The 113360-nt window shown below is 71.3% G+C and carries 104 protein-coding genes, 2 tRNA genes and 2 pseudogenes (2 of these 108 cut by a window edge); 69 read left to right on the top strand and 39 right to left on the bottom strand.

Features of this window, described 5'->3' with window-relative positions; genetic code table 11:
* On the bottom strand, positions 1-1282 hold the 5' portion of the coding sequence (locus HC362_RS16160) for a M18 family aminopeptidase (RefSeq protein WP_243084664.1). The gene continues 11 nt to the left of window position 1, outside the view; only the first 1282 of its 1293 coding nucleotides appear in the window; its start codon is at positions 1280-1282; its stop codon lies beyond the left edge, outside the window.
* Between the two features lie 217 nt (positions 1283-1499).
* The gene (locus HC362_RS16155) at positions 1500-3326 is read right to left on the bottom strand and encodes an acyl-CoA dehydrogenase (protein ID WP_243084663.1); all 1827 of its coding nucleotides are present in this window, start codon (positions 3324-3326) and stop codon (positions 1500-1502) included.
* Positions 3327-3443: 117 nt separating this feature from the next.
* Here HC362_RS16155 and HC362_RS16150 point away from each other — a divergent pair, with 117 nt between their 5' ends.
* Positions 3444-4001, top strand: a complete 558-nt coding sequence (locus tag HC362_RS16150) for an SseB family protein (RefSeq protein WP_243084662.1) — start codon at positions 3444-3446, stop codon at positions 3999-4001.
* 129 nt (positions 4002-4130) lie between these two features.
* On the opposite strand, the gene HC362_RS16145 is transcribed toward HC362_RS16150, so the two are convergent.
* Complete coding sequence (locus tag HC362_RS16145) at positions 4131-6707, bottom strand: SpoIIE family protein phosphatase (protein WP_243084661.1); 2577 nt, start codon at positions 6705-6707, stop codon at positions 4131-4133.
* 119 nt (positions 6708-6826) lie between these two features.
* On the opposite strand from HC362_RS16145, the gene aspS reads away from it, so the two are divergent.
* Together aspS and HC362_RS16135 are read left to right on the top strand one after the other, a co-directional pair.
* Entirely contained in the window at positions 6827-8605 is a 1779-nt protein-coding gene (gene aspS, locus HC362_RS16140; protein WP_243088626.1) for an aspartate--tRNA ligase, read from the top strand.
* Between the two features lie 126 nt (positions 8606-8731).
* Positions 8732-9319 (top strand): Uma2 family endonuclease, encoded by a 588-nt coding sequence (locus HC362_RS16135; RefSeq protein ID WP_243084660.1) that lies wholly within the window; start codon positions 8732-8734, stop codon positions 9317-9319.
* A 58-nt stretch (positions 9320-9377) separates the two neighbouring features.
* On the opposite strand, the gene metG is transcribed toward HC362_RS16135, so the two are convergent.
* Positions 9378-10988, bottom strand: coding sequence for a methionine--tRNA ligase (gene metG / locus HC362_RS16130; RefSeq protein ID WP_243084659.1), 1611 nt, complete (start codon positions 10986-10988; stop codon positions 9378-9380).
* Positions 10989-11329: 341 nt separating this feature from the next.
* On the opposite strand from metG, the gene HC362_RS16125 reads away from it, so the two are divergent.
* From HC362_RS16125 to HC362_RS16090, 8 genes are all read left to right on the top strand, one after another.
* Complete coding sequence (locus HC362_RS16125; protein ID WP_209268089.1) at positions 11330-11551, top strand: hypothetical protein; 222 nt, start codon at positions 11330-11332, stop codon at positions 11549-11551.
* A gap of 213 nt (positions 11552-11764) precedes the next feature.
* Positions 11765-13852, top strand: a complete 2088-nt coding sequence (locus HC362_RS16120) for a PhoX family phosphatase (RefSeq protein ID WP_243084658.1) — start codon at positions 11765-11767, stop codon at positions 13850-13852.
* Between the two features lie 134 nt (positions 13853-13986).
* Positions 13987-15327 carry an NAD(P)/FAD-dependent oxidoreductase gene (locus tag HC362_RS16115; RefSeq protein WP_243084657.1) on the top strand — a complete coding sequence of 447 codons (1341 nt, stop codon included), beginning with the start codon at positions 13987-13989 and terminating at the stop codon, positions 15325-15327.
* Between the two features lie 98 nt (positions 15328-15425).
* Positions 15426-16571 carry a magnesium and cobalt transport protein CorA gene (locus tag HC362_RS16110; protein ID WP_243084656.1) on the top strand — a complete coding sequence of 382 codons (1146 nt, stop codon included), beginning with the start codon at positions 15426-15428 and terminating at the stop codon, positions 16569-16571.
* A gap of 260 nt (positions 16572-16831) precedes the next feature.
* A complete protein-coding gene (locus HC362_RS16105) occupies positions 16832-17623 on the top strand; it encodes an ABC transporter ATP-binding protein (protein WP_243084655.1) in 792 nt (263 codons plus the stop codon).
* Positions 17620-18936, top strand: coding sequence for an ABC transporter permease (locus HC362_RS16100; RefSeq protein ID WP_243084654.1), 1317 nt, complete (start codon positions 17620-17622; stop codon positions 18934-18936). The genes HC362_RS16105 and HC362_RS16100 overlap by 4 nt, the downstream gene beginning before the upstream one ends.
* Before the next feature lie 44 nt (positions 18937-18980).
* Positions 18981-20375, top strand: coding sequence for a sensor domain-containing protein (locus HC362_RS16095; protein ID WP_243084653.1), 1395 nt, complete (start codon positions 18981-18983; stop codon positions 20373-20375).
* On the top strand, positions 20372-21046 hold the full coding sequence (locus tag HC362_RS16090) for a response regulator transcription factor (RefSeq protein ID WP_279240107.1): 675 nt from the start codon (positions 20372-20374) through the stop codon (positions 21044-21046). Before HC362_RS16095 ends, HC362_RS16090 begins: the two co-directional genes overlap by 4 nt.
* A 78-nt stretch (positions 21047-21124) precedes the next feature.
* Here HC362_RS16090 and HC362_RS16085 read toward each other — a convergent pair whose 3' ends face one another.
* Together HC362_RS16085 and HC362_RS16080 are read right to left on the bottom strand one after the other, a co-directional pair.
* A complete protein-coding gene (locus tag HC362_RS16085) occupies positions 21125-22528 on the bottom strand; it encodes a gluconate:H+ symporter (protein WP_243084652.1) in 1404 nt (467 codons plus the stop codon).
* Between the two features lie 55 nt (positions 22529-22583).
* A complete protein-coding gene (locus HC362_RS16080) occupies positions 22584-23126 on the bottom strand; it encodes a gluconokinase (protein WP_243084651.1) in 543 nt (180 codons plus the stop codon).
* Between the two features lie 206 nt (positions 23127-23332).
* Here HC362_RS16080 and HC362_RS16075 point away from each other — a divergent pair, with 206 nt between their 5' ends.
* Positions 23333-24085: a FadR/GntR family transcriptional regulator gene (locus HC362_RS16075; protein WP_243084650.1), complete on the top strand. Its 753-nt coding sequence runs from the start codon at positions 23333-23335 to the stop codon at positions 24083-24085.
* Between the two features lie 200 nt (positions 24086-24285).
* On the opposite strand, the gene HC362_RS16070 is transcribed toward HC362_RS16075, so the two are convergent.
* A complete protein-coding gene (locus HC362_RS16070; RefSeq protein WP_243084649.1) occupies positions 24286-24453 on the bottom strand; it encodes a nuclear transport factor 2 family protein in 168 nt (55 codons plus the stop codon).
* Positions 24454-24542: 89 nt separating this feature from the next.
* Between HC362_RS16070 and HC362_RS16065 the strand changes: the two genes are divergently transcribed.
* Complete coding sequence (locus HC362_RS16065; protein WP_243084648.1) at positions 24543-25043, top strand: MarR family transcriptional regulator; 501 nt, start codon at positions 24543-24545, stop codon at positions 25041-25043.
* Between the two features lie 55 nt (positions 25044-25098).
* Positions 25099-25686, top strand: coding sequence for a potassium channel family protein (locus HC362_RS16060; protein ID WP_243084647.1), 588 nt, complete (start codon positions 25099-25101; stop codon positions 25684-25686).
* 187 nt (positions 25687-25873) lie between these two features.
* Here HC362_RS16060 and HC362_RS16055 read toward each other — a convergent pair whose 3' ends face one another.
* Positions 25874-26305, bottom strand: a complete 432-nt coding sequence (locus HC362_RS16055) for a hypothetical protein (RefSeq protein WP_243084646.1) — start codon at positions 26303-26305, stop codon at positions 25874-25876.
* Between the two features lie 136 nt (positions 26306-26441).
* Entirely contained in the window at positions 26442-27686 is a 1245-nt protein-coding gene (locus HC362_RS16050) for a helix-turn-helix transcriptional regulator (protein WP_243084645.1), read from the bottom strand.
* A gap of 164 nt (positions 27687-27850) precedes the next feature.
* Here HC362_RS16050 and HC362_RS16045 point away from each other — a divergent pair, with 164 nt between their 5' ends.
* The 6 genes from HC362_RS16045 to HC362_RS16020 all read left to right on the top strand — a co-directional run bounded on the left by HC362_RS16045 (position 27851) and on the right by HC362_RS16020 (position 32909).
* Positions 27851-28300, top strand: a complete 450-nt coding sequence (locus HC362_RS16045) for a hypothetical protein (RefSeq protein WP_243084644.1) — start codon at positions 27851-27853, stop codon at positions 28298-28300.
* A gap of 66 nt (positions 28301-28366) precedes the next feature.
* On the top strand, positions 28367-28534 hold the full coding sequence (locus tag HC362_RS16040; protein ID WP_209268076.1) for a DUF5670 family protein: 168 nt from the start codon (positions 28367-28369) through the stop codon (positions 28532-28534).
* 76 nt (positions 28535-28610) lie between these two features.
* The gene (locus HC362_RS16035; RefSeq protein WP_243084643.1) at positions 28611-29120 is read left to right on the top strand and encodes a DUF664 domain-containing protein; all 510 of its coding nucleotides are present in this window, start codon (positions 28611-28613) and stop codon (positions 29118-29120) included.
* Positions 29121-29172: 52 nt separating this feature from the next.
* On the top strand, positions 29173-29769 hold the full coding sequence (locus HC362_RS16030) for a 2Fe-2S iron-sulfur cluster-binding protein (RefSeq protein WP_209268074.1): 597 nt from the start codon (positions 29173-29175) through the stop codon (positions 29767-29769).
* A complete protein-coding gene (locus tag HC362_RS16025; protein WP_243084642.1) occupies positions 29766-30749 on the top strand; it encodes a xanthine dehydrogenase family protein subunit M in 984 nt (327 codons plus the stop codon). The genes HC362_RS16030 and HC362_RS16025 overlap by 4 nt, the downstream gene beginning before the upstream one ends.
* 51 nt (positions 30750-30800) lie before the next feature.
* Positions 30801-32909, top strand: coding sequence for a xanthine dehydrogenase family protein molybdopterin-binding subunit (locus HC362_RS16020; RefSeq protein WP_243084641.1), 2109 nt, complete (start codon positions 30801-30803; stop codon positions 32907-32909).
* 27 nt (positions 32910-32936) lie between these two features.
* On the opposite strand, the gene HC362_RS16015 is transcribed toward HC362_RS16020, so the two are convergent.
* From HC362_RS16015 to HC362_RS16005, 3 genes are all read right to left on the bottom strand, one after another.
* Entirely contained in the window at positions 32937-35288 is a 2352-nt protein-coding gene (locus HC362_RS16015) for a PPE domain-containing protein (protein WP_243084640.1), read from the bottom strand.
* 11 nt (positions 35289-35299) lie between these two features.
* A complete protein-coding gene (locus HC362_RS16010) occupies positions 35300-35914 on the bottom strand; it encodes a type VII secretion target (RefSeq protein WP_243084639.1) in 615 nt (204 codons plus the stop codon).
* Between the two features lie 183 nt (positions 35915-36097).
* On the bottom strand, positions 36098-37348 hold the full coding sequence (locus HC362_RS16005) for an NAD(P)-binding protein (protein ID WP_243084638.1): 1251 nt from the start codon (positions 37346-37348) through the stop codon (positions 36098-36100).
* Between the two features lie 191 nt (positions 37349-37539).
* Here HC362_RS16005 and HC362_RS16000 point away from each other — a divergent pair, with 191 nt between their 5' ends.
* The 4 genes from HC362_RS16000 (at position 37540) to HC362_RS15985 (ending at position 41596) form a co-directional block, all read left to right on the top strand.
* Positions 37540-38331 carry a DNA-formamidopyrimidine glycosylase family protein gene (locus HC362_RS16000; RefSeq protein ID WP_243084637.1) on the top strand — a complete coding sequence of 264 codons (792 nt, stop codon included), beginning with the start codon at positions 37540-37542 and terminating at the stop codon, positions 38329-38331.
* Positions 38332-38490: 159 nt separating this feature from the next.
* Positions 38491-39333 (top strand): aldo/keto reductase, encoded by an 843-nt coding sequence (locus HC362_RS15995; RefSeq protein ID WP_243088622.1) that lies wholly within the window; start codon positions 38491-38493, stop codon positions 39331-39333.
* Between the two features lie 224 nt (positions 39334-39557).
* Positions 39558-40682 (top strand): hypothetical protein, encoded by a 1125-nt coding sequence (locus tag HC362_RS15990; RefSeq protein WP_243084636.1) that lies wholly within the window; start codon positions 39558-39560, stop codon positions 40680-40682.
* Between the two features lie 140 nt (positions 40683-40822).
* Positions 40823-41596: a VCBS repeat-containing protein gene (locus HC362_RS15985; protein ID WP_243084635.1), complete on the top strand. Its 774-nt coding sequence runs from the start codon at positions 40823-40825 to the stop codon at positions 41594-41596.
* A gap of 129 nt (positions 41597-41725) precedes the next feature.
* Here HC362_RS15985 and HC362_RS15980 read toward each other — a convergent pair whose 3' ends face one another.
* Complete coding sequence (locus tag HC362_RS15980) at positions 41726-42262, bottom strand: DUF2231 domain-containing protein (protein WP_243084634.1); 537 nt, start codon at positions 42260-42262, stop codon at positions 41726-41728.
* A gap of 635 nt (positions 42263-42897) precedes the next feature.
* Here HC362_RS15980 and HC362_RS15975 point away from each other — a divergent pair.
* The 5 genes from HC362_RS15975 to HC362_RS15955 all read left to right on the top strand — a co-directional run bounded on the left by HC362_RS15975 (position 42898) and on the right by HC362_RS15955 (position 49136).
* Positions 42898-44577: an FAD binding domain-containing protein gene (locus tag HC362_RS15975; protein WP_243084633.1), complete on the top strand. Its 1680-nt coding sequence runs from the start codon at positions 42898-42900 to the stop codon at positions 44575-44577.
* Positions 44574-46964 (top strand): xanthine dehydrogenase molybdopterin binding subunit, encoded by a 2391-nt coding sequence (gene xdhB / locus HC362_RS15970; protein WP_243084632.1) that lies wholly within the window; start codon positions 44574-44576, stop codon positions 46962-46964. The genes HC362_RS15975 and xdhB overlap by 4 nt, the downstream gene beginning before the upstream one ends.
* 1 nt (position 46965) lies before the next feature.
* On the top strand, positions 46966-47781 hold the full coding sequence (gene xdhC, locus HC362_RS15965) for a xanthine dehydrogenase accessory protein XdhC (RefSeq protein ID WP_243088621.1): 816 nt from the start codon (positions 46966-46968) through the stop codon (positions 47779-47781).
* Between the two features lie 77 nt (positions 47782-47858).
* Complete coding sequence (locus HC362_RS15960) at positions 47859-48362, top strand: nucleoside deaminase (RefSeq protein ID WP_243084631.1); 504 nt, start codon at positions 47859-47861, stop codon at positions 48360-48362.
* Positions 48363-48650: 288 nt separating this feature from the next.
* Positions 48651-49136: an MSMEG_6728 family protein gene (locus tag HC362_RS15955; RefSeq protein ID WP_243084630.1), complete on the top strand. Its 486-nt coding sequence runs from the start codon at positions 48651-48653 to the stop codon at positions 49134-49136.
* A 244-nt stretch (positions 49137-49380) separates the two neighbouring features.
* On the opposite strand, the gene HC362_RS15950 is transcribed toward HC362_RS15955, so the two are convergent.
* Positions 49381-49578 (bottom strand): hypothetical protein, encoded by a 198-nt coding sequence (locus HC362_RS15950; RefSeq protein ID WP_243084629.1) that lies wholly within the window; start codon positions 49576-49578, stop codon positions 49381-49383.
* 299 nt (positions 49579-49877) lie between these two features.
* Between HC362_RS15950 and HC362_RS15945 the strand changes: the two genes are divergently transcribed.
* Positions 49878-50273 carry a hypothetical protein gene (locus HC362_RS15945; RefSeq protein WP_243084628.1) on the top strand — a complete coding sequence of 132 codons (396 nt, stop codon included), beginning with the start codon at positions 49878-49880 and terminating at the stop codon, positions 50271-50273.
* Positions 50274-50280: 7 nt separating this feature from the next.
* Here HC362_RS15945 and HC362_RS15940 read toward each other — a convergent pair whose 3' ends face one another.
* Positions 50281-50865, bottom strand: a complete 585-nt coding sequence (locus HC362_RS15940) for a dihydrofolate reductase family protein (protein WP_243084627.1) — start codon at positions 50863-50865, stop codon at positions 50281-50283.
* 163 nt (positions 50866-51028) lie between these two features.
* Here HC362_RS15940 and HC362_RS15935 point away from each other — a divergent pair.
* Positions 51029-51377, top strand: a pseudogene (locus HC362_RS15935) (hypothetical protein).
* Between the two features lie 112 nt (positions 51378-51489).
* Here HC362_RS15935 and HC362_RS15930 read toward each other — a convergent pair.
* Complete coding sequence (locus HC362_RS15930; protein WP_243084626.1) at positions 51490-52425, bottom strand: AraC family transcriptional regulator; 936 nt, start codon at positions 52423-52425, stop codon at positions 51490-51492.
* An 81-nt stretch (positions 52426-52506) separates the two neighbouring features.
* Between HC362_RS15930 and HC362_RS15925 the strand changes: the two genes are divergently transcribed.
* The gene (locus HC362_RS15925; RefSeq protein WP_243084625.1) at positions 52507-53364 is read left to right on the top strand and encodes an NAD(P)H-binding protein; all 858 of its coding nucleotides are present in this window, start codon (positions 52507-52509) and stop codon (positions 53362-53364) included.
* Between the two features lie 81 nt (positions 53365-53445).
* Here HC362_RS15925 and HC362_RS15920 read toward each other — a convergent pair.
* A pseudogene (locus HC362_RS15920) lies at positions 53446-53568 on the bottom strand (esterase); the annotation flags it as partial.
* 544 nt (positions 53569-54112) lie between these two features.
* Between HC362_RS15920 and HC362_RS15915 the strand changes: the two are divergent.
* Both HC362_RS15915 and HC362_RS15910 read left to right on the top strand, forming a co-directional pair.
* Entirely contained in the window at positions 54113-54481 is a 369-nt protein-coding gene (locus tag HC362_RS15915; RefSeq protein ID WP_243084624.1) for a type II toxin-antitoxin system RelE/ParE family toxin, read from the top strand.
* Complete coding sequence (locus HC362_RS15910) at positions 54481-54804, top strand: helix-turn-helix transcriptional regulator (RefSeq protein WP_243084623.1); 324 nt, start codon at positions 54481-54483, stop codon at positions 54802-54804. The genes HC362_RS15915 and HC362_RS15910 overlap by 1 nt, the downstream gene beginning before the upstream one ends.
* 65 nt (positions 54805-54869) lie before the next feature.
* Here HC362_RS15910 and HC362_RS15905 read toward each other — a convergent pair.
* A tRNA-Gly gene (locus HC362_RS15905) sits at positions 54870-54940 on the bottom strand.
* Positions 54941-55431: 491 nt separating this feature from the next.
* Between HC362_RS15905 and dcd the strand changes: the two genes are divergently transcribed.
* The 3 genes from dcd to HC362_RS15890 all read left to right on the top strand — a co-directional run bounded on the left by dcd (position 55432) and on the right by HC362_RS15890 (position 58583).
* Positions 55432-56007, top strand: coding sequence for a dCTP deaminase (gene dcd, locus HC362_RS15900; protein ID WP_209268040.1), 576 nt, complete (start codon positions 55432-55434; stop codon positions 56005-56007).
* Positions 56008-56051: 44 nt separating this feature from the next.
* The gene (locus tag HC362_RS15895) at positions 56052-56549 is read left to right on the top strand and encodes a phosphoribosyltransferase (RefSeq protein WP_243084622.1); all 498 of its coding nucleotides are present in this window, start codon (positions 56052-56054) and stop codon (positions 56547-56549) included.
* A gap of 444 nt (positions 56550-56993) precedes the next feature.
* Positions 56994-58583, top strand: a complete 1590-nt coding sequence (locus HC362_RS15890; RefSeq protein WP_243084621.1) for a ricin-type beta-trefoil lectin domain protein — start codon at positions 56994-56996, stop codon at positions 58581-58583.
* A gap of 121 nt (positions 58584-58704) precedes the next feature.
* Here the strand turns inward: HC362_RS15890 and HC362_RS15885 are convergent, their stop codons facing one another.
* The 3 genes from HC362_RS15885 to HC362_RS15875 all read right to left on the bottom strand — a co-directional run bounded on the left by HC362_RS15885 (position 58705) and on the right by HC362_RS15875 (position 63063).
* Entirely contained in the window at positions 58705-59709 is a 1005-nt protein-coding gene (locus HC362_RS15885; RefSeq protein ID WP_243084620.1) for a Yip1 family protein, read from the bottom strand.
* A 211-nt stretch (positions 59710-59920) separates the two neighbouring features.
* Positions 59921-60325 (bottom strand): ATP-binding protein, encoded by a 405-nt coding sequence (locus HC362_RS15880; protein WP_209268228.1) that lies wholly within the window; start codon positions 60323-60325, stop codon positions 59921-59923.
* Positions 60326-60723: 398 nt separating this feature from the next.
* Positions 60724-63063 carry a (Fe-S)-binding protein gene (locus HC362_RS15875; RefSeq protein WP_243084619.1) on the bottom strand — a complete coding sequence of 780 codons (2340 nt, stop codon included), beginning with the start codon at positions 63061-63063 and terminating at the stop codon, positions 60724-60726.
* Between the two features lie 292 nt (positions 63064-63355).
* Between HC362_RS15875 and dnaK the strand changes: the two genes are divergently transcribed.
* Genes dnaK through HC362_RS15855 form a run of 4 tightly spaced genes read left to right on the top strand, consistent with a single transcriptional unit; the run spans position 63356 to position 67648 of the window.
* The gene (gene dnaK, locus HC362_RS15870; RefSeq protein ID WP_243084618.1) at positions 63356-65227 is read left to right on the top strand and encodes a molecular chaperone DnaK; all 1872 of its coding nucleotides are present in this window, start codon (positions 63356-63358) and stop codon (positions 65225-65227) included.
* On the top strand, positions 65224-65955 hold the full coding sequence (gene grpE / locus HC362_RS15865) for a nucleotide exchange factor GrpE (RefSeq protein WP_243084617.1): 732 nt from the start codon (positions 65224-65226) through the stop codon (positions 65953-65955). The genes dnaK and grpE overlap by 4 nt, the downstream gene beginning before the upstream one ends.
* Before the next feature lie 27 nt (positions 65956-65982).
* Positions 65983-67176, top strand: a complete 1194-nt coding sequence (gene dnaJ, locus HC362_RS15860; protein WP_243084616.1) for a molecular chaperone DnaJ — start codon at positions 65983-65985, stop codon at positions 67174-67176.
* 1 nt (position 67177) lies between these two features.
* Positions 67178-67648 (top strand): helix-turn-helix transcriptional regulator, encoded by a 471-nt coding sequence (locus HC362_RS15855; RefSeq protein WP_279240105.1) that lies wholly within the window; start codon positions 67178-67180, stop codon positions 67646-67648.
* 185 nt (positions 67649-67833) lie between these two features.
* Here HC362_RS15855 and HC362_RS15850 read toward each other — a convergent pair whose 3' ends face one another.
* Positions 67834-68742 (bottom strand): serine hydrolase, encoded by a 909-nt coding sequence (locus tag HC362_RS15850; protein WP_243084615.1) that lies wholly within the window; start codon positions 68740-68742, stop codon positions 67834-67836.
* Positions 68743-68940: 198 nt separating this feature from the next.
* Here HC362_RS15850 and clpB point away from each other — a divergent pair, with 198 nt between their 5' ends.
* On the top strand, positions 68941-71568 hold the full coding sequence (clpB, locus tag HC362_RS15845) for an ATP-dependent chaperone ClpB (protein WP_243084614.1): 2628 nt from the start codon (positions 68941-68943) through the stop codon (positions 71566-71568).
* A gap of 113 nt (positions 71569-71681) precedes the next feature.
* Positions 71682-72212, top strand: coding sequence for a YbjN domain-containing protein (locus HC362_RS15840; protein WP_099883022.1), 531 nt, complete (start codon positions 71682-71684; stop codon positions 72210-72212).
* A 235-nt stretch (positions 72213-72447) separates the two neighbouring features.
* On the opposite strand, the gene HC362_RS15835 is transcribed toward HC362_RS15840, so the two are convergent.
* On the bottom strand, positions 72448-73662 hold the full coding sequence (locus tag HC362_RS15835) for a pyridoxal phosphate-dependent aminotransferase (protein WP_243084613.1): 1215 nt from the start codon (positions 73660-73662) through the stop codon (positions 72448-72450).
* A gap of 160 nt (positions 73663-73822) precedes the next feature.
* Between HC362_RS15835 and HC362_RS15830 the strand changes: the two genes are divergently transcribed.
* From HC362_RS15830 to HC362_RS15795, 8 genes are all read left to right on the top strand, one after another.
* Positions 73823-74080, top strand: a complete 258-nt coding sequence (locus tag HC362_RS15830; protein WP_243084612.1) for a hypothetical protein — start codon at positions 73823-73825, stop codon at positions 74078-74080.
* A 290-nt stretch (positions 74081-74370) separates the two neighbouring features.
* Positions 74371-74949, top strand: a complete 579-nt coding sequence (locus HC362_RS15825; protein ID WP_243084611.1) for a DUF2617 family protein — start codon at positions 74371-74373, stop codon at positions 74947-74949.
* A 124-nt stretch (positions 74950-75073) separates the two neighbouring features.
* A complete protein-coding gene (locus HC362_RS15820; protein WP_243084610.1) occupies positions 75074-76591 on the top strand; it encodes a polyamine aminopropyltransferase in 1518 nt (505 codons plus the stop codon).
* Between the two features lie 56 nt (positions 76592-76647).
* Positions 76648-77601 (top strand): hypothetical protein, encoded by a 954-nt coding sequence (locus tag HC362_RS15815; protein WP_243084609.1) that lies wholly within the window; start codon positions 76648-76650, stop codon positions 77599-77601.
* 112 nt (positions 77602-77713) lie between these two features.
* Positions 77714-78565 carry an aldose 1-epimerase gene (locus HC362_RS15810; RefSeq protein ID WP_243084608.1) on the top strand — a complete coding sequence of 284 codons (852 nt, stop codon included), beginning with the start codon at positions 77714-77716 and terminating at the stop codon, positions 78563-78565.
* Positions 78566-78598: 33 nt separating this feature from the next.
* Positions 78599-79141, top strand: a complete 543-nt coding sequence (locus HC362_RS15805) for an orotate phosphoribosyltransferase (RefSeq protein WP_243084607.1) — start codon at positions 78599-78601, stop codon at positions 79139-79141.
* 183 nt (positions 79142-79324) lie between these two features.
* Positions 79325-80356, top strand: a complete 1032-nt coding sequence (gene fbaA, locus HC362_RS15800; RefSeq protein ID WP_243084606.1) for a class II fructose-bisphosphate aldolase — start codon at positions 79325-79327, stop codon at positions 80354-80356.
* Between the two features lie 66 nt (positions 80357-80422).
* Positions 80423-80890 carry a hypothetical protein gene (locus HC362_RS15795; RefSeq protein ID WP_243084605.1) on the top strand — a complete coding sequence of 156 codons (468 nt, stop codon included), beginning with the start codon at positions 80423-80425 and terminating at the stop codon, positions 80888-80890.
* 33 nt (positions 80891-80923) lie between these two features.
* Here HC362_RS15795 and HC362_RS15790 read toward each other — a convergent pair whose 3' ends face one another.
* Genes HC362_RS15790 through HC362_RS15775 form a run of 4 tightly spaced genes read right to left on the bottom strand, consistent with a single transcriptional unit; the run spans position 80924 to position 84627 of the window.
* Positions 80924-81721, bottom strand: a complete 798-nt coding sequence (locus HC362_RS15790; protein ID WP_243084604.1) for an SDR family oxidoreductase — start codon at positions 81719-81721, stop codon at positions 80924-80926.
* The gene (locus HC362_RS15785; protein WP_243084603.1) at positions 81718-82998 is read right to left on the bottom strand and encodes an aminotransferase class V-fold PLP-dependent enzyme; all 1281 of its coding nucleotides are present in this window, start codon (positions 82996-82998) and stop codon (positions 81718-81720) included. Before HC362_RS15785 ends, HC362_RS15790 begins: the two co-directional genes overlap by 4 nt.
* A 28-nt stretch (positions 82999-83026) precedes the next feature.
* Positions 83027-83989: a tryptophan 2,3-dioxygenase family protein gene (locus HC362_RS15780; protein ID WP_243084602.1), complete on the bottom strand. Its 963-nt coding sequence runs from the start codon at positions 83987-83989 to the stop codon at positions 83027-83029.
* The gene (locus HC362_RS15775; RefSeq protein WP_243084601.1) at positions 83986-84627 is read right to left on the bottom strand and encodes a DUF6875 domain-containing protein; all 642 of its coding nucleotides are present in this window, start codon (positions 84625-84627) and stop codon (positions 83986-83988) included. Before HC362_RS15775 ends, HC362_RS15780 begins: the two co-directional genes overlap by 4 nt.
* Before the next feature lie 333 nt (positions 84628-84960).
* Between HC362_RS15775 and HC362_RS15770 the strand changes: the two genes are divergently transcribed.
* The 5 genes from HC362_RS15770 to HC362_RS15750 all read left to right on the top strand — a co-directional run bounded on the left by HC362_RS15770 (position 84961) and on the right by HC362_RS15750 (position 88967).
* Entirely contained in the window at positions 84961-85554 is a 594-nt protein-coding gene (locus tag HC362_RS15770) for a hypothetical protein (RefSeq protein WP_243088617.1), read from the top strand.
* Between the two features lie 67 nt (positions 85555-85621).
* Complete coding sequence (locus HC362_RS15765; RefSeq protein ID WP_243084600.1) at positions 85622-86035, top strand: DUF3151 domain-containing protein; 414 nt, start codon at positions 85622-85624, stop codon at positions 86033-86035.
* Positions 86036-86192: 157 nt separating this feature from the next.
* Entirely contained in the window at positions 86193-87014 is an 822-nt protein-coding gene (locus HC362_RS15760) for a tryptophan 2,3-dioxygenase family protein (protein WP_243084599.1), read from the top strand.
* Entirely contained in the window at positions 87007-88257 is a 1251-nt protein-coding gene (kynU, locus tag HC362_RS15755; RefSeq protein ID WP_243084598.1) for a kynureninase, read from the top strand. The genes HC362_RS15760 and kynU overlap by 8 nt, the downstream gene beginning before the upstream one ends.
* Positions 88254-88967 (top strand): alpha/beta fold hydrolase, encoded by a 714-nt coding sequence (locus tag HC362_RS15750; protein WP_243084597.1) that lies wholly within the window; start codon positions 88254-88256, stop codon positions 88965-88967. Before kynU ends, HC362_RS15750 begins: the two co-directional genes overlap by 4 nt.
* 262 nt (positions 88968-89229) lie before the next feature.
* Here HC362_RS15750 and HC362_RS15745 read toward each other — a convergent pair whose 3' ends face one another.
* A complete protein-coding gene (locus HC362_RS15745; protein WP_243084596.1) occupies positions 89230-89496 on the bottom strand; it encodes a hypothetical protein in 267 nt (88 codons plus the stop codon).
* Between the two features lie 193 nt (positions 89497-89689).
* Here HC362_RS15745 and HC362_RS15740 point away from each other — a divergent pair, with 193 nt between their 5' ends.
* Positions 89690-90286: an HXXEE domain-containing protein gene (locus HC362_RS15740; protein ID WP_243084595.1), complete on the top strand. Its 597-nt coding sequence runs from the start codon at positions 89690-89692 to the stop codon at positions 90284-90286.
* On the opposite strand, the gene HC362_RS15735 is transcribed toward HC362_RS15740, so the two are convergent.
* Together HC362_RS15735 and HC362_RS15730 are read right to left on the bottom strand one after the other, a co-directional pair.
* Positions 90274-90882: a Uma2 family endonuclease gene (locus HC362_RS15735; RefSeq protein WP_243084594.1), complete on the bottom strand. Its 609-nt coding sequence runs from the start codon at positions 90880-90882 to the stop codon at positions 90274-90276. The genes HC362_RS15740 and HC362_RS15735 overlap by 13 nt on opposite strands.
* 104 nt (positions 90883-90986) lie before the next feature.
* The gene (locus tag HC362_RS15730; RefSeq protein ID WP_243084593.1) at positions 90987-92270 is read right to left on the bottom strand and encodes an adenylosuccinate synthase; all 1284 of its coding nucleotides are present in this window, start codon (positions 92268-92270) and stop codon (positions 90987-90989) included.
* 317 nt (positions 92271-92587) lie between these two features.
* Here HC362_RS15730 and HC362_RS15725 point away from each other — a divergent pair, with 317 nt between their 5' ends.
* Positions 92588-93523, top strand: coding sequence for a hypothetical protein (locus tag HC362_RS15725; protein WP_243084592.1), 936 nt, complete (start codon positions 92588-92590; stop codon positions 93521-93523).
* Between the two features lie 106 nt (positions 93524-93629).
* On the opposite strand, the gene HC362_RS15720 is transcribed toward HC362_RS15725, so the two are convergent.
* Positions 93630-94112, bottom strand: a complete 483-nt coding sequence (locus HC362_RS15720; protein WP_243084591.1) for a MarR family transcriptional regulator — start codon at positions 94110-94112, stop codon at positions 93630-93632.
* Between the two features lie 115 nt (positions 94113-94227).
* Here HC362_RS15720 and HC362_RS15715 point away from each other — a divergent pair, with 115 nt between their 5' ends.
* Together HC362_RS15715 and HC362_RS15710 are read left to right on the top strand one after the other, a co-directional pair.
* The gene (locus HC362_RS15715) at positions 94228-95226 is read left to right on the top strand and encodes an ABC transporter ATP-binding protein (protein ID WP_243084590.1); all 999 of its coding nucleotides are present in this window, start codon (positions 94228-94230) and stop codon (positions 95224-95226) included.
* Positions 95223-96896 (top strand): ABC transporter permease, encoded by a 1674-nt coding sequence (locus tag HC362_RS15710; RefSeq protein WP_243084589.1) that lies wholly within the window; start codon positions 95223-95225, stop codon positions 96894-96896. The genes HC362_RS15715 and HC362_RS15710 overlap by 4 nt, the downstream gene beginning before the upstream one ends.
* A gap of 46 nt (positions 96897-96942) precedes the next feature.
* Here HC362_RS15710 and HC362_RS15705 read toward each other — a convergent pair whose 3' ends face one another.
* The 3 genes from HC362_RS15705 to HC362_RS15695 form a co-directional block, all read right to left on the bottom strand.
* A complete protein-coding gene (locus tag HC362_RS15705; RefSeq protein ID WP_243084588.1) occupies positions 96943-97410 on the bottom strand; it encodes a MarR family transcriptional regulator in 468 nt (155 codons plus the stop codon).
* Positions 97407-97991 carry a DJ-1/PfpI family protein gene (locus HC362_RS15700; RefSeq protein ID WP_243084587.1) on the bottom strand — a complete coding sequence of 195 codons (585 nt, stop codon included), beginning with the start codon at positions 97989-97991 and terminating at the stop codon, positions 97407-97409. Before HC362_RS15700 ends, HC362_RS15705 begins: the two co-directional genes overlap by 4 nt.
* Positions 97992-98080: 89 nt before the next feature.
* Positions 98081-98533 (bottom strand): Lrp/AsnC family transcriptional regulator, encoded by a 453-nt coding sequence (locus tag HC362_RS15695; protein WP_243084586.1) that lies wholly within the window; start codon positions 98531-98533, stop codon positions 98081-98083.
* A 110-nt stretch (positions 98534-98643) separates the two neighbouring features.
* On the opposite strand from HC362_RS15695, the gene HC362_RS15690 reads away from it, so the two are divergent.
* The 4 genes from HC362_RS15690 (at position 98644) to HC362_RS15675 (ending at position 102328) form a co-directional block, all read left to right on the top strand.
* Positions 98644-99288: a LysE family translocator gene (locus HC362_RS15690; RefSeq protein WP_243084585.1), complete on the top strand. Its 645-nt coding sequence runs from the start codon at positions 98644-98646 to the stop codon at positions 99286-99288.
* A gap of 141 nt (positions 99289-99429) precedes the next feature.
* Positions 99430-100836 carry an aspartate aminotransferase family protein gene (locus HC362_RS15685; protein ID WP_243084584.1) on the top strand — a complete coding sequence of 469 codons (1407 nt, stop codon included), beginning with the start codon at positions 99430-99432 and terminating at the stop codon, positions 100834-100836.
* Entirely contained in the window at positions 100833-101546 is a 714-nt protein-coding gene (locus tag HC362_RS15680; protein ID WP_243084583.1) for a GntR family transcriptional regulator, read from the top strand. Before HC362_RS15685 ends, HC362_RS15680 begins: the two co-directional genes overlap by 4 nt.
* Positions 101547-101668: 122 nt before the next feature.
* On the top strand, positions 101669-102328 hold the full coding sequence (locus tag HC362_RS15675; RefSeq protein ID WP_243084582.1) for a hypothetical protein: 660 nt from the start codon (positions 101669-101671) through the stop codon (positions 102326-102328).
* Positions 102329-102359: 31 nt separating this feature from the next.
* Here HC362_RS15675 and HC362_RS15670 read toward each other — a convergent pair whose 3' ends face one another.
* Positions 102360-103070 (bottom strand): SLATT domain-containing protein, encoded by a 711-nt coding sequence (locus HC362_RS15670; RefSeq protein ID WP_243084581.1) that lies wholly within the window; start codon positions 103068-103070, stop codon positions 102360-102362.
* A 171-nt stretch (positions 103071-103241) separates the two neighbouring features.
* Between HC362_RS15670 and purD the strand changes: the two genes are divergently transcribed.
* The 3 genes from purD (at position 103242) to HC362_RS15655 (ending at position 108857) form a co-directional block, all read left to right on the top strand.
* Positions 103242-104516 (top strand): phosphoribosylamine--glycine ligase, encoded by a 1275-nt coding sequence (gene purD / locus HC362_RS15665; RefSeq protein WP_243084580.1) that lies wholly within the window; start codon positions 103242-103244, stop codon positions 104514-104516.
* 369 nt (positions 104517-104885) lie between these two features.
* Complete coding sequence (locus HC362_RS15660; protein ID WP_243084579.1) at positions 104886-107093, top strand: hypothetical protein; 2208 nt, start codon at positions 104886-104888, stop codon at positions 107091-107093.
* Positions 107094-107225: 132 nt separating this feature from the next.
* Positions 107226-108857: a N,N-dimethylformamidase beta subunit family domain-containing protein gene (locus tag HC362_RS15655; protein WP_243084578.1), complete on the top strand. Its 1632-nt coding sequence runs from the start codon at positions 107226-107228 to the stop codon at positions 108855-108857.
* Between the two features lie 218 nt (positions 108858-109075).
* Here HC362_RS15655 and HC362_RS15650 read toward each other — a convergent pair whose 3' ends face one another.
* Positions 109076-109909, bottom strand: coding sequence for an alpha/beta hydrolase (locus HC362_RS15650; RefSeq protein ID WP_243084577.1), 834 nt, complete (start codon positions 109907-109909; stop codon positions 109076-109078).
* A 71-nt stretch (positions 109910-109980) separates the two neighbouring features.
* Between HC362_RS15650 and HC362_RS15645 the strand changes: the two genes are divergently transcribed.
* Both HC362_RS15645 and HC362_RS15640 read left to right on the top strand, forming a co-directional pair.
* The gene (locus tag HC362_RS15645) at positions 109981-110577 is read left to right on the top strand and encodes a MarR family winged helix-turn-helix transcriptional regulator (RefSeq protein WP_243084576.1); all 597 of its coding nucleotides are present in this window, start codon (positions 109981-109983) and stop codon (positions 110575-110577) included.
* On the top strand, positions 110574-111488 hold the full coding sequence (locus tag HC362_RS15640; protein ID WP_243084575.1) for a phosphoribosylaminoimidazolesuccinocarboxamide synthase: 915 nt from the start codon (positions 110574-110576) through the stop codon (positions 111486-111488). Before HC362_RS15645 ends, HC362_RS15640 begins: the two co-directional genes overlap by 4 nt.
* Positions 111489-111601: 113 nt before the next feature.
* Here HC362_RS15640 and HC362_RS15635 read toward each other — a convergent pair.
* The 3 genes from HC362_RS15635 to HC362_RS34905 all read right to left on the bottom strand — a co-directional run.
* Positions 111602-111674 (bottom strand) — tRNA-Gly (locus HC362_RS15635).
* A gap of 96 nt (positions 111675-111770) precedes the next feature.
* Positions 111771-112409 (bottom strand): response regulator transcription factor, encoded by a 639-nt coding sequence (locus tag HC362_RS15630; protein ID WP_243084574.1) that lies wholly within the window; start codon positions 112407-112409, stop codon positions 111771-111773.
* Positions 112402-113360: the 3' portion of a histidine kinase gene (locus HC362_RS34905; protein WP_279240104.1), read on the bottom strand. The gene runs 442 nt beyond the window's last position; 959 of the gene's 1401 nt are visible here — the last part of the coding sequence; its start codon lies beyond the right edge, outside the window; it ends in the stop codon at positions 112402-112404. Before HC362_RS34905 ends, HC362_RS15630 begins: the two co-directional genes overlap by 8 nt.

Genomic DNA, 113360 nt, shown 5'->3' with positions numbered 1-113360 from the left:
GGAACGCGGTGAGGCAGTTGGCCAGCAGCCAGGGGTCGTCGGCGCCGCACAGCTCTCGCGCGGAGTGCATGGACAGGATCGCCACACCGATGTCGACGGTGGTGATCCCGTGCCGCGCGGCGGTGATGGGGCCGATGGTGGTGCCGCAGGGCACGTCGTTGTTGGAGACGAAGCTCTGCCAGGGCACACCGGCCCGCTCACACGCCGCGGCGAACAGGGCGCGGCCGCTGCCGTCGGTGGAGTAGCGCTGATTGACGTTGACCTTGAGGATCGGGCCGCCGTTGGGCAGCGGGTGGTGGCCCGGCTCGTGCCGCTCGGGGTAGTTGGGGTGCACGGCGTGCCCGGTGTCGGAGGAGAGACAGACGGTGCCCGCCCAGGCCCGGGCCCGGTCCTCGTAGGAGCCGCCCCGCGCGAAGACCGAACGTTCCAGCACCGAGCCCAGCAGCGGGCCCTCGGCGCCGGTGTCGGACTGGCTGCCGTTCTCCTCGTGGTCGAAGGCGGCCAGCACCGGGATGGTGCCGGGCTCGGCCTGGCCCAGTGCCACGGCGGTCAGCGCGGCGACGCCCGCGTGCACCGAGAGCAGATTGTCCATCCGCGGCCCGGCGAGGAGTTCACGGTCCCGGCCGAGGTAGGAGGGGGCTTCGACGCTGTGCGCCATCAGATCCCAGCCGGTGATCTCCTCGGCGGGCAGCCCGCTCTCCTCGGCGAGGAAGCGCAGCAGATCGCCCTCGCGCGACTCACCGAGCCCCCAGACCGGGGTCATATGGCGCTGTCTGTTCAGCTTGAGGCCCTCGTTGACCTGCCGGTCGAGGTGGATGGCGAGCTGCGGTACGCGCAGTACGGCGCGGTCCACGTTCACCAGATGGGTGGAGCGGTCCCGGAGCGTCAGCCTGCCGCTGAGACCGAGGTCGCGGTCGAGCCAGGTGTTGAGGAGGGCACCGCCGTAGATCTCCACGGCCACCTGCCGCCAGCCGTGCGCACCGGTGTCGGGCACCGGCTTGACGCGCAGATTCGGCGAGTCCGTGTGCGCGCCGACGATGCGGAAGGGGGTGCCCGGTGTGGCGTTCTCGGGGACGTACCAGGCGATGAGCGCGCCGCCGCGCAGTACGTACTTGCCGCCCGGCGCCGCGTCCCAGGTCTCCGTCTCCATGACCTGCCGGAAGCCGGCCTTCTCCAGCCGCGCGGCCGCGTTGGCCACCGCGTGGTAGGGCGACGGGCTCGCGGCGAGGAAGGACATGAGACCGTCGGTGTGACTGCGGTCGAACGGCGTGGCAGTGCTCATGGCCTTACCTTACGGGGCGCCCCGCGGTGCTTCGGCGGTACGGGCTGCCCCTTTCCGCCGCCTGCGGTCTGCGGGTTGTTTGTGGCTGTGGGGGCACCTCCCGGCCGGAGGCTGGGGGAGCAGTTCCCCGCGCCCCTGACATCCCTGCCCCGCAAGCTTGGGCAGTCTGCGCCAGGGGCGCAGGGTGGGCAAGCGCAGCCCCCATGCGGGGCGAGCCCTAGAACGCGTTCTCGTCCAGCTCCATGACCGAGAGGTCCACCGCGTCGGCCAGCTCACGCTGGACGGCGACCTGCGGCAGCACGTTCGCCGCGAAGAACTTCGCCGCCGCGATCTTCCCCTGGTAGAAGGGCACATCCTTCGCCGAGGCCCCCGCCACCTTCTCCGCGGCCACGGCCGCACCGCGCAGCAGCAGGTAACCGATGACGACGTCACCGGCGGCCATCAGGAAGCGGGTGGTGTTCAGGCCCACCTTGTAGATGGACTTGACGTCCTTCTCGGTGGCGGCCAGATCGGTGAGCATGGTGCCGACGATGGCCTCCAGCTCACCGGCGGCCTTGGCGAGCTGGTCCCGGGAGGCGGCCAGCTCCTCGCCGCCCTGCGCGTCGGCGAGGAACTTCTTGATCTCCTCGGACAGCGCGGTGAGGGCCTGGCCCTGGTCGCGGACGACCTTCCGGAAGAAGAAGTCCTGGCCCTGGATCGCGGTGGTGCCCTCGTAGAGGGTGTCGATCTTGGCGTCCCGGATGTACTGCTCGATCGGGTACTCCTGCAGATAGCCGGAGCCGCCCAGGGTCTGCAGGGACTGCGCGAGCTGCTCGTACGACTTCTCCGAGCCGTAGCCCTTCACGATCGGCAGCAGCAGGTCGTTGAGGCGGCGCGCGGCGTCGGCGTCCTCGCCGTTGTGCTCCTTGAGCAGGATCTCGTCCTGCACGGCCGCGGTGTACAGCACGAGGGAGCGCATGCCCTCCGCGTACGCCTTCTGCGTCAGCAGCGCGCGGCGTACGTCCGGGTGGTGGGTGATGGTGACGCGCGGCGCGGTCTTGTCGGTGAACTGCGCCAGGTCCGCGCCCTGCACCCGCTCCTTGGCGTACTCCAGCGCGTTGAGGTAGCCGGTGGACAGGGTGGCGATGGCCTTGGTGCCGACCATCATCCGCGCAAACTCGATGATTTTGAACATCTGGCGGATGCCGTCGTGCTTCTCGCCCAGCAGCCAGCCCTTGGCGGGCGCGTTGGCGCCGAAGGTCATCTCGCAGGTGTTGGAGACCTTCAGGCCCATCTTGTGCTCGACGTTGGTGGCGTAGACGCCGTTGCGCTCGCCCAGCTCGCCGGTCTCCCAGTCGAAGTCGTACTTGGGAACGATGAACAGCGACAGGCCCTTGGTGCCGGGGCCGTGGCCCTCGGGGCGGGCGAGGACGAAGTGCACGATGTTCTCGGACATGTCGTGCTCACCGGAGGTGATGAAGCGCTTCACGCCCTCGATGTGCCAGCTGCCGTCCTCCTGCTGGGTGGCCTTGGTGCGGCCCGCGCCCACGTCCGAGCCGGCGTCCGGCTCGGTGAGCACCATGGTGGAGCCCCACTGCTTCTCGGCCATCAGCTGCGCGATCTTGCGCTGCTCCTCGGTGCCCTCCTCGTGCAGGACGCCCGCGAAGGCAGGGCCCGAGGCGTACATCCACACGGCCGGGTTGGAGCCCAGGATCGTCTCGGCGAAGCCCCACAGCAGCGAGCGCGGTGCGGTCGTGCCGCCGATCTCCTCCGGGATGCCCAGCCGCCACCACTCGGCGTCCATGTACGCCTGGTAGCTCTTCTTGAAGGAGTCCGGCACCGGTGCGGTGTTGGTCTCCGGGTCGAAGACCGGCGGGTTGCGGTCACCGTCCTCGAAGGAGGCGGCCAGCTCGTTCTCGGCCAGCCGCGCGATCTCGGACAGCACGTTCTTGGCGGTCTCGACGTCCATCTCCGCGAACGGTCCGGTGCCGTACACCGTGTCGCGCCCGAGCACCTCGAAAAGGTTGAACTCGATGTCGCGGAGATTCGACTTGTAATGCCCCATGGCGACGGCTCCGTAGTGGCTCGCTCGTACTTGTCAGTAGTTCCATAGATGATGCTACCCGTCGGTAATAAGAAGCAACCCCTCACCGCCCTTCTGTGACTCGTTACTCTCTTTGCTATGTACGGTTACGACCAGACCGGTGCCCCGCCCGGCCCAGGGCCGGGCCACGGCGCGCACGGCTACCAGCACGCCGGGCATGCTTCGCACCCCGGTCAGCAAGGTCACCAGGCACCGCCGCCTCCGTACGGAGCGCAGCAGGGGGCGCCGCCGTACGGCCAGCCCGGGCCGCAGCAGCAGCCGCTCTACCCCGAGCCGTCGCCGCCCTCGCTCCAGGAGGCGATCCGCGCCTTCACCACGGGCTCGATGAGCGCCGAGGACTTCCAGGGCATCTTCTCCACCTCCAAGGTGTACTGCCCGCGCGGCGACACCCCGGGGTTCCTCGCGCTGCACAACACCCAGCAGCCCGTCATCCCGATGTTCAGCACCCTCAAGGAGCTGCGCGCCTACGCGGGCAAGGAGTCGAAGTACTTCGTCATCACCGGTGCCGAGGTGCTCGACCTGCTGCCGTCGGGGTACGGCTTCGTGCTCGACATGGAGGGCGAGCACCGGGTCGTCTTCGACGCCAAGGCGGTCGAGGAGATGGTCGACTTCGCGATGCGCCGCATGTACGGCTGACGCTCCGCTTGGTGCGCCGCCTTCATTGCGGGCCCGACCCCATGAGTGTTTCCGGGGAGGGGCTGCCCCTGCCTCGCCGTCGCAGTCTGCGGCTGCCTTGTCGGCTGGTCGCGCAGTTCCCCGCGCCCCTTACGGGGCTCCTTCCTCCCAGAGAGCGAGGGAGGGTTCCATTGGGGTGGCGGTCGTGGGTTCCTGTTCGTGGATTTCGAACCAGATGCACTTGCCCTCGCCCCGCGGGTCCACGCCCCACCGGTCGGCGAGCATGCCCAGCAGCATCAGGCCGCGTCCCGAGGAGGCGAGTTCGCCCGGGGTGCGGCGGTGCGGCAGCTCGTCGCTGGAGTCGGCGACATCGACCCGCAGCGTGCGCCGCTCGCCCTCGCGGTGCGTGGTGATCTCCGCGACGAGTACCGCGTCCCCGTCCGTGTGGACCAGCACGTTCGTCAGCATCTCGGAGAGCATCAGCACGGCCCCGTCCACCTGGTCGGGGTCTTCCCAGTCGTGGAGCAGGTCGCGCAGCTGGTGGCGGGCGACGGCGATCCGTTCGGGCTGGGCCTGGGCTACGGTCAGCACGGTGCGCCGGGTGGCGAAGGGGACACCGGCCGCCGGCACGCCCGCCTCCGCGGGGCTCCGGGCGAGCAGCAGCAGCGCGATGTCGTCCTCGCGCCGGCCGGCGAGCGGACCGGGTGCCGCGCCGACGGCTCCGGCGGCGGCAGGCTCCACGGTGCTGCCGCCCGCGACATCGAGGCCGCCCTGTACGGCCTGTGCGGCCTGTACCAGCGCGTCGGCCACCTGCTCCAGCAGCGCTGCTCCGCCGTTCCGTGCCCCGGTGCGGCGGGTGGTCTCCTCCACCACCGCGCTGATCCGTGCCCAGCCCGTCTCCAGGTCGTGCCCGCCGGTCTCGATCAGCCCGTCGGTGCACATCAGCAGCCGCTCTCCCGGCTCCAGCACCAGCCGGGTGACGGGGTAGTCGGGGTCGGGCTCGATGCCCAGCGGGAGGCCGCCCGCCGTGGCGCGGACCAGCATCGGGCCGTCCGGGAGCTGTACGGCCAGGTCGGGGTGGCCGGCGCGGGCCACGTCCAGGACGCCGGTCTCCGGGTCGACCTCGGCGTAGAGGCAGGTGGCGAAGCGTGGCTCGGCGTGGTCGGGCTCGCTCTCGTCGCCGGTCCCGGCGGGGTGCGGCAGGCCGACGGTCTCGTCGGCGGGCGCGGTGGGCGGGGGCGCGTTGACACGTTCGCCGGCGCTCATCCCGTGCAGGAAGCGGGAGGCGCGGGCGAGCACCGCGTCCGGGTGGTGCCCCTCGGCCGCGTAGGCGCGCACCGCCACCCTCAGCTGGCCCATGATGCCCGCGGCGCGTACGTCGTGGCCCTGGACGTCGCCGATGACCAGCGCGGTACGCCCCGAGGGCAGCGGGATCACGTCGTACCAGTCGCCGCCGACCTGCAGCCCGCCCCCGGTCGGCACATAGCGGGCCGCCAGATCCATACCGGGGACGGCGGGACTCTGCGCGGGCCGCATCACCCGCTGCAGCCGGGCCGACAGCTCGCGCTCCGACTCGTTCAGCATGGCCCGCGAGAGCGACTGCGCCAGCATCCGCGCGACCGTCGTCAGCACGGCGCGCTCGTCCGGGGTGAAGGCCACGGGCCGCGCGAAGGCCGCCATCCAGGCGCCGATGGTGCGCCCCGCGACGGTCAGCGGCAGAAAGGCCCACGCGCCGTGGCCCGGCTGGGTCTCGGCGGGGCGGGCGGCGGGGAAGCGTTCGGCGTACTCCTGCGGGGAGTGCAGATACAGCGCCCGGCCGGCCCGTACCGCCTCGGCCGCCGGGTCCTGGTCCGCCAGGTGCAGCCGGGAGCCGCTGCCGCGCGGCCCGTAGCCGCCGCCGGGCACATACGGGTGGCCGGGCCGCGCTGGGGCGCCGGGCGAGGCGCCGTAGACGGTGAGCTGGTCGCCGCTGGCCACGAATACGGCCAGCGCCTCCGGGGAGAAGCCCGGCATGGCCAGTGACGAGGCGACCCGCAGCACGTCGGCGGTGGTGTAGGCCTCGGCCAGCGCGCGCCCGGTGTCCAGCAGGAACGCCTCCCGGTTGCGCCGCCAGTCCCACTCGGCCGTCGGGCCGCGGTCCGCACCGCCGGGCCCGCCGGGGGCTGTGGGGGTGGCCGAGGCTGCGGGGGTCTCCGGGGCGGCGGCGGGGGCGGCCGGTGCCGTGCGGCGGCGGGCTTCCGCGGCGCTCTCCGGCTCGGGCACCTCGTAGAGCAGGCCGGTGAGGGCTGCGGCGGACTCGGGGGCCCTCGGACGCCGCGCGGCGGCGTCCGGGCTGCCGGGGCCGTCCGGTACGCGCCGCCCGTCCGGGCCCCCGGAGCCGTCCGTGGATACGGGGCGTACGACCACGCGTACGATCCGCTCCACCCGCCCCTGGCCGTCCACCACCCGCAGCAGCGCCTCGGCCGGGGTGTCCTCGGCGAGGGCCAGGGTGACGATGTTCTGGAAGCCGATGTAGTCCACGGCGTGCAGGTGGGAGCGGACCGCGCTGCCGGAGAGCGTGAGATGGGTGTCCGTGCGGGGCGCTTCGGTGAATGTACGTGCCTGTGCGGCCTCGTCGGCGACGCCGAGCAGGCGGGCGGCGCGGGAGTCGAGCGTCACCAGACCTGTGGCGTTGTCCCAGGTCCAGAGCCCGGCGCCGAGGGCCGCCAGGGCGTCATCGGTGCGCATTGCACCACTTTATGCAGAGTTGGTGGGGTTGCGGAAACGGGGGCGAAGCAGGGTAGCCCAGGGCGGTAGTCTGAGGGGTATTCCACTGTGACCCTTGAGCCGAACGACTTGGATGAATGATGCATCGGTACCGGTCCCACACCTGCGGCGAGCTTCGCGCCACGGACGTCGGCACTGACGTCCGGCTGAGCGGCTGGCTGCACAATCGCCGGAACCTGGGCGGCATCCTCTTCATCGATCTCCGCGACCACTACGGCATCGTCCAGCTCGTGGTCCGCGACGAGTCGAGCGAGATCAACCACCGGCTCAGCTCGCTGGCCAAGGAGAGCGTCGTCCGTATCGACGGCAAGGTCACCGCGCGCGGCGAGGAGAACGTCAACCCCGAGCTGCCCACCGGCGAGATCGAGGTCGAGGTCGCCCAGGTGGAGGTGCTGGGCGGCGCCGAGCAGATCCCCTTCACCATCAACGCCGAGGACGGCGTCAACGAGGAGCGGCGCCTGGAGTACCGCTTCCTCGACCTGCGCCGCGAGCGCATGCACCGTAACGTGATGCTGCGCAGCAAGGTCATCGCCGCCATCCGCGAGAAGATGGTGGCCCAGGGCTTCAACGAGCTGGCGACCCCCATCCTGTCGGCCACCTCGCCCGAGGGCGCCCGCGACTTCCTGGTGCCCTCCCGGCTGCACCCGGGGAAGTTCTACGCGCTGCCGCAGGCGCCGCAGCAGTTCAAGCAGCTGCTGATGATCGCCGGATTCGACCGGTACTTCCAGATCGCGCCCTGCTTCCGCGACGAGGACGCCCGCGCCGACCGCTCGCCGGGCGAGTTCTACCAGCTCGACATGGAGATGAGCTTCGTCGAGCAGGAGGACGTCTTCGGCGTCATCGAGAAGGTGATGACCGAGCTGTTCCAGGAGCTGGGCGAGGGCCGCGAGGTCACCTCGCCGTTCCCGCGCATCCCCTTCCGCGAGGCGATGGTCAAGTACGGCTCGGACAAGCCGGACCTGCGGGCGCGGCTGGAGCTGAGGGACGTCTCCGACATCTTCGCCGGCTCCGGCTTCAAGGCGTTCGCGGACAAGCACGTGCGTGCCCTCGCGGTGCCGGACACGGCTTCGCAGCCGCGCAAGTTCTTCGACTCGCTGGGCGACTTCGCCGTCGAGCAGGGCGCCAAGGGCCTGGCCTGGGTGCGGGTCGCCGAGGACGGTTCGCTCTCCGGCCCCATCGCCAAGTTCCTCACCGACGAGAACGTCAAGGCGCTGACCGAGGCCCTCGGCCTGGTCCCCGGCCACGCGGTCTTCTTCGGCGCCGGCGAGTTCGACGAGGTCTCCAAGATCATGGGCGCGGTCCGGGTCGAGGCCGCCAAGCGCGCCGGGCACTTCGAGGAGAACGTCTTCCGGTTCTGCTGGATCGTGGACTTCCCGATGTTCGAGAAGGACGAGGAGACCGGCAAGATCGAGTTCTCCCACAACCCCTTCTCGATGCCCCAGGGCGGCCTGGAGGCGCTGCGCACCAAGGACCCGCTCGACGTGCTGGCCTGGCAGTACGACATCGTCTGCAACGGCGTCGAGCTGTCCTCCGGCGCGATCCGGAACCACGAGCCGGAGATCATGTTCGAGGCGTTCGGCATCGCGGGCTACTCCAAGGACGACGTCGAGCGCGAGTTCGGCGGCATGCTGCGCGCCTTCCGCTTCGGCGCCCCGCCGCACGGTGGCATCGCGCCCGGCATCGACCGCATCGTGATGCTGCTGGCCGACGAGCCCAACATCCGCGAGACCATCGCCTTCCCCCTCAACAACAACGCCCTCGACCTGATGATGGGCGCCCCCAGCGAGGTCGACGACGCGCGCCTGCGCGAGCTGCACCTCTCCGTGCGCAAGCCTCCGCAGGTGAAGCCGGCGCAGTAGCGCGCGGCGCACGCTTTTCGGCAACGCCATGGGCCCGGGTTCTTGAGCAGGACCCGGGCCTGTGGCATGCCCGATACTGTGAAGGCATACGCAGCCCGCCCGGCCGCCGAGTGGAGGCGAACGATCATGACGGTGCCCGCACTGAGCCCCCGTCCCGGCAACCTGCGCGAGGTCGCGGAGGAGATCGAGAGGGCGACCGGACTGCGCGTGGAGATCCTGGGAGGGAAGCTCGTGATGTCCCCGACCCCGCGTGGCAAGCACGCGGGAACGATCAGGCGGTTGCGTCATCAGCTGGCGCCGCAGCTGTCGGGTGGACTCGATCTGTACGAGGTCTCGTCCATCGCCCTCCCCGACGACCCGGACGACTACTGCACCCCGGATCTGGTCGTCCTGCCCACGGAGTGGGACGAGGACGACGAATGGCTTGTCGACCCGGGCGATGTCGAGCTGGCCGTCGAGGTGATCTCCAAGTCGGAGAAGGCGAAGGACGTCACCGCCAAGAACGGGTGGTACGCGACGGCGGGCGTGCGCACGCTGCTGGTCGTTGATCCGCGGGGTGGTGACTGGGCGCTGTACACGCATCCACGGGACGGCGTCTACCAAGGCGTTCTGCACGGCAAGTACGGGGAGGAGCTGCCGCTCCCGGCGCCGTTCACCCGGCCCGTGGACACCTCGTGCCTCCCGTTGTACGGGGACGGAGCCCGGTCCGCCTGACAACGCGTGAGCCCCGCCCTGGGAGGGCGGGGCTCGAAGCACGACCGGGCGGGGCGCCCTACTTCGTCTCCTCCAGCCTGGGGAAGAGCGCCGCGCCCTTGGTGACCGTCGTGCCGGCGGGGAGCTTGCCCCAGGTGCCGGCGTCGGCGAGGCGCTGTTCGGCCAGCGGGCCGAGGGCCGGTTCGGCCCCCAGGGTCTCCCACAGCTTGGCGCTGGAGTCGGGCATCACAGGGTTGAGGAGAACGGCGCAGGCGCGCAGCGCCTCGGCGGCGGTGTAGAGGATCGTGGCGAGCCGGGCCTGTGCGTCCGCCGAGGTGTCCTTGGCGACCTTCCACGGCGCCTGCTCGGTGAGGTAGCCGTTGACCTGCTTGATGAAGTCGAAGATCGCGGCGATACCGCCCGCGAAGTCGAGCTGTTCGCCGATCCGCTCGTCCGCCTCGCGCGCCGCCTTGGCCAGGCCGTCGGCGATGGCCTGCTCGGCCTCGCCGGGTGCCAGGGCCTCGGGCAGCGAGCCCTCGAAGTACTTGCCGACCATGGCCGCCACCCGGGAGGCCAGGTTGCCGTAGTCGTTGGCGAGCTCGCTGGTGTAGCGGGCCGAGAAGTCCTCCCAGGAGAAGGAGCCGTCCTGGCCGAAGGCGATGGCGCGCAGGAAGTACCAGCGGTAGGCGTCCACACCGAAGTGGTCGGTCAGCTCGTGCGGCGAGATGCCCGTCAGGTTGGACTTGGACATCTTCTCGCCGCCGACCATCAGCCAGCCGTTGGCGACCACCCGCTTGGGCAGCGGCAGCCCGTTGGCCATCAGCATCGCGGGCCAGATCACCGCGTGGAAGCGGAGGATGTCCTTGCCCACCAGGTGCACATCGGCGGGGAAGGTCTCCTGGAACTTCTCCGGGTCGGAGCCGTAGCCGACGGCGGTGGCGTAGTTGAGCAGCGCGTCGACCCATACGTAGATGACGTGCTTGTCGTCCCACGGGATCTTGATGCCCCAGTCGAAGGTGGAGCGGGAGATCGACAGGTCCTCCAGGCCCTGCCGGACGAACTGCATGACCTCGTTGCGCGCCGACTCGGGCTGGATGAACTCCGGGTTCGCCTCGTAGTGCGCCAGCAGCTTCTCGCCGTAGGCGGAGAGCTTGAAGAAGTAGTTCTCCTCCTGGAGCATCTCCACCGGCTTCTTGTGGATCGGGCACAGCTTCTGGCCCGCGTACTCTCCCTCTCCGTCGAGGAGTTCGCCGTAGGTCTTGTACTCCTCGCAGGGCACGCAGTACGGACCCTCGTAGCCGCCCTGGTAGATCTCACCGCGGTCGTACAGGTCCTGGACGAACTCCTGGACGCGGTCGGTGTGCCGCTTCTCGGTGGTGCGGATGAAGTCGTCGTTCGCGATCCGCAGGTGCTTCCAGAGGGGCTTCCAGGACTCCTCGACAAGCTTGTCGCACCACTCACCCGGGCTGACCCCGTTGGCCTCCGCGGTGCGCATGATCTTCTGACCGTGCTCGTCCGTGCCGGTGAGGTACCACACCTTCTCGCCGCGCTGGCGGTGCCAGCGGGTGAGCACGTCGCCTGCGACGGTCGTATAGGCGTGGCCCAGGTGGGGAGCGTCGTTCACGTAGTAAATGGGGGTCGAGACGTAGTACGTCCCAGGTCCCGTCTGCTCTGATCCAGTGGCCGCCATACCCGAATCCTATCGGCCGTGTGCCACCCGTTTCCCCGCGCCGTTTCCGGCCACGCGGCGTCAAGGCGACGAGTGGTGGATCACCCCTGGTGGGTGGCGGTCGCAGGAGAAGAACAACAGTCATCGAACGGCTACATGCGTGCACGAAGACGGCGACGAACGCTCAATCCCGCGCGTGAGGCGGGCACGATACGGCGTGGGCTGAGCGTTGGCCCCTTGACGGGGACGCTGACCGAGGCACGGGCTGCTCCGCCGAGGGGGCGACGCACGGTGATGAGACCGGCGCGTCGTGTGCAATGTGGCGGTCCAGCGACGACAGTGACGGCGAAGGAGGTGGCAGCGTGCACTCCGAGGGGCCCAACCCGGGCACGTGTTGCCGCTGCGATCTGCCGGTGCGGCACCGTGCCCTGATCGCGATCATCGAGACGGGCTCCGGGCCCGGCGGCAGCGCGTACGCGTGCCTGCCCTGTGCCCGTGACTATGCGAAGACCTCGCTCGCCCCGGAGTGGATCGGTGAGACCATCGCCCACGCGGAGGCCATGCGGCTCGCGTTCGACGAGTAGCCCCGCCCCGCCCCGTAAGGGGCGCGGGGAACGGCGCGACAAGCCACAGGACACCCGCAGCTCGCAACGGCGGGACAGTGGCACCCCCTCCCCGGCGCGGCAAGCCCGCAGGGGCAACGTATTCACCCGCGGTTCACCCCAAGGTCGTTCCTCCGCGTACCCGTGCCCATAGCGTCACGGCGGCGTACGGCGTACAAGACCGGAGGAACGACGATGCGAAAGCCGCTCCCGCTGCTCACCTCGCACCCCACGGGAAGATCAGCGATGACCTGCCGCTACCGCTGCGGCGACGCCTGCTTCCACGAGGTGCCCAACACCAGCTCGAACGAGTACGTGGGCGACGTCATCGCTCGTGCCCTCTCGCGCCGGTCGGTGCTGCGTGCCGGTGCCGTCGTCGGCGCCGCCGCCGCTGTGGGCACCGGGCTGACCGGTCCCGGTGCCGAGTCGGCCGCGGCCGCCGTACCGGCCGGCAAGGGCCACAAGCACGGCAGGACGGGAAGGGCGGCGAAGGGCCTGCGGTTCGAGCCGGTCGCGCCGAACACCGCCGACAAGGTCACCGTCCCCGAGGGGTACGGGCAGAACATCGTCATCCGGTGGGGTGAGCCGATCCTGCGCGGGGCGCCGGACTTCGACCCGGAGCGGCAGAGCGCCAAGGCGCAGGCCGGGCAGTTCGGCTACAACAACGACTTCCTCACGCTGCTGCCGCTGGGCTCCCGGCACCGCAGCCATGGCGCCGACCAGCTCCTGGTGGCCAACCACGAGTACACCGACGAGGAGCTGATGTTCGCCGGGTACGACCCGGAGAAGCCCACCCGCGAGCAGGTGGAGATCGCCTGGGCCGCGCACGGCCTGTCCGTGGTCGCCGTCACAGGCGAGCGGCGTACCGGCGCGCTGCGTGCCGTACCGCGCCACCCGCTCAACCGCCGGATCACCGCCACCACGCCGTTCGAGCTGACCGGCCCGGCGGCCGGCGGCGAGCTGCTGCGCACCAAGGCCGACCCGCGCGGGCGCCGGGTGCTGGGCACGCTCAACAACTGCTCGGGCGGCACCACACCCTGGGGCACGGTGCTCTCCGGCGAGGAGAACTTCAACCAGTACTTCGCCAACGCCGAGAAGGTGACCGACCCCGAGCGGGCCGCCACCCTCAAGCGCTACGGCGTCACGGGCGGGGCCAGTGAGCGGCGCTGGGAACAGTTCGATGCGCGCTTCGACCTGGCCGAGGAGCCCAACGAGGTGCACCGCTTCGGCTGGGTGGTCGAGCTGGACCCGTACGACCCCGACTCCACGCCCCGCAAGCACACCTCGCTCGGCCGCTTCAAGCACGAGGCGGCCCAGCCGCGGCTGTCCAGGGACGGGCACGCGGTCGTCTACATGGGCGACGACGAGCGCTTCGACTACTTCTACAAGTTCGTCTCCAAGAAGACGATGCGGCGCGGGAGGAGTGCCGAGGACCGCCGCCACAACATGTCGCTGCTGGACGAGGGCACCCTGTATGTCGCCAAGCTGGCCGGCGACAGCCCGGCCGACGAGATCGACGGCAAGGGCACGCTGCCCGAGGACGGCGAGTTCGACGGCGCGGGCAGGTGGATTCCGCTGGCCAGCGGCGACCGGTCCTTCGTGGAGGGCATGACGGCCGAGGAGGTGTACGTCTTCACCCGGCTGGCCGCCGACAAGGCCGGCGCCACCAAGATGGACCGCCCCGAGGACATCGAGCCCAGCCCGCGCACCGGCCGGGTGTATGTGGCGCTGACCAACAACACCGACCGCGGCAAGGACGGCAAGCCGGGCCCTGACGAGGCCAACCCGCGCAACGCCAACAAGCACGGTCAGGTACTGGAGCTCACCGAGCGGCACAACGATCCCACCTCGCGGGCCTTCTCCTGGCGGCTCTTCCTGGTCTGCGGCGACCCCGAGGACCCGGGCACCTACTTCGGCGGGTTCCCCAAGGACCAGGTCAGCCCGATCTCCTGCCCGGACAATGTCACCTTCGACGACTTCGGCAACCTGTGGATCTCCACGGACGGCAACAAGCTCGGCTCCCACGACGGGCTGTTCGGCGTCGCCACGGCGGGGGCGCGGCAGGGTGAGGTGCGGCAATTCCTGACCGTGCCGACGGGGGCTGAGACCTGCGGTCCGCTGGTGCAGGACCGTCGGGTGCTGGTCTCCGTGCAGCACCCCGGGGAGGTGGACGGGGCCTCGGTGGAGAAGCCCGCGTCCACCTGGCCGGATGGTCCGGGTACGTATGTCCGTCCGGCGGTGGTGGCTGTGTGGCCGGAGGACGGGTCCTGCGTCGGGCGGTAGCCGCTCCGCGAGCACCGGGGCATGTGCGGACGCCGCCACCGCGCGCGGTGGCGGCGTCCGCACCCGCATGCCAGGGTTAAAGACGGCAAGGAGTGCAAAGGGGACAGAGGACTCGAACCGTTGCGGGTGCAGCCATGGAGCGAACCAGGATTCTGATCGTCGGCGGCGGCTTCGCCGGAGTCGAGTGCGCACGCGGACTGGAGCGTGGTCTGCGGCCCGAAGAGGCCGAGATCAGTCTGGTCACCCCCGCCAGCTACGAGCTCTACCTCCCCCTGCTGCCCCAGGTCGCGGCCGGAGTGCTCACCCCACAGTCGGTCGCGCCACCGCTGCGCCGGCTGGTGCACCGGACCTCCATCATCCCGGGCATGGTCATCGGCATCGACCCGCACAACCGGATGTGTGTGATCCGGCTGATCAGCGGCGAGACCGTCAACCAGCGCTACGACCGGCTGGTCCTCACCCCCGGCAGCGTCACCCGCAGCCTCGACATCCCCGGCCTGAACGAGCAGGCGCGCGGTATGAAGACCCTGGCCGAGGCGGCGTACGTACGCGACCATGTGATCGCCCAGCTCGACCTGGCGGCGGCCAGCAGCAACGAGCAGGAGCGCAAGGAGCGGCTGCAGTTCGTCGTGGTCGGCGGCGGCTACGCGGGCACCGAGACCGTCGCCTGCCTCCAGCGGCTCACCAACTCCGCCGCCAAGCGCTATCCGCGGCTCGACCCCGACCTGATCAAATGGCATCTGCTGGACATCGCGCCCAAGCTGATGCCCGAGCTCGGCACCAAGCTCGGGCGGCGCGCCCAGCAGATCCTCCGCGAGCGCGGCACCGACGTCTCCCTGGGGGTCTCCGTCGCCAAGGCGGAGGAGCGCCGGATCACCCTCACCGACAACCGGGTGCTGCCCTCCCGCACCCTGATCTGGACGGCGGGCGTCGCCGCCAGCCCGCTGATCGGCACCCTGGACGCGGAGACGATCAAGGGGCGGCTGGTCGTCAACGCCGATTTCACGGTGCCTGGCCACCCGGGCGTCTACGCGCTGGGTGACGCGGCGGCCGTGCCCGACCTGACGAAGGTCGGCGGCGCGGTGTGTCCGCCCACCGCGCAGCACGCCGGCCGGCAGGGCAAGCACATGGCACGCAACCTGGTCGCCGCGCTGCGCGGCGAACCCATGACGCCCTACCGGCACAAGGACCTGGGCCTGGTCGTGGACCTCGGCGGCATGGACGCGGTGGCCCGCCCGCTGGGGTACGAGTTCTCCGGGTTCCCCGCGCAGGTCATCGCGCGCGGCTACCACCTGATGGCCCTGCCCACGTTCACCGCCAAGGCCCGCACGGTGGCGAACTGGAACCTCAACGCGCTGACCGGCGACGACTTCCTGCGCACCGGTTTCCTCTCCCGCCGCCCCGCCACCCTCCAGGACATGGAGGCCACGGACGCCTACCTCACCCAGGAACGGGCCCGCGAGCTGACGCCGTGAGAACCTCGCGGCGGCCGGGTGTGGGATGCGCATCCGGACGCGATTTGCGGGCACAGTTGGGGATGACCGGGAAACGATCAGGAGCCTGAGGAGCCCCCATGCCCGCGGTGCCGGTGGTGCGCAGCTTGCGCAGGGTGGTGCGGCCGCGTGTGCCGCGCCCCGTGGTGGATCTGTCGCATCCGGCGCGCTCGCCGCTGGGCACCTCCGTGGTGAGCTGCGCGGCCTACGACCGCGAGGGCACCCGGCTGATGGCGGAGTGCGGCATCGAGGAGGCGCTGGCCTGCGTCCGGGGGGACGGCAGCGGGGACGACCGGGGCGGCTTCGTCTGGATCGGGCTGCACGAGCCGACGGAGGCCGAGTTCGAGGGCATCACGGAACTCTTCGGGCTGCACCCGCTCGCCGTGGAGAACGCCCTGGAGCCGCACCAGCGGCCGAAGGCCGAGTGGTTCAGCGGCGAGATGATGTTCGCCGTCTTCAAGACGGTCAGCTATGTGGAGCGCGAGAAAGTGCCCACCGCCAGCGAGGTGGTGGACACCGGTGAGATCGTCGTCTTCACCGGCGCCGACTTCGTGATCACCGTACGGCACGGCAGGCACGGCTCCCTCGGCCCGCTGCGCGAGGAGCTGGAGGCCGACCCTGAGCGGCTGGCACAGGGCCCCGCGGCGGTGCTGCACGCGATCGCCGACCGCGTCGTGGACGACTATCTGCTGGTCGCGGACGAGCTGCAGACCGACATCGACGACCTGGAGAGCGATGTCTTCGCCTCCGAGGCCCCGTTCGGAGGCAGCGGCAGCGGCGGCGGCTCCGGCACCGCGCGGGTCTACCAGCTCAAGCGCGAACTGCTCGGCCTCAAGCGGGCGACCCTGCCGTTGGCCCGGCCGCTGGAGTTGCTGTCCGACCGCCCGAACCGCCTCATCGATCCCGAGATACGCAAGTATTTCCGAGATGTGGCCGACCACCTGGCCCGCGTCACCGAGCAGCTCGCCTCCTTCGACGCGCTGCTGGACTCCATACTCCAGGCCCATCTGGCGCAGGTCTCCACAGCGCAGAACGAGGGCATGCGGAAGATCAGTGCGTGGGTGGCCATTGTCGCCGTCCCGACGATGGTGTGCGGCATCTACGGCATGAACTTCGACCACATGCCGGAGCTTCACTGGCGGTTCGGGTATCCGCTGACGCTGGTCTTGATCGCTGTCATTTGCGTAGGCATGTACCGCGCTTTCCGCCGGAACGGTTGGCTGTGAGGGCTGGCGAGGGGCTGCCCCTTGCTCGCCGTTGCAGTCTGCGGGTTGTTTGTGGCTTGTCGCGCAGTTCCCCGCGCCCCTGAAGGGGCACCCCCCTGCTGTGCTTGGGCAGTCTGCGCCTTGGGGGTACCTCCCGGACGGAGTCTGGGGGAGCAGGGCTGGCAAGCGCAGCCCCCCATGCAGGGTTCGGTAATTCCGTACCGTCACCGGGGGTGCGAGCTCCCTCGTTGCGGCGGCCCGCGATTCGTAGCGTCACCAGCATGGTGAACATGGCAAGGGAATCGCATGGGGCCGCCCTGGCCCTCAGGGGCGTCACCCGGCGTTACGGGCGACGCCAGGGCACCGTCCACGCCCTGCGCGGCGTCGACGCGGAGCTCCCCAGGGGCAGCTTCACAGCGGTGATGGGCCCCTCGGGCTCCGGCAAGAGCACACTGCTCCAGTGCGCCGTCGGCCTCGACCGGCCGACGGCGGGCAGCGTACGGATCGCCGGAACGGAGCTGACCCGGATGGGCCGCCGCGCCCTGACGCGGCTGCGCCGGGAGCGGATCGGCTTCGTCTTCCAGTCCTTCAACCTCCTCCCCGCGCTGACCGCGCAGCAGAACGTGGCGCTGCCACTGCGCCTCGCGGGCGGCCCCACCCGAAGGTCCCGCGACGCGGCCGGCGCCGCGCTGGCCCGCGTCGGCCTCGCCGACCGCGCCCACCGGCGGCCCGCCGAACTCTCCGGCGGCCAGCAGCAGCGCGTCGCCCTCGCGCGGGCGCTGGTCACCGAGCCGGAGGTGATCTGCGCGGACGAGCCCACCGGGGCGCTCGACCCGACGACGGCCGAGGAAGTGCTGGCGCTGCTGCGGGAGTCGGTGGACGAGCTGGGTGCCACGGTGCTGATGGTCACCCACGACCCGGCGGCGGCAGCCCACGCGGACCGGGTGCTGTTCCTGGCGGACGGCCTGCTCGTGGACGAGTTCCCGGCCGGCCCCGTACGGGGAACGGCCGCCGCGCACATCGCGGGGCGGATGCGGACGCTGGCCCGGTCGGGAACCGAGGTGGCCGTATGACCACCGGACTCGCCCGCGCATCCGTGCGGGCAAGGCCCAGCGCCTTCGCCGGGGTGTTCTCCGTGCTCGTACTGTCCGCGACCGTCGTCACCGCCTCGGTCGCCATGCTGCGGACGGCCTCCGGACTCCCGCCCGGCCAGGCGCGGGAGGCGGTCGGTGCGATGGGTGCCGGGTTCACCGTGGTGACCGTCTATCTGTCGGTCTTCGTCATCGCGCAGGTCATGGCGCTGACCGTGGCCGCGCGGGCGCGGGAGAACGCGGTGCTGCGCGCGGTGGGTGCGCTGCCCTGGCAGATCCGGCGCACGGTCGCCACCGAGGCGCTGTGCACGGCGCTGCCCGCGCTGCCCGTCGGGTACGGACTCGGCTTCCTGCTGGCGCACATTTGGCGGGACGGGATGGCCGCGCACGGGCTGCTGCCGCCCGGCGTTCCGCTCACCGTCGGCCTGCCGCCCGCGCTGGCGGCGGGCGGCGTGCTGTTCGTGACCTCGCAGCTCGGCGGTCTGCTGGCCGCGCACCGCGCCGCGCGGGCCCGCCCGGTGGAGGCGCTCGGCGATGCGGCGGGAGCCCGGCGGGGTGTGACGGTCACCGGGGTGGTGCGCGGTGTCGGCGCCGTCCTCGCGCTGGTGGGCGCCGCCGTACTGACGGCGGTCACCGCGGCTGGGCCGCGCGAGGAGGTGGGGGAGCACCTGCCGCTGGTGCTGCTCGCCCATCTGGTGGGGGTCGGCTGCGCCGGGCCCGCGATCGCGCAAGCGGCCGCCAGGGCGCTGGCCGTGCCGGTACGGCTGCTGACGGCTCCGCGCGCGCTGGGCGGCGGCGCTGCCGCCGAACTGGCGTTCGTGCAGGCGCGCGCGGCCTCCCGGCGGCTGTCGTCGGCCATCACGCCGGTCGCGCTGGTGGTGGCGTTCACGATGGTCAAGCTGGCCGCGCTGGAGGCGGTCGCCGAACCGTCGTGGGTCGATCTGTTCGCGACGGTCCTCTACGCGGCCTTCGCCGCGTGCGCCGCCGCCAACACCCTGGTGCTGCTCAGCGTCGAACGCCGCCGCGAGGTCGCGCTGCTGCGCGCGATCGGTGCCGGGTCCTGGCAGGTGCTGCGGATGCTGGTGGCCGAGGCCGCGACCGTCACCTGTGCGGGCTTCGGCGCGGGTGCGGGCGTCGCCCTCGCGGTGACGCTGCCACTGGGCGACGCCGCCGGTGCCTCGCTCTCGGCGCTGCCGCCGGCCACCTGGGCGGGCATCGGCGCGGGAGTGCTCGCCCTGGCCCTGGCCGCCACCCTGGCCCCGCTGCCGGGCCAGCTGCGGCGGGCACCGGGGTGAGATCCTGTGACCTGCCCGCCGCGATTCCGACTGGACGCGCCCTCGTGACTGTGACAGCAACCCTCGATCGCCTCGGCGTTCCCGCCACCCGCGGGGCGCGAAGAGCGGTGGCGTACGCCCTCGCTGGCGTGCTCCCCGCCCTGCTGGGCGTACCGGCGCTGGCGCTGCTCGCCCTGGGCGCGGCCCTGTGTGTGACCCGCGCGGGGACGCCGGTGCTCTCCCTCGTGCTGACGGGGGTGCGCGGGCTGTCGGCCGTGCACCGGGTGCTGCTGCGCGGGCTGCTCGACGAGGACGTACCGGCGCCGCCCCGGCCGCGGCCGCTGCGCGCGGCGCACGACGCCGCGGCCTGGCGGGGTGCGGCGTACGTGGTGGTCGGCGCGCCCCTCGGGGTGCTCCTCTTCGCCGTTCAGCTGCCGGTCCGGCTGTACGGGCTGGCGCTGCTGTCGTACCCGGTGTGGTTCCGTGCCGTGGGGCAGAACGGGCACCGCGGCCTCGAACTCACCGGCACGTTCCCGCTGGACACCTGGCCCCGGGCGCTGGCCGTTGCCGGTGCCGGACTGGTGCTGCTGGTGGCGGCGGGCTGGGCGGGGCGCCAACTGACCGCGCTGGTCCGGCTGCTGGCCCGTACGCTCCTCACCCCGCAACGCCGGGAGGAGCTGGCCGAACGCGTGCACGACCTGGAGGAGACCCGCGCACTGGCCGTACGGGACTCCGCCGCCACCCTGCGCCGTATCGAACGCGATCTGCACGACGGCGCACAGGCCCGCCTCATCGCGCTGGGCATGGCGCTGACAAGGGCCAAGGACGCGCTGCGGGCACCCGAGCCGTCCCCCGCCGACGCCGCCAAGGCCCGCGAACTGGTGGAGCAGTCGCTGGGGACGGCCCGTACCGCGCTGGGGGAGCTGCGCGATCTCGTACGCGGTATCCACCCGCCGGTCCTCGACAAGGGGCTGGCGCCCGCCCTCGCCTCCCTCCGCTCGGACATCGAGTCCCCGTCGCTGCGGGTGGAGTTGCACACCGAACTGCTGTCCGGGCCGCGCCCGCCCGAGGAGGTCGAGACCCTCGCCTACTTCTGCGCGGCCGAGCTGCTGACCAACGCGGCCCGGCACGCGCACGCCGACCGCGTCGTGGTCAGTGCCCGCACCGAAGGCAGCAAAGGCCCCGAAGCCACCGAAGCCACCGAAGGCGGAGCCCACGACCGCGTGCTGGTGCTGGCCGTCGAGGACGACGGCCGGGGCGGGGCGGCCGCTGCCCCACCCGCACCGGGCGGCTCGTCAGGGCTGCGCGGCCTGTCGGAGCGGGTGCGTACCGTGGACGGCACGCTGGCCCTCGACAGCCCGCCCGGCGGCCCGACGACGGCGACGGTCCGGCTGCCGTTCGCCGCAGCACAGTCCGCCGCAGCACAGTCCGCCGGAGCACAGGGGGAGACGACCACGTGACGACCACGACGACCTCGACAGGGCGGGCGCTCCGCCTGGTGATCGCCGAGGACGCGGCCGTCGTACGGGAGGGGATGGTCGGGCTGCTCACCGACCGGGGCCTGGAGGTGGCCGCGGCGGTCGGCGACCCGGAGGCGCTGCTGGCGGCCGTGGACCGCACCCGCCCGGACGCCGTCGTCGCGGACATCAGGATGCCGCCCACGCACCGCGACGAGGGGCTGCGCGCCGCGGCCGAGCTGCGCCGCCGCCACCCCGGTCTGGGCATCCTGCTGTTCTCGCAGTACATCGAGACCAGCTATGCGCACACGCTGCTCGCCCACGGCGCTGCCGGAATCGGCTATCTCCTCAAGGACCGGGTGCTGGACGTCGACGAGTTCGTGGCCGCGCTGCACCGGGTGGTGGACGGCGGCACCGCGCTCGATCCGGACGTCATCGCCCGGCTGCTGCGGGCCCGCCCCACGCCTGCGGCGCTGACCCCGCGCGAGTACGAGACCCTCGCGCATATGGCGGCGGGGCTCACCAACGCGGCCATCGCCGCGAGGATGGGCATCTCCCAGCGGGCGGTGGAGAAGCACACGGCCACCCTCTTCGACAAGCTGGAGATCCCGCGGACGACCGCCACCCACCGCCGCGTCCAGGCGGTGCTCCACTATCTGGAAAGCCGCGAGTAGCTGGAAAGCCGGGAGGACGCCCCCGCTGAAGGGGCGCCCTCCCGGTCCGTGATCGCCTGCTGACGGCGCTACAGCTTGCTAGAGCACCAGCGACAGCAGCAGCAACAGCACCAGCGCCACCACGGAGATGATCGTCTCCATCACCGACCAGGACTTGACCGTCTGGCCGACGTTCATCCCGAAGTACTCCTTGACCAGCCAGAAGCCGGCGTCGTTGACGTGGCTGAAGAACAGCGACCCGGCGCCGACGGCGAGTACGACCAGTGCCGTCTCCGTCGTGGACATACCGGCGGTGAGGGGGCCGACGAGTCCGGCGGCCGAGACCGTGGCCACCGTCGCGGAGCCGGTCGCCAGCCGGATGCAGACGGCGATGAGCCAGCCGAGCAGCAGCGCGGGTATGGACCAGTCCTTGGACAGGTCCAGGATCATCTGGCCGATGCCGACGTCGACCAGCGTCTGCTTGAAGCCGCCGCCCGCGCCGACGATCAGCAGGATGCCCGCGATCGGGCCGAGTGAGCTCGCCACCGTGGAGGACATCCGGTCCTTGGTGAAGCCCGCGGCCCGTCCGAGGGTGAACATCGCGACCAGCACGGCCACCAGCAGCGCGATCATCGGGTCACCGACGACGTCCATGACGCGCTGCACGGTGTCCTCGGGGTCGTCGATGACGATGTCGGTGAGCGCCTTGGCGAGCATCAGGACGACGGGCAGCAGCACCGTCGTCAGCGTGGAGCCGAAGCCGGGGCGCCGGTCCAGTTCGGTGGTGGCGCGCTCGGGCACGACCCCTTCGGGCGGGGTGGTGTCCACCCAGCGTGCCGCCACCTTGCCGAACAGCGGCCCGGCGACGACGAGGGTGGGGATGCCGACGACGAGGCCGAGGGCCAGCGTCACGCCCAGGTTGGCGTTCATCGCGTCGATGGCGACGAGCGGGCCCGGGTGCGGCGGGACCAGCCCGTGCATCACGGAGAGCCCGGCGAGCGCGGGAATGCCCACCCGCATCACCGAGTAGTTGCCCCGCTTGGCCACCAGCAGCACCACCGGGATCAGCAGCACCAGCCCGACCTCGAAGAACATCGGCAGCCCGACGATGCCCGCGATCAGCGCCATCGCCCAGGGGATGCTGCGCTTGCTCGCCCTGGCCAGGATCGTGTCCACGATCTGGTCGGCGCCCCCTGAGTCCGCGAGCAGCTTGCCGAGGATGGCGCCCAGCGCGATGAGCACGCCGACGCCGGAGACGGTGTCCCCGAGTCCTGTGGTGAAGCTCGCGATGGCCTTGTCCAGCGGCGCAGCGGCCGTGGCGCCCAGTGCGAGGGTGCCGACGGTCAGCGCGAGGAACGCATGCAGCTTGAACCGGGTGATGAGAACGACGATGACGGCGATGCCGACCAGGGCGGCGATCCCCAACTGGGCGTTGCCGGCGGACGTGATGGGGTCCGGTTGCTGCGACCCCGCGGCCAGCATCTCGGCACTGAGATGGCGCACGGCTCTTCCTTCTTCGCGGTGGATGGGCTTCTTGTCGGTGGGGGGTGGGTGGGGGTCAGTAGTTGCCGACCGACTGGACGGTATGCGGATGGGAGAGGGACGCCAGCCCGTCCAGGGCCTGCTCGGTGACGGTCTCGGGGCCGGGAGCGACATCGATGACGACGCCCGGCTCGTCGGGCGCCAGCGGCTCCAAGGTCGCGAACTGGGAGTCCAGCAGCGCGACCGGCATGAAGTGGTCGGCCCGCTCCGCCATCCGGCGGCCGATCAGCGCCCGGTCGCCGGTGAGGTGCACGAAGACGATCCCGGGTGCGGCGGCCCGCAGCCGGTCGCGGTAGGCGCGCTTGAGCGCCGAGCAGCTGACGACCCCGCCGCGGCCCTCGCGGCCGTGCGCCCAGGCGCCGATCGCATCGAGCCAGGGTGCCCGGTCGGTGTCGTCGAGCGGCGTGCCGGCGGACATCTTGGCGACGTTGGCGGGCGGGTGGAAGGCGTCCGCCTCGGCGTACGGCACGCCGAGCGCCTCGGCGAGCAGCCGCCCCACGGTGGTCTTGCCGGTGCCCGCCACTCCCATGACGACCACGACCGCGTTCCGAGCGGTCATGTCACTGCGCTGCCTCCGCACCTCGTCTCACCGTCCTCATCGACCTCGACCTCGGCGCGGAGGACACTCAACCCCATAGGTCACACGTATTCAATAGTTGGTAACCAATTAGTCATACTTAATTGCCGTGACGAGTAGCACGTAGGCTGAATGTCCCGGGCGTTCGCCGAGCGCACGGGGAGGGGCGGAAACGACCGGGGAGACGCATGACCAGCCAGGACGAGGGCGCCGAGGGCTCGGAGCAGGGCCGGGGGGCGGCGTCGGGGCGTGAGCGCGGACTGCACGGCAGGGTGCTCGCCTCGCTGGGCCCCGCGATCACGGCGGGTGAGTACCCGCCGGGCACGGTCCTGCTCACCGAGGAGCTGGCAGCCCGCTACGAGGTCTCCCGCACCGTGGCGCGCGAGGCCGTACGGGTGCTGGAGTCCATGCACCTGGTGGAATCGCGGCGCAGGGTCGGGGTCACCGTGCTGCCGGCCGAGCAGTGGAACGTCTACGACCCGCAGGTCATCACCTGGCGCCTGGCCGGCGCCGACCGGGGCCGCCAGCTGCGCTCCCTCACGGTGCTGCGCTCCGCCGTCGAACCGGTCGCGGCCCGCCTCGCCGCCGAGCAGGCCACCCCCGAGGAGTGCGCCGCGCTGACCGAGCACGCGCTGGGCATGGTCGCCACCTCACGCGGCGGACAGCTCGACAACTACCTCGTGCACGACATCGACTTCCACCGAGCCGTGCTGCGCGCCTCTCGCAACGAGATGTTCGCCCGTCTCGGCGATGTCGTCGCGGCCGTCCTCACCGGCCGCACCCAGCACGACGTCATGTTCAGCGACCCCCGCCAGGAGGCTGTCACCCTGCACGTCCAGGTGGCCGAGGCCGTCCGCGAGCGTGACGGCGCCCGCGCGGAGCGCATAATGCGCACCATCACGGAGGACGCCATGGCAGAGCTGGACGTCTTGGCGCCGTGAGCGATGCGTTCCTCTGCGCTTGGGCAGTCTGCGCCTGGGGGTACCTCCCGGACGGAGTCTGGGGGAGCAGGGTGGGCAAGCGCAGCCCCGTGCGGGGTGCGCGGAATGGGCGATGAGGGGCTGCCCCTGGAGGCCGTCTGCAGGCTGCGGGAGCGTCGTGGCTCGTCGCGCAGTTCCCCGCGCCCCTGAGGGGCGTCCCCTCACTTCCGCTGCGCGGCAGGGATCAGGGAGGGCTCTTCGACGTAGGTGACGTAGTCCGCGTCCTGCGTGAACAGCGCGCCGTATGCGTCCGCGTCGGCCCTGTCCCAGGCGTCGCCGAGTGCGGCGACGGCCTCGTGGATCGCGGTGCGGTCGTCGGGTGTGGCCATGGCTTCCTCCCATTGGCTAAGCTCCAGCAGAAGTTGCTCGCAGGAAGTATCTGCATGGAAGCAGAGGTAATCGAGGGGGTTCGCCAGCCATGGCCGACAACGAGGCACCCGCCCACCCGCATGTGGTCTTCCGCCAGTACCTGGACGCGGTCGGCCTGCACGGGATGGCCGGTGCCGAAGCCGCAGGGCTCCAGGCCACCGAGTGGTACGCGCTCAGCGTGGTCTCCCTGGCGGGCCGGATGACCCCCGGCGACCTCGCCGCCCGCACCGGACTGACCACCGGAGCCACCACTCGGCTGATCGACCGCCTGGAGAGCGCCGGCTACGTCCGCCGCGTACCGGACCCGGCGGACCGCCGCCGCGTGATGGTCGAGCCCGCGGCCGAGACGTTCCCCGCGATCGAGGAGACCGTGGCACCCGCCCGCCGCCGGATCGGCGAACTGCTGGAGGGCTACACGCCCGAACAGCGGGAGCTCCTGTTCGACTACTTCGCCCGCGCGGCGCCCGCCTACCGCGCCGCCGCCGAGGAGATCCGCGCCTCCGCCACCCCGCCCCACCGCCGCCCCGGCCGCAAACCGTCCCACCGCTGACGCTTCCGGGCCCCGCCAGGGCGCGCACAGGCGCGCGGGTGGCGACGATGGGCCCATGGCGGAAAGCGGTGGGCCGTCCCAGCCGGACGAACCGTCCCAGCCGGACGAACCGTCCCGGCCGCGCGGGGAGCCGTCGACCCGGGCCTGGCTGCTGCTGGGACCGGGCGTCGCGGTCCTGTTCGCGGCCTACTTCCTGCTGCCCGCACGGGTGCTCGGCCCTGAGCGGCCGGTACTGAGCTGGACGGTGCTGATCGTGCTGCTGACCGCCATCGCCGTACTGCTCCTCAAGCACATGCGCGACGCCCTGTTCGACCGCCCCGGAACGGTCGTCGCCCTGGTGTCCCTGATGTGCCTGTCGGTGCTGGTGTTCTCCTCGGCGTACTTCGTCATCTCGCACGACCCGGGCGAGTTCCACGGGCTGCGCACCCGGCTGGACGCCTTCTACTTCACGCTCCTGACCCTGGCGACCCTCAGCTACGGCGACATCCAGCCACGCGGCCAGTCCGCGCGGCTGCTCATCCTGCTCCAGATCCTCTACACCCTGGTCTTCCTCACCGCCGCCGCCACCTCCCTGACCGGCAAACTCCGCCGCACCGCCGCGAGCCGTCCGCCGCGCAGGAGGGGGCGGAGGCCTCAGGGCTGATCCACCTCCGCGAGGTCGTCCCGCAGCCACTGCGGGGCCAGTGGGTAGGCCGCGTACTGACGGGCATGCGGCAAGCAGGCCGCGACGGCCCGCCCGGGCCCCGAGTTCACATGCACGAGCGCCACTACAACGGTTTCCGCACACCACTGCCCGCACGGCAGGCAGTACCCGGCACTGACGAGCTCACTCACCGTGCCGCCTCCGCTTCGCCGGAGAGGGCCGCCCCCAACCGCGCCGGCTCGGTCAGCCCTTCGTACGGCACAGCCCAGTACGGCCCCGGCGGCCCCGTCCGGTGCGGTGCCGGAACCGGCAGCCAGCAGGCGACCGACAGCCGCACCACGCCGCCCCGCGCCGGAAACTCCCCGCCCCCGGGAGGGACCAGCCAGTACAGCCACGAGCGGTACGGGTCGCCGACGACGCCGCCGCACGCCTCCCCCAGCTCTTTGATCACCCCCCACCCCCGCGCGTACGGAACCCGCACGGCGTCCCACCACACGCCGACGGGCATGAGCGCGAACGGCGCGTGCGTCGGTGGGGACCACGGGGTGTCGAGTTCGGGGTGACTGGTGCTGGTGCTGGTGCTGGTGCTGGTGCTGGTGCTGTGCGAGGGGTGCGTCATGGTGGCCGTCCCGTGTCCGTGGGCGCGGCACCGCGCGGTGCTGGTGCCGCCGTACGAACCGCGACCGTACGGTTACGCGGCGGGCCCGCCCAGTGACGCTGTGTGCCAGTTCGGCGCCGGGCTGGGACGTGGTGTCCTACCGCTCGACGTGCAGCCGGTCGGCCAGTTCCGTCAGAGGAGAGGTGCGGCGGCGTTCGCGGGTGTGGAGGTCGGAGACGAGACGGCGGGCGGTGCCGTGGTAGCGCATCCATTCGGGGGCGTCCCGCTCGGCGATGAGCAGGGCGTGCGTGGCGGCCTCATCCTGGTCCAGGGCGGCGTGGGCGAGGGCGCGATCCACGTGGAACCGGGCGCGCCAGGTGGGCGGGAGGGAGGCGAGGTCGGGCACGGTGCGGGCGGTGGTGAGGGCCGGGGCGCAACGGTCCATCTCCACCTGGAAGTTGACCTTGGCGACGGCGGTGTTGGTGGGGCCGAACGGCGTGGCGTAGTCGAGCCGGTCCCTCCCGATGCCGGCGGCCGCCGCTGTCGCCATGCGCAGCAGCTCTTCCACGCGGTCGTACTGGCGTTCGCCCTGCCGGACGAGAGCCGTAGCGGCCCGCAGCAGCAGGATGCCCCACAGGGAAAGGTCGACCGGCTGGGAGCGGAACGTCGGCTCGATGCGGTCAGCCTGGGCCAGCGCCACGCGCTCGGCGTCCTCCAGCCGCCCCTGCTTGGTGAAGACCCATGCCAGCGTCGCCGCACCGATCGCCTCCAAGTGCGGATCGCCCGCGCGGCGGGCCGCGACCGTGGCCCGCTCCATTGCGGTGAAGGCGGCGTCCGGGTTGCCCAGTGCGGTCAGGGTGGTCGCGGCCACCTGGTAGGCCTCGGCGAGTACCGCGTATGCCGCGTTGCGGTCCCGCTCGCTCGCCTCGTACGCGCGTACAGCGGCGCGCGCGTCGCGGATCAATTGCGGAAGTACGGCTCCCACTTCGCCCATTCGGCCCGCGCGGCGCGTGCCCTCGGTCGCCCGGAGGGAGGCGCGCAGGGCGCCGACGGTCGGCGGTTCCTCCGGCTCCTCCCGGTCCGGTTCGTCGGCCGGTGCGCCGATCAGGTCCGCGACCGGCGACACCGCCCGCCGCAGCGCGAGGACCGAGGGCGCGCTGCCGTCCGGCCGCGCCTCGAACGTGACGGGCGAACCGACCAGCACCGACACGTCGACATCCAGCGCCCGCGCGAGCTGGTTGAGCGTTGCCATGCGCGCGGTCTGACGCCTGTTCTGCTCCAGCTTCCGGACGGTGTCGACACACACCCCGGCCAGTTCCGCCAGTTGCTCCTGCGTCAGCCCGTGCCGCGTACGGAGCCGCCCGAGCCGGTCACCGATGCTGGCTTCGAACCCCTCGTGCATCGCACACCCCCACACGTGGACAACTCCACGCTACCGGCGGGAGCTCTCACGCGAAGAATCTGTCAGCGCCCCGTGCGAGGATGCCAAGCGGCCTTGCGAGGGATCGCTCACGGGTGGAGGGCCGTCCAGAGCCACTGAGTCAGGGACAGGGGCAGGCACTGACGATGCGCACCGTCACCATCACCGGAAGCCGTACGGCGGGGCACCATGACCCCGCGTATTACACGCAGCTCTTCGCGGAGTATCTGGCGCCGTTCGCTCAGGACGCGCACTTCTACCTCGGCGGCGATCGCGGTATCGACAGCCTCGCGCTGACCTGGCTGGCGGACGAGACCAGCGCGTGGCTCACCGTCGCCGTGCCCGGCACGCTGGACCAGCAGCCGCCGGAGGCGAGAAAGGCGGTCAACCGCGCCTGGGACCGCATCGCGGAGGTCGCGGAGCTGGGCGCCGACCCGTTGGACGACGCCGCGTATCTGGCGCGCAACCGGTGGATGGTGGACCGCTCCGGCATGGTGATCGGTTTCCCGGTCGGCACCAGCACCCAGTCGGGCACCTGGCAGACCCTGGACTACGCCTCCCAGCGCGGCAAGGCCCGGCTGATCGTGCCGATCTGAGGCCGGGGTGCGCCCCCGGATTGGAGCGGAGCGGCAGGGGCACCCGGGCGGTGGAGGTGAACAGCTATGGGTCCGTTGCTGCTCGTACTGCTGCTCGCACTGATCCTCTTCGGCGCCGGGTTCGCCCTCAAGGCGCTGTGGTGGATCGCGGTGATCGTGCTCGTGCTGTGGCTGCTCGGCTTTCTCGTACGGCCGACGGTCGGTGGCCGGCGCGGACGCTGGTACCGCTGGTAGGCGAGGCCCCTGCCCCCACGAGGGGGCAGGGGCGAAGTACGCAACACGCGCTCCGATGGGTCGTAAGGTCGCGAACATGGACACAACCGCCCTCCTCACGGACGCCTTCACCCGCGTGAACGGCGAGGTCCACTCCGCTCTGCGCGGCATCAGGAAGAAGCACCTCAACGAGCAGCCCGAGCCGCGGAGCAACAGCGTGAGCTGGCTGATCTGGCACCTCACCCGGGTGCAGGACGACCATCTCGCCGACGCCGCAGGCACGGAGCAGGTCTGGCACGCACAGGGGTTCGAGGAGCGGTTCGGGCTGCCGCTGCCCTCCGACGACACCGGATTCGGCCATGCGCCCGAGGACGTGGCGGCCGTCCGGGTGGACTCGCCGAAGCCGCTGCTGGAGTACCACGACGCGGTGCACGAACAGACCCTCAACTATCTGGACACCCTCAGTTCCCGGTCGCTCGACCGCATCGTCGACAACGCGTGGGACCCGCCGGTCTCGCTCGGGGTACGCCTCGTCAGCGTCATCGGCGACACCATGCAGCACGTCGGTCAGGCGGCCTTCCTGCGCGGCGTACTGGAGCGCCGCTGAGCCGGACCGACCGAAACCGATCCAGCAGCCGAGCCGAAGAGAGGCGCGCCCTGTGATCCCCCAGCGCACCGCCACCAGCTCAACAGTCACCCTGCACGTCAACGACACCGCGCACACCGTCACCGTCGACCACCGAACCACCCTGCTGGACGTGCTGCGCGAACAGCTCGACCTGACCGGCAGCAAGAAGGGCTGCGACCACGGCCAGTGCGGCGCCTGCACGGTGCTGCTGGAGGGGCGCCGCGCCAACAGCTGTCTGCTGCTGGCGGTGGCGCACGACGGCGCGCATCTCACCACCGTCGAGGGGCTGGGCGACGAGGAGCGTCCGCACCCGCTGCAGCAGGCGTTCCACGAGCGGGACGCCTTCCAGTGCGGGTACTGCACGCCGGGCCAGATCGTCTCCGGGGTCGGCATGCTGTGCGAGGCCGCCGAGGGCCACCCGTCGCACGCGACCCCCGGCTCGGTGCTGCAGCGGGCCACAGGGGCGCCCGCCGAGCTCGACCGGGACGAGATCCGGGAGCGGATGAGCGGCAACATCTGCCGGTGCGGCGCCTACCCGCACATCGTCGAGGCGCTGGAGGACGTCACCGAGCAGACCCTGCGCCGTACGGACGGTGCCGCGCGCCGTACCGAGGGGGTGTCCGCATGAAGCCCTTCACCTTCGAGCGCGCCACCACCCCCGAGGAGGCCGTCTCCGCGTACGCGGCGCAGCCCCACGCGCGGTTCCTGGCGGGCGGCACCAACCTGGTGGATCTGATGAAGCTCGGTGTCGAGACGCCCGAGCACCTCATCGACGTCTCCAAGCTGCCGCTGAACGAGATCGAACCCACCCCCGACGGCGGCCTGCGGGTGGGCGCCAATGTGCGCAACAGCGATCTGGCCGCACACCCCTCCGTCTGCCGCAACTACCCGGCGCTCTCCCAGGCGCTGCTGTCGGGCGCCTCCGGACAGCTGCGCAACCAGGCCACCACCGGGGGCAACCTCCTCCAGCGCACCCGCTGCCCCTACTTCCAGGACCTGACCGCGCCCTGCAACAAGCGCGAGCCCGGCTCTGGCTGTTCGGCCGTCCGGGGCGTCAACCGGGACATGGCCGTGCTGGGCCACTCCGAGCACTGCGTGGCCACCCACCCCTCCGACATGGCCGTGGCCCTGGCCGCCTACGACGCCGAGGTCGAAGTGCTCGGCCCGGAAGGGGTCCGTACGGTGCCCGTCGCCGAGTTCCACCGGCTGCCGGGCGACACCCCGCAGCGGGACACGGTCCTGCGGCCCGGCGAGCTGATCTCGCACGTCACCCTTCCGCCGGTGCCGGCCGGCGCCCGCGCCGCCTACCGCAAGGCCCGCGACCGCGCCTCGTACGCCTTCGCGCTCGCTTCGGCCGCCGTCGTCGTGGCGCTGGACGGCGCGGGCACCGTACGGCACGCCACGCTCGCGTTCGGCGGGCTGGCGCACCGGCCGTGGCGGGCCCGTACCGCGGAGGAGTCGCTGATCGGCTCCCGGGCCGAGCCGCAGAGCTTCGCCCGTGCCGTGGACGCCGAACTGGAGGCGGCCCGGCCGCTGTCGGACAACGCCTTCAAGGTGCCGCTGGCCCGCAGTGTGGCGGTCCAGCTGCTGACCAACCTGACCGCCTGACCGCCGCCGGCACGCCGAGGACGACGACCGAGGACGAGGACGACGAGGACGATGGCTGTAGACGACACATCCACCCGCACCGACGCGACGGCGCAGCACGTCCTCGGCTCCCCCGCTCTCCGCCGCGAGGGCCGCGCCAAGGTCACCGGAACGGCGCGGTACGCCGCCGAGCACACCCCGCCGCACTGCGCCTACGGCTGGCCTGTCGCGGCGGCCGTGCCGCGCGGCAGCGTCACCGGCATCGACGACGGCGAAGCCCTCGCGCTGCCCGGCGCGCTGGCCGTCCTCACCCACGACAACGCGCCCCGGCTCGGCGAGCCCGACGACCCCACCCTCCACCTGCTCCAGTCCCCGCGGGTGCCGCACCGCGGCTGGTACGTGGCGCTGGCCGTCGGCGAGACGCTGGAGACGGCGCGCGAGATGGCGCGGGCGCTGCGCGTCAGCTACGCCGAGGAGCCGCACGACAGCCTGGTGAGCGCCGACCACCCGGAGCTCTACCACCCCGAGCAGGCCAACGGCGGCTACCCCGGCGACCGGGAGACCGGCGACTTCGACGCGGAGTACGCGGCAGCCCCGCACCGCTTCGACCTCACCTACACCCTCAGCCCGCTGCACAACCACCCCATGGAGCCGCACGCCGCCACCGCCGTGTGGGAGGGCGGCCATCTGATCGCCTACGACTCCAGCCAGGGCGCCACCCTGGTCGGCCAGACGCTGGCCGCGCTCTTCGGCCTCGACCCCAAGCAGGTCACCGTCGTCGCCGAGCACGTCGGCGGCGGCTTCGGCTCCAAGGGCACCCCGCGCGCCCAGGTGGTGCTCGCCGCTATGGGCGCCCGGCACACCGGGCGCGCCGTCAAGGTCGTACTGCCCCGCCGCGAGCTGTGCTCCGTGGTGGGCCACCGTGCCCCCACCATCCAGCGGCTGCGGATCGGCGCCCGCGAAGACGGCACGCTGGCGGCGCTCGGCCACGAGGCGATCACCCACACCTCGACCGTCACCGAGTTCGTGGAGCAGTCCGCCGTACCGTCCCGGGTGATGTACGGCGCCGACGGCATCCGCACCGGTCACCAGGTCGTCGCGCTGGACGTGCCCACCCCCTCCTGGATGCGCGCGCCCGGCGACGCCTCCGGCATGCTGGCGCTGGAGTGCGCCGTCGACGAGGTGGCCACCGAACTCGGCATCGACCCCGTCGAGCTGCGGCTGCGCAACATCCCCGACCGGGAACCCGACAGCGGCAAGCCGTTCAGCAGCCACCACCTCGCCGACTGCCTGCGCGAGGGCGCCCGCCGGTTCGGCTGGGAGCGCCGCGACCCGCGCCCCGCCACCCGCCGCGACGGCCACCTGCTGCTGGGCACCGGCGTCGCCGCGTCCACCTATCCGGTGCTGGTGGCCCCCTCGACAGCGTCCGTCCAGGCGCTCGGCGACGGCTCGGACCCCTCCTACCACGTACGGGTCAACGCCACCGACATCGGCACCGGGGCGCGTACCGTCCTCGCCCAGATCGCCGCCGAGGAGCTGGGTGTGCCGCTGGACGCCGTCCGGATCGACGTCGGCAGCAGCGATCTGCCCACAGCGCCGCTGGCCGGCGGCTCCTCGGGCACCGCCTCCTGGGGCTGGGCCGTCCACAAGGCGTGCCGGGAGCTGCGCGAGTCGGGCGGCAGCATCGTCACCGTCGACACCACGAGCGACGTCCAGTCCCAGGAGGAGTACGCACGGCACGCCTTCGGCGCCGTATTCGCCGAGGTCTCCGTCGACGCGGTCACCGGCGAGGTGCGGACGCGGCGGCTGCTGGGCGTCTTCGCCGCGGGCCGCATCCTCAACGCGCGCACGGCACGCTCGCAGTTCATCGGCGGGATGACGATGGGCCTGGGCATGGCACTGACCGAGCACAGCTCGCTGGACCCGGCGCTCGGCGGCTTCGTCGAGAAGGACCTGGCCGGCTACCACGTCCCCGCGCACGCGGATGTCCCCGACATCGACGCGCACTGGATCGAGGAGCACGACCCGCACCTCAACCCCGTGGGCGGCAAGGGCATCGGCGAGATCGGCATCGTCGGCACCCCGGCCGCCATCGCCAACGCCGTCCACCACGCCACCGGCCGCCGCTACCGGGAGCTGCCGCTGACCCCGGACCGGGTGGGAGTGCTGCTGGTGGAGTGAGCCGGCAGCGGCGCGGTGGCGGGCGGGTCAGGAGTCGGGCAGGTCGACGGGGAGGCTTTTGACGTTGTCCATGGAGTCCCGGTAGGTCTCGGTGCGCTGGACCCGAAGGTCGGCAGCTTCGAAGCCGTCCGTGGAGGAGTTTTCGGCCCAGCTGTCGGTGGAGATGTCGACGTTGTACATCTCCTCGAGCTTCTTCAGCATCGTCTCGTTCTCCAGGACGTCCCGCTTCTGGGCGTCGCTGTAGACGTGGGCGGCGAGGCGGGCTTTGTCGACGCCATCGTGGCCGGAGACCTTGGCGTCGATGTCGTAGGCGATAGCGCTTTCGGCGCCGGTGACGATGGTGCCCAGGACCGCGCCGCCCACTGGGCTCATCCACTTGACGGTTGCAGGGATCACGCCGGTGGCGAAGCCCGCGTTGCCCCATAGGCGGGCGCTGAGTGTGGCTCTTTCGAAGTCCTCGTCCTTTGCGACGGCCGGGCCGACGAGGGCTTCCTGCTGGCCGATGGTCAGGGTGCCGGAGACTTCTCCGGAGGCCTTGAGGATATCCTGGACGGTTTCCTTGAGGCTGGCGTCGTACTTCTGGTCGGCGGGCAGCTCGCCGCCCAGGTAGTGCTCGAGGATCTCCGAGGTGTAGACCTTCTGGGCCTGCCGCACGTAAGCGTTGGAGTCCGGGTCCTGGCCGAGCTGGAGCAGGAATCCGCTCGCGTCGATGTGACTGATATCGGCCTGCGCGCCCTGCAGGGGAAACAATTTGACGTCCCCGGACCCCTCCTTTATCGCGCGGAAGAGATCCGGTGTGTACTCGGCGGCCGCCCTTCCGATGGGCTTGTGCATACCGGGCTCCAGCTTGATGTGGTCGCCCCCTTGGCTCTCCACCCCCTTGATCAGCTCCGACATGATGTGTGCCTGGTCCTTGGTGTGGTTCGGCGGGTGCTCCAGCGGCGCGTCCCACTCGTGCCCGGTCGTCGCCGCGGTCAGCGCGTGGGCGAGCGACTGGTGCCCGCCCTTGACGTCCTTGAGCTTCCCTTCGTCCGCTATCTTGCCGTCGGCCGGCCAGTCGCGCTCCCGGGTGAGGTAGTCGAAGTGGTCCTTGTCCTTGAAGAACTCGGTGGACGCGTCCGGGTTGTGGTTGAGCGCCTCCATGAAGCCGGTGACCGGGTCGTCGCCCGCGTCGTTCTTGGGACCGAAGTTGAGGAACGCCGAGTTGAAGAGGCCGTCGCTGATCCACTTGCTCGGCGGGTCGTTCTTCATGTTGTGGACGGCTTTTTCCTGGTCCTTGTCCATGAGCTTGTCGCCGTAGCTGTTGAGGAAGTTCGAATCCCACTTCCCCGTGCGCATGAGATTGCTGAGCACCTGCGCGTTGTAGGGGCCCGGGGACGCGCCGAACGGCTTGCCCTTCGCCTCGTCGGCGTGGATACGGTCCATGCTGATGTCCAGCATGTCCTTCTTCCACTGCGTCATCTCGGGCGAGTTGGAATTGCTGGCCAGACCCAGTACGACCCCCAGGTTGTCCTGGAGCGCGGCGCGCCTGGCGGCCTCGCCCTTGGTCCAGTCCACCCTGACGGAGCCCGATGGGCCGCGCTGCTCGGTGCGGGGCAAGGCCATGTTGTACCAGAAGTCGAGCGAGCCCTTGGGGCCCAAGCCGGTCGCGAACTGCTCGGCGAAGTCCGCGTTCTTGGCGTTCTTGGCCAGCAGCCCGTTGAGCCTCGACAGCTCCTTCTCGCTCATCTCCGGGCCCTTGTCCTGGGCCAGTTTCAACGCGGCGTCGACGTCTTCCTTGGTTTCCTTGTCGACGTCCTTCAGGTGTGCCGCGATGTCGTCGTTGAAGCCCTTGCCCGCCGGGTCGATCTGGAGAGCGGTCTTGAGCCGCTTGTCGGCGATGGCGGCGTTCTCCAGGATTTCCCGGATGCGGTTGTTGTAGCTGACGATCGCCTCGTGGTACGCCTTCTGCTGGCCGGGAGTCACCGGCTTGCCGTCGGGCGACTGCAGATGGACGACCCCTTCCTTGGGGTTGACCTTGAGCCAGCTCTCGCTGCCGTCCGGGAGCTTGGCGGAGACCGCCTTTTCGATGCTCTTGAGGTCCTCCTGGGCGCCCTCGAACGCCTTGAGGGCCTCGGACATGACGACGCCGATGTTCTCGGCCTCGCCCGCTGCCTCGGTCATCTGGCTGCGGATGTGCCGGAACTTCTTGAATGCCGCCTCGGCGGCGTCGCCCTTCCAGTCGGAGGACTCCAGTGGCCCTGACACGGTGCGGTTGAAACTGGTGATGGACTTCCGCAGCTCCTCGGGGAGCTTTCCCCATTCGCGCACCGCCTCGCGCAGTGGGCCGAGGTTGACGTTGCGGACGTCCGAGTAGGCGAGGGACGGCGTGGGCGACATCGAATGCTCCCCTAGGACTTCGGCTCAGCGGTAGGCACCGTCGGCGCGTACGGCCCGTACAGGGGCTTGTCCGTGCCCTGCGGGTTCAACAGCGACGGGCCGGGGTTCTGGGTGAGCGGGAAGTCCGTCTGGGCGCGGTCGAGCAGGTACGGGCTGTTCGGCCTCAGCAGATCGCCCGGCTTTGCCGGGACGTCCTTGTCCGGCGCGACCTTCTCCAGTTCCCTGCGCCGCTCCTCGTCGGTCATCGTGAAGATCTTCTCGACGGAGGTCAGGGCCTTGGCGACACCGGAGTAGAGGCTCCCCAGATACTTCATCTGGTCGCGCCACAACTCCTGGAAGTCCTTGAACGCCTCGTCGCTGGCGAAGCCCTTCATGGAGCCGGGAACCTGTTCCGTCTCCCGCATGGCGGCGTTGTCCGCCTTGGCGAACGCCTCGCTCACTTCTTTCGCCTTGCCGGCGTGTGACTTCAGGACGTCCTTCGTCACATGGAGCATCTTGCCGTCGCCCTTGCCCCCGGGCCCGCCGGAACCCCCTGGGGAGTCCCCGGCGCCGTTCAACCGCATCGAAGTCGACTGCCTGGCGCGCGTATCGGCCACCAGTCCTGCCCATTCCTGTGCGAAAGACATGCATCCCCGCTTTCGTCGGTGAACATCGCCGACCCTCCAGGAAACTTACAAGAAAAGCCGACGTGCGTCTCCCAAGAAGCGGTGAAGAGCGGGGAGTTGGGGCTCGGACGTGGTTGCGGAACGTTGTGGCGCGTCACGGAATGTCATCGCCTGTCGCAGTGCGTCGCCGTACGTCGCGGAATGTCATCGACTGTCGGGGTGAGTCGCTCCGTGTCGCTGGAAGGTCGCTTTGTGTCGCCGCGCGTCGTGGAACGTGGTGACTCGCTGCGGGCTTCCGCCCCACCGGCCCAGTGCCCGCTCCACCGCTTCGATCGCGCTGTTGAACGAGACCTCGCTCAGCACGCCCGGCGCCGCCACCTGGTCGCCGACGAGATAGCGGCCCTCGCCGCGGTCGACGGCGGGGCGGTCGCGCCAGCAGGTGCCGGGGACGTCCACCGCGCCCGTCCGGCCGTCCGCCGTCGCCTCCGTACGGTGTACGACCCGCTCCCGCCACCCGGGGAAGCCGAGGTCGAGCAGGTGTTCCCCGCGGGCGAGCGCCGCGGCCCGTGGCTCGTCGGGTGCCAGCGGGAACTGGGCCTGGATCAGCGACTGCCCGGCCGGTGCCAGCGAGGCGTCACTCGCTGTGAACCGTTCGATCCACCCCGGAGCGTCCAGATCGGAGACCACGAAGGCGTCACCCCTACGGGCTTCCAGCGCCAGATCCAGCAGCACCGTCCGCCCGCCGGGCCAGCTCAGCCCGGGGTCGTCCAGCAGCGCCCGGGCCGCCGCCAGCGAAGTGGCCACCACGACGGGACCGCGCCGGGCAGCGTCCTCCAGCGCGTCGGCGTCCACCCGCGCCCCCAGCTCGATCCGTACACCCATCTCGCGCGCCCGTGTGGCCATCCGCTCCACCAGGCCCGACCAGCCGCCGCGCGGATAGTGCGCCTCGGGCGGCAGCTTCGTGGCGCGCCGCATCCGCTCGTGCGTGAACGCCGCCGACAGCTCGCCCGGCGCGTGGTGGAAGGTGGCGACGGCCGCGAAGTTCGCCGCTGCCCGCGCCGTCTCCTCCCCCAACTGCCCGGTCGCCCACTCCAGATAGGGCACCCCTATGGGCGCTTCGCGCCTGCGCCGCAGCCGCAGCAGCCCGGCCGGCGGGGCGCGGCGCAGGGTGCCCCCGTGGTGGTAGCGCACCCGCAGCCCCTCTGCGACCGACACCCCGGCCATCGGCGGCAGCAGCCCCCGCTGCTCGAGCCAGCGCCAGTGCGGTCCGCCGTTGTAGAGCGCGTGCGGCCCCTCGTTCGTCCGGTAAGGCCCGTCCGCGGTGCGCGCCCTCCCTCCGAGCGTTTCGCGGGCCTCGTACAGCGTGACCTCGGCACCCGACTCGGCCGCGGCCAGCGCCGCCGTCAACCCGCCGAAGCCGCCACCGACGACGGTGAGGTGAGTGGTGCACACCATGGGAGCCTCCAGCTTCCGCGACCTGCCCGCTTGCATCCCTACGCCCCTGCGACGGACGAGGACCCCGGGGATGTGACATCGCCCGGGTGCGGCCCTCGCCCACATGCGGCGTGCGCTCGGCGCTCGTACGGTGGGGGAGAGGCGGGCGCATTGCCGGAACAGGCGGAAGACCCGGAGGAGGTGCGGTTGCCATGCCGGAACTCCCCGACGTGGAGGGCTTCCGCCGGGTCCTCGCCGACTGTGCGCAAGGCCGGACGATCCAGCACGTCGAGGTGCGCGACGCGGGCGTCCTGCACGGCGTCAGCGCGCGGCGGCTCAGCCACGACCTGGAAGGGCGGAAGTTCACCGAGCCCGAACGGCACGGCAAATGGCTCCTCGCACACACCGGCGGCCCCACCCTCCTGCTGCACTTCGGCATGACCGGCCGCCTCGTGTGCGCGTCCGCCGACGAGGAGCCGCACCGCCACGACCGCGTGCTGTTCACCCTCGGCCGCGAGCGCCAGCTGCGCTACCGTGACCAGCGCAAACTCAAGGGCCTGTGGCTCGCCGACGACCCCGAGGCGGCCCGTCGTCTCGACGAGCAGGGCCCCGACGCGCTCACCGTCTCGCGCGCCGACTTCGACGCGGCCCTCACCGGGCACCGCGGCCGCCTCAAGGCAGCACTCACCGACCAGTCGCTGCTCGCCGGGCTCGGCAACCTGCTGGCCGACGAGATCCTGTGGCAGTCCCGCCTGCACCCCTCCCGCACCACCGGTTCCCTCACCGACGACGAGCGGGCCACCCTCCACCGCACGATGGGCCGGGTACTGCGCACCTCCGTACGCGCCGAGCACGTACCGCCCCGCGACAACTGGCTGACCGGCCACCGCGACGCTCCCGGGCAAGCCCCCTGCCCGCGCTGCGGCACCCGGCTGCGCTCTGCCCGCGTCGCGGGCCGCACCACGGTGTGGTGCCCGCACTGCCAGCAGGAGCCGTCGACGTAGCGCCGAGAGGGTACGGGGCCGGGGCGCTGCTGGGAGACTCCCGGCATGGCTCACCCCTCCGCGTCACCCGCGTCGCCCGCGTCCGCCCCGTCCCCACCGCCCCGGTCCGCCGCACCACCACCCCACGCCTCGGCGGCCGGCACCTGGCGACTGGGCGATATGACGGTCAACCGGCTCGGCCTCGGGGCGATGCGGCTGCCGGGCCCCACCCCGTTCGCGCCGCGCGAGGAGTCCGTGTCCGGCGACCGGGACCGGGCCATCACCGTGCTGCGCCGCGCGGTCGAGCTGGGCGTCAACCACATCGACACCGCGGCCTTCTATTTCTCACCCCTCCGCTCCGCCAACGAGCTGATCAACAGCGCGCTGGCCCCTTACCCGGACGACCTCCTGCTGGCCACCAAGGTCTGGCCGGGCCGGGACCCGTCCGGTGAGTGGACGTGGGCCGACCCGAACCAACTGCGCGGCCAGGTGGAGGAGAATCTGCGCCAACTCGGGCGCGACCACCTCGACCTGGTCAACCTCCGTGTCCCGCCCAGCCGCAGAAGGGCCGACGCCTCGATCGCCGAGCACTTCGGCGCCCTCGCACAGGTGCGTGAAGCCGGTCTTGTCCGGCACCTCGGCGTCTCCAACGTCACCGCCGCGCAGCTCGCCGAGGCCCGCGCCATCGCACCCGTCGTCTGCGTACAGAACGCCTACGGCCTCGGCGCCGCCGCTGCCGAGGAGCAGCAACTCCTCAGCCGCTGCGGCGAGTACGGCATCGCGTACGTGCCCTTCTACTCCCTCGCGGACACCGAGGACACCGACGCCGTCCGCACCGTGGCCCGGGCGCACGCGGCAACACCCGCCCAGGTGCGGCTGGCCTGGACCCTCCACCAGGGCCCGCACGTCCTCGCCATCCCCGGCACCGGCGACCCGGCACACCTCCAGGCCAACATCGCCGCAGGCGCCCTCACACTGACCCCCGCGGACCTGGCCCTGCTGGAGCCGGAAACGCACGAATAGCCCTCAAGGCCCAAGGCGGTACCTCTTTCGCCTTAACCAGGTGGTCCGCCGTGGTCACCGATGGTTGTTCCGCGTAAATAGTCGTAAGAATCGGCGCTATGAGCGGCGACAGCAATGCACAGTCGGGCGACGGAAACCGTGGCCCGAAAGGCGGAAATCCCGAGCGAAGCCCCGGCAAGAATTCCGGCCAGGAGTCCAGCCAGGAACCCGACCAGGAACCTGGGATGGAATCCGGCCAGGAGCCCGGTCCCGAATCCGTCAAGGATGGTGGCCAGGAGGACAGCGCGGAGCAGTGCTCGCCGACGGAGCACGGCCCCTGGGAGCTCCGGCAGGTCCTCCTCGCGCGTACGAACGAACTCCACGCCCTGCTGGAGGACCGGTGGCGCACACACGACAAGGACCACAAGCGCAAAGACCTGCTCGACAAGGCGAAGGAAGAGCTGAGAAGCGCCCGCCGCGTACTGTCCCACGCCCATAAGAGAAGAAAGGCCGCTTCGCATATCGCGGTGGGACAGATCCACGTCGACACCGCGCACAATCTCCTGCTGCGGCTCTCCGACCCGAAGGAGATCGTGGCGATGATGCCGGGCGTACTCGCCTCGGTACGCGAGGTGCTGCCCGCCGACGATCCGCGGCGCGCCGTCGTCGAGAGGATCGCCAAGTCACCGTCGAAGATCACGGGCTCCGAGCGCGAGTCGATCCTCGACGCGGTGAGCGTGGCCCGGCAGGTACGTATCGAGAAAACGCTCCGGATCAGGAGTTTCGTCAATATCGTGCGGTGGGTCTCGGGGGGTCTCGCGCTCGGTGCGATCCTGGTGGCCATTCTGGGCTGGTTCTTCGACAACACCGTGCCGCTGTGTTTCTCCCCCGACCGCGTCTCGGGCGCCGACGCGTACCAGGTCGTCTGCCCTACGCGCTCGGAGCCGGAGGCGAGGGCCAAGCACATCGACGCGAGCCTCGCGGGAACCACGTCCCCGGCGGACTACTTGACCATCGAATTCGTGGGACTCGTGGCCGCCGGAATCGCGGCGGCGGCCACCATCAGACGTGTCGGGGGAACCGCTGAACCGTACAACGTGCCGTTTTCCCTCGCCCTGCTGAAACTCCCCATGGGCGCGCTGACCGCCGTACTCGGTCTGCTCCTGATGCGCGGCGGATTCGTGCCAGGGCTGACCGCGCTGGACTCCTCCGCGCAGATCATCTCCTGGGCCATCATCTTCGGTTACGCCCAACAGGTCTTCACCAGGCTGGTCGACACCCAGGCCCAGAACGTGCTCGCGGCGGCCAGCGGCTCCGGCGCGGCCACCGCCTCGCGCCCCGCGCCCAAACCGCCCCCACAGCCGGACTGACGCGCAACCCCCTTCGTCACGCTCCTTCCATCTGCCCGAACGTGCCCGAATGTCACGGTCCCGTCACACGGCGATCCGGCGTGAACTCCCGTCCCCGTACCTGCATCACACCTCGCAGCAACGACGGAAGGGAGCTCAACATGCTTCGCACACGCTCACGTTGGATCGCCGCGCCCCTGGCTGCGGCCGCCCTGACCCTGTCCTACGCCGGCTACCAGGCCGCAGCGGCCGAACCGACCCCCGCGGGCGCCGCGGCCCGGCCCGCCCCCGCGCCGGTCCCCGCCGACGCGGCCGACGCGGCCGACGCACCGGCCCCGTGCCTGGCCGACGCCACCACGCTGATCGGCGACCTGGACGGCGACGGCCACCCCGACAAGATCACCAACCCCGGTCACACCAGCACCGAGATGACCATCCAGTGGGGCGCCGCCGACGGCACGTTCGGTGAGAAGACCGCCGTCAGGGACCTGCTCGGCGCGAAGAAGGGCGAGGACGCCACCGCCGCAGTCGCCGACTTCGACAACGACGGCACCCTGGACATGGTCGTCAACATCGTCGAGCCCTCCGGCGGGGACGACCCCTCCACGGCACGTCTCGCGGAATACCGTCCGGGCCCGCTGAACCGCACCGACCTGGGCTCCGCCGATGCGGTCCACTCCGACATCGGAGACTTCGGCGAGGTCCGGCAGCTCAGCATCGCCCGCTACAACGACGACGCGTACCCGGACCTCGCGGTCCTCAACAACGCCGGTGACGGCCAGATGGACCGGGACGTGCGCCTGTCCCAGCCGGACGGCGGCCTGGGCGACTTCGACCGCGAGGCCAAGCAGAAGTACGGCGAGTACGGCACCTGGGCCGAACCCCCGGCCATGCCCACCGACGGCTGGCAGCAGTTCTACAACCCCTGCTCCTGACCCCACCCGCACCAGACGGCGCCGTTCCCCGCGCCCCTTCAGGGGCGCGGGGAACGGCGCGAGCAACCCCTGGGGGCACCTCCCGGCCGAAGGCCGGGGGACGGGCAGCGGGTCGATCGTGCGTTCGGGTTACGCCGCTCGGTCGCTGCGGCTACGCGTCCGGTGCAGGCCGACCACGTCGCCGTTCTGCACAGTGAGCTCGTCGCGCTCCTGGGCCGGAGTGAGACGGATCCCGATGTGGTAGTCCTGCACCAGCTTCCAGCCGAGGAAGCCCGCGCCGAGGGTGCAGGCCACCCCGGCCGAGGACAGGCCCAGCCCCAGCGTCACGCCGGTGGCGGGGCCGTTCCAGTGCGTGACGTACATCCCGAGGCTGATGGCGAAGAGGGCGAGTGCGACGACGTTGAGGCCCGCATGAGCCATGCCGACGGTCTTGGCCCCCGAGTCGCGCGGGATACCGAAGGCCCAGTCCACGAACCCGGGCAGAGCGGCGAGCAGCGCACTGCCGACACCGACGACGTTCAGGGCGATGGCCAGATTGAGCCAGAACTGGTCCCCGTTCGCCGCGTACACGGCGAATCCCACCAGGGTGCCGGTGTAGCAGGCGACCGGGAAGCCGATCAGCATCGGATGAACGGGATGACCGGCGATCGTGACTTTGCTGTACATGACACCTCCAGGCGCCCCCTCGGCCGCACGGCTCGTCTTCCAGCGTTCCTTCCAGCGTCACGCCGCTCCCGGAATCCGCAAACGGAGGCTGACGGCGGGTCCGCGGACGGCGGGCCGGTCGTCTGCAGCCGGTCGTCTCGGGCGCTCGTCCCGGTCGGTCGTCCGGGGCGGGAGGGGGGATGCCGGCGGCGACGTCGGAAAGGGCTTTGCCGCCCTGGTGATTTGTAGGATGCGCCAACGCCTGTGCGGGCGCCCGATCCGTTTTCATAGCTTCCTATAGACCATTACTGGGCTCCCGTGCGCGGTCTTGACCGAGGGATCTGCGCAACTTAGCTTCAAACAACCGGCTCGCGATCTGACGGAAGGAGGCGAAGTCGGATGTCGACCTTCTCCGACCTGAATCGCCTCGTTCGGCGGGCCGCCTGGATTCCGGGTCGTGTGGCCCACGGCTGCTGAGCAGCCCCTTTCCGGCGCACCGAGTGCGGCGCCGACGCCTCCCGAATTCTTTCCGCCTGGTGCACATCGTTGCGTGCCGAATTGCGCTCCGGTTTCTCAGGCTGCGCCACCGAAAGAGAAAGCGCTGAAATGGCGACTGGAATAATCACGACGACCGCGCACCGAAATGAGGATGTGCCATGACAGCGGCGCGGATCACGGTCAATGGGAAGGTCACCCCGATTTCCCCGGCCGCACCCCACACCACCGTCCTGGATTTTCTGCGTGAGCGTGGCCTCACCGGGAGCAAGGAAGGCTGCGCCGAGGGGGAGTGCGGCGCGTGTTCGATCCTGGTGGCCCGTCCCGGGGTGAGCAAACCGACCGACTGGGTGGCGGTCAACGCCTGTCTGGCTCCGGTCGCGGCCCTCGACGGCCAGGAGATCGTCACCTCCGAGGGCCTCGCCACCGCGGGCGAACCCGGCACGCCGCCCACGCTGCACCCGGTGCAGGAGGAGATGGCCGTCCGCGGCGGCTCCCAATGCGGTTACTGCACACCGGGGTTCGTCTGCAGCATGGCCGCCGAGTACTACCGACCCGACCGCTGCGGGCATGCGGGCCCGGCGAGCGGCGCGCCTGCGGCCAACGGCGCGCCTGCGGCCAACGGAGCGGCTGCTGCCAATGGTGCCCACGCGGTCAACGGTGCCCACGCGGTCAACGGCGCCCATGCAACCAACGCCGCCCATGCAACCAACGGCACCCCCACAGCCAACGACGCCGACTCCGAGCCCGGCCCGAGCGGCGCCGAGTACGCCCCGGACGACGCCGAGCACGGTCCCAATGGCTTCGACCTGCACGCGCTCAGCGGAAACCTGTGCCGTTGCACCGGTTACCGCCCGATCCGGGACGCCGCGTTCGCCGTCGGGCAGCCGACCGAGAACGACCCGCTGGCGCGGCGTCGCGAACAGGCGCCGCCCGAGCCGGTCGCCACCGAGTACACCCGTGACGACAGCGCCTTCCTGCGGCCGGGCACCCTGGCGGAAACGCTGCGGCTGCTGCGCGAGCGCCCCGAAGCGGTGGTCGTCGCCGGAAGCACCGACTGGGGCGTCGAGGTCAACATCCGCGCACGCCGGGCCGATTGCGTGGTCGCCATCGACCGGCTGCCCGAACTGCGGGAGCTGCGGGTCGGTCCCCAAGCCGTCGCTCCCACCGCCACCGACTCCGACGTCATCGAGATCGGCGCCGCGCTGACGCTCACCGAGATCGAACGCCGCCTCGACGGTCAGGTCCCGCTCCTCGCCGAGCTCTTCCCGCAGTTCGCGTCGCGGCTCATCCGCAACAGCGCGACCCTCGGCGGCAACCTGGGCACCGGGTCGCCCATCGGGGACAGCCCTCCGGTGCTGCTCGCGCTGGAGGCTTCGGTGGTGCTCGCGGACGCGGACGGCGAGCGCGAGGTCCCGCTGGCGGACTACTTCACCGGCTACCGGCAGAGCGTGCGCCGTCCCGGCGAGCTGATCCGCTCGGTGCGTATCCCGCTGCCGCTGTCGCCGGTCGTCGGCTTTCACAAGATCGCCAAGCGGCGCTTCGACGACATCTCCAGCGTGGCGGTCGCATACGCGTTCGACATCGTGGACGGGATCGTCCGCAAGGCCCGAATCGGCCTGGGCGGCGTGGCCGCCACCCCGATCCGCGCCCTCGCCGCCGAGGCGGCACTGGAGGGCGAGCCGTGGGCGGCGGAGACCGTCGAGGCCGCGGCCGAGGTGCTGAAGGCCCAGGGCACACCGATGAACGATCACCGTGCCAGCGCCGACTACCGTTCCGCGATGCTCGGCCAGAGCCTGCTGAAGCTGTACGCGCAGACCACCGAGGCGGTGCCGTCATGAGCCATCTGTCCGAGCGTCCCGAAAAGCCCGTCGTCGGCGTTTCCATGCCGCACGAGAGCGCCGGCCTGCACGTCACCGGCACCGCGCTCTACACCGACGACCTGGTACACCGCACCAAGGACGTACTGCACGCCTGTCCGGTCCAGGCCGTGAAGGCCCACGGCCGGGTCACCGCGCTGCGCACCGAGCCCGCGCTCGCCGTGCCCGGTGTGGTCCGGGTGCTCACCGGCGCCGACGTGCCCGGCGTCAACGACGCCGGGATGAAGCACGACGAACCGCTCTTCCCCGACGAGGTCATGTTCCACGGCCACGCGGTCGCCTGGGTGCTCGGCGAGACCCTGGAGGCGGCCAGGATCGGTGCGGCGGCCGTCGAGGTGGAGCTCGACGAGCAGCCGGCCCTGGTCACGTTGCAGGACGCGATCGCGGCGGGCAGCTACCACGGGGCCCGGCCCGTGATGGAGACCGGCGACATCGACGCCGGCTTCGCCGACTCCGCGCACGTGTTCACCGGCGAGTTCCAGTTCTCCGGGCAGGAGCACTTCTACCTCGAGACGCACGCGGCGCTGGCCCAGGTCGACGAGAACGGGCAGGTGTTCGTCCAGAGCAGCACCCAGCACCCGTCGGAGACGCAGGAAATCGTCGCGCACGTACTGGGGCTGCACAGCCACGAGGTGACCGTGCAGTGCCTGCGGATGGGCGGCGGCTTCGGCGGCAAGGAGATGCAGCCGCACGGGTTCGCGGCCGTCGCGGCGCTGGGCGCCAAGCTGACCGGCCGGCCGGTGCGGATGCGGCTGAACCGGACGCAGGACCTGACCATGTCGGGCAAGCGCCACGGATTCCACGCCACGTGGAAGATCGGCTTCGACGCCGAAGGCCGTATCCAGGCCCTGGAGGCCACCCTCACCGCGGACGGCGGCTGGAGCCTCGACCTGTCCGAGCCGGTGCTGGCCCGCGCGCTGTGCCACATCGACAACACCTACTGGATTCCCAACGCGCGCGTCGCCGGCCGTATCGCCAAGACCAACACGGTCTCCAACACCGCCTTCCGCGGCTTCGGCGGACCGCAGGGCATGCTGGTGATCGAGGACATCCTGGGCCGCTGCGCACCGCGGCTCGGCCTGGACCCCATGGAGCTGCGCGAGCGCAACTTCTACCGGCCCGGCCAGGGCCAGACGACGCCGTACGGACAGCCCGTCACCCACGCCGAACGGATCTCCACCGTCTGGCAGCAGGTACGGGACGGCGCCGCAATCGCCGACCGCAAGCGCGAGATCGCCGCCTTCAACGCCGCTCACCCGCACACCAAGCGGGCGCTCGCGCTCACCGGCGTCAAGTTCGGTATCTCGTTCAACCTCACCGCCTTCAACCAGGGCGGCGCGCTGGTGCTGATCTACAAGGACGGCTCGGTCCTGATCAACCACGGCGGTACGGAGATGGGCCAGGGCCTGCACACCAAGATGCTGCAGGTGGCCGCGACCACGCTGGGCATCCCGCTGCACAAGGTCCGGCTGGCCCCGACGCGTACCGACAAGGTGCCCAACACCTCCGCCACCGCCGCCAGTTCCGGGGCCGACCTCAACGGTGGGGCGATCAAGAACGCCTGTGAGCAGCTGCGCGAGCGGCTGCTGCAGGTGGCCGCCTCCCAGCTGGGCGCGAACGCCTCGGACGTACGCATCGTCGAGGGCGTGGCGCGCGCCCTGGGCAGCGACACGGAACTGGCCTGGGACGACCTGGTGCGTACCGCGTACTTCCAGCGGGTCCAGCTCTCGGCGGCCGGCTACTACCGGACCGAGGGCCTGCACTGGGACGCGAAGACGTTCCGCGGCTCGCCGTTCAAGTACTTCGCCCACGGCGCCGCGGCGACCGAGGTGGAGGTCGACGGCTTCACCGGCGCGTACCGCATCCGGCGGGTGGACATCGTGCACGACGTCGGCGACAGCCTCTCCCCGATGATCGACATCGGTCAGGTCGAGGGCGGCTTCGTACAGGGCGCGGGCTGGCTGACGCTGGAGGACCTGCGCTGGGACACCGGCGACGGGCCGAACCGCGGCCGGCTGCAGACCCAGGCGGCGAGCACGTACAAACTGCCGAGCTTCTCGGAGATGCCCGAGGAATTCAACGTCACGCTGCTGGAGAACGCCACCGAGGAGGGCGCCGTCTACGGGTCCAAGGCCGTCGGCGAGCCTCCCCTGATGCTGGCGTTCTCCGTACGGGAGGCGCTGCGGCAGGCCGCGGCGGCGTTCGGGCCCGCCGGAGTCGGCGTCGAACTCGCCTCCCCCGCGACACCGGAGGCCGTGTACTGGGCGATCGAAGCCGCCCGCGGTGGCGCAGCGGGGAACAGCGGCAACGAGACGCCCACCGCAGCAAGCGCCTTGAGCAATGCCTGACATGGCCTGGGTGGCCGCGGTCGAGCGGTTGCGGGCCCGCCGGGAACCCGGCGTGCTCGCGACCGTCGCGACCGTACGCGGCCACGCGCCCCGCAAGGCCGGTGCCAAACTCGTCGTGGGCCGGTCCGAGACGTGGGGTTCCATCGGCGGCGGCAACATCGAGGCCGTCGCGATCGACCGGGCCCGGGAGCTGCTCGGCACGACGGAGCCGGAACCGGAGCCCGAGCTGATGGACTTCGCCCTCAACGACAAGGTCACCAGCCGGCACGGGGTGCAATGCTGCGGCGGAACCGTCAGCGTCCTGCTCGAACCGCTGCCGGTGGTCCCGGCGGTGGCGCTCTTCGGGGTCGGGCACGTCGGCTTCGAGCTGGCCCGCGTCCTGGCCCGTCACAACCTCGATCTGCACCTGATCGACAGCCGCCCCGACATGCTCACCGACGAACGGCTCGGCGTGCTCGCGGACGCGGTCGCGCAGCTCCACGTACACCACACACCGCTGCTTCCGGAGGAGGCACTGGCCGAGCTCGCACCCGGCACCCACGTCCTGATCATGACCCACGATCACGCCGAGGACGCCGCGCTGTGCGACGCCGCCCTGCGCACCCCCGAACTCGGCTCGATCGGACTGATCGGCTCCGCCGCCAAATGGGCGCGGTTCCGCAAACGCCTGGCGACGGAGGGCGGCCACGACGACACGACCATCGACCGGATCAAGACCCCGATCGGCATGCCCGGGATCACCGGCAAGGAACCCGCCACGATCGCGGTGAGCGTCGCCGCTGACCTGCTGCGGAGCTTCGAACAGACCCGCCTCTGAACGGTGCGGCTCCCCTCACCGCCCAGCCCTCCCACCCTCCCTCTCCCCCTGCCCCCCCGCACTGACAAGGAGCACCCATGACCACCAGCACCCAGGAGACCAGCCTCCACGAGTCCGAGCGCGCCTGGATGGAGCAGGCCATCACACTGGCCACCACCAGCGCCACCAGCGGCGGCGGCCCCTTCGGCGCACTGATCGCCAAGGACGGTCAGGTCGTCGCCGACGCGCACAATCAGGTCACCGCGACCCTGGACCCGAGCGCACACGCCGAGGTCAACGCGATCCGCGCCGCCTGCAAGGAACTGGGTACCTTCGCCCTCGACGGCTGCACCCTGATCACCTCCTGCGAACCGTGCCCGATGTGCCTGGCCACCTCCCTGTGGGCGCGCATCGACCGGCTCGTCTTCGCCGCCGACCGGCACGACGCCGCGGTGGCCGGCTTCGACGACCGCAAGTTCTACGACCTGTTCGAGAAGAAGCCCTCCTCGCTGTGGCCGATGCAGGTCGAACAACTGGACCTCCCCAACCGCACAGCGCCGTTCAACGCCTGGGTCGCCAAGTCCGACCGCATCGACTACTGACCTGGACCGATCCATGGCGTCGCCGAAGGTGTTCAAGGACTTCTGAAGAGGGCCGAAGGCATGGCGGTGGTGCCCACCTGGGCGGGCACCACCGGGAGGCAAGCCGAATCATCCGGGTGCCCCGCTCACGGACGGACTCCATGGACGCCGTCCGCAGCCCACTCGCGGGTTGCCCTCGGGCGTGGTAGTCGTGGGAGGAGGCCGACGACTGGCTCCGCTTCGCACCGGGCAGCGCCTTCTCCTACGAGGAGTTCCCTGCCTCGCAGGGATGACGGCAGGGGTGACGGTATGCAGACGTTCCTGCCCTTCCCCGGCTTCAGGTCCTCGGCCATGGTCCTGGACCGCCGCCGACTCGGAAAACAGCGGGTCGAAGCAGTGCAGGTCCTTCGCGGTCTCACCGTGCCGGACTATGGCTGGCGCCACCATCCAGCCGTACGGATGTGGGCGGGCTATGAGGAAGCGCTGGTCCGATATGGCCTGGAAGTCTGCAACTTGTGGCGGGAACAGGGCCACCAGGACCGCTGCGCGGCCACACTGGTTTCCGACCTCCTCGCCTTCCGTCCCGGTACGTCGGTGCGCCACCAGGCGCAACTGGCCGCCGCGGATGAACTGCCTCCATGGCTCGGCGACGACGCCTTCCACCGCAGCCACCGCTCAGCGCTCGTACGCAAGGACCCGGACATCTACGCGCCGCTCTTCCCCGACGTGCCGAATGACCTGCCATATGTCTGGCCGACCTCGGACCGTTCCGGCGACCCACCTTCCGAGCCCTGAAAATGCCGGCCGTCACTCCTTCCGCGTACAAAAGGAGGTCGGGGCCGGCGATGCGAGTAGTTCCCACCCGAGCGGTCCGGGGAGAGACGGGCCCCGCCGACGACACCGACAACAAACAAGACCGCCGCCACTGACTGGTCCTGCGCCAAGGAGCAGCGATGGGAATCGAGCCCGCGCTCTCTGCTCGGGAATCACGGGGGTCGGTGGCGCTGTTTGCGGGGCTGAGCTGGGCAGATGCCGGATGTCACGGCCGACGGTAGGCGGCCTGGTCGATGCCGGGAACGGGGTCCCGACTCAGCGTCACGAAGCAGGGATGGTCAGGATCGCCGGCTTCCAACAGGAGGGACAGATCTACATCGTGCCGAGCGAAACGGTGGAGGTACTGCAAGAACAGCTCCAGTTCCTCGGCGGAGAGCGGTTCATCGTGTCGGTCGTTGCGCACACCCCACGGTAGGACCAACCGAGCGCCCTGCGACATGCTCGTCCCGAACCACGGGTGGGGTGGTTGGTGGTGTGGGCTGCCTGTGGCTGCGAGGGTTCCTGTACCTCGCTGCTGTACCGCAACAGCGACCCCGCAGTGACCCCACCGGAGACAGCTCACCACGACGGCGGGATCGCCGAACGAACTGGCGCGCGTGCGCATGCCGGGCATTGCCTCGGTGATCGTGGCCGATGCGGGCTCGTCGGCCGCCTCGGCACCCCTCTTGCCGTCCCGACGCCTCGGCTTGCGAGAGTGGTCCGGTGCTGCTGGATCCTGAGAAGACCCTGTTCGTCCGTGGTGCCACGCCGGTGCTTCTGCTGGCGGACGCGCCTGTCCACGATGTCCTGCCGCTCCTGACCGCGCCGGACGGGATGGTGCCCTTGTGCGAGGACTGGAGCATCGTTCCCCGACTCACCTTGTGCGTCGTGGACGGACCTGGGGACTACGGGCTCGTCGTCCCCGCTCTTGCTGCGCCGGTGGTCGGCGGAGCCGACGATGGCACGGCGTCGCGCGGCATGGGCGACTGGTGCGCGGATGCCGAGCAGGCCGGCGGAGCAGTCGTTCTCTCTTTGGAGCACCTGCCCGAGACACTCGACTGGTCTGCCCTGCTGTCCTCGGGCACCGCTCGCGGCGGCTTCATGCCTGCGCTGGCCTGACCGGGTCTCAAGCGGCCACCTCGGGTCGGCGCACCCGGTAGCGAAGATGCGTGACGTCTCGATCGTCGAGCCGCCGAACGAGGTCGAGTTCGATGTGATCACTGCCCAGGTGGTCGAACAGCCTTCGGCCGTCCCCGAGGAGGACCTGGACCAGGTGGATCTCCATCTCGTCCAGTTGCCCGGCTCGGAGGAGTGCCTGGGCCGCCCCTGCCCCATGGACCATGACCGGCCGGTCCCCGGCAGCCGCGCGAGCCCGGCGGGCGCAGTCCTCGACATCGGTGACGAAACGCGCGTGGCCGGGTGGTACGTCCCTGCCGTCCACCTGGTGGGTGAGGACGAAGATCGGCACGCCGTCGTGGTGGTCGCCCTGCCAGCGCCCGGCGAGTTCGAAGGTCCGACGGCCGGAGATCACCGCGCCGGTCGCCATCGCTTCGCGGAAGACCTGGCCGCTCGGACCGTCGGACTCCCGATCGTCGAGCCAGTTGAAAAGCCGCCCGCCGTCGCGTCCGAGCTCCTGCCCTGGCCGATCGTCCGGGCCGGCGATGTATCCGTCGAGCGACATCGACATGTACAGCCGAATGGGATTGGTCATCCTGGTCTCCCTCTCTCCTCCATGGCGCTGGTCTGCCGCTCCCTGATCCGCCGACGGGGCGGGAATGTCACAGGGCAGACTTCAGACAACCGGCAAACTCATCGGCCTGACACGCCGACGACATCAAGGCCCTCGGCGCGAACCGACGAAAGGGATGGGCAAGATGTCCCAGGCGGAGGGCGTGCGACTACTCCGCGACGCAGGGATCGCCGGTGTGCGGCGGCACTTCCCGGGCGAGCCGAAGGCCGGGTGTCCACCCCACTGGGAGGACACCCCCGCCCGACAACGCGAAGCCGCCGACGCCGTCTGTCAGCAGGTGCGGCAGTCCTCGACCTGCGCGGCGGGCCCGCCTCCCGGCTCATGCGGGAACAGAAGCCCCGTTCCGTCGCGTCCTGCTGCACCGCCCAGATGCACAAACACCGCCCAGATGCACAAACACCGCCCAGATGCACAAACACTTCGACGACCCGAAGCCCGGCTACGTTGCGGACCGGCCCGATCTCCCCGACTGACAGAAGGAGACGGCTCGGCAGCAGCGGAACAGCCTGCGGGAGGATACGGCGAACCGGATTCTCACGAACCGGACTCTCACCCAGCCATGGCTTTCAGCCTCATCAGCGCTGGTCAGTCCCCGGTGCGGTACTGCTGCGGGCTGATGCCGTGCACGCGTTTGAACGCCGTGCTGAATGCGGACGCGCTCCCATAGCCCACCTGCCTGGCCACACTCTCAAGGGTGTTTCCCGGCTCCCGGAGGAGGCGAGCCGCAATGCTCATGCGCCAACTGGTGAGATGCTTCATCGGCGGCTCACCCACCAGGTCGATGAACCGACGGGCGAGCGCCGCCCGGGAGATCCCGATCTTGGCCGCCAGAGCACCGACAGTCCACGGCCGGGCCGGGTCGGAGTGCAGGAGTACAAGAGCGGGGCCGATCACCGGGTCGCTGTGGGCCCGGTACCAGACTGGTGGGTCCTCGCCCGGACGCGCGAACCATGTCCGCAGAACATCGGCGAGAAGCAGATCCACCAGCCGGTCCAGCACCGCGTCCTGCCCGGGGCCCTGCCGGGCGACCTCGTGGGCGAGCACATCCCCCAGTGAGGCCGAGTGCCAGGCGTCAGAGTTGAGAACCAACAGCGGGGGCAGCACCCGAAGCAGCCCCCAGCCGACCTCGTCGGGCCTTTGGTACTTGCCGATCACCAGGGTCGTCGAGCCGTCCGGGCTGGTGCCCCAGGTCCGCAGCCCCAGTTCCATGTCCTGGCGCAGTGCCGCCCCGCCCGGGGTGGTGCGCCGTCTGCCGGGGTGGATGACGACCTGGACCGGCGACTCGGGATGATCCGCGAACGTATAGGGATCCGGCCCTCTCATCACCGCAACGTCGCCACGGCCGAGCCGCACCGCCTCGCCGCGCTGCGGAATCGCCCATGCCGCACCCCGCACGACCGTCACGACACACACCAGCGCCCCGTCCTGGACCCGAACCGACCACGGCGGATCGAGGATGGATCGCTGCACGAAGGCTCCCCTGGCTCTCAGACCGTCAAGGAGGCTCGCCAGCGGGTCCATGGACAGCAGCGTAGACGCACAAGCACGAAGACGCGTCTCTCAACGATGGCCCACCCACGCATCAAGTCGTTGACTGGCAGCATGAACAAGCCAGTGGAAGACCAACTCACCCTGGTCCTTGCCGGAACCGGCAAGACCGGGCGCCGGATCGTATCCCGACTCCAAGCACGCGGGCTGCCGGTGAGAATCGGCTCCCGAAAGGGTGAACCACCCTTCGACTGGCGGGACCAGGCCACCTGGGCGCCCGCCCTGCGCGGAGTCCGATCCGTCTACGTGGCCTACATCCCGGACGCGGCATTCCCGGGCGCCGCCGCAGCAGTCCGTTCGTTCTCCTCCTTGGCGGCCCGCAACGGCGTGCAGCACCTCGTACTGGTGGCAGATCGCGGCGCGGCGGAGGCCGTGCGCTGTGAGCGGGCCGTGCAGGAGTCCGGAACCGCGTGGACCGTCATCCGCACGGGCTTCATCACACAGAACTTCAGCGAGGACGTGCTAGCCGGAGCGATCCGAGCAGGATCGGTGGCGCTGCCGGTCGGAGGCGTGACAGAGCCCTTCACCGACGCCGAGGACATCGCCGACGTGGCAGTCGCGGCGCTGACGGAGCCCGGTCACACCAGCCGCACCTACGACGTGACCGGCCCGCGGCTGATGACCTTCGCCGACGCGGTCGAGGAGATCGCGAACGAGACCAGCCGCAAGATCGATTACGTGCCCGTCACCACCGAGCAGTTCATCGCCACTCTGATCGACCTGGGCACGCCCGCCCCATTCGCCGCCCAGCTGGCAGACCTCATGGCGGAGGTCTTCGACGGCCGCCGGTCCCACCTCGCCGACGGCGTGCAGCAGGCCCTGGGCCGCGAGCCGCGGGACTTCACCGACTACGTACGAGAAACCGCCGCCACAGGAGCCTGGAACCCCGTACAGGCCGCAACCGACGGGTAGGGGCGACCATCGTCCAGTGCAGACCCTGCAGACCCTGCAGACCCTGCAGCCCGCCGCAGCGGGCAACAGGGCTGTTGCCGGCTACTCGCCCACTGCGTCGACCAGTGAGGTTGCACGGACGTCGTGGGGGCCGCCGATGAGGTGGTTCCTCGCGTGGCTGAAGGCGATGCCGTGTTCGGGGTCGACGAAGGCGAGGGAGCCGCCGAGAAGGGCGACGGGGGAGCCTTCGGGTGCGGATCTGGTGCAAGACGCTTCGAGCGGCCTGGACAACACAAGGGCCCAGGCTGGGGATCCCCTGTCCTGGGCCTGATTCCTTGGAGCGCGACGGGAATCGAACCTGCGCTCTAAGCTTGGGAAGTACCGGACATCAAGCGGGGAACCCGGTGCTGACCTGTTGAAACGTGGCTCCCTGGGCCAGTGCTGGGGCAGGTCCTGGAGAGCCGCTGTTGACTGTGAATCGCCGCCCTGACGGGCACGCATCGGGCACGGCGGCCGACGGTGCTGAACTCCGCGTTCGCACGTGCCCTGGTCGCGGTTGCAGATACGGCTTCGGCTGACCGGTGTCAGATGGACTGGGTGCCCCCTCTGGGGGGCCGCAGAGCGCGCCGCCGGGGGGGATGCCGGGGATGCTGTGGTACGTGCCCGTGCTGCTTTAGTCGGTATTTGACCGCAGCCAGTGGCCGCGAACCTGCCATGCTCCCTCGCGTGAGCTTGCAGTATGCAATCGCATGCATATACCTTTGAGTGCGTGGATGGGCAGTATGTGATCGAGGTTGAGCCCGAGGTGCGGGACTGGCTTGATTTGCTGCCCTTCCGCCTCTACCGCCGAGTGGAGGACAAGGCAGACCGTCTACTTGCCGAGCCCACGACACTCGGCGAGCCGTATTCGCGGCACCTGGGCGGCAAGCTGCGTGAGCTGCGGTTGGCACTTGACGGGGATGCCGTCCGTATCCCCTACTGGCTCGCCCCGGGCCGTCGGATCGTGCTGCTGACCGTCTTCCGCAAGACCAGAATGCATGAGACTGCCGAGATCGAGCGGGCCCATCAGGCGCAGAAAGCCTGCGAGGCCGAGCATGGTCCGGCCCAGCACACCTACGACCGAGTCAGGGAGGCGTGATGAACCACAACCAGTGGAAGACGCGTCGTGCCAAGCAGCTTCTCGGTGAAGCTGTGGAGTACGACCAGGAGTACATCGACGCACGTCTCGCCGGTGACCTCGGGCAGGCCATCTACGACCGCCGCGTCGAACTCGGCCTGTCTCAGACCGAACTGGCCGCTTGTGCGGAGATGACGCAACCGCAGATCTCGCGCATCGAGGGTGGAGACACCGTCCCGACGCTTCCCCTGCTGCGTCGCCTCGCCAAGGCCCTGGACGGCTCGCTGAACGTCGCGCTCACAGCGGAAGACTCCCGGGTAACCTTCACCCCGTATGCGGCCTGAGCGGTGCATGTCGCTGCTCGACAACGATCGAACCCCCGGGTCCATGACCTGGGGGTTCATCTCTGAGCGGGCGACGGGAATCGAACCCGCGCTCTGAGCTTGGGAAGCTCATGTTCTACCATTAAACTACGCCCGCGAGGAGCCGGATGGTGGGGTGGCTCGTCGTCGGACACTGTACCTCATGGGAGACCCTGGCCGCATATTGGCCTGGGTCTTTTTGCTGTTCCGGGGTGTGGGGGCGGCGAGTTGGGGGGCGTACGGTGGGGGCGGAGTGCCGGGCGGTAGGGCGTCGGACTCATCCCCTAACGTGGCTTTTGTCGTCCACGCATCCACGTAACTGGGGAGAGGGAAGCGATGGAATCCACCGTTGTCCGGTGTGCCGAGGGGCACGTGTTCAGCACCTCGACGTTCCCGATGCAGCAGCTGGGGTCCTCCCGGATCGGACCAGGGCGGCTGTTGCGCTGTCCCCAGTGCGGGCGGCTGCGGCAGGCGGTGCCCGTGGGGCGGCAGCGGAAGAGGTGAGAGGTGAGGGGGCGCGGTCTTCTCGGGGTCCCGAGAGCGCGTCCCTCGCTGGGGCGGGGCCGGTCCGATTGGGCCGGCCCCGCTTCATGCGCGTAGTCTCGGCCCGTGCTTCTCTCAGACAAGGACATCCGGGCCGAGATCGACGCCGGCCGGGTGCGGATCGATCCCTACGATCCGGCGATGGTGCAGCCCTCCAGTATCGACGTCCGGCTGGACCGTTTCTTCCGGGTGTTCGAGAACCACCGCTACCCGCACATCGACCCCGCCGTGGAGCAGCCCGATCTGACGCGGCTGATCGAGGCCGAGGGCGACGAGCCGTTCATCCTGCACCCCGGGGAGTTCGTGCTGGCGTCCACGTACGAGGTGATCTCGCTGCCGGAGGATGTCGCCTCGCGGCTGGAGGGGAAGAGTTCGCTGGGGCGGCTGGGGCTGCTGACGCACTCGACGGCGGGCTTCATCGACCCGGGCTTCTCCGGTCATGTGACGCTGGAGCTGTCGAACGTGGCGACGCTGCCCATGAAGCTGTGGCCCGGTATGAAGATCGGCCAGCTGTGCATGTTCCGGCTGACGTCCCCCGCGGAGCATCCGTACGGGTCGGCGCAGTACGGCTCCCGCTACCAGAATCAGCGCGGGCCCACTCCCTCCCGCTCGTACCTGAACTTTCACCGTACCCACGTATGAGCCGCTGAGAAGAAGTCGAGTCGAGAGAGTGGAAAGAGCCGCCTGTGAGTGACGAGCGCGAGAACCTGACGTACACACTCTTCGGGCAGGCCATCCGGGAGCTGGCGCAGCGGGTGGCCGACGACGGGTACGAGCCGGACATCATCCTCTCGATCGCCCGGGGCGGCCTCTTCGTGGCGGGCGGCCTCGGCTACGCGCTCGACGTGAAGAACCTCCATGTGATGAACGTGGAGTTCTATACCGGTGTGGGCGAGACGCTCGCCATGCCGGTGATGCTGCCGCCCGTGCCGAATGTCGTGGACCTCAGCCGCAAGAAGGTCCTCATCGCCGACGATGTCGCCGACACCGGTAAGACGCTCAAGCTGGTGCAGGACTTCTGCGCCGAGCACGTGGCCGAGGCGCGGAGCGCGGTCGTCTATGAGAAGTCGCACTCCTTGGTGAAGTGCGACTACGTCTGGAAGCGGACCGACCAGTGGATCAACTTCCCCTGGTCCGTCGAGCCTCCTGTCGTCCGCCGCGAGGGTCAGGTTCTCGACGCCTGACCGTCACCGACCCTCACGCCTGACCGACTCCTGGCCGACGCCTGGCCGACTCCTGGCCGACGCCTGGCCGTCGCTGATCCGGCACGCCTGGCCGTCGCTGATCCGCACGCCTGACCTACGTCTGGCGACGCCTGACCCACGTCTGACCCACGTCTGATCGATGTCTGATGACACCTGGCGGTGTCCGGCGCTGTCCGGCGGCCGCTGGCGGCCTCTGGGAGTGGGCAAGCCGGAGCCCCGTCCGAGGGGTACGGCTTGTGCGGCTCGGCGGTGATTTCAAGGCCGCCGCCGGGGTCGATGTCGTGGCGACTGAGTGCCACGCGCTGCCTGGGCAACGTCGGCGCGATCCCGCCACTCGTTCCCCGCACGGGTGGTTCCCTTCTCCGGTACCTGCGGGTAGGTACCGCTGGTAACCACAGTTGCCGGCCGTAGGGAGACCACCTGATGGCGCGTAGGAGATCCGCGACGGCGCTCGCGGCGGCTCTGCTCATGGTGTGTGGGGGCGCGGGGGCGGCGGCTGCCGTGCCCCCCAGTGGTGCCGGAACGAAAGCCGAGGCGAAGGCCGAGGCGAAGACCGAGGCGAAGGCCGAAGCGAGGGCGGGGGCCAAGGCCGTGGCCAGTACGCCGCTGCCCGCCGAGTTGGAGAAGATCCGGGCCGAGGAGGCCCGCAAGCTCTACGGCAGCCCGGACGAGCGGCCCATGGCCGACCGTAAGACGAGTCTCATCTCGCTGGGCGACAGCGAGATCTCCGGCGAGGGCGTCGGTACGTACGAGCCGGGCACCGACGGGCCGGACAACTGGTGTCACAGGTCGCCGGACGCGGCCGTTCACCGTACGGGCATCGCAGCCGATGTGACGTACAACGTCGCCTGCTCCGGGGCGAGTACGGAGAACGTACGGATCGGGGGCGCCAAGCAGTACGCCGACGAGCTCGTGCAGAGCGACAGTCTCGCCATCAAGGCCCGCAACACGCGGCTGAAGCAGATCATCCTCGTCGTCGGCGCCAACGACGATCTCCAGTTCGGGCCGGTGATCACCGACTGCGTCACCCGCTACCTCACCTTCCAGGGGCCGTGCGAGTCCAAGTACGACCCCGGCTGGCAGGCCCGGGTCGACGGGCTCACGCCCAAGGTGGAGCGCACAGTGGGTGACCTCAGGACGGTGATGCGGAACGCCGGTTACGCCGACGACGCCTACCAGCTCGTGCTGATGGCCTACCCCAGCCCGATCGGTCCTGACATAAAGGACAACCCCAAGTATCCCGGCAAGCTCGCCGGGGGCTGCGTCGGGTACACCAGCGACGCGGGCTGGGGCCGCAACTCGGCGGTGCCGAAGTTCGAGCGGGGCATCCGCGCGGCGGCCGAACGTACCGGCGCCAGCTACCTGGACGCCTCCCGGCTCTTCCACGGCCACGAGGTGTGCATGGAGACCACTTGGGCGCGCGGGCTGTACGTGGACCTCACCAACCCGTTCCCGCCGGACTCCAACTCGGTGCGCCAGTCGTTCCACCCGAACAAGCGCGGGCACGGCGCCTTCGCCTCGTGCTTCACCCAGATGTACGAGGCCGGGAAGCAGGGCGTACGGGAGGCGTCCTGCGCCGACCCCGTCGGCACCGGGCAGCCGAAGCTGTACCAGCTCGCCTGGGACGACGTTTTCAAGCCACTGCGCAATGAGGGCACCGGGAGCTGCCTGGACGCCGACGGTGCCGCCAGCGCGGTCGGCACCGATGTACGGGGCTGGGCGTGCGGCGGAGCGGACAAGCGCAACCAGCTGTGGTGGTACGACGCGGCGGGCAAGGCCCTCTACGCGGGGCAGACGCACGACCGGTGCGTACAGAGCGAGGGCGGCGTCGAGGACGGGGCCGAGCTGGAGCTCGGCAACTGCTCGGGCGCCGGCGCGCAGCAGTTCGTACGGAACGGGGCGACCCTGCGGCCCGCTTCGGACTCGGGGCTGTGTGTGACGCTGCCGAGCGCCGAGGCGCGGGCCGAGCTCGCCAGGTGCGACGGATCGGCGGCGCAGCGGTTCACCGGGTGAGGGCGCAGCGGTTCACCGGGTGAGGACGCAGCGGTTCACCGGGTGAAGGAGCAGTGCGAGTACGGCCGTTGCCCGGCCTCCCACAAGGGGGCCGGGCGCGGCTCCGTGCTTGCCTCCGTGCTTACAGCGTGCCCAGCTTGATCAGGAAGAGCAGGGCCAGCAGCTGGATGGCCGAGGCACCGAGCGCCTTGGGCCAGGGCAGGTCGTGGGAGCGGCTCACCATGGAGGTGAACAGGACCCCGGCGAACACCCAGGTCACCCAGCCGAGCACCTGGACCAGGGTGGCCGTACCGCCCAGGAAGAGGGCGAAGACCAGCCGGGGTGCGTCCGTCAGGGACATGATCAGCATGGCGAGGCCGACCGTGGGCTGCCAGGAGCCGTCCCCGCCGAACTGACGGGCGAGTGTGTGGGTGACGGCTCCCAGGATGAGCCCGGCGATCACCACGGCGATGCCCGTGATCAGCACGTACGGGATCGCCTGGGAGAGCGCGGTGTGCAGCACGTCCTCGCGGGCCTGGTCGAGGCCGAAGACCGCGAGCAGCCCGTAGACGAACGTCACGATCAGCGCCGGGCCCCATACCGGGTAGTCCCGCATCTGCCAGAAGGTGGCGTTCGGCCGCAGGACGATGCCGGTCAGCAGCTCCTTCCAGGGCAGCCGGGGGCCGGACGGCGGTGCCGGGGCGTTGCCCGCGTGGTAGGTGGCGCCGTCGGCATACCCGTAGCCGTCCTGGCCGCCGCCCTGGGGGCCGTAGCCGCCGTCGGGGCCGTACGGACCCGGACCGCCTGGGCCGCCGGGGCCGGGGCCGCCGGGTCCGCCGCCCTCCGGGCCGTACGGGTCGTGAATGCTGAACGCCTGGGTATGGCCGGGGTTGTTGGCGTACGGATCCTGCCCGTGCCAGCCCTGCGGGGCGCCGGGCTGCCCGCCGTGCGGGGCCGCTCCGTGCGGTGCGCCGTGGGGCGGCTGCGGGTCGCCGAAGTACTCCGGCTCGCCGGGCCCAGGGCCGCCGCCCTGCCAGGGGCCGGGCCCCTGCTGCGGGTACGGCGGACCCGAAGGGTGCTGAGGGTACTGCCCATGCTGCTGCGCGCCCCGGGAGTCCCGGCCGCGTCCGCTCCTGAAACCAGCCACGCAATCGAACGTACCGTGTTCCGCGGGTCCGACGTGCCACAGCCGGGTGAGATGGCCGGACATCGCTGCTGACCTGTGACATCCCCTAGGGGAACCGGGTGCCGCGGCCCCCACCTGGGACGGAGAAGCCCGCGTCGCACCCTCACCGAGAAGGAGGGCCCACTCGGCCCGGAGGCGGACGGCTGTCACTCTCCCCGGAGAGGGGCCGCTGTCACTCTCCCCGGAGGCGGACGGCGAAGGTGACGACGGAGCCCTGCCCTGCCGCGTCCGCGACGGTCAGCCGGTCGGTCACCAGTTTGGCCAGCCACAGGCCGCGGCCGCTGGTGGCGCCTTCGAGGCCGGGCAGCAGTTCGGGGATGACGTCCTCGGTGAAGCCGGGGCCGGAGTCGGCGACCTGGCACTCCAGCTCGTCGCCGAGGTGGCGCAGTACGAGCTGGCCGCCGCCGCCCGCGTGTTCGACCGCGTTGGTGGCCACGGCGTCGACCGCGACGACGAACTCGCCCCGGCGCGGTTCGTTCAGTCCCGCGGACGCGGCCCGCGCCTCCACCTCGGCACGCAGCCGTGGCAGGTCACGGAGGGTGAAGCGGAGGCGGCACAGCAGTTCGGGGGTCAGCATGGAGCGCCCTCCCGGACGTCGGCGGCGTGCCTGGTGGCCGCGCCCGTACGGGGGCCCGGTGGCCGGTCGCTTCCGGCCGGTCCGTCCTGGGCCGTAGGACCCGGGGCCTCACGGTCCGCCACCTGGTGCTCCTCCTCGCCTTTCCAGTCGCTCCGCTCCGCGTGCGTGAGCGCGGTTAGGAGGCTAGGCCCGGCACGCTGCAATGGGTATACCGCGACAGCGGTTTGGCTCGTGTGGTGCTTTAACTGATCGCATTTGACCACGACTTGCCGGAAAACGCGCAACGGCCGGCCCCGTGAGTACGGGACCGGCCCTTGTGCACCGGGAGAAGCGCTCGGATCAGGCCACCGAAGGCCCGGAGCGGGCCGCTCGCGAGCGGGTGGCTCGCGAGCGGGCGGCTACTTCGCGGGCTCCGGCTCCGGGTCCGGCCCCGGCTCGGGGTCCTTCTCCGCCTCGCCGTCGGCCGCCGGGGGCTCGCCCGGCGTCTTGACGGAGTCCAGCAGCAGCTGGGCCACGTCCACGACCTGGAGGTTCTCCTTGACGGCTGCACCCGTGGCGGAGCCGCCCTCGGCAGCAGCCTTCTTGCCGTTGACCGAGTCGGTCAGCATGACGAGGCAGAACGGGCAGGCCGTCGAGACGATGTCCGGGTTGAGGGAGAGCGCCTCGTCCACGCGCTCGTTGTTGATGCGCTTGCCGATGCGCTCCTCCATCCACATGCGGGCGCCGCCGGCGCCGCAGCAGAAGCCGCGCTCCTTGTGCCGGTGCATTTCCTCGTTCCGCAGCCCCGGCACCCGGCCGATGATCTCGCGCGGCGGTGTGTACACCTTGTTGTGGCGGCCCAGGTAGCACGGGTCGTGGTAGGTGATCAGCCCCTCGACCGGGGTGACCGGCACCAGCCTGCCCTCGTCGATGAGGTGCTGGAGCAGCTGGGTGTGGTGGATGACCTCGTAGTGGCCGCCCAGCTGCGGGTACTCGTTGGCGAGCGTGTTGAAGCAGTGCGGGCAGGTCGCGACGATCTTCTTGGACGACTTGGGCTTCCGCGTCTCAGGGGCCTCGTCGTCCTCGCCGAACGCCGCGTTCAGCGTGGAGACGTTCTCCTCGCCCAGCTGCTGGAAGAGGAACTCGTTCCCCAGCCGGCGGGCCGAGTCGCCGGTGCACTTCTCGTCGCCGCCCATGATGGCGAAGTTGACGCCCGCGATGTGCAGCAGCTCCGCGAAGGCCTTGGTGGTCTTCTTGGCGCGGTCCTCCAGCGCGCCGGCGCAGCCGACCCAGTACAGGTATTCGACCTCGGTCAGGTCCTCGATCGTCTTGCCGACGATCGGCACCTCGAAGCCGGCCTCCTTCTGGAGCTCCTTGGTCCACTCCAGCCGCTGCTTCTTGGCCAGGCCCCAGGGGTTGCCCTTCTTCTCCAGGTTCTTGAGCATCGTCCCGGCCTCGGAGGGGAACGCGCTCTCGATCATCACCTGGTAGCGGCGCATGTCGACGATGTGGTCGACGTGCTCGATGTCGACGGGGCACTGCTCGACGCAGGCGCCGCAGGTGGTGCAGGACCACAGCACGTCCGGGTCGATGACGCCGCCCTCAGCGGCGGTGCCCACCAGCGGGCGCTCGGCCTCGTCCAGCGCGGCCTGCGGGACGTCGGCCAGCTGCTCGGCGGTGGCCTTCTCCTCGCCCTCCATCGTCTTGCCGCCGCCGGCCAGCAGATACGGCGCCTTGGCGTACGCGTGGTCGCGCAGCGACATGATCAGCAGCTTCGGGGAGAGCGGCTTGCCGGTGTTCCACGCGGGGCACTGCGACTGGCAGCGGCCGCACTCGGTGCAGGTGGAGAAGTCGAGGATGCCCTTCCAGGAGAAGTCCTCGACCTGGGAGGCGCCGAAGCGGACCTCCTCCTCGTTCTCGTCGTCCAGGGCCGTCTCGAAGTCGATGACCTTGCCGCCGGACGTCATCGGCTGGAGGGCGCCCAGCGCCGCCTCGCCGCGCGCGTCGCGCTTGAACCAGATGTTGAAGAAGGCGAGGAAGCGGTGCCAGGCCACACCCATGTTGGTGTTCAGGCCGACCGTGATCATCCAGATCATGGTCGTGCCCAGCTTGATCAGCGCCCAGAAGTAGACGAGGTTCTGCAGGGTGCCGACGTCCAGCCCGTCGTACGCCGCGACCAGCGGATACGAGATGAAGTAGGCGGGGTCGTAGCCGTCCACGTGGTGCAGCGCGCCTTCGAGGCCGCGCAGCATCAGGATGGCGACGCCGATGACGAAGATGATCCACTCGACGAAGTAGCCCTGCCACATCTTCGAGCCGGAGAAGCGCGACTTGCGGCCGGCCCGGGAGGGCAGGCTCAGCAGCCTGATCACCATCAGGGTGGCGATGCCGACGGTGGTGGCGAAGCCGATGAACTCGATGTACATCTCGTACGGCAGCCAGCCGCCGATGACCGGCAGCGTCCAGTCGGCCTGGAAGAGCTGGCCGTAGGCGTTGACGATGGTCGGTGGCAGGGTGAGGAAGCCGATCGCCACGAACCAGTGGGCCACGCCGATGACGCCCCACTTGTTCATCTTCGTATGACCGAGGAACTCCCTGACCAGCGTGGCCGTTCGCTGCTTGGGGCTGTCCTTCCGCGTGCCGGCCGGGAGCGGCTGCCCGAGCTTGACGAAGCGGTAGATCTGCGCGATGGCGCGGGCGAACAGCGCAACGCCGACCGCGGTGAGCAGCAGCGTGACGACGATCGCGGCGAGTTGCATAACGGCTCCTCGGAGCACGGAGGCGGCGTGTACGGCGTTTACTAAGCAGTAACTTATCCAGTCCGTACGAGACTACCCACTTGTCGCGGATCGCTGTACCGCGCGCCTCGGTGATTTGTGTCGCCTCACAGTGAGTGTCCCTCCACGGCGTCTGGAGAAGGGTCCGCATGCGGCCATGCGCGTACGGTAATCACAGAGGTTGAGCCACCCCGACTCAGTCTTCTTGACGCAAATTCTCCGGTCGTGCACTCTTGAGTCAGCTTCACTCAAGACCAAGCTGGAGGAACCCGAAATGGCTCGTGCGGTCGGCATCGACCTGGGTACGACGAACTCCGTCGTCAGTGTTCTCGAGGGCGGTGAGCCCACCGTCATCACCAACGCCGAGGGCGCCAGGACCACGCCGTCCGTCGTGGCCTTCGCGAAGAACGGCGAAGTGCTCGTCGGTGAGGTGGCCAAGCGCCAGGCTGTCACCAACGTCGACCGGACCATCCGGTCGGTCAAGCGGCACATGGGTACCGACTGGAACATCGGTATCGACGACAAGCAGTTCAACCCGCAGCAGATCAGCGCCTTCGTGCTGCAGAAGCTGAAGCGGGACGCGGAGTCGTACCTGGGCGAGAAGGTGGCCGACGCGGTCATCACCGTGCCGGCGTACTTCAACGACGCCGAGCGGCAGGCCACCAAGGAGGCCGGCGAGATCGCCGGCCTGAACGTGCTGCGGATCGTCAACGAGCCGACCGCCGCCGCGCTGGCCTACGGGCTGGAGAAGGAGGACCAGACCATCCTGGTCTTCGACCTCGGTGGCGGTACCTTCGACGTCTCCCTGCTGGAGATCGGCGACGGTGTCGTCGAGGTCAAGGCGACCAACGGTGACAACCACCTCGGTGGTGACGACTGGGACCAGCGGATCGTCGACTACCTGGTCAAGCAGTTCCAGTCCGGCCACGGCGTTGACCTGTCCAAGGACAAGATGGCCCTCCAGCGCCTCCGCGAGGCCGCGGAGAAGGCGAAGATCGAGCTGTCCTCGTCCACCGAGACGACGATCAACCTGCCCTACATCACCGCGTCCGCCGAGGGCCCGCTGCACCTGGACGAGAAGCTGACCCGGGCGCAGTTCCAGCAGCTCACCCAGGACCTGCTGGAGCGCTGCAAGACGCCGTTCCACAACGTGATCAAGGACGCGGGCATCCAGCTGTCCGAGATCGACCACGTGGTGCTCGTCGGTGGCTCCACCCGGATGCCGGCCGTCGCCGAGCTCGTCAAGGAGCTGACCGGCGGCAAGGACGCCAACAAGGGCGTCAACCCGGACGAGGTCGTCGCCATCGGTGCGTCCCTCCAGGCCGGTGTGCTCAAGGGTGAGGTCAAGGACGTCCTGCTGCTGGACGTCACTCCGCTGTCCCTCGGTATCGAGACCAAGGGCGGCATCATGACCAAGCTGATCGAGCGCAACACCACGATCCCGACCAAGCGCTCGGAGACCTTCACCACCGCCGAGGACAACCAGCCCTCGGTGCAGATCCAGGTCTTCCAGGGCGAGCGGGAGATCGCGGCGTACAACAAGAAGCTCGGCATGTTCGAGCTGACCGGTCTGCCCCCGGCCCCGCGGAATGTGCCGCAGATCGAGGTCACCTTCGACATCGACGCCAACGGGATCATGCACGTCTCCGCCAAGGACCTGGGGACGGGCAAGGAACAGAAGATGCAGGTCACCGGCGGCTCCAGCCTCCCCAAGGAGGACATCGAGCGCATGATGCGCGAGGCGGAGCAGTACGCCGAGGAGGACCACAAGCGCCGCGAGGCAGCCGAGACCCGCAACCAGGCCGAGCAGCTCGTCTACACCACGGAGAAGTTCCTCAAGGACAACGAGGAGAAGGTCCCCGCCGACACCAAGTCGGAGGTGGAGTCCGCACTCGAGGACCTGAAGGAGAAGCTCAAGGGCGACGACACCGCGGCGATCCGCGAGGCTTCCGAGAAGGTCGCGGCCACCAGCCAGAAGCTCGGCCAGGCCCTCTACGCCGAGGCCCAGCAGGCCCAGGCCGGCGGTGCCGAGGCCGGCGCCGGCGCGGCGGGCGCGGGTGCCGGCAAGCCCGAGGGCGGCGACGATGACGTCGTGGACGCCGAGATCGTCGACGAGGACCAGAAGCCGAAGGACGGTGCGGCGTGACGGAGGAGACCGCGGGCTTCGGCAAGGAGCCTGACGTTCCCGCCGACGCCGGTGAGCTGACCGATGCCGACCGGGCAGCCGTCTCCGAGGAGACGGCGCCCGGGGCGCCGGCCGGGGAAGCGCAGGGCAGTGAGGCCGAGGTGACCACGCAGGAGGCGGAAGGCGCGGGCCCGGAGCAGGGCGAGGCCGCCGAGGGCGGTCCCGCCACCGAGCTGGAGGCAGCCCGCAAGGCGCTCAACGAGCGCACCCAGGATCTGCAGCGGCTCCAGGCGGAGTTCCAGAACTACCGCCGCAGGGTCGAGCGGGACCGCGCGGCGGTCAAGGAGATCGCCGTCGCCAACCTGCTGACCGAGCTGCTTCCGGTGCTCGACGACATCGGCCGGGCGCGGGACCACGGCGAGCTGGTGGGCGGCTTCAAGTCGGTCGCCGAGTCGCTGGAGATGGTCGCGGCCAAGATGGGCCTGATGCAGTTCGGCAAGGAGGGCGAGCCCTTCGACCCGACGGTCCACGAGGCGCTGATGCACTCCTACTCGCCGGATGTCACGGAGACGACGTGCGTGCAGATCCTCCAGCCCGGGTACCGAATCGGCGAGCGGACCATCCGTCCCGCGCGGGTCGGGGTCGCCGAGCCGCAGCCCGGTGCCGCAGGCGGTGCGGGCGGCAAGGGTGAGGCCGGTGCCGAGGCGTCGGCGGCTGAAGAGGAGAACGGTGGCCCGGACGAGGGCTGACCGCGTACGGGAGGAGGGACGTCGAGGATGAGTACCAAGGACTTCATCGAGAAGGACTACTACAAGGTCCTCGGCGTCCCCAAGGACGCCACCGAAGCCGAGATCAAGAAGGCGTACCGCAAGCTGGCCCGGGAGAACCACCCCGACGCCAACGCCGGTGACCCCAAGGCCGAGGAGCGCTTCAAGGACGCCTCCGAGGCGTACGACGTGCTCGGCGACCCCAAGCGGCGCAAGGAGTACGACGAGGCGCGCACCCTCTTCGGCAACGGGGGCTTCCGGCCCGGCGGCGGTCCGGGCGGGCCCGGTGGCGCCGGAACGTTCAACTTCGACCTCAGCGACCTGTTCGGCGGTCAGGGCCAGGGCGGCGGTGCCGGCGGTCCCGGTGGCTTCGGCGGCGGGCTCGGCGACGTCTTCGGCGGCCTGTTCAACCGCGGCGGCGCCGGGACCCGTACGCAGCCCAGGCGCGGCCAGGACATCGAGTCCGAGGTGACGCTCAGCTTCACCGAGGCGGTGGACGGTGCCACGGTCCCGCTGCGGATGTCCTCCAGCGCCGCGTGCAAGGAGTGCGCCGGTACGGGGGACAAGAACGGCACCCCGCGGGTGTGCCCCACCTGTGTGGGCACCGGGCAGGTCTCCCGGGGTACGGGCGGCGGCTTCTCGCTGACCGACCCGTGTGTGGACTGCAAAGGGCGCGGTCTGATCGCGCAGGACCCCTGCGAGGTCTGCAAGGGGTCCGGGCGGGCGACCAGTTCGCGCACGATGCAGGTCCGTATCCCGGCGGGCGTCACCGACGGGCAGCGCATCCGGCTGCGCGGCAAGGGAGCGCCGGGCGAGCGGGGCGGCCCCAACGGTGACCTGTACGTGGTCGTCCATGTGGACAAACACCCGGTCTTCGGACGCAAGGGCGACAACCTGACGGTCACCGTGCCGGTCACCTTCCCCGAGGCGGCCCTCGGCGGCGAGGTGAAGGTCCCCACGCTCGGCGGGCCGCCGGTCACCCTCAAGGTCCCGCCGGGTACGCCGTCCGGGCGCACCATGCGGGCCCGGGGCAAGGGCGCGGTGCGCAAGGACGGAACGCGCGGCGATCTGCTGGTGACAGTGGAGGTCGCGGTGCCGAAGAATCTGGACGACAAGGCGAAGGACTCGCTGGAGTCCTACCGGGACGCGACGGCGGGAGAGGATCCGCGGGCCGCGTTGTTCAAGGCAGCGAAGGGAGACTGAGGTGGACGGCCGGGACGGACGCAGACGATTCGCGGCTGGGCGCTCCGCGGCGTACGAGCTGACGGACGAATCTCCTGTCTACGTCATCTCGGTCGCCGCCCAGCTCTCCGGGCTGCATCCGCAGACCCTGCGGCAGTACGACCGGCTGGGGCTGGTCTCGCCCGACCGCACGCCCGGGCGGGGCCGCCGCTACTCGGCGCGCGACATCGAGCAGCTCCGTGAGGTGCAGCGGCTCAGCCAGGACGAGGGGATCAACCTCGCTGGGATCAAGCGGATCATCGAACTGGAGAACCAGGTCGCTGCGCTGCAGCAGCGCGTTGCGGAGTTGTCGGCGGCGGTTGAGGGTGCCGCTGCGGCCATGCAGCAGCGGGAGGCGCAGGTGCATGCCTCGTACCGGCGCGATCTGGTGCCGTACGAGGATGTGCGCTCCTCCAGCGCCCTGGTGGTCTGGCGCCCCAAACGGAGGGAGTAACCCTCGGGACCCCTGGTTCTTGCCTGTTGTGGGCACCCCCTCGTTGTGGGCAATCGTTCCGCAGGGCGGAACGGGTGGGCACAACGAGGGGGCACCTGGCAACGGTGACGCACCCCCACCGGGCGGCGCCGCCCAGGCGGGTGCCCACAACGAGGGGGCGGGGCTCGGCCCCACAGCGTGAGGGCTTACTTCGCGAAGCCGTACGACAGGAGCTTCTTGGCGTCGGTCGTTCGTTTGGCCGCGGAGGACGAGGCCAGAACGGTGCCGATCACCGTTTTGGAGCCCCGCTTGGCGGCGAAGACCAGGCAGTACTTGGCCTCGGGGCCGGACCCGGTCTTGACGCCGAGCGCACCGGAATAGCCGCCGAGCAGCGGATTGGTGTTCCGCCAGTTCATATAGCGGTAGCCACCACTCTTGGTGATTGTCTTCTGCTTGGTGGAGCGGGTCTTCACGATCGCGCGGAAGGTGGCATTGCCCATGGCGTTGCGGGCGAGTTTGGTCAGGTCGCGCGGGGTGGAGTAGTTGCGCCCCTTGCCGATGCCGTCGAACGAGTCGAAGTGGGTGTTCTTCAGCCCCAGGCTCCGCGCGGTGGAGTTCATCTTGCCGATGAAGGACTTCACCCGCGCCTTGCGGCTGCTGCCCTTGCCGAAGGTGTCGGCGAGGGCATAGGCGGCATCGCAGCCCGAGGGCAGCATCAGGCCGTAGAGGAGCTGGCGGACGGTGACCTTGTCGCCGACGATCAGCCGCGCCGAGGAGGCGGTGTTGCGGACGATGTAGTCGCTGTACGCCTTGCGGATGGTGACCTTGCGGTTCAGGTTGAGGTTCTTCTGGGCCAGTACCACCCGGGCAGTCATGATCTTGGTGGTCGAGCCGGTGGAGCGCCGGGTGTCGGCGGCCTTGGTGTAGAGGCTCCTGCCCGTGCCGCTGTTCATCACATAACCGCCGCGGGCGGTGATGGACGGCTTCTTCGCCGTGACGGCGGTGGCGGGGGACGCCGTGGCGGCCGGGGCGGCCAGCGCGCCCGTCGTCAGCACGGCTGAGGAGGTGAGCACCACCGTGACGACACGGTGGGTGCCAGCAATGCCAGTTTTCACTTCTGTCAGCTCCAAATGCCGCTGCGGTGCGGCTCGTTGGGCGGGTACCCGGTGCCGGGAGCGGCCGGGAACTAAGAAGGATCGTAGACGTTTTCAGCTTGAGCGGAATAGACTCAACTTGTTGCATGCTGTAGGTAGCAAGAGCTCGTCTGGGGGCGCTTACCAGTCAGCACTGGCACCGGAGAAGGAGCGCAGGAAGTGGACGCGGAGCTGACCAACAAGAGCCGGGAAGCGATCAGCGCGGCGAACGACCGCGCGGTGAGTGACGGCCACCCCGACATCACCCCGGCCCATCTGCTCCTCGCCCTGCTCACGGGCGAGGAGAACGAGAACATCCAGGACCTGATCGCCGCCGTCGAGGCCGACCAGGCGGCGCTGCGCTCGGGCGCCGAGCGGCAGCTCGCCGCGCTCCCGACCGTGCAGGGCCAGACCGTCAGCCGCCCGCAGGCCGACCGCGACCTGCTCGCCGTCATCGCGGACGCGGCCCAGCGCGCCAAGGACCTCGGCGACAGCTTCGTCTCCACCGAGCACCTGCTGATCGCGCTGGCCGCCAAGGGCGGGGCGACAGGCGAGCTGCTCCGGCAGCAGGGTGCCGACGAGAAGAAGCTGCTGGACGCCTTCAGCGCGCAGCGCGGCAGCAGGCGGATCACCAACCCGGACCCGGAGGGCACCTACAAGGCCCTGGAGAAATTCGGCACCGACCTGACCGCCGCGGCCCGCGAGGGCAAGCTGGACCCGGTCATCGGCCGGGACCAGGAGATCCGCCGCGTGGTGCAGGTGCTCTCCCGTCGTACGAAGAACAATCCGGTACTGATCGGCGAGTCGGGCGTCGGCAAGACCGCGGTCGTCGAGGGGCTGGCCCAGCGCGTGGTGAAGGGGGATGTGCCCGAGTCACTGCGGAACAAGCGGCTGGTGGCGCTCGACCTGGGCGCCATGGTGGCGGGCGCGAAGTACCGCGGTGAGTTCGAGGAGCGGCTCAAGACCGTGCTCTCCGAGATCAAGGAGAGCGACGGCCAGATCATCACCTTCATCGACGAGCTGCACACGGTGGTCGGCGCGGGCGCCGGCGGCGACTCGGCCATGGACGCAGGCAACATGCTCAAGCCGATGCTGGCCCGCGGCGAGCTGCGGATGGTCGGCGCCACCACGCTGGACGAGTACCGCGAGCGGATCGAGAAGGACGCCGCGCTGGAGCGCCGCTTCCAGCAGGTGCTGGTGGCCGAGCCCACCGTGGAGGACTCCATCGCGATCCTGCGCGGGCTCAAGGGGCGCTACGAGGCGCACCACAAGGTGCAGATCTCCGACGGCGCGCTGGTGGCCGCCGCCGCGCTCTCGGACCGCTACATCACCTCCCGTTTCCTGCCCGACAAGGCCATCGACCTGGTGGACGAGGCCGCCTCCCGGCTCCGGATGGAGATCGACTCCTCGCCCGTGGAGATCGACGAGCTCCAGCGGGCCGTCGACCGGCTCAAGATGGAGGAGCTGGCCCTGGAGAAGGAGACCGACCCCGCCTCCGTGGAGCGGCTGGAGCGGCTGCGCCGTGAGCTGGCCGACAAGGAGGAGGAGCTGCGCGGCCTGACCGCCCGCTGGGAGAAGGAGAAGCAGGGCCTCAACCGCGTCGGTGAGCTGAAGGAGCAGCTGGACGAGCTGCGCGGACAGGCCGAGCGCGCCCAGCGCGACGGCGACTTCGACACCGCCTCCAAGCTGCTCTACGGCGAGATCCCGGCCGTCGAGCGGGAGCTGGCCGCTGCCACCGAGGAGGAGGAAGAGGCCAAGAAGGAGGCCGCGGCCGGCCAGGGCGAGAAGGGGAACAAGATGGTCAAGGAGGAGGTCGGCTCGGACGACATCGCCGACGTCGTCGCCTCCTGGACCGGTATCCCGGCGGGCCGGCTGCTGGAGGGCGAGACGCAGAAGCTGCTGCGGATGGAGGAGGAGCTCGGCAAGCGGCTGATCGGCCAGACCGAGGCCGTGCGTGCCGTCTCCGACGCGGTGCGCCGCAGCCGGGCAGGTATCGCCGACCCCAACCGCCCCACCGGCTCCTTCATGTTCCTGGGCCCCACCGGTGTGGGTAAGACGGAGCTGGCCAAGGCGCTCGCTGACTTCCTCTTCGACGACGAGCGCGCGATGGTCCGTATCGACATGAGCGAGTACGGCGAGAAGCACAGCGTCGCCCGGCTGGTCGGCGCGCCGCCCGGCTACGTCGGCTACGAGGAGGGCGGCCAGCTCACCGAGGCGGTGCGGCGGCGCCCGTACAGCGTCGTACTGCTGGACGAGGTGGAGAAGGCGCACCACGAGGTCTTCGACGTGCTGCTCCAGGTCCTGGACGACGGCCGGCTCACCGACGGCCAGGGCCGCACGGTGGACTTCCGCAACACCATCCTCATCCTCACCTCCAACCTGGGCAGCCAGTTCCTGATGGACCCCCTGGAGAAGGAGGACGAGAAGCGGGAGCAGGTGCTCGCGGCGGTGCGCGCCGCCTTCCGGCCCGAGTTCCTCAACCGGCTGGACGACCTGGTGGTCTTCTCCGCGCTGGCCGGGGACGAGCTGCGGCGCATCGCCCAGCTCCAGGTCGACGCGCTGCAGACGCGGCTCGCCGACCGGCGCCTCACGCTGGATGTCACCCCTGCCGCGCTGGACTGGCTCGCCGTCGAGGGCAACGACCCGGCGTACGGGGCCCGCCCCCTGCGGCGCCTCGTCCAGACCGCCATCGGCGACCAGCTCGCACGGGAGATCCTGGCCGGTGAGGTGCGGGACGGCGACACCGTGCGGGTCGACCACGTCGAAGGCTGGGACGGCCTGATGGTGGGCGCCGCCGCGGGCGGCTGAGCGCCGGCCGCGCGGGCTGCGCACGGGGCGCCGGGCGCGCCCGTGGGGCAGGGTTGTCATTGCGGGGGGCGGGTGCGGGAGGATGGGAGGAGCCGTATGAAGGGAACACCCACGTGAGCATCGACCCGTCCTCGATCCCGAACTTCGGGGGCCAGCCCGAGGAGCCGGAGGAGTCCGGTCCCACCGGACCGATCATCCCCGACCAGGACCTCGTCAAGCAGCTCCTGGACCAGATGGAGCTGAAGTACGTCGTCGACGACGAGGGAGACCTCGCGGCGCCGTGGGAGGAGTTCCGCACGTACTTCATGTTCCGGGGGGAGGCGGAGCAGCAGGTCTTCTCGGTCCGTACGTTCTACGACCGTCCGCACACCATCGAGGACAAGCCCAAGCTCCTCGAGGCCATCGACGACTGGAACCGTCGCACCCTGTGGCCCAAGGTCTACAGCCACACCCACGACGACGGCAGCGTCCGGCTGATCGGCGAGGCGCAGATGCTCGTCGGTACGGGCGTCTCGCTGGAGCACTTCGTCTCGTCCACGGTCAGCTGGGTGCGGGCCTCCATCGAGTTCGACAAGTGGCTCGTGGAGCAGTTCGGCCTGGAGAAGGACATCGACTCCTCCGAGGGCGACGGCGACAGCGCCTGACGCCGGCCGTCGGCACCCCGCAGGCCCGAGGGGCCGGGCGCACCGTGCGTGCGCCCGGCCCCTCGCGCTTTCGCACCCCTGTCACCCGTCAGGTGTCGCGCAGCATCCCGCGCCGGGAGACTCGTCGGCAGAGCGCGGGACCCGCACAGGGGTAGCACGGGGGAACAGGCGGGTCCCGCGCGACGGTGGACGTGGGCGGACTCGGGGGAGCTCGCGGGCGCTGCGGGGTGGCGGGTCAGACGGTGCCCGCCACACCGCGCAGCCGCCGCGCCGCGTCCGCCAGCACTTCCTCCCGCTTGCAGAACGCGAAGCGGACATACGGTGCGCCCGCCTCGGCGTGGTCGTAGAAGACCTGCGTCGGGACGGCGACCACGCCCACCCGCTCGGGCAGCGCAAGACAGAACGCGACGCCGTCGTCGGCGCCCAGGGGGCGGATGTCGGTGGTGATGAAGTAGGTTCCCGCAGGCCGGAAGACCTCGAAACCGGCCTCGCGCAGCCCCGCCGCCAGCAGATCCCGCCGGGCCCGCAGCCCCTCGCGCAGGGCCGTGTAGTAGTCGTCGGACAGCGCCAGCGCCTCGGCGATGGCGTACTGGAAGGGGCCCGCCGAGACGTAGGTCAGATACTGCTTGGCCGACCGTACGGCGCTCACCAGCGCGGGCGTGCCGGTGACCCAGCCGACCTTCCAACCCGTCAGCGAGAACGTCTTTCCGCTCGACGAGATGGTCACCGTGCGCTCGCGCATCCCGGGGAAGCCCGCCAGCGGGTGGTGCTCGCCGTCGAAGACCAGGTGCTCGTAGACCTCGTCGGTGACGGCGAGCAGATCGCGCTCCACACACAGCTCGGCGACGGCCGCCAGCTCCTCGCGGCTCAGCACGGTGCCGGTGGGGTTGTGCGGGGAGTTGAGGAGGAGCAGCCGGGTGCGGTCGGTGACGGCGTCGCGCAGTTCGTCCAGGTCGAGGTGGTAGGCGCCGTCGCGCGGGCGGAGGGTGACCGGCACCCGGGTGCCGCCCGCCATCGCGATGGAGGCGGCGTAGGAGTCGTAGTACGGCTCCAGCGCGATCACCTCGTCACCGGGCTCGACCAGCGCCAGCAGCGAGGCGGCGATGGCCTCGGTGGCGCCCGCGGTGATCAGCACCTCGGTTTCGGGGTCGTAGCCCAGCCCGTAGAAGCGCTGCTGGTGCTCGGCCACCGCGTCGCGCAGCTCGGGGATGCCGGGGCCGGGCGGGTACTGGTTGCCGCGCCCGTCCCGCAGCGCGCGCACCGCCGCCTCCCTGATCTCCTCCGGGCCGTCCGTGTCGGGGAAGCCCTGGCCCAGGTTGATCGCGCCGGTGCGGACGGCGAGCGCGGACATCTCCGCGAAGATCGTGGTGCCGAACCCGGCGAGGCGGCGGTTGAGCAGCGGACGCCCGTGGTCCGGCGTTCCCGGGACAGCAGCTTGGCCAGCAGTCATGGCTGCATCCTCCGGCAAGCTCTTATCTTCCTCAACCCGGCTTTGTGGCCCCGCGGGGCCGGGCAGGAGCCGTCTACACCGGCGCTACACCCGCGGACGGCAACACGGGAGACAGGCAAGGGAGTTGCTGTCCGAGGACTTCGAGGGGGAAGGACAGCACATGTCCCAAGCAGTGGCGTTCATCGGCATAGTGGCCGTCTTCGCGTTCATCGCGGCGCTCGTCAAGTCGGCCGGCTCCCAGCGGTCCGCTCGCTCCGGCCGCGGCGGCGGCTCCTGGTGGGCCGGGGGCGGCGGCAACTCCGGTGGCGGCGGCCACGGTTGTGGCGGCGGTTCCTCGTGCGGCAGCGGTTCCTCCTGCGGTGGCAGTTCGTCCTGTGGCGGGGGCGGCGGCGGTTGTGGCGGCGGGGGCGGCAGCTGATACCCGAGTGCGGGGGCGCGCGCGACGGTGTCCGGCGGCGCACACGGCGGTGCGCGCCGGCCGGGTGCGCGGCAGTGCTCACACCCGGGGAAGGGAACACTTGACCTCATCCATACCTATGGGATGGAAATCCGCAGAACCTGGGTAAAAGCGCTGGGGACGCAGTGCGTTCCGTGATTCGGTGAATCGTGAACTGTCGTCCCCGAGCGCTCCCGGTCCCCCAGCCCGGAGGCTCGGGAGCTCGAGGGGTGGGGCGGCCCACCCTCCCTGCGTGTTTGCGGAGCCGACCCATGCTCACCACCTTGAAGACCGCCTACACCGACACCCGCGCGCACGACCTCGCCTGGGACCTGGGCCGCGCACCCCTGCCGGCCCTGGCCTGCATGGACGTCGAACTGGAGGACACGAACGTGCACTTGCGGCTGCTCGGCGCCTCGCACCAGGTGATACTGGGCGAGGAGTACGGGAACTGTTCCGAGACCGTCGCCTGTCTGCCGGGCCGCAGCACCCCGCTACCGCTGGGCGTCTCCAAACGCTTCGGTGAGTGGGAGTACGAGTTCGCCGCGCGGGTGGAGAGGCTGTCACCCGGCTCCTTCACGGGGCGGGCCCAGGAGTTGCTCGCACTGGTCGCCGACCACCCCAACGGTTTCGCCGGCACCTTTCCCGGGGCGCCGAGTGCCTTCACCGCGCTGCTCGTCCAGCGGCACGAGGGGCAGATCCGCTGGCGCACCTGGCACTCCTACCCCCAGGAGGGCTGTCTGGTCTCGACCCGCACCCGCGTCGCCACCAGAGCGCGGGAGGGGCTGACGGGAACGCCGGGACCGGGCGAGCCGGCCACGGTCCCGCTGTGCGGTCCCGCGATGGCGTGACGGGGGCGGCTGTGCGGCCCCGCGACGGCGTGACCGGGCGGCGCTCGCAGGGCAGGGAGCGAGTGGCTCCGAAGCACCCATGTGAGTGACCGAGTGTGCCCGGATTGTAACGTAACGTGCATTCATGATCGACCGTCCCCAGCCTTACGCGGAGCACGCGCGACTGCCCGTCCCCGCAGGGCTCGGACGCGGCTTCGTCCTCGCCTCGGTCTTCGTATGCGCCGCCTGCGGCCTCGTCTACGAGCTCGAACTGGTCGCCGTGGCCTCGGCCCTGGTCGGCGACTCGGTCACCCAGGCGTCCGTGGTGCTCTCCGTGATGGTCTTCGCGATGGGCATCGGCTCGCTGCTCGCAAAGCGGCTGCGCTGCCACGCCGCCGCGGGATTCGGCTACGTCGAAGCCCTCCTGGCGCTCGTCGGCGGCGGCTCGGCGATGGCGCTCTACGCCTCCTTCGCCTGGCTGGGCGGGGCCCGGGTGGTACTGGTCGTCACCTCCTTCACCATCGGAGTGCTCATCGGCGCCGAGATGCCGCTGCTGATGACCCTCATCCAGCGCATCCGCCAACAGGACGCGGGCGGAGCGCTCGCCGACCTGTTCGCCGCCGACTACGTGGGAGCGCTCGTCGGCGGGCTGACCTTCCCCTTCCTGCTGCTGCCGCTCGCCGGGGAGCTGACCGGCGGACTGCTCACCGGCGTGGTGAACGCGCTGGCCGGCGGCCTCGTCGTGCAGTGGCTCTTCCGCCACGACCTGGAGGGGCGGGCCCGCTGGCGGCTGCTGGCGGCCAACGTGTGCGTCCTGCTGCTGCTGGTCGCCGGCTCCGCATTCGTCGGCCCGTTCGAACGGGCGGCGCGGCACGCCGTCTACGGCGGCGACGTACGGGTCGCCGTCCACACCGCGCACCAGGAAATCGTGCTGACCGGCGGCGCGGGCCGGCACCAGTGGCCCGAGGCCGGCGAGTTGCGGCTGTTCCAGGACGGCAGGCCGGTACTGCGGGGGCGCCAGGCCCGTGCCGTCCGCCGCGCCCTGGTGCGGCCCGCCATGACCGGCGGGCCGCACCAGCGGGTGCTGATCGTCGGCGGTGGCGACGGGCTCGCCCTGCGGGAAGTGCTGCGCCACCGCGACGTACGGAAGGTCACCGTCGTCGAGCCGGACCCCGGGCTGGTGCGGCTCGCCCGGCGCGACCCCGGGCTGCGCGCGCTCAACAGCGGGGCGCTGGACGATCCCCGGGTCCGCCTCGTGCACGCCGACCCCTTCGACTGGCTGCGGGACCGCGGGCGCGGGGAGGCGGTGCCGTTCGATGTGATGATCTTCGCGCTGCCCGCGCCGGGCGGCGGCGTCGGGCCCAAGCTGTACTCGGAGGAGTTCTACGGGGTCGCCGCGCGGGCGTTGGCCGACGAGGGGCGGGTCGCGCTGCGGGCGGGCGCGCCCGGGAGCCGCGCCCGGGAGTTCTGGACGGTTCACGCCACGCTGCGGGCCGCGGGGCTGCGGCCCTGCGTCTCGGCCGGGGAGAGGGGGTTCCTCGTGGCCCGCCACGCGCGGCCGGCTCCACCGGACTGCGAGCTCCTCGCCGACGGGTCCGCGCCCCCCGGGGGAGATCCTCGGCTGCCGCCCTCCACCTTGATGCATCCCCGCTACCAGGGCTGAGGAAGTTGCGGCGCAGTCATAGGTGCGGCGGACTCATGGGTAATAGGCTCCGCCCCATGGAGCACGAGGTGTACGTACCGCTTTCCGTCGGCTCGGTACGAGCCGCCCTCACCGACAGCGCCCGCCTCGCCCGCTGCGTACCCGGCTTCCAGGAGGAGCCGGAAGAGGGCGCCGAGCAGCTCGCGGGCCGCCTCAAGGTGCGGGTCGGCGGTTCGACCATCACGTATCGCGGCACGCTCTCCCTCACTCCGCGCGGCGGCACGGGCAGCGCGGCGGGGCCGGACGCGCTGGAGCGGCTGGAGGTGGCGGGCAGCGGCAACGAGGCCCGCGGTGACGGGACCGTGGAGCTGGCGCTCACCATCGAGCCCCGTTCGGCCGACGACGGCGAGGGCACCGCGCTGGTGTGCGTCGGCACGGTCACCGGCACCGGCCGGCTGGCGGCGCTGGACGAGAAGACGGCGACGTCGGCGGGGGTGCGGCTGCTCGACAAGTTCGCCGCGGCGCTCGGCGAGAGCATCCGGGACGAGCCGCCGGCCGGCAGCCCGGAGGCGGAGGCGGCCGAGGGCGGTGTGGCCGGGGAGGGCGAGGGCGACGAGGGGCCCGTCGCGGGCGGTATCGGCGCGCCGGGGGACAACGAGCGTGCGATCCCCGGTATCCCGGAGCCGGAGCCCGAGCCCGACCGTACCCCGTTGTTCGAGACGGAGGTGCCGCCTTCGTCGCTGGGCCGCGACGACGAGTCCGAACTCGACGCGGCGCAGGAAGGTTACGGCGAGTCGGGTCTGCCCGACGAGGACGGCGGGCTGGGCGCGGAAGCGGCGCACGCGCGGCGCACGATGATCGGGCGCAGCGCGGAGGAGGTGGACCACGCGCCGCCGCGCGGCCGGTACGCCCCGGTCCCGGCCCCGGAGCAGGCGTCCGCGACGGCGACCCTGCGCTGGGCGGCGCCGGCCGCGGCCGTCGTGGTCGCGGGTGCCGTGGTGCTGGGCAGGGCGCTGCGCCGCCGTCGCTGAGTTCCGAGGAGGCGAGCGCGCCGTGGTGGACTGCGGGTCGAGGAGGCGAGCGCGCCGAGGCGGACAGCGGGTCTTGCGGCGGCGCCGCTGACGTCGCCGTTATGGTCGCTGTATGACTGATCTGCCCACCTCCGCAGAAGCCACGTCCGTCGTGCTCAGCGCCCAGGGGACCGAGGTGACGGTCGAACCCCAGCGCGGGTGCCGGCTCGCCTCCCTCCGGGTGGGCGGCACCGAACTGCTGCGCCAGGGGCCGAAGTACGGCGCGTTCGTGATGGCGCCGTGGTGCGGCCGCACCGCGCAGGGGCGTTTCCGCAACGGCGGTGAGATGTTCCAACTTCCGTTGAACGAGGGCACCTCCCGGCCGGAGGCCGCGGGAGGCCCGCATGCCATCCACGGCACGGTGCGGGACGCGGTGTGGCGCCAGGCTCCGGGTGCCACCGGTACCAAGGCGTCGTTCACCTACGACCTGACCGACCCGTGGCCGTGGGAGGGCCGGGTGACGCAGGTCGTCGAGCTGGCCGAGGACGGCGGTTCGCTGACCTTGAAGCTGGCCGTCGAGACGTTCGACGTCTCCTTTCCCGCGCAGGCCGGCTGGCACCCGTGGTTCCTGCGCAACCTCGGCCAGGGCGGGGAGGACGTCCGGATCGACTTCGCGCCCGAGTGGCAGGAGGAGCGGGGCGAGGACCACATCCCCACCGGTGCCCGGATCGAGCCGCGGCCCGGCCCGTGGGACGACTGCTTCGGGATGCCGGGCGGGGTGGATGTCACCTTGACCTGGCCGTCGGAGCTGTCGCTCCGGATGACCTCGCGCGCCGAGTACGTGGTGGTCTACGACGAGCCGGAGGAGGCGGTGTGCGTGGAGCCGCAGTCCGGCCCGCCGAACGGGCTCAACTCCCACCCGCGCCAGGTGACGCCGCTGGACCCGCTGGAGCTGACGACGACCTGGAGCTGGCAGCGGCTGTAGCCGCGAGCTGCCGGACGCATAGGCTGAGGTCTCATGAACGACGACGTACGCGCCGCGCTGCTGCGACAGATCAAGGACAAGGCCGTGGTGCACGGCCGCGTCACCCTCTCCTCCGGTGCGGAGGCCGACTTCTACATCGACCTGCGCCGGATCACCCTCGACGGTGAGTCGGCACCCCTCGCGGGCCAGGTGATGCTGGACGCGACGGCGCATCTGGACTACGACGCGGTGGGCGGGCTCACGCTGGGTGCCGACCCGGTCGCGACGTCGATGCTGCACGCCGCCGCGGCCCGTGGCCGGCACCTCGACGCGTTCGTCGTCCGCAAGGCGGGCAAGGCGCACGGGCTGCAGCGCCGGATCGAGGGGCCGGATGTGGCGGGGAAGCGGGTGCTGATCGTCGAGGACACCTCGACGACGGGGAACTCGCCGCTCACCGCCGTGGAGGCGGCCCGGCAGGCGGGCGCCGAGGTGGTGGCCGTGGCGACCATCGTGGAGCGCGGCGCGGCCGTGGCGATGGAGCGTGCGGGAGTGCCGTATGTATACGCGTTCGATTTGAGTGACCTCGGACTGGCGTAGAAGCCGGCCTCGGAGGCGGCCTGTGGTGGTTTCACGTGAAACCATCGCCGACCTTCATAGTGAATTTGTGAATACCCGCGTCTGGAGCATCCGGCCCCGTCTGGGAAGATGGGCCACGACGATGACGTCGTTCCGTTGAGCCGAAGCCGGATCACCATTACGCACACCCCAAGGAGCGGTCTGATGCCCATCGCAACCCCCGAGATCTACAACGAGATGCTCGACCGGGCGAAGGAGGGCAAGTTCGCCTACCCCGCCATCAACGTCACCTCGACGCAGACGCTGCACGCCGCGCTCCGCGGGTTCGCCGAGGCGGAGAGCGACGGCATCGTTCAGATCTCCACGGGCGGGGCCGAGTTCCTGGGCGGGCAGTACAGCAAGGACATGGTCAGCGGCGCGGTGGCGCTCGCCGAGTTCGCGCACATCGTCGCGAAGAAGTACCCGGTCAACATCGCGCTGCACACCGACCACTGCCCCAAGGACAAGCTCGACGGCTACGTCCGCCCGCTGCTGGCGGTCTCCCGCGAGCGGGTGCAGCGCGGTGAGAACCCGCTCTTCCAGTCCCACATGTGGGACGGCTCCGCCGAGACCCTGAAGGACAACCTGGAGATCGGCCAGGAGCTGCTGGCCGAGGCCGCCGCCGCCAAGATCATCCTCGAGGTCGAGATCACCCCGACCGGTGGCGAGGAGGACGGCGTCACCCACGAGATCAACGACGAGCTGTACACCACGGTCGAGGACGCCGTCCGCACCGCCGAGGCGCTCGGCCTCGGCGAGAAGGGCCGCTACCTGCTCGCAGCGTCCTTCGGCAACGTGCACGGCGTCTACAAGCCGGGCAACGTGGTGCTCCGCCCCGAGCTGCTCAAGGACCTCCAGCAGGGCGTCGCCGAGAAGTTCGACAAGCCCGCGGACAGCCGGCCGTTCGACTTCGTCTTCCACGGCGGCTCCGGCTCCACGGAGGAGGAGATCGCCACCGCGCTGCAGAACGGCGTCGTGAAGATGAACCTCGACACCGACACCCAGTACGCCTTCACGCGGCCGGTCGCCGCGCACATGTTCAGCAACTACGACGGCGTGCTGAAGGTCGACGGCGAGGTCGGCAACAAGAAGGTCTACGACCCGCGCAGCTGGGGCAAGGCCGCCGAGAAGGGCATGGCCGAGCGCGTCCAGGTCGCCTGCGGGAACCTGCGGTCGACGGGCACCCGCCTGAAGTAGTCCGGAGGTCTCTTCGGTACAGGAAGCCCCCGGTGCGCCGGGGGCTTCCTGTGTTCGACTGCCACCATGGAAGCCATCTGGACAAGTGTCGTGGCGGTCGGTGGCACGCTGCTGGGGTCGGTGATCACCCACGTCTTCCAGCGACTCGCCTCGCGGCGCAACGAAGAGTTCACCCGCTCCGAGGCGCTGCGCCAGGAGTGGATAGCCACCTACACCGCGTTCGCGGCGGCCGTGGAGGACTACCGCCACGGCCAGGCCACCCGCTGGTACCGCAAGAGGGAGGACGCGGGCGGGGAGTCGTACAAGGAGGCACGCGACGAGGCGCACCGGCTGCGCACGGTCGCCCGGCAGGCGCTCTACCGGGTCAAGCTGCTCACCCACGACCAGAGCGTCGCCCGCGCCGCCGAGCTCGCCTACCGGCGAACGATGGAGATCTCCGAGGCGAGGGAGGACTCCGAGCACCACAGCCGGGCCCGGGAGGCGCGGGAGGCCATTGAGGCGTTTGTTTCGGTGGCCGCCCGGCTGGTGCGGTGACACCCTCCGCTTGCCGGGGAGGGGGCGCCCCGCTCAGTGCAGATACGAGGCCCCGTTCAGGTCCAGGACCGCGCCCGTCGCCCACTCGGAGCCGGGGAAGTCGGCGGTGAACCAGGCGACCGCCTCGGCCACGTCGCGGGGCTCCGCGATCCTGCCGATGGGGTGGTCGGCGATGATGCGTTCGCCCTCGGGGCCGTCCAGCAGGGGCTGGGTGAGATCGGTGCGGGTGAAGCCGGGGGCGACGGCGGCGACCGCGATCCGGTGCGGGCCCAGGGCCACCGCCAGCGACTGGGCCAGCGCGTGCATGCCCGCCTTGCTCGCGCCGTACGCGGGCACGTCGGGCTCACCGCGGTAGCCGCCCCGGGAGCCGACCATCACCAGCCGTCCGCCCCGCGAGCCCTCCGGGCGCCCGAGCAGATGGTGGACGAAGCACCAGGACAGATGGGCCGCGCCCAGCAGGTTGACATCCAGGGTGCGGCGCCACAGCTGCTGCCACTCCTCCCACGGGGTGGTCGCGACCGGGTGCTCGATGTGCACCGCCGAGTTGTTGACCAGGACATCGACGCCGCCGAGCCCGGCCACCGCGTCGTCGAAGATCCGCGGGGCCTGCTCCGGATCGCCCACGTCCCCGACGACGAGGGTGTGGCCGTCGCCCGGCAGCGCCGCGACGACGGCTTCACCCGCGGCGGTGTCGGCGCGGCAGTGCACCGCGACGGCGTCCCCGCGCTCGGCGTGCACGGCCGCGATCGCGGCGCCGATCCCGGTGGTCCTGGAGGCCCCGGTGACCAGCACCCTCCTGCGGCGGTCCGGCTGCCCCTCCTCGGCGGTCATGCGCTCTCCTCTTCCAGCACGCGGTGGATGCGGTGCGCGGCCTCGTACACGTCCTCGAAGCGGGTGGACAGCGGCGCGGGCGAGACGCGGATACGGTCGGGTACGCCGTAGTCGACCAGGACACCGGCACGCTCGGCGATCAGCGGCACCAGCGCCCGGGCCCGGTCGTGCGCGTAGGTGAGGTGGCCACCGCGTGCGGCGGGGTCGGAAGGACCGGCGAGGCGGAAGCCGTACGGGCTCAGCAGCTCGGCGGCGAGCCGCTGGAACAGACCGGTCAGTGCGGTGCTCTTGGCGCGTATCCGCTCCAGGCCCGCCTCGCCGAGCAGCCGTGCGGCGGGCCGGAGCGCGGCGAGCGAGAGGACGGGCGGGGAGCCGGTGAGGAAGCGGCGGATGCTGGGGTCCGGGTGGAAGTCGTGCCGCATCGCCAGCTGGTCGCGGTGCCCGTACCAGCCCCGCACGGGCTGGGTGAGTCTGCTGTGCAGCTCCTCGCGTACGTACAGCAGCGCGGGCGCGCCGGGACCGCCGCACAGGTGCTTGTAGGTGGAGCCCACCGCCAGGTCGGCGCCGAGTGCCGTCAAGTGCAGCGGCAAGGCACCGACCGCGTGGCTGAGGTCCCACAGCACCAGCGCGCCGGCCGCGTGTGCGATCTCCTGGACGGCGCGCATGTCGGCCAGCGCACCCGAGCGGTGCGAGACCAGCGAAAGCGACACCAGCGCGGCCCCGCCCTCGACGGCCAGCCGCAGCTGCTCGGGCTGCGGGCCGCGGTCCGGGTCGGTCCGGACGAGGCGTGCCTCGCGGCCGTACTCCTCGGCGAGCCCGGTCAGCACGTACTGGTCGGTGGGGAAGTTGTCGTCGTCCAGGACCACGGCGCCCGGCCGGTCGCGGAGTGCGGCGGCGCCCAGCTTGTAGAGGTTGACGCTGGTGCAGTCGGAGGCCACCACTTCGCCGGGCCTGGCGCCCAGCACCGTGACGGCCAACTCGTCGCCGACCCGCTGCGGCAGGTCGAGCCACTGGGTGCGGGCCTCGGCCAGCCGGTCACCCCACTCGCCGCGCACCAGCGCGTCGGTCGCGTCGGCGGTGGCCGCCGGGAGGCGGCCGAGGGAGGCGCCGTTGAGGAAGACCAGCCCCTCGGGAGCGGGCGCGAAGCGGGAGCGGAAGGCCGCCAGCGGATCGGCCGCGTCCCATTGCCGCACGGTGCCCGGGTCGATGGTGGACGCTCGGCGGACGTCCGGGTACAGGTCCTCGTATCCGTGTGTGCCCTGCTGTGTCGTCGTCATGGCTTCCCCCTCATAGCCGTCCCCGCGCTCATAGCCGTCCCCGCGCGGCCCACAGATCGGGGAAGAACCGGTGTTCGCTCACCCGGCGCAGCCACGCCACTCCGTGGGTGCCGCCGGTGCCGGGCTTGGTGCCGATGATCCGTTCGACGGTGAGCAGGTGCAGGGACCGCCAGCGGCACATGGCCTCTGCCACGTCCGCCAGCGCCTCGGCGAGCCAGAACAGCTCCTCGTCCGGCGCGCTGCCCTTGGCGTAGACCCCCGCCCACGCCAGCTCGGCCGCTTCGCTCGGCTCGTACGGCTGCGACCAGTCGCGCTCCAGCAGCGCCGGCGGCAGTGCGGCGCCGCGTCGGGCGAGCAGCGCCAGGGCCGCGTCGTACACGCTGGGCTCGTCCAGCGCCCGGCGCACCTGCTCGGCCACCCCGGGGACGCCCAGGTGCGGGCGGGCGAGCCGGGGGTCCTTGTTGCCGAGGACGTACTCCACCATCCGGTACATGTACGACTGGAGTCCGGAGGCCTGTCCCAGGCTGTCGCGGAAGGCGTTGAACTCGGTGGGGGCGAGCGAGCCCAGTACGTCCCAGGTCGAGCACAGCAGCCCCGCCTCCCGGTGCACACGGCGCAGCACCCAGGTCGCCTGCCGTACCTCGTCCTGCTCCAGCAGGGCCCGCACCCGCGTCAGCTCCTCGTACAGGAGCTTGAACAGCAGCTCCTTGACCTGCCCGAGGACGTAGAAGGGCAACTCGGCGGGCTCGTCCGAGCGCGGCTGCTGGAGGGAGAGGAGGACGTCGATGGACTGGTAGTCGATGTACGGGGTGGAGCCGCCCGCGAAGTCGACCAGGGGTTCGCCGTCGCGCAGCGCCGCGAGCCGGGCCCGCTCGGCGTCGCTGCCGTGCCCGCCGAGGTCGCCGTGCCTGCGGAGGTCGCCGTGTCCGCCGAGGTCGCCGGAATCGCAGCCGCGGCTTCCGTTGCCGCCCGGCCCGGAGCCGGCCGTCATGCCTCGCACCTCGCCGGCCACTTCGCGCAGGCGCGTGCGTACCGGTCGGCGAACAGCGGGTCGGGCATCGTCACCGAGGCGTACCGGCGGCCGAAGCGCGCGTGGTAGGCGCCGAACCACTCCTCGTCGCCGTCCAGGAAGAGCACGTCGTGGAAGGCCATATGGCGGAGCGCGAACAGCGGTACCGGAGCCCGCGAGACCCGCAGGCCGGGGTTGCGGGCCGCGCGCTCCTCGCACGCCGGGTGGAACTGGCCGAGCATCAGATAGCGGGCCACCAGCTCGTGTTTCACCCTGCGGTGCGCCTCGTCCAGCAGGGGCAGCGCGGTGGCGTCCAGGCCGCCGAGGACGACGACGAACGCGTGGAGCGTACGGTTGCGCGTCGCCCACTCCGTCTCCTGGAACGTGTCGACCATCCGGTGCACCAGCGCGACCAGATCCTCCACCGACGGCTCGGGCCCGACCTCCCACTGGGCCACGCGCAGTGTCCCCGCCTCGATCGCCGGGCCGACGAACGGGCAGACGTGCCCGTCCCGTCCGAGCTGCCCGTGCGGCCGGCACAGGAAGTCCTCGAACCAGCGCCACGCCTGTTCCCGTGGCGCGGTGCAGTGCTCACCACTGTCCCCGTTGCACAAGTCCATTCGGTAAGAATCACGTCATCCCGGGCGGCGACGGCAGGCTCATCTCCGTCATCGTGCGCGGGTGCCCCTGGCATGCGCCGGGTGGGTGATGCCTGGTGGTACGGAGCGGGCGTGACGGGGAGAGAGGGGCGCGGCAGGAGGGGCCGCTGGGAGGTGGCTGCTTTTGCGTGGTTGCCGCCGGACCGGCCGGGCGTCCGCGGTCCCGCGCCGACGCGGTACGCGCACGATTGGGGGGTGACCCCCTCCTCGCGCCCCTTCCGCAGCGCAGCCGGGCTCCGCGGCGCCCTCGGCCTCGCGCAGGGGAACGCCGCGCGCCGGCTCACCCAGCTCTACGTGGGGCTGGTCCTCTTCGGCGCGAGCGTCGCCCTGCAACTGCGCGCCGGGCTCGGCCTCAACTCCTGGGACGTCTTCCACCAGGGCGTCGCCGAGCGGACCGGGCTGAGCATCGGCACCGTCGTCATCCTGGCCTCCGCCGCCGTGCTGCTGCTGTGGGTGCCGCTGCGCGAACGCCCCGGCCTGGGCACCGTCTCCAACGTGCTGCTGGTGGGCCTGGCGATGGACGCCACCTTGGCCCTCACCCCCACGCCGCAGCCGCTGCTGGTGCGTGTCCCGCTGTTCCTGGCCGCCGTGGTGCTCAACGGAGCCGCGACCGGCCTGTACATCGCCGCCTGCCTCGGCCCCGGGCCGCGCGACGGTCTGATGACGGGGCTGTGCCGGGTCACAGGCCGCTCCACCCGGCTGGTGCGGACCGTGATCGAGGTCGCCGTCCTGGTGACGGGTTTCCTGCTGGGCGGCTCCGTCGGCATCGGCACAGTGGTCCACGCGCTCACCATCGGGCCGCTGATCCAGTTCTTCCAGCGCCTCTTCGCGGTGCGGCAGCCGGATACGGCCGCCGGGCGGGGCGTGGCGGGGGAGGCGGCGCCCTGAGAGGGACACCGGGCGTCCGGCAGCGGGGGAGACAGGGATGTCGGCATCTACAGGCACACTGGGGGCCATGGCCATTCATGAAAACCTGCTCGGGGGCCCGCCCCCGACCCACCTCCCCGACGACCCCGAGCCCCGCGAGCTGCTCGCCGCCGGGACGGCGCCCGCCGAGGTCGCCGCGCAGTACCCCACCTCCTCGCTGGCGTGGGCGCAGCTCGCCGACGACGCGTTCGAGGCGGGCCGCGTCGTCGAGTCGTACGCCTACGCGCGCACCGGCTACCACCGGGGGCTGGACGCGCTGCGCCGCAACGGCTGGAAGGGGCACGGCCCCGTGCCGTTCGAGCACGAGCCGAACCGCGGCTTCCTGCGCGCGCTGCACGCCCTCGCCCGCGCGGCCCAGGCGATCGGGGAGCAGGACGAGTACGAGCGCTGCTCCTCCTTCCTGAAGGAGAGCTCGCCGACGGCGGCAGCCACCTTGGGCTGAGCACGTCTCGAAGGCGGCGGCAGGACAACTTGCCGCCGCCTTCGTCTTGCGCGCATGATGCGGAGTGGGCCCGCATCGGGCCCGAGGGGACCGGGGCTCCGATGTCTAGCCGGAAGGAGCGGACCGCTACCCGGAAGCACAGTGAGTGGAGACAGCGATGTCACACGACCCCGATGCCCCGGTACTGGATTTCGCGGGCACCACACCGTACGAGGACTACGTACGCGCCGACGTCCTCACCCACCTCCAGGACCCGCTCTCCGACGATCCGGGGGAGATGGCGTTCCTCGTCACCACGCAGGTGATGGAGCTGTGGTTCACCGTCATCGTGCACGAGTGGCAGACGGCGGCGACGCGACTGCGGCAGGACGACATCGAGGGCGCACTGGCCGCCCTCGAGCGCTCGACGTACGAGCTCACCTCGCTCAACGCCTCCTGGGAGCCGCTGGCCCATCTGACCCCGGCCCAGTTCAACGCCTACCGCTCGGCGCTGGGCGAGGGATCCGGCTTCCAGTCCGCGATGTACCGGCGGCTGGAATTCCTGCTGGGCGAGAAGTCCGCCTCCATGCTGGTGCCGCACCGGGGCTCGCCCCGGGTCCACGCCGAGCTGGAGAAGTCGCTCCACGAACCGAGCCTCTACGACGAGGCGCTGCGGTTCCTGGCCCGGCAGGGCGAGGACGTGCCCGAGGAGGTGCTGCGGCGGGACGTGTCGCTCAAGTACGAGCCGCACCCGGGGGTCGAGGAGGTCTGGGTGCGGGTCTACACGGGCGACCCCGGCAGCGCGGCGCACCGGCTCGGTGAGGCCCTGACCGAGGTCGCCGAGCTGGTGTGGCGCTGGCGGAACGACCACTTGGTGGCGACCCGCAGGGCGATGGGCGCCAAGGTCGGCACCGGCGGCTCCGCCGGTGTCGCCTGGCTGGAGAAGCGGGCGGCGAAACAGGTCTTCCCCGAGCTGTGGACGGCGCGCAGCCATGTCTGACAGCACTCTCGGGGCCGAGGGCGCCCAGGAGGCCCTCCAGCGGGACGCGGCCGATCCCCTCGCCCACCTGCGTGAGCTGTTCGTGCTCGACCCCGGCACCGTCTACCTCGACGGCAATTCCCTCGGGGCGCTGCCCAAGGCCGTCGAGGGGCGGCTGGCGGACGTCGTCTCCCGGGAGTGGGGGCAGCTGCGCATCCGGTCCTGGGAGGAGTCGGGCTGGTGGACGATGCCGGAGCGGGTCGGGGAGCGGGTGGCGCCGCTCATCGGCGCGGGGCCCGGCCAGGTCGTCGTCTCGGACTCGACCAGCGTCAACATCCTCAAGGCGCTGATCGGCGCGGTCCGCATCGCACGCCGGGACGATCCGGCGCGCGGCGAACTGCTGGTGGACGAGGCGACCTTCCCCACCGACGGCTATATCGCCGAGTCCGCGGCGCGGCTCACCGGCTGCACGGTGCGCGCCCTGGCGCCCGAACAGGTGCCCGGCGCCGTGGGTCCGCGTACCGCAGCCGTGCTCCTCAACCACGTCGACTACCGCACCGGCGCCCTGCGCGACCTGCCCGCGCTGACGGCCGCGGCGCACGACGCCGGCGCCCTCGCCGTCTGGGACCTGTGCCACAGCGCGGGCGCGCTGCCGGTGGAAGCCGACGCGCACGGCGTGGACTTCGCGGTCGGGTGCACGTACAAATTCCTCAACGGCGGCCCCGGAGCGCCCGCCTTCCTCTATGTACGCAGCGGACTCCAGGAGCGGTTCGACTCCCCGCTGCCGGGCTGGAACTCGCACGCCGACCCCTTCGCCATGACCCCCGACTACCGGCCGGCTGCCGGTGCGGCCCGCGGCCGGGTGGGCACCCCGGACATCCTGTCCATGGCCGCGCTGGAAGCCGCGCTCGCGGTCTGGGAGGGCGTGCGGATCGAGGACGTACGCGCCAAGTCGCTGGCGCTCACGGACTTCTTCCTGCGCTGTGTCGCCGTCTACGTACCGGACGGCTCAGCCGGCACAGGAGTGGCGGTGCGCTCCGTGACGCCCGCCGAACACGCGCGGCGCGGCAGCCAGATCGCGCTGCTGTGCGACCCGGCGGAACAGGCGGAGCCGGTGATGAAGGAGCTGATCGCGCGCGGTGTCGTAGGAGATTTCCGCCGTCCCGGAGTCCTGCGCTTCGGTTTCACCCCGCTCTACACTTCGTTCCAGGACGTCGAGCGCGCCGCCCGCGTCCTGGGCGAAGTGATCGGGGGAGCACGATGAGCCAGGACGAGGACAAGGCCCTGCTGGCACTCCAGCCGGCGACCCCCGAGCGCCAGGAGCGGTACGGACCCCACCCCTCGCAGGTCATCGACCTGTACGGAGAGGCCGCCGGCGGGGGCCGGGTGGTGCTGCTGCACGGCGGATTCTGGCGCGAGCAGTGGGACCGCAGTCATCTCTCGCCGTTCGCCGCCGCGTTGGCGGGCCAGGGCGTCCCCGTCGCGCTGGTCGAGTACCGCAGGGTCGGCGGCGACGGCGGCTGGCCCGCCACGGCGGAGGACGTCGACGCCGCCCTCGACCATCTGGGGGCCGTGCCCAGCGTCCTGTTCGGCCACTCGGCGGGCGGACAGCTGGCGCTGTGGGCGGCGGCCAAACGGGAGCGGGCCGCCGGGCGCGTGGTCGTGCTGGCCCCGATCGCCGATCTGGAGCGGGCTCACGCGATGCGGCTGAGCGGCGGGGCCGTCGCCGGGTTCCTCGGCGGCGAGGACAAGGTCGCCTCCTCGCTGTGGGAGGCCGACCCGATGCGGCTGCTGCCGCGTACGCCGGTGGAGATCCTGCACGGCACCGCGGACCAGGAGGTCCCCATCGAGCTGTCCCGCCGCTACGCCAACAACTGGGGCGCCCGCCTCCATCTGATGCCCGGCGTCGGCCACTACGCCCCCCTCACCCCCCGCACTCCCTCCTTCGACACCTTGTCCCGCTCCCTACGCTGAGGGCTGCGCCCCGCCAGGCCGACGAACCCGCCTGCGTACCCCGCACGGGGCTGCGCTTGCCCACTCTGCGTCTTGGGGGCACCTCCGGGACGGAGTCCGGGGGAGCAGGACGCGCCCCGTCAGGGGCGCGGGGAACTGCGCGAATAACCACAACGCACCCGCAGTCCGCGACGGACGGAAACGGGCACCCCCTCCCCGGTGCAGGGGAACCCGAACACGCGTCCGGCCCCGCGGAGCGGGGCCGGAACGGCACGTGGGAGCCTCAGTCCAGCACGATCTTGCCGATCGCCGCACCGGCGGTGATGGGCCGCACCTCGTTGTCGGTGATGTTGGTGATCTTGAACTTCTTGATGTCGGTGGTGTCGTTGTCGCTGCTGCTGATGCGAGCGTTCAGGGCGTGGTCGCTGTAGTCCTGGGCGACCGAGGTCCAGTACTGGTCGGCGTGGTCGCCGGCGAAGGCGGTGCCCGCCGAGCCGAAGACGGCGGCGGTCGCCAGGAGGGTGGCTGCGGTCGCGGTGCGGATGCGCATAGGTGCTCCTTGCGGGGTCTGGTGCGCGGTCTCGCGCGGTTCTGCCTGTGCGTCGAGAGCCCTTCCACACCCGGCACCGGAACGATCATCATTAGTCCGGAAGTGCCGCTCATATACCCCGCACGGGCGCCTGCGGCCCGCCACGGGAGGGGGTGACTCCACGCCCCGTCCGCGCCCCCGCCACACTCCTGCCATGGCCATGAACACACGCCGCCACGGCGCGGACCTGAATGCGGACCTGAACGAGGCCGTGCGAGCGGGCGCCACCCTGGGCCTCTTCGCGGCCTGGGCGCTGCACGATCTGGAGGAAGTGGCGATGATGCCGCGCTGGACGCGGACCCGCCTGCCCGAACTGCGGGAGCGGATACCCGGCGTGCCGGAGGCGGTGTGGGCGCGGCTGGAGTCGCTGGACGGCCGGCGCTTCGCGGCCGCGGTCGGCGTGATGGCCCTCGTCGTGGGCGCGGCGGCTGCGGACGGCTACCGCACGGGCGGGCGCAGCGCCTTCTACCAGCAGGCGCTCACCGGATTCGGCCTGCACGGCTTCGTCCACCTGGCCCAGGCCGCCGCCACCCGGGGGTACACCCCCGGCTCGGTGACCTCCCCGCTGCTGGTCATCCCCTTCACGGCCTGGGCCCGCCGCCGCCTGCGCGCGGCGGGCGTACTCCGGCCGACGACCGCCCGCGACCTGGCCCTCGGCCTCGGCACCGCAGCGGCGGCGACGGCGGCCTCCCACACCGTGGCCGACCGCCTGCTGCGCGCCCTGGACGGGCGCAAGCCTCAGCGCACGTAACGCTTCAGCGACTCCGTCTCCAACGAGATGCCGACCGGCTCGGGGATGTCCACCTGCTCCCCGAACGACGCCGTGTGCAGGTCGCTGTAGCGGCCCGCTTCCTGGTTCGGATTGGTGTGGACGACGACTTCGCACCGGTCGCGGTCGACGAGGAGGTAGACGGGGATGCCGGCTGCCGCGTACGCGGCCGGCTTCTCCTGGCGGTCCCGCTGGTCGGTGTCGGAGTCGTAGGAGGTGACCTCGACGGTCATCAGCACTCCCGCGGGGTCGGCCCATTCGCCTTGGCCCACGAAGTGGTCCGGAGGCACGAGTGAGCCGTCAGGGCGTGCTCTCCCCTTGCGGTAGGCACCCACCTTCAGACCCTGTGTCGGATCCAGGTCGAGGTCCGGGCGGGACCGCATGCACTGCTTGAGCAACCACATGATGAGACCCGCGTGAGCTCCGTCCGGCACTGCCTTCTCCCCGATCCGTCCACCGATGAACTCCAACGTGACGGTCTCGGGGGCGGTGGAGGCGATCCGCTCGAAGTCCTCAACGGACATATGAGACCCCTGCTCCACCGGCATGTGAGACGTGCGCTCGGCCATAACCGTCATGTTGCACCTCCTTCCAGGCAAAGGCCAGGGTGACCCGGCCCCGCCTGGAACGGAGGCGCGTTCTACCTCGGTTGACCCGAACGGGTGAACGGGTGGGTGAAGGCTCAGAGGAACGAGTTGATCTCGATCGTCTCGTCGCGGCCGGGGCCGACGCCGATGGCGGAGATGGGGGCTCCGGACATCTCCTCCAGGGCCTTCACATACGCCTGGGCGTTCTTGGGCAGGTCGGCGAAGGTCTTGGCCTTGGTGATGTCCTCGCTCCAGCCCGGCAGGTACTCGTAGACCGGCTTGGCGTGGTGGAAGTCGCTCTGGTTGTAGGGCAGCTCGGTGGTGCGCTCGCCCTCGATCTCGTAGGCGACGCAGACCGGGATCTGCTCCCAGCCGGTGAGCACGTCCAGCTTCGTGAGGAAGAAGTCGGTCAGGCCGTTGACCCGCGTCGCGTAGCGGGCGATGACCGCGTCGAACCAGCCGCAGCGCCGGTTGCGGCCCGTGGTGACGCCGAACTCGCCGCCGATGCGGCGCAGCGCCTCGCCGTCGTCGTCGAACAGCTCCGTCGGGAAAGGCCCCGCGCCCACGCGCGTGGTGTACGCCTTGAGGATGCCGATGACCCGGCTGATCTTCGTCGGGCCGACCCCGGCGCCGGTGCAGGCGCCGCCGGCGGTCGGGTTGGAGGAGGTGACGAACGGGTACGTGCCGTGGTCCACGTCCAGCAGCGTGCCCTGGCCGCCCTCGAACAGGACGACCTTGCCGTCGTCGATCGCGTCGTTGAGGATCAGGGTGGTGTCGGCGACATACCCCTTGAGCTGCTCGGCGTAGCCCAGCAGCTCATCGGCGACCTGCTGCGCGGAGATCGCGCGGCGGTTGTAGAGCTTGGCGAGGACCTGGTTCTTGAAGTCGAGCGCGGCCTCGATCTTCTGCATCAGGATGGACTCGTCGAACAGGTCCTGGACCCGGATGCCGACCCGGTTGATCTTGTCGGCGTAGCTGGGGCCGATGCCGCGGCCCGTGGTGCCGATGCGGCGCTTGCCCAGGAACCGTTCCGTCGTCTTGTCGAGCGTCGCGTGATACGAGGTGATCAGGTGCGCGTTACCGCTCACCAGCAGCTTGGAGGTGTCGACGCCGCGCTCCTGGAGCCCGCTCAGCTCGGAGAGCAGGACGGAGGGGTCGACGACGACGCCGTTTCCGATGACCGGGGTGCACCCCGGGGAGAGGATTCCGGAAGGGAGGAGATGGAGCGCGTACTTCTGGTCGCCGACGACGACCGTGTGACCGGCGTTGTTGCCGCCCTGGTAGCGCACCACATAGTCCACTGAGCCGCCGAGCAGGTCGGTGGCCTTTCCCTTGCCTTCGTCACCCCACTGAGCACCGAGCAGCACAAGTGCGGGCACAGGCGTACACCCCTTCCGGGCGGGGCATGTCCCACGTGCGGTGACGCCTCTCGGCGCCAGCGCAAGAGCCGCAGGCCGGTACCCCAGATAGAGGAAGCCCCTGGCGCAACAGCGGCAGGGGCTCTTGCACCGAGAGATTACCGAACAATTCTCCCGGGTGACGAACAGGGGAGTGTCCCGGGCCGGACGGACGTACGAACCAGCACCACCTCGGTACGCACTGGAAGTACGCCAGTACGCATCGAAAGTACGAATTTCGGAATTCATGAGGAAGGATCGTGGTGTCGGCTCCAGATTCCGCGAGGCCCCCCGCGAGCGTGGACCGGACCGCCGGGGGCACCCCCCGCTCGAAGAGTCCGGGTGAGGCCCCGCTGCTCGTGGTCGTCGACCCGGTCGCCCGGCTCACGGACGCCGAGTCCGTACGCATCGCACGCGACGTGCTGCGTGCGGGGACGCCGGGGCTCAAGCTGTGTCTCCCCGACGATCCGACCGAGACGCCGCGGCTACTGGCCCGGCGCGGCGCCAGGCGCCCCGTCCTGGTCGGCAACGACCGGGCCCTGCTGCGCGCGGTCCAGCACCTGCACGGGGAGCGCGCCCTGGCTCAGACGGCGCTGTCGGTGGTGCCGGTCGGCAACGGTCCCTCGGTAGCCCTCGCCCGCAGCCTCGGCCTGCCGCTGGACGCGGTCTCGGCGGCCCGTACGGTGCTGCGCGGCAGCCCGCGGGCGCTGGATCTGCTGGTCGACGAGGAGGACGGCGTCGTACTGGGCGGCCTGCGTACGGAGGGAGCGTCCGCCGGCTCCTCGCGGACGCCGCCGCACCGGGAGGGTGCCCCCTCGGCTGGGGCCGCCTCCACGTGGCGGCGGATGTCGCACGCCCTGGCGCGCACGCTGAGTTCCCGGGCGCACGGCGAGGCGGGCGAGCGGGGCGCCGCACCTCCGGCGCCCGCGCAGCGGGCGCCGGAGGTGCGGACGGTGCAGTGGTTGCGGGTGGAGGCGGATGGGGCGGTCGTCACCGGCCCTGATCGGCCGGTGACCGATGTGACCGTGCGGGCGAATGGTGCCGACGGGCTCGCCGAGGTCGCCGTCCACCCGGTGACGGGGGGACCCGTGCGGGTGCGGGCGAGGTCGGTGACGGTCTCCGCGCCGGAGGGCTTCCGCTATCGCGCCGACACGAGTGGCTGCGGCGCTCCAGTCGAGTCCCGCACCTGGACGGTGCTCCCTCGAGCCTGGCACCTGATCCTCCCAGCAGCCTGACCCCGCACGGGGGCTGCGCTTGCCCACCCTGCTCCCCCAAGCTCTTCGAGCAGGGGGCACCCCCAGGCGCAGACTGCCCAAGCGCAGAGGCTGGTCTTTCAGGGGCTCATCGGTCCTGACGCGACTGCCAGCGTTTCAGCAAAGCGTCCAACCCCTCACGCATGAACTCCAAGAACTCCGCACTCTCCCGCACCCGGCGCCCGCCGGGTGTGTCCGTGCCGATGGCCTCCGCTCCCGCGTTGAGGGTGACCAGCCACCGGTTGAGCACCTGGTCGCGGTTGAGCAGGGTCGTGTACCAGACGTCGTGATGCAGCTGGTACCGCTCGCGGCGCGACCCGGGGTCGCGCTGCCGGGAGACCATCCCGACCTGGGAGAGGTACCGCACGGCGCCGGAGATGGCGGCCGGGCTGGCCTGGAGGCGTTCGCTCAGTTCGGCGGAGGTGAGGGCGCCGTCGTCGGAGGTGAGCAGGCAGGCGAAGACGCGGGACGCCATCCGCTGCATGCCTGCCTCGGTGAGGTCGGCGGCGAACCGTTCGACGAAGGGGGAGACCCGCTCCTCGTAGTCCTCCAGAGGGTCGTCATCTGCCACGTCTGTCAGCTTCTTCCTGCTCAGCGGTGCTGTCGCTGCTGCTCATCGGTCCTGTGGAAGACCCTAACGCTTCCTTAACTTCACAAATTTGTGAAATGAGCGTAGCTTCCAAATCATGAACGCGTCCACGACCGCGACCGCCGCCGCCCCTTCCGCGGCATCCACCACGGCCATCTCCGTCTCAGGTCTCGTCAAGGCCTTCGGCAGTACCCGCGCCCTCGACGGGCTGGACCTGCAGGTCGCCACCGGCGAGGTGCACGGCTTCCTCGGCCCCAACGGCGCCGGGAAGTCCACCACCCTGCGCATTCTGCTGGGCCTGCTCCGCGCCGACGCCGGCACGGCCAGGCTGCTGGACGCCGATCCCTGGCACGACGCGGTCGCCCTGCACCGGCGGCTGGCCTACGTACCCGGCGACGTCGAACTGTGGCCCAACCTCACCGGCGGCGAGGCCATCGACCTGCTCGCGCGGCTGCGCGGCGGCATAGATGCCAAGAAGCGTGCGGAGCTGATCGAGCGCTTCGACCTCGACCCGACGAAGAAGGGCCGCAGCTATTCCAAGGGCAACCGGCAGAAGGTCGCCATCATCGCCGCGCTCGCCTCCGACGCCGAACTGCTGCTGCTGGACGAGCCCACCTCGGGGCTCGACCCGCTGATGGAGGTCGTCTTCCAGGACGTCATCCTCCAGGCGAAGGCCCAGGGCCGCACCGTCCTGCTCTCCAGCCACATCCTGTCCCAGGTCGAGAAGCTCTGCGACCGGCTGAGCATCGTCCGGCTCGGCAGGACCGTGCAGTCCGGAACGCTCGGCGAGATGCGCCATCTGACCCGTACGACCATCGAGGCGGAGACCGACGGGCCGCTGGCCGGCCTGGAGCAGCTGCCCGGCGTCCACGACCTGGTCACGGACGGCGGCCGGGTGCGCTTCGCCGTGGACGGCGCCCACCTCGACGCCGCCGTACGCCACCTGAGCGGGGTCGGCCTCCGCAGCCTGGTCAGCCACCCGCCGACGCTGGAGGAGCTGATGCTGCGGCACTACGGGGACGAACTGTCCGAACGCGGCCACACCTCGGCGGCTGCCACGGCGGACGCCTCGGCGGCGGAGGGCAGCTCGCGATGAGCACGGTCACCGACACCGCGCCCCGCACCGGGGCCGTACGCGACCAGAGCCGCCCCGCGGGCCAGGCGCTCGCCGGGACCGGCACCCTCTTCCGGTTCGCGCTGCGCCGCGACCGGGTGCGGCTGCCCGCCTGGGTGGTGGCGATCGTCTTCCTGACGCTCTCCAGCGTCAAGAAGGCCACCGACATGGCGCCGGACGACCCGGAGAAGGCGGCCGACATGGTCAAGACCCTCAGCGGTCCCGCCATGCTCGCCATGACCGGCCCCGAGCACTACCTGTCCGAGCTGACCCCCGCCTCCATGCTGAGCCTGCTGATGCTCGGCTACGGCGCGATCCTGGCCGGGCTGATGAGCGTGCTGACCGTCGTGCGGCACACCCGCGCCGACGAGGAGACGGGGATCGCCGAACTCGTCCGCTCCGGCGTCGTCGGCCGGCACGCCACCCTCACCGCGGCCCTCGCCACAGCGGCCACCGCCGACGCGGTCCTCGGCCTGCTGCTCGCCGGCATGCTGCCCGGCGCCGGGCTCGACGGTGCGACCGCGGGCGGAGCGCTGCTCTACGGCGCGGCGATCACCGTCATCGGCCTCGTCTTCGCGGGCGTCGCCGCCGTGACCGTTCAGCTCTCGGCCCACGCCAGGGCCGCGTCCGGTGCCGCACTCGCCGTACTGGGCGCCGCCTACGCGCTGCGCGCAGCCGGCGACGTCGGCACCGGTGCGGTCTCCGCGCTCTCCGTGCTCTCCCCGATCGGCTGGATCCAGCGCGCCTACCCCTTCGTGGACAACCGCTGGTGGCCGCTGCTGCCCGCGCTCGCACTGGCCGTCGGCACGGCCGCCGCCGGGTACGTGCTCAGCACCCGGCGCGACGTGGGGGCCGGTCTGCTGCCGCCCAGGACGGGCAGGCGCGGTGCCTCGGCCGCGCTCACCCACCCGCTGGGCTTCGCCGTACGGCTGCACCGCGGGCTGCTCCTCGGCTTCAGCGCGGCCCTGCTGGTGCTCGGCGCGATGTACGGCTCGATCCTCGGTGACGTGGACGACATGCTCAAGGACCTGGACGACGTGCGCGAAGCGCTCGCCGAGGCGGGCGGCACGCTGGTCGAGTCGTTCGCCTCCACGGTGATGCTCGTCGTCGCCGTCGTCGCCTCGCTGTTCGTGGTGATGGCCGCGCTGCGGCCCCGCTCCGAGGAGACCTCGGGCCGCGTCGAGCCGCTGCTGGCCACCGGCCTGTCACGGACCCGCTGGGCCGCCTCGCACCTGGTGGCTGCGCTGGGCGGCGGCACGCTCGTCCTGCTGCTGGGCGCGCTCGGCCTCGGCCTGGCGGGAGCCGCCTCCGTGGGCGACGGCGACCTGTTCGCCGACCTGCTGGGCGCCGGTCTGGCCTACGCCCCGGCTCTGTGGGTGACCGGAGGTGTCGCCGTGCTGCTGTTCGGCTGGGCGCCGCGTGCGACGGCCCTCGCCTGGGCGGTACCCGCCTACGGCTTCGCCGTCGGTTACGTCGGCAAGCTCCTCGACCTGCCCGGCTGGCTGAACGACCTCTCCCCCTTCGGACACGTTCCCCAGCTCCCCGCCACCGAGCTGCGCTGGACCCCGCTGGTGCTGCTCACCCTGGTGGCCGCGGCCCTGATCGCCTGCGGTCTCGCCGGCTTCCGCCGCCGGGACCTGGACACCAAGTAGGGCCGCAAGTAGGGCCGAAGGGGTACGGGGCCTCGCCGACGCCGGCTCACTTCTCCGGGTACAGGGCGTCCATGGCGACGGAAAGCTGCCGCAGGGCATCGGCCACCCGCTCGAACGCCTCCTCGCCGCCGAGCTCTTCGCACAGCCGCCGGGCCAGATCGGCGTGGCCGGGGACGGTCCGTTCGACGGCGTCGCGGCCCGCGCGGGTGGGGGTCAGGAGCTTGGCCCGGCGGTGGGCCGGGTTGGGTTCGTACGCGGCGAGGCCGCGCTCGACCAGCAGGTCGGCGACCCGCTGCACGCTCTGCCGGGTGATGCCCATGGCGCGGGCTATCCCGGAGACGGGGAGCGGTTCGCGGAGCACGGCGCCGAGCACCTGCCACCAGGTGGCGGTCAACCCCGCCGGGCGGGCGATGAGTTCGGAGGCGGCGAGGAACTGGCCGTTGAGCCGGAAGACGGCCGGCGCGGTCCGGCTGAGCAGCTCCGCCTCCCGGGAGTGGCCGCGGTGCTCGCTCATGCCTGCGCCGCCGCGAAGACCGCGTACGCCTCCGGGTCGGAGTGCTGGTGCAGCCGGTAGAAGGCGTCCACGACCGGAGGTTCGTAGGCGCCCAGCCGGGCGAGGATCTCGCGGGCGAAGGCGACGGGTTCGGTGGGTCCTGCCGTGATCAGGTCGCGGTCGGTGACGGCGTCGGCGTCGCGGTAGTGGGCGCCGCCCCGGTAGCCGTTGGCTGCCTGGAGGAACTCGCGCGCCGCGCTGGTGTGGCCCCGCTCGTCGAGCAGTCCCTCGTCGGCCAGTCCCCAGACGGCCCCGCAGATGGCGGCGACGGGTACGCCCGCGTGCAGGAACTCCCGCGCGGTGTAGGCGAAGTCGGCGAGCGCGCCGCTGGTCCAGGTGTCGGCGCCGGGCAGGATCAGCATCCGGCTGTCGACGGGGCGCAGACCGTCGAGCGTCATATCGGGCTCGATGCGCAGCCCGCCCTTGGTGGTGACGGTGTTGCCGGTGAGGCCGACGGTGCGTACGCCGCCGGGGATGTGGGCGACGGCGTGACCGTACTCCCAGTCGGCGACGGTGTCGTACACGGCGAGATGAACGGTCATGGCGGCCTCCACGGGCGCTTTTCGATCCTGTTGACAGAATATTGTCATTTCGACAGGAGTCTGTCAAATATCTTCGCGTCGCACCTGCGTCACGCCGGCAGCGGCCGCTCGTGCACCACGTGTTTCATCACCAGCGTCGAGCTCAGCCGCTGCACGCCCGGCAGCGTCGCGAGGTTCTCGTCGTAGAGACGCTGGAAGGCGGCCAGGTCGGCGGTGACGACGCGGAGCAGATAGTCGGGGTCGCCGAAGAGCCGCTGGGCCTGGACGACCTGCGGGAGCTCGGTCAGCGCCTGTTCGAAGGCGGAGATCGTGCTCCGGTCCTCCTGGCGCATCGTGACGAAGACGAGGGCGTCGAAGGTGAGGCCCACCGCGTCGGCGTCGACCACGGCCCGGTAGCCGCGGATGGCGCCGCCGCGTTCCAGCTCGCGCAGCCGGCGGTGGCACGGGGAGAGGCTGAGCCCCACCCGCGCGGCCAGCTCGGTGACGGTCAGCCGTCCGTCGTTCTGGAGCTCCGCAAGAATCTGCCGGTCCAAGTCGTCCATGGGGAAGATTCTTCCACTGGCAGCGGGTGAGGCGACCGCTTCAGGGAACACCTTCGGGGCATTTCTTCCTATTCTTCCTCACCGCACCCGTCAGTGAGGAAGGACCGTCCATGGCTGTCAGCTCCATAGCCGCGTTTTTCACCGTCTCCTTTCTCCTTGTCCTCGTCCCGGGCGCGGACTGGGCGTACACGATCACCGCCGGGCTGCGTGACCGGTCGGTGGTGCCCGCCGTCGGCGGGCTGATGCTGGGGTACGTGGGGCTCACCGCCGTCGTCGTGGCAGGTGTGGCCGCGCTGGTCGCGCAGACACCCGGCGTACTGACCGCGCTCACCACCCTGGGCGCCGGCTACCTGGTGTGGCTCGGGGCGACCACCTTCGCGGGCGCGAAGGACGCGGGGGCCGAGGACGCCGGGGCGCAGCAGGCGGCCGACGCCGAGGCGGGCGGGCCCGGCGCGCGCTCCCGGGTGCTCAAGGGCGCCGGGGTCAGCGGACTGAACCCCAAGGCGCTGCTGCTCTACCTGGCGCTGCTGCCGCAGTTCGCCGACCAGCACGGACAGTGGCCGCTCGCCCTCCAGATCGGGCTCCTCGGGCTGCTGCACATGTGCACGGCAGGCGCCGTCTACCTGGGCGTCGGCTCGCTGGCCCGCGGCGTCCTGCGCGCCCGCCCCGCCGCGGCCCGCGTCGTCACCCGGCTCTCCGGGGTCGTGATGGTCGTGCTGGGTGCCCTGCTGCTGGTGGAGCAGATCCCGCACTGAGGGCCGGCTGCACCGCCCTCTCTGCGGAGAAAGGCGGAGGGCGACACTACGCTGGCTGTCACTCTTCCGGGGGCCTCCCTGCCCGGAGGGTGCCCGTCCGGGGCCGGACGGGCGACACGCGAGCGAACCGAGGTACCGATCGTGACAGCGCACCACCGACCCTCAGCGCAGCCCGCCCCCGCGCCGCGGCCCGACCCGGCCGCCGGCCGCGCTGTGTACGAGGCCGACCGGGCACACGTCTTCCACTCCTGGTCGGCGCAGGGGCAGATCGATCCGCTCGCGGTCGCGGGCGCCCAGGGCTCCTACTTCTGGGACTACGAGGGGAACCGGTACCTCGACTTCACCAGCGGCCTGGTCTTCACCAACATCGGCTACTCGCACCCCAAGGTCGTCGCCGCGATCCAGGAGCAGGCGGCGCGGATGTGCACCTTCGCTCCCGCGTTCGCTCTCGAGGCACGCTCCGAGGCGGCCCGGCTGATCGCCGAGCGGACGCCGGGCGACCTGGACAAGATCTTCTTCACCAACGGCGGCGCCGACGCCGTCGAGCACGCCATCCGTATGGCACGCCTGCACACCGGGCGCCCCAAGGTGCTGTCCGCCTACCGCTCGTACCACGGCGGCACCCAGCAGGCCGTCAACCTCACGGGCGACCCGCGCCGCTGGGCGTCCGACAGCGGCACCGCGGGCGTCGTCCACTTCCACGGGCCGCATCTGTACCGCACCCAGTTCTACTCCGAGACCGAGGAGCAGGAGTGCGAGCGGGCGCTGGCGCATCTGGAACAGACGCTCGCCTACGAGGGCCCGCAGACGGTCGCCGCCGTCATCCTGGAGACCGTCCCCGGCACCGCGGGGATCATGATGCCGCCGCCCGGGTACCTGGCGGGTGTGCGGGAGATCTGTGACCGGTACGGCATCGTCTTCGTGCTGGACGAGGTGATGGCGGGCTTCGGCCGCACCGGCACCTGGTTCGCGGCCGACCTCTTCGACGTCGTACCCGATCTGATGACGTTCGCGAAGGGCGTCAACTCCGGCTACGTGCCGCTGGGCGGCGTCGCGATCTCCGCGAAGATCGCCGAGACCTTCGAGCAGCGCCCCTACCCGGGCGGGCTCACCTACTCGGGGCACCCGCTGGCGTGCGGCGCCGCGGTCGCGACGATCCGCACCATGGCGGAGGAGGGCATCGTCGAGCACGCCGCGCAGCTGGGCGAGACCGTCATCGGCCCCGCGCTGCGCGAGCTGGCCGACCGCCACCCCTCGGTCGGCGAGGTGCGCGGCACCGGCGTCTTCTGGGCCCTCGACCTGGTGCGCGACCGCGAGACCCGCGAACCGCTGGTCCCCTACAACGCGACCGGTGCCGCTGGCGCCCCCATGGCCGACTTCGCCGCAGCGGCCAAACGCGGCGGCCTGTGGCCGTTCGTCAACATGAACCGCACCCATGTCGTGCCGCCGTGCACCATCACCGAGGCCGAACTCAAGGACGGCCTGAGCGTTCTGGACGAGGCGTTGAGCGCCGCCGACGCACACACCGTCGGAGGCACGGGGGCGTGATCAAACGCAGCACCCTGCGCTCGCAGATCGCCACCGCGCTGCGCGACGAGATCCTGGCCGGCCGGCTCGCCACGGGCCGGGACTTCACGGTCAAGGAGATCGCCGAGCAGTACGGCGTTTCCGCGACTCCGGTACGGGAGGCGCTGGTCGATCTCGCGGCGCAGGGGCTGCTGGACGTGGAGCAGCACCGGGGTTTCCGTGTACACGAGTTCACGCTCGCCGACTACCGCGCCATGTGCGAGGCGCGGGAGTTGGTCGTGGACGGCGTCTTCCAGGGAATCGAGGGCAGTACCGCCGGCGCCGACGCCGCGGCCGAGTCCGCCGGTATGTCGGTCGCCCGGCGGGCGACCGGCGGCTTGGGCCCCCAGACGCTGGCCTCGGTACGCCGCCGGGCCGACGCCGCTGAACGCGCGGCACGCGCCGGGGACCTCGATGTGCTGATCGCCTACGACCTGCGGTTCTGGCGGGAGTTGAGCGGACTGCTGGGCAATCCGTACGTCTGCGACTTCCTCGACCGGCTGCGGATACAGTGCTGGGTCTACGCGGTCCCGGTGCTGCGTCGGCACCCCTCGCTGCGCGGCCGCCTGTGGTCGGGGCACAACGCGCTGCTGGACGCCGTCGAGTCGGGCGACGCGCGCGCCGCCCGCGAGGTCATCGCCACCTACAACCAGCACGCGCTGGCCCAGGTCGGCGCCGAGCACCATGCATGACGGCCCTGGCGGCCACTCACTCCTGTGCCGGCCGACAGGGCGACGGTCGGCAGGGGCGACGGACGGAAGGGGCCGCACTACGCTGGGACACCGGCAGGTCCCTGACGGTATTGGAGCGCCCCTTGGCCTGTGATCTCTGGCTCGTCCCCCTCGTCGACGTGCTCTGCCACAGCCCCGACAACCCCTTCTCGGAAGAGATCGCCACCTACGACAGGGTGCTCACCGAGGCCGGCCTGCCCACGGTCCCCGTCTTCGGTTACATGCCGGGCCTCTCCGGGGACGTGGCGCCGGTCGCGGGCTTCGACTACGAGGCCCTGCACTACCTGCGCCGCGCCTACTTGCTGCTGGCCTCCGGGCTGGAGGTCACCCCGGTGGGGGAGTTGGGCAACGACTACGAGCAACTCCTGGAGATGTTCGAGCAGACGGCACGGCAGTCGCATCTGGTGTGGCACTACGACCACGCGGGCGTCTACATCCCGGTGGACTTCGCCGCGCCGCTCAACGACGAGGAACTGCTGGAGGGCGGCGGCCCGCTGGGCTCCAGCCACGGCCTGCTGCGGGAGCTCCAGGTGGTCGGCCCGCACCTGGGGATCGACCCGGACAACCCGCCGCCGGCGCCCGCTGCGCCGCTGCGCCCCACCGAGCTGGACGAGCCCGCGGCCTCCGCGGCCATCGGCTACGAGGACGGCACCCCGTTCGGCAGGGAGCGGCATGTGTGGCTGAGCCTGCACGCCGCCGCGACCCGCAGCCTGGCCCAGGGGTCGATGATCGTCTTCGGCTGACCTGTGGCCTGTGACCTGTGGCCTGTGGCCGTCAGCCGCCGGGCGGCCGCTGCCGCGGCATGGTGGCCCAGCCCCCGGAGCCGTTCGGCGGCGGGGGCAGCCTGCGCACCGGGGCGCCCCGCATCCCGGGCCCCGCGCTGTGCGAGGCCAGTGCGAGGGGGGAGCCCGCGGTACGGAACGAGACCATCCAGTCCACCGTCTCGGCCCGTACGGTCTCGTTCACGTCCTCCGAGAAGCGGCGGAGCACGGCCAGCGCCCGCTCCGCCGCCTCACCGGCCGTGCCCTCGGCGGGGCCGAGCACCTCGCGGACGTTCTCGGCGGCCCACTCGTAGCGCAGCACCTCCAGCCGCCGGTGCACGGCGAGCGCGGCGGCGACGTCCCGCATCCACCCCGACGTCAGCCCGAGCCAGCGGTCGGCGAGGGCGCACACGGCCGCGAACAGCAGGGCGAGGTAACCGACGTAGCCGGAGTGCCCCTGCGCTAAGGCGACGCCTGCCAGGTCGGCGAGCGGCACCAGCGCCCCCACCGCGGCGCCCACCACCACCCCGCCGCGCAGCAGCCGGGCCCACCGGCGCTTGCGTACCCGGTCGGTCAGATACCACTCGACGAGGCGCATCGCCTCCTGCTCCACCCACTGGTACAGCTCTTCGAGGCGCTCGGCGGGCTCGTTCCAGTCCCCGGACGGGAACCCCCGCCCCAGCAGATCCGGCTGCTTGACCCGCTTCACCCACTGCTCCTTCATCGTGTTCCACGCGTTTCCGGCGGCCTCCCTTCCTACCGCCAAAAGTGGGACCACGATGCCGATCCGCACCGATTTCCCCCCAGAAGTGGCGCCTGGTCGGGTATAGGGCGCCACCGTGTCACTCGTAAGGGCCGCACAAGGGCGGTCGCGCGGGCCGCTAGGGTTGGCGGCGTGAGGATTCTGGTCATTGGCGGCGGTGCCCGCGAACACGCAATCTGTCGCTCGCTCTCCCTCGACCCCGAGGTCAGCGCCGTGCACTGCGCGCCCGGCAACGCCGGTACCGCCGAGGTGGCCACACCGCACGCGGTGGACGCGCTCGACGGCGAGGCGGTCGCCGCGCTCGCCGCTTCCGACCAGGTCGGCGCCGACCTGGTCGTCATCGGCCCCGAGGCGCCGCTGGTCGCGGGCGTCGCCGACGCGGTCCGTGCGCGCGGCATCCCCGTCTTCGGGCCGTCGGCCGAGGCGGCCATGCTGGAGGGCTCCAAGGCGTTCGCCAAGGACGTCATGGCCGGAGCCGGCGTGCCCACGGCGCGCAGCTATGTGTGCACCACGCCCGAGGAGGCCGACACCGCGCTGGACGCGTTCGGCCCGCCCTACGTCGTCAAGGACGACGGCCTCGCCGCGGGCAAGGGCGTCGTGGTGACCGACGACATCGAGCAGGCACGCGCCCACGCCCGCGCCTGCGGCGGCGCCGTCGTGATCGAGGAGTTCCTGGACGGCCCCGAGGTCTCCCTCTTCGCGGTGACCGACGGCGAGACCGTCGTGCCCCTCCAGCCCGCGCAGGACTTCAAGCGCGCCTACGACGCCGACGAGGGCCCCAACACCGGAGGCATGGGCGCGTACTCGCCGCTGCCGTGGGCCGACCCGAAGCTGGTGGACGAGATCACCACCACGGTCCTGGAGCCGACCGTCGCCGAACTGCGCCGCCGCGGCACCCCCTTCTCCGGGCTGCTGTACGCGGGCCTCGCGCTCACCTCGCGCGGGGTGCGGGTCATCGAGTTCAACGCCCGGTTCGGCGACCCGGAGACGCAGGCGGTGCTGGCCCGGCTGCGTACGCCCCTGGGCGGGCTGCTGTACGCGGCGGCGACCGGAGCGCTCGCGGACTTCCCGGAGCTGCGCTGGAGCGACGGCGCTGCGGTCACCGTCGTGGTCGCGGCCCACGGTTACCCGGCGAAGCCCCGTACGGGGGATGTCGTCGAGGGGCTGGCGGAGATCGAACGCGTGGACGGTCCGCAGGCGTACGTGCTGCACGCGGGCACCAGGGCCGACGAGGACGGTACGGTCCGCAGCGCAGGCGGCCGGGTCCTGTCGGTCACCGCGACCGGCGCGGATCTGACCGAGGCGCGGGAGCGGGCGTACGCGGCGGTCGGCCGCGTCCGGCTGGAGGGCTCGCACCACCGCACGGACATCGCCCGGCGGGCCGCGGCCGAGGCCGCGGAGAGCTGATCCGGCCCGCCCGGCGGGGCGGTGCGCCAGGACCGCTCGACGGAGTGTTCGGAGGTCGCGTCCATATACCCCCGGTCCCGCACGGGCAAGAGCTCTCCCCAAAGCCATTCCATCGAGTGACGACGCCCGCTTACGGCTGACGCACGCGCACGCCCCAACTATGGTGCCGCACAAGCGCCGTGAGGCCGCCGCCGGGCCGCCGCGCGGGTGGTGCGCGGGCGGATACGGACTGCCCGCGCGCGGTCCGGCCGACCGCCGTACGGACCGTCCGTCGTCTGGCGCAGCGCGCATTGCGGTGTCGGTGCGCGGTGACACAGTGGGTGGAAGCCGGAGAGCCCGGCTGCGGTCCGGAAGGTGCGGGGGTGAGACGTGAGCGGTTCGGATGGTCCTGTCCCCGGCCGGCGGACGGTCGCGCGCTCGGCGCGCGCCCACGCCCTCGCCGTCCTCCGGGTGCGTGGCACGGCGCTCGCCGTCGCCCTGCTCCCGGCCGCCGCCGCGGTGATCCTGTGGGTCGGGCGTACGACGGGCCATTTCGGTCCGGGCCCCGGCTGGGACGCCGCCCGCTGGTCGGTCACCGGACTCGCCGTCGCAGCGCTGGCCTGTGCCGCTGTCGCCGGGTTCGTCATCGCCCGGGGCCGCCCCGCCGTCTCGCCGACCGTGCCCGTGGAGGAGCACGCGGCGCCCGACCTGCACGCCCTGGTCCGTGACCTGGCCGACCGTATGGAGGTCCCGGCCCCGTCCGCCATCGCGCTCACCCCCGACTGCGACAGCTGGCTGGAGGACCGCACACACCCCGGTACGGACCCCGGTCAGGGCGGGCGGCGCGGGGCCGCACCGGTGCTGGTCATCGGCTCGCCGTTCCTTTGGTGGATGCGCGTCGCCGAACTGCGGGCCCTGCTCGCGCCCGTCGTCGCGGGCACCGGCCCCTCGGCACACCCCGACATAGCTGCGGCGCGGCGCTTCGTGCGGGGCCTGGACGCGGCGGTGGCCAACTCCGTGCGGCCCGCGGACGCCGACTCCGGCCCGGGCCATGCCTCGGCCTGGGACACGGGGCCGCCCGGGGGACCGGGGCCGCCGGTGGCGTCGGGACCGCCCGGGGCACCGGTGGCGTCGGGATCGACGGAGGCACCGGGATCGTCGGGGTCGCCGGGATCGCCGGGGCTCCACGCGGCGTACGGGCCGCTCGGCCGCGCGGCGCGCAAGGGTGCAGCCGCGGTGGGCCAGGTGGTGCACCGCCTCGTGGGGCCGGTCGCCCGGCTGATGCTCCGGGCAGCCGGCCCGCACGCCGCCGCGATGGAACAGGGCGTCGCCGCTGCCGCCGCCGACCGCGCCCAGGCCGTCGACCACGGGCTGCGGGTCGCGGCCCAGGAACAGGTCGGCCTCGCCTACGCCGGGTGGGACCGGCTGCTGACCCGGGTGGCGCTGCCCGCCTGGCGGCTCGGACTGTGGCCCACCCGGCTGGACGCGGGGGTGGTCTCGGCGCTGACCGAGCTGTCCCGCCGCGACCGGCTCGCCGAGGGCTTCACCTCGCGGCTCGGCGAGCGTCCCGCCTGCGACCTGATCAAGGAGCCGGGCGCCGTGGACGGCGCCGTCTCACTGCTCGCGGCGCGCCTCTTCCTCGGGTCGCGCCCCCCGCTTCCGGCGATCGGAGGGCGGGGCGGGGCGGCGCCGGAGTGGACTCCGGTGGACTGGTCGGCGTATCCCGAGGAGGTCGTCGACCGCATCTGGCGCGCTGAGGCGTCCCGGCTCTTCGCGGCGCTGGACGCGCTCGGCCCTCCGCAGCGGGCCCCGGAGTCGCGGGAACAGGGCGCGGAGCCGCAGCCGGCCGAGACCGCCGCCGCCCCGCTGGCGGTCGGCCACCCGGCGCCGACGGCGACCACCGTCGGTGCGGTGTCCAGATCCTCCGTAGGGCCTGTCCCGTCGGCCCTCGAACGCGACAGACCGCCGCACCCGGACGCTGCCGGATCGGCCCGCGCCGACGACGGCAGATCCAGGCCCGCAGACGACGGCAGGCCCGGGCCCGCTGACGACGGCAGATCCACGTCCACCGACGAGGGGAAGCCCGCGACCGGCGCAGGTGGCAGGCTCGCGTCCGCCGACGCGCCCGACCACGGGCTGGCGGGGCCGACCCTGGCTCGGGTGCTGGAGCGGTTCGCTTCACCGGGCGGGATCGACGCGTTGGCCGCGCGTATCAGCGCGGAGGTGGCGCGTGCCGAAGTGGTGAGCGCCCCCGGGGTCATCGGTGCGAGCCCCGGCGCGGGGGCGGTGCCGGGTGCGGGGAGCACACACCTCGCGCCCCTGGCCCCGATGGGGCTGCCGCTCCAGCCGCCGCGCGGCGGCAAGGAGCTGCTGGCCGACCACGTCACCGCCGCCATCTGCTGTGCCGCCGTCGACACGGCGGGGGCGACACCGGGTCTGGACTGGCTGGACGGTCCGACGCTGTACGTCGACGGTCGGCGCACCACCGAGCTGGCCGCACTGGTGCTCGCACTCGTCGAGGACGGTGAGACGGCCGGGCTGCGCGACTGGCTGGCGGAGGTCGGGGTACGACCGGAGAAGCCCGTTCGGCTCGTCTGAAGATCATCTCCAGCCATTTAGCGACGAAGGGTGACCACACCCTTGCGTAATGTGATGTGCTGTCTGCCGTCACACCCGCGGCACAGCGGCAGCACGGTGGAGCGGAGCGAGGGTGCCGGGGAGGGAGCAGCGATGGGAACAGAGCGGACCGGGCAGCCCGTACGCGAAGCCGAACGTACCGAGCAGCCCGCAGGAACCGAGCAGTCCGTACACCTCGTCAGCGAGGCCGAACCGATCCGGCGGTGGGAGTCGGGTGCCCTGGCGCACGCCGTGACCGATCCCTTCGGTCAGGGCCCGCTGCCCTGGCTGCGGGTGAGCGAGAACTACTTCGAGAACGGCCGCCTCGTCCCCTGGTATGTGGACTGCATGGACCAGGCTCCGGGCCAGACCTCCCGGACCCCGGAACTGGTTCGCGAGTTGGCGGGCGGCGGCCAGACCGTGCCCAGGCCCCGCACCCGCGGCCTGTCCGGCAGCGCCCCGCCCACGGCGGACGACGTGCGCTGCCAGATCAAGGGCTTCGCCTCCGTGGCGGGCGGCACCCCGCCGGGCGAGTCCATCGACTTCCGGATCACCGTCAACCCGCCGCAGCCCTTCAGCGTCGACGTCTACCGCATCGGCCACTACGGCGGCGCCGGCGCCACGAAGATCACCACCAGTCCGCGGCTGTCCGGCATCATGCAGCCGGCACCCCTCACCGCGGACCGCACCGTCTCCTGTCACCACTGGTGGCTCTCCTGGCGGCTCCAGATCCCCGACTACTGGTCGACCGGCGCCTATGTCGCCGTCCTGACCACCGCCGACGGCCACCGCTCGCACATCCCCTTCACCGTCCGCGACCGCGACCCGGCAGACCTGCTGCTCGTCCTCCCGGATGTGACCTGGCAGGCGTACAACCTCTTCCCCGAGGACGGCCGCACCGGCGCCAGCCTCTACCACGCCTGGGACGACCGGGGACGGCTGCTCGGCGAGAGCGAGGCCGCGATGACCGTCTCCTTCGACCGCCCGTACGCCGGCTCAGGGCTGCCCATGCACGTCGGGCACGCCTACGACTTCATCCGCTGGGCCGAGCGGTACGGCTACGACCTGGCCTACGCCGAGACCCGGGACCTGCACGCCGGACACATCGACCCGACGCGCTACCGGGGGCTGATCTTCCCCGGGCACGACGAGTACTGGTCCGTGCCCATGCGCCGGGCGGCCGAGCGGGCCCGGGACAGCGGCACCTCGCTGGTCTTCCTCTCCGCCAACACCATGTACTGGCAGGTGGAGTTGGACGCGCTGCCTTCCGGGGCCCCCGACCGGCTGCTGACCTGCCGAAAACGCCGGGGGCCCGGGCGCCCGGCACTCTGGCGTGAACAGGGCGAACCCGAGCAGGCGTTGCTGGGCATCCAGTACGCCGGCCAGGTCGCCGAGCCCTACCCCCTGATCGTCCGCAACGCCGAACACTGGCTGTGGGAGGCCACCGGCGCCTACGAGGGCGATGAACTGCCCGGCCTCGTCGCGGGTGAGGCCGACCGGTACTACCCCCGCACGGTGCTTCCCCAGCACACCTCGCGCATTCTGCTGGCGCATTCGCCCTATCACGACCGGGGTGGCGCCCTGCGGCACCAGGAGACCTCCCTCTACCGCGCTCCGTCCGGAGCCCTGGTCTTCTCCTCCGGCACCTTCGCCTGGTCCCCGGCGCTGGACCGTCCCGGGCACGTCGACTCCCGCGTGCAGCGCGCCACGAGCAATTTGCTGGATCACATCTGTAAGCGGGACTAGGCGCGGGCGACTGCTTCGAGGGAGCCCCGTGGCTGTGGGGGCACCTCCCGGACGGAGTCCGGGGGAGCAGTTCCCCGCGCCCCCTCGGGGCGCCTCCTGCGCGGCTGTGCTGCTGTGCTTGGGAGGTCTGCGCCTGGGGGCACCCCCTGCTCGAAGAGCTTGGGGGAGTAGGGCTGGCAAGCGCAGCCCCCCACGCGGGGTACGCGTAATTCACCCGCCTACTCCGGCAGGGCCCTCAAGAAGTTGGTCAGCGCAGCGTTGAAGGCGGCGGGGTTCTCCAGGTTGGGGTAGTGGGCCGCGCCCTCAACCGCAGGGGCGGCGCGACCGTCGGAGACAGCCCGCACGAGGCGGTCGGCCATGGCGAGATGGTCGGCGGAGTCGAGGGCACCGTTGAGAGCGAGGACCGGCACGTCGATCTTCGCGGCCCGCTGCCAGGTGTCCCGGACCGGCACCAGGTGGTCCGGCTCTTCGGCGGTGTGCTTGGCAACCGTCCGCAGGGCCATCGCACGCAGCCGCTCCAGCACGTCCGGGCCGACCTCGTCCAGGCCGCGGTGGGGGCCGGCCGCGAAGCGCAGGAAGGCGGCGACCCAGCCCTCGACGTCGCCGACGGCCAGGGCGCGCTGTTGTGCCGCCAGCACCTCCTGGCTCCACGGGTCCTCGAAGAAGGGCTCGCTGGTGCCGACCCCGCTCACCACCAGCGCCCGGACGCGCCCGGGGTGTTCGAGCGCGGTGTCCACCGCGACGCCTCCGCCCATCGAGAGGCCGACCAGGACCGCTGGTCCGGCGTCGAGGTGGCGGAGCAGGGCCGCGAGGTCGTCGGCGGGCCGGAAGGGGCGGGTCGCGTTGGCGGAGGCGCCGTGTCCGCGCGCGTCCGGTGCGATGACGCGGAAGTGCGGCGCGAAGGCGTCGATCTGCGCCTCCCACATGGTGTGGTCGAGGAAGCCCCCGTGCAGCAGGACCACCGGCTGTCCGGTGCCCGTGTCGCGGTAGGCGAGGGCCCCGTCCGGGGTGGAGAAGGAGAGCGTCCGGGAACGTGCATCACGAGCAACCATGACAACCAGGTTGTCACTCCGACACCTTGGTTGGCAACAGGTAATGGCAACCGAGGTGTCATCATGGTCGGGTGACGGACGCCGCATCCCCCGACCCGCAGCAAGCCCCGCTCCCACCGGACGCGCTCGCCGGCCGGCTCGCGGAGATCTTCGACCTGGTGGGCCCGCTGTACCGGCGTGCGCACCGCAAGGTCGAGCAGACGGCACCCGCCGAGGGACTCTCCGTCGGTGTGCGTGCCGTCCTCGACCTGGTGCGCGAGCACGGCCCGATGACGGTGCCGCAGATGGGCCGCGCCCAGGCGCTGAGCCGTCAGTTCGTCCAGCGCATGGTCAACGACGCGGTGGCCCGGGGGCTGGTCGAGGCCGTGCCCAACCCTGCCCACCAGCGTTCGCCGCTGATCAGACTGACCGAGACCGGCGGCGCCGTCATCGGCGCCGTCCACGAGCGCGAGCACGCAATGCTGCGCCAGGTCGGTGGCGACCTGACCGAGGCGGAGGTGGCCGCCTGCGTCAAGGTGCTGACCCGGATGCTCGCCTTCCTGGACGACGTCGACGTGAATCCTCCCGAAACGGCTCGGAACGGCCCGAGCAGGTCCGCCGGTGGAGACAAGGAAGAATCGGGGCACCCGCCGAACGCGTCGGCTGCCCCCAGGGAGGAAAGAACGTGACGGGATTCGTCGAAAAGCCCGAGCCCGCCCAGGTCCCCGGCCTGGAGCACCTGCACACGGGCAAGGTGCGCGACCTCTACCGGGACCAGGACGGTCACCTGGTGATGGTCGCCAGCGACCGGCTGTCCGCGTTCGACTGGGTCCTGCCGACCGAGATCCCGGACAAGGGCCGCATTCTCACCCGGCTCTCCCTGTGGTGGTTCGAACAGCTCACGGATCTGCTGCCCAACCATGTGATCAGCACGGACGTGCCCGCCGGCGCCCCCGCCGACTGGGAGGGGCGCACCATGATCTGCCGCTCCCTGCGCATGGTGCCCGTCGAGTGCGTGGCCCGCGGCTATCTGGCCGGGTCCGGGCTGGTCGAGTACGAGGAGTCCCGCACCGTCTGCGGGCTCGCCCTCCCCGACGGCCTGGAGAACGGCTCCGAGCTGCCCGGCTCGATCTTCACCCCCGCCACCAAGGCGGCCGTGGGCGAGCACGACGAGAACGTCAGCTACGAGGAGATGGCCCGCCGGATCGGCCCCGAGACCTCCGCCGAGCTGCGCCAGTCCACGCTGGCCGCATACGACAAGGCCCGCGACATCGCCCGCGAGCGGGGCATCATCCTGGCCGACACCAAGTTCGAGTTCGGCTGGGACGACGCCGCTGGCGCGGAGCCCCGGCTCACGCTCGCCGACGAGGTCCTCACCCCCGACTCGTCCCGCTTCTGGCCCGCCGACCAGTGGCAGCCGGGCCGCTCCCAGCCCTCCTTCGACAAGCAGTACGTACGCGACTGGCTGGCGTCCCCCGCATCCGGCTGGGACCGCAACGGTGAGCAGCCGCCGCCCCCGCTGCCCGAGGACGTCGTCGAGGCCACCCGCGCCCGCTACGTCGAGGCATACGAGCGTCTCACCGGCGTCCCCTGGAGCTGACGGCCCCGCCCGCCCCCGGCCCGACCGCCGGGGGCGCCGTCCCCTCGGGCCGGGCCCGCGAGCACGACAACGGCCCCGGTCGGATGACCGGGGCCGTTCGTCTGCGTATCCCGAGCGGACGACGAGGCTCGAACTCGCGACCTCAACCTTGGCAAGGTTGCGCTCTACCAACTGAGCTACGTCCGCGCGCCCACTGCCGACCGGGGGTCGCCGTGGTGCGGGGCCCAGTATAGCCGGAGCCTCCCGGTGCCCGGCACCGCGCCGGAACCGTGCCAGGACCGCTCAGATCCAGCCCCGCTGCCGGGCCATCCGCGCGGCCGCGTGCCGGTTGTCGGCCCCCAGCTTGGCGACGGCGGCCGAGAGGTAGTTGCGGACGGTGCCCTGGGTCAGCGACGCCTTCTTGGCGATCTCCGCGACCGGAGCCCCGTCCGCGGCCAGCTCCAGCAGCTCGGCCTCGCGCGCGGACAGCGGCGAGTCACCCGCGCTGATGGCATCGGCCGCCAGCTCGGGGTCCACATAGCGGTTGCCGCTGTGGACGGTACGGATGATCTCCGCGAGCTGTTCGGCCGAAGCCGTCTTGGGCACGAAGCCACGGACCCCCGCCGCCAGCGCCCGCTTCAGATGGCCCGGCCTGCCGTGGCTGGTGACGATCATCGTCCGGCACTCGGGCAGCGACTCGCGCAGCGTGGCCGCGACCCGCACCCCGTCCAGCCCCGGCATCTGGAGGTCGAGCACGGCCACATCGGGCCGGTGCGCCCGCGCCATGGCCAGCGCCTCGGGCCCGGAGGCCGCCTCCGCGACGATGGTCAGGTCGTCCTCCAGCGCCAGCAGCGCGGCGAGCGCACCCCGGATCAGATGCTCGTCGTCCGCCAGCAGCACCCGGATGGCCACGGCTTCGCGCCCCACTTCCTCGTCACTCACCGGCCGCATTCCCCACGGTCGCCGCGCCCGCTGCCGCTGCGCCGGCTGCCGCTGCGCCGGCTGCCGCTGCGCCGGCTGCCGCTGTGTCGGCTGCCGCCGCGCCCGCCCCTGCCGCGCCCACCGTCGCCGCGTCCGCCGCTGCCCTCACCGGCGCTCCTCCGGACGACGGGTGGCCGGTCAGCGGGACCTCGGCGCGGAGCCGGAAGACCCGTGCGGCCCCGTCGCGCTCCGCCGTCAGCGTGCCGCCGAGCGCCGCCAGCCGTTCGCTCAGCCCGGTGAGTCCTGAGCCGTCCCGCGCCGGGTCCGGCCGCAGCCCGTCGTTCTCCATCACCAGCACGGTGGTGTCCGCGGCGCCGACCGTGAGCCGGATGGTGCAGCGGCTCGCCTCCGCGTGCCGCAGCACATTGGTGGCGCCCTCGCGGACGACCCAGCCCAGCGCCGACTGCACCTCCTGCGCCATCTCCGGCTGTGCCGACTCGATACGGCAGTCCACCCCCGCGGCCCGCAGCACCGAGCGGGCCCCGGCCAGCTCGGTCTCCAGTCCCGCCTCGCGATAACCACGAACCACGGCACGCACCTCGGACTGCGACTGCCGGGCCAGCTGCTGGACCTCGCGCATCTGCTCGACGGCCGACGCGGCGCCCCGCCGGGCGAGCTGGGTCGCCAGCTCGCTCTGGAGCGCGATCAGCGACAGATTGCGGCCCATCACATCGTGCAGGTCACGGCTGAAGCGCAGCCGCTCCTCCGCGACAGCGAGCCGCGACTGGGCCTCCCTCGCCTCGTCGAGCTCCCGCATCACGGCGATGTACCAGGCCGAGCAGCGCGGCGAGAAGATCCCGGCCACCCCTCCTATCGCCAGGACGACCAGGGTGCCCAACAGGGATGGCCACGCCATGCCCGCCACGGCGAAGGAGCAGGTGACGACCGCACAGCCGACCGCTGTCACGGCTG

Origin of the sequence: Streptomyces sp. 891-h (assembly GCF_022760275.1) — a bacterium.
In the GTDB taxonomy this organism is placed as follows: Bacteria; Actinomycetota; Actinomycetes; order Streptomycetales; family Streptomycetaceae; genus Streptomyces; species Streptomyces spirodelae.
This window is presented reverse-complemented; position numbering and strand designations above follow the sequence as displayed.

Bases quoted from the DNA above. Each gene is read 5' to 3' on its own strand.
- HC362_RS16155 (WP_243084663.1), bottom strand. From the start codon at position 3,326: ATGGGGCATTACAAGTCGAATCTCCGCGACATCGAGTTCAACCTTTTC.
- HC362_RS16150 (WP_243084662.1), top strand. From the start codon at position 3,444: ATGTACGGTTACGACCAGACCGGTGCCCCGCCCGGCCCAGGGCCGGGC.
- HC362_RS16145 (WP_243084661.1), bottom strand. From the start codon at position 6,707: ATGCGCACCGATGACGCCCTGGCGGCCCTCGGCGCCGGGCTCTGGACC.
- aspS (WP_243088626.1), top strand. From the start codon at position 6,827: ATGCATCGGTACCGGTCCCACACCTGCGGCGAGCTTCGCGCCACGGAC.
- HC362_RS16135 (WP_243084660.1), top strand. From the start codon at position 8,732: ATGACGGTGCCCGCACTGAGCCCCCGTCCCGGCAACCTGCGCGAGGTC.
- metG (WP_243084659.1), bottom strand. From the start codon at position 10,988: ATGGCGGCCACTGGATCAGAGCAGACGGGACCTGGGACGTACTACGTC.
- HC362_RS16120 (WP_243084658.1), top strand. From the start codon at position 11,765: ATGCGAAAGCCGCTCCCGCTGCTCACCTCGCACCCCACGGGAAGATCA.
- HC362_RS16115 (WP_243084657.1), top strand. From the start codon at position 13,987: ATGGAGCGAACCAGGATTCTGATCGTCGGCGGCGGCTTCGCCGGAGTC.
- HC362_RS16110 (WP_243084656.1), top strand. From the start codon at position 15,426: ATGCCCGCGGTGCCGGTGGTGCGCAGCTTGCGCAGGGTGGTGCGGCCG.
- HC362_RS16105 (WP_243084655.1), top strand. From the start codon at position 16,832: ATGGTGAACATGGCAAGGGAATCGCATGGGGCCGCCCTGGCCCTCAGG.
- HC362_RS16100 (WP_243084654.1), top strand. From the start codon at position 17,620: ATGACCACCGGACTCGCCCGCGCATCCGTGCGGGCAAGGCCCAGCGCC.
- HC362_RS16080 (WP_243084651.1), bottom strand. From the start codon at position 23,126: ATGACCGCTCGGAACGCGGTCGTGGTCGTCATGGGAGTGGCGGGCACC.
- HC362_RS16075 (WP_243084650.1), top strand. From the start codon at position 23,333: ATGACCAGCCAGGACGAGGGCGCCGAGGGCTCGGAGCAGGGCCGGGGG.
- HC362_RS16070 (WP_243084649.1), bottom strand. From the start codon at position 24,453: ATGGCCACACCCGACGACCGCACCGCGATCCACGAGGCCGTCGCCGCA.
- HC362_RS16065 (WP_243084648.1), top strand. From the start codon at position 24,543: ATGGCCGACAACGAGGCACCCGCCCACCCGCATGTGGTCTTCCGCCAG.
- HC362_RS16060 (WP_243084647.1), top strand. From the start codon at position 25,099: ATGGCGGAAAGCGGTGGGCCGTCCCAGCCGGACGAACCGTCCCAGCCG.
- HC362_RS16055 (WP_243084646.1), bottom strand. From the start codon at position 26,305: ATGACGCACCCCTCGCACAGCACCAGCACCAGCACCAGCACCAGCACC.
- HC362_RS16050 (WP_243084645.1), bottom strand. From the start codon at position 27,686: ATGCACGAGGGGTTCGAAGCCAGCATCGGTGACCGGCTCGGGCGGCTC.
- HC362_RS16045 (WP_243084644.1), top strand. From the start codon at position 27,851: ATGCGCACCGTCACCATCACCGGAAGCCGTACGGCGGGGCACCATGAC.
- HC362_RS16040 (WP_209268076.1), top strand. From the start codon at position 28,367: ATGGGTCCGTTGCTGCTCGTACTGCTGCTCGCACTGATCCTCTTCGGC.
- HC362_RS16035 (WP_243084643.1), top strand. From the start codon at position 28,611: ATGGACACAACCGCCCTCCTCACGGACGCCTTCACCCGCGTGAACGGC.
- HC362_RS16025 (WP_243084642.1), top strand. From the start codon at position 29,766: ATGAAGCCCTTCACCTTCGAGCGCGCCACCACCCCCGAGGAGGCCGTC.
- HC362_RS16020 (WP_243084641.1), top strand. From the start codon at position 30,801: ATGGCTGTAGACGACACATCCACCCGCACCGACGCGACGGCGCAGCAC.
- HC362_RS16015 (WP_243084640.1), bottom strand. From the start codon at position 35,288: ATGTCGCCCACGCCGTCCCTCGCCTACTCGGACGTCCGCAACGTCAAC.
- HC362_RS16010 (WP_243084639.1), bottom strand. From the start codon at position 35,914: ATGTCTTTCGCACAGGAATGGGCAGGACTGGTGGCCGATACGCGCGCC.
- HC362_RS16005 (WP_243084638.1), bottom strand. From the start codon at position 37,348: ATGGTGTGCACCACTCACCTCACCGTCGTCGGTGGCGGCTTCGGCGGG.
- HC362_RS16000 (WP_243084637.1), top strand. From the start codon at position 37,540: ATGCCGGAACTCCCCGACGTGGAGGGCTTCCGCCGGGTCCTCGCCGAC.
- HC362_RS15995 (WP_243088622.1), top strand. From the start codon at position 38,491: ATGACGGTCAACCGGCTCGGCCTCGGGGCGATGCGGCTGCCGGGCCCC.
- HC362_RS15990 (WP_243084636.1), top strand. From the start codon at position 39,558: ATGGAATCCGGCCAGGAGCCCGGTCCCGAATCCGTCAAGGATGGTGGC.
- HC362_RS15985 (WP_243084635.1), top strand. From the start codon at position 40,823: ATGCTTCGCACACGCTCACGTTGGATCGCCGCGCCCCTGGCTGCGGCC.
- HC362_RS15980 (WP_243084634.1), bottom strand. From the start codon at position 42,262: ATGTACAGCAAAGTCACGATCGCCGGTCATCCCGTTCATCCGATGCTG.
- HC362_RS15975 (WP_243084633.1), top strand. From the start codon at position 42,898: ATGACAGCGGCGCGGATCACGGTCAATGGGAAGGTCACCCCGATTTCC.
- xdhB (WP_243084632.1), top strand. From the start codon at position 44,574: ATGAGCCATCTGTCCGAGCGTCCCGAAAAGCCCGTCGTCGGCGTTTCC.
- xdhC (WP_243088621.1), top strand. From the start codon at position 46,966: ATGGCCTGGGTGGCCGCGGTCGAGCGGTTGCGGGCCCGCCGGGAACCC.
- HC362_RS15960 (WP_243084631.1), top strand. From the start codon at position 47,859: ATGACCACCAGCACCCAGGAGACCAGCCTCCACGAGTCCGAGCGCGCC.
- HC362_RS15955 (WP_243084630.1), top strand. From the start codon at position 48,651: ATGCAGACGTTCCTGCCCTTCCCCGGCTTCAGGTCCTCGGCCATGGTC.
- HC362_RS15940 (WP_243084627.1), bottom strand. From the start codon at position 50,865: ATGACCAATCCCATTCGGCTGTACATGTCGATGTCGCTCGACGGATAC.
- HC362_RS15930 (WP_243084626.1), bottom strand. From the start codon at position 52,425: ATGGACCCGCTGGCGAGCCTCCTTGACGGTCTGAGAGCCAGGGGAGCC.
- HC362_RS15925 (WP_243084625.1), top strand. From the start codon at position 52,507: ATGAACAAGCCAGTGGAAGACCAACTCACCCTGGTCCTTGCCGGAACC.
- HC362_RS15910 (WP_243084623.1), top strand. From the start codon at position 54,481: ATGAACCACAACCAGTGGAAGACGCGTCGTGCCAAGCAGCTTCTCGGT.
- HC362_RS15890 (WP_243084621.1), top strand. From the start codon at position 56,994: ATGGCGCGTAGGAGATCCGCGACGGCGCTCGCGGCGGCTCTGCTCATG.
- HC362_RS15880 (WP_209268228.1), bottom strand. From the start codon at position 60,325: ATGCTGACCCCCGAACTGCTGTGCCGCCTCCGCTTCACCCTCCGTGAC.
- HC362_RS15875 (WP_243084619.1), bottom strand. From the start codon at position 63,063: ATGCAACTCGCCGCGATCGTCGTCACGCTGCTGCTCACCGCGGTCGGC.
- dnaK (WP_243084618.1), top strand. From the start codon at position 63,356: ATGGCTCGTGCGGTCGGCATCGACCTGGGTACGACGAACTCCGTCGTC.
- dnaJ (WP_243084616.1), top strand. From the start codon at position 65,983: ATGAGTACCAAGGACTTCATCGAGAAGGACTACTACAAGGTCCTCGGC.
- HC362_RS15835 (WP_243084613.1), bottom strand. From the start codon at position 73,662: ATGACTGCTGGCCAAGCTGCTGTCCCGGGAACGCCGGACCACGGGCGT.
- HC362_RS15830 (WP_243084612.1), top strand. From the start codon at position 73,823: ATGTCCCAAGCAGTGGCGTTCATCGGCATAGTGGCCGTCTTCGCGTTC.
- HC362_RS15825 (WP_243084611.1), top strand. From the start codon at position 74,371: ATGCTCACCACCTTGAAGACCGCCTACACCGACACCCGCGCGCACGAC.
- HC362_RS15820 (WP_243084610.1), top strand. From the start codon at position 75,074: ATGATCGACCGTCCCCAGCCTTACGCGGAGCACGCGCGACTGCCCGTC.
- HC362_RS15815 (WP_243084609.1), top strand. From the start codon at position 76,648: ATGGAGCACGAGGTGTACGTACCGCTTTCCGTCGGCTCGGTACGAGCC.
- HC362_RS15810 (WP_243084608.1), top strand. From the start codon at position 77,714: ATGACTGATCTGCCCACCTCCGCAGAAGCCACGTCCGTCGTGCTCAGC.
- HC362_RS15805 (WP_243084607.1), top strand. From the start codon at position 78,599: ATGAACGACGACGTACGCGCCGCGCTGCTGCGACAGATCAAGGACAAG.
- fbaA (WP_243084606.1), top strand. From the start codon at position 79,325: ATGCCCATCGCAACCCCCGAGATCTACAACGAGATGCTCGACCGGGCG.
- HC362_RS15795 (WP_243084605.1), top strand. From the start codon at position 80,423: ATGGAAGCCATCTGGACAAGTGTCGTGGCGGTCGGTGGCACGCTGCTG.
- HC362_RS15790 (WP_243084604.1), bottom strand. From the start codon at position 81,721: ATGACCGCCGAGGAGGGGCAGCCGGACCGCCGCAGGAGGGTGCTGGTC.
- HC362_RS15785 (WP_243084603.1), bottom strand. From the start codon at position 82,998: ATGACGACGACACAGCAGGGCACACACGGATACGAGGACCTGTACCCG.
- HC362_RS15780 (WP_243084602.1), bottom strand. From the start codon at position 83,989: ATGACGGCCGGCTCCGGGCCGGGCGGCAACGGAAGCCGCGGCTGCGAT.
- HC362_RS15775 (WP_243084601.1), bottom strand. From the start codon at position 84,627: ATGGACTTGTGCAACGGGGACAGTGGTGAGCACTGCACCGCGCCACGG.
- HC362_RS15765 (WP_243084600.1), top strand. From the start codon at position 85,622: ATGGCCATTCATGAAAACCTGCTCGGGGGCCCGCCCCCGACCCACCTC.
- HC362_RS15760 (WP_243084599.1), top strand. From the start codon at position 86,193: ATGTCACACGACCCCGATGCCCCGGTACTGGATTTCGCGGGCACCACA.
- kynU (WP_243084598.1), top strand. From the start codon at position 87,007: ATGTCTGACAGCACTCTCGGGGCCGAGGGCGCCCAGGAGGCCCTCCAG.
- HC362_RS15750 (WP_243084597.1), top strand. From the start codon at position 88,254: ATGAGCCAGGACGAGGACAAGGCCCTGCTGGCACTCCAGCCGGCGACC.
- HC362_RS15745 (WP_243084596.1), bottom strand. From the start codon at position 89,496: ATGCGCATCCGCACCGCGACCGCAGCCACCCTCCTGGCGACCGCCGCC.
- HC362_RS15740 (WP_243084595.1), top strand. From the start codon at position 89,690: ATGGCCATGAACACACGCCGCCACGGCGCGGACCTGAATGCGGACCTG.
- HC362_RS15735 (WP_243084594.1), bottom strand. From the start codon at position 90,882: ATGACGGTTATGGCCGAGCGCACGTCTCACATGCCGGTGGAGCAGGGG.
- HC362_RS15715 (WP_243084590.1), top strand. From the start codon at position 94,228: ATGAACGCGTCCACGACCGCGACCGCCGCCGCCCCTTCCGCGGCATCC.
- HC362_RS15710 (WP_243084589.1), top strand. From the start codon at position 95,223: ATGAGCACGGTCACCGACACCGCGCCCCGCACCGGGGCCGTACGCGAC.
- HC362_RS15705 (WP_243084588.1), bottom strand. From the start codon at position 97,410: ATGAGCGAGCACCGCGGCCACTCCCGGGAGGCGGAGCTGCTCAGCCGG.
- HC362_RS15700 (WP_243084587.1), bottom strand. From the start codon at position 97,991: ATGACCGTTCATCTCGCCGTGTACGACACCGTCGCCGACTGGGAGTAC.
- HC362_RS15695 (WP_243084586.1), bottom strand. From the start codon at position 98,533: ATGGACGACTTGGACCGGCAGATTCTTGCGGAGCTCCAGAACGACGGA.
- HC362_RS15690 (WP_243084585.1), top strand. From the start codon at position 98,644: ATGGCTGTCAGCTCCATAGCCGCGTTTTTCACCGTCTCCTTTCTCCTT.
- HC362_RS15670 (WP_243084581.1), bottom strand. From the start codon at position 103,070: ATGAAGGAGCAGTGGGTGAAGCGGGTCAAGCAGCCGGATCTGCTGGGG.
- HC362_RS15655 (WP_243084578.1), top strand. From the start codon at position 107,226: ATGGGAACAGAGCGGACCGGGCAGCCCGTACGCGAAGCCGAACGTACC.
- HC362_RS15650 (WP_243084577.1), bottom strand. From the start codon at position 109,909: ATGGTTGCTCGTGATGCACGTTCCCGGACGCTCTCCTTCTCCACCCCG.